115 protein-coding genes, 4 tRNA genes, 1 other RNA gene and 1 pseudogene (3 of these 121 only partly in view) are annotated in these 113,237 nt (G+C 47.5%); 74 read left to right on the forward strand and 47 right to left on the reverse strand.

The window, feature by feature from the left end:
- Positions 1-3, forward strand: the 3' portion of a protein-coding gene (locus A1sIIB60_RS01410) for an MFS transporter (RefSeq protein WP_095677108.1). Its footprint begins 1,185 nt before the window's first position; only the last 3 of its 1,188 coding nucleotides appear in the window; its start codon lies off the left edge, out of view; it ends in the stop codon at positions 1-3.
- Here the strand turns inward: A1sIIB60_RS01410 and glgB are convergent.
- The 3 genes in view from glgB to aceE are tightly spaced (at most 9 nt apart) and all read right to left on the reverse strand, a layout consistent with a single transcriptional unit that may run on beyond the window.
- Positions 1-1,937: the 5' portion of a 1,4-alpha-glucan branching protein GlgB gene (gene glgB, locus A1sIIB60_RS01415; protein WP_095677109.1), read on the reverse strand. 1 nt of this gene lie to the left of the window's left edge; only the first 1,937 of its 1,938 coding nucleotides appear in the window; its start codon is at positions 1,935-1,937; its stop codon straddles the left edge of the window (only 2 of its three bases are visible, at positions 1-2). The genes A1sIIB60_RS01410 and glgB overlap by 4 nt on opposite strands.
- 9 nt (positions 1,938-1,946) lie before the next feature.
- On the reverse strand, positions 1,947-3,911 hold the full coding sequence (locus A1sIIB60_RS01420; protein WP_095677110.1) for an alpha-1,4-glucan--maltose-1-phosphate maltosyltransferase: 1,965 nt from the start codon (positions 3,909-3,911) through the stop codon (positions 1,947-1,949).
- An 8-nt stretch (positions 3,912-3,919) separates the two neighbouring features.
- Positions 3,920-6,640, reverse strand: coding sequence for a pyruvate dehydrogenase (acetyl-transferring), homodimeric type (aceE, locus tag A1sIIB60_RS01425; protein WP_095677111.1), 2,721 nt, complete (start codon positions 6,638-6,640; stop codon positions 3,920-3,922).
- A 137-nt stretch (positions 6,641-6,777) separates the two neighbouring features.
- Here aceE and A1sIIB60_RS01430 point away from each other — a divergent pair, with 137 nt between their 5' ends.
- The 4 genes from A1sIIB60_RS01430 to A1sIIB60_RS07360 all read left to right on the forward strand — a co-directional run bounded on the left by A1sIIB60_RS01430 (position 6,778) and on the right by A1sIIB60_RS07360 (position 8,057).
- Complete coding sequence (locus A1sIIB60_RS01430; RefSeq protein ID WP_095677112.1) at positions 6,778-7,158, forward strand: DUF3052 domain-containing protein; 381 nt, start codon at positions 6,778-6,780, stop codon at positions 7,156-7,158.
- A 10-nt stretch (positions 7,159-7,168) separates the two neighbouring features.
- Entirely contained in the window at positions 7,169-7,642 is a 474-nt protein-coding gene (locus A1sIIB60_RS01435; protein WP_095670748.1) for a peroxiredoxin, read from the forward strand.
- Positions 7,643-7,670: 28 nt separating this feature from the next.
- Positions 7,671-7,742: transfer RNA gene (locus tag A1sIIB60_RS01440), tRNA-Val, on the forward strand.
- 39 nt (positions 7,743-7,781) lie between these two features.
- Positions 7,782-8,057: an ArsR/SmtB family transcription factor gene (locus A1sIIB60_RS07360; protein WP_095688868.1), complete on the forward strand. Its 276-nt coding sequence runs from the start codon at positions 7,782-7,784 to the stop codon at positions 8,055-8,057.
- Positions 8,058-8,073: 16 nt separating this feature from the next.
- Here the strand turns inward: A1sIIB60_RS07360 and A1sIIB60_RS01450 are convergent, their stop codons facing one another.
- The 3 genes from A1sIIB60_RS01450 to A1sIIB60_RS01460 form a co-directional block, all read right to left on the reverse strand.
- A complete protein-coding gene (locus A1sIIB60_RS01450) occupies positions 8,074-8,733 on the reverse strand; it encodes a TMEM175 family protein (protein WP_095688869.1) in 660 nt (219 codons plus the stop codon).
- Positions 8,734-8,847: 114 nt separating this feature from the next.
- Entirely contained in the window at positions 8,848-9,324 is a 477-nt protein-coding gene (locus tag A1sIIB60_RS01455; RefSeq protein ID WP_095689606.1) for a VOC family protein, read from the reverse strand.
- Between the two features lie 18 nt (positions 9,325-9,342).
- Positions 9,343-9,699, reverse strand: a complete 357-nt coding sequence (locus A1sIIB60_RS01460; protein WP_095677115.1) for an iron chaperone — start codon at positions 9,697-9,699, stop codon at positions 9,343-9,345.
- A gap of 95 nt (positions 9,700-9,794) precedes the next feature.
- Between A1sIIB60_RS01460 and A1sIIB60_RS01465 the strand changes: the two genes are divergently transcribed.
- From A1sIIB60_RS01465 to A1sIIB60_RS01475, 3 genes are read left to right on the forward strand one after another with little or no spacing between them, the layout of a single operon-like run.
- Complete coding sequence (locus A1sIIB60_RS01465; protein ID WP_095688870.1) at positions 9,795-10,523, forward strand: zinc ribbon domain-containing protein; 729 nt, start codon at positions 9,795-9,797, stop codon at positions 10,521-10,523.
- Positions 10,524-11,609 carry a bifunctional RNase H/acid phosphatase gene (locus tag A1sIIB60_RS01470; protein WP_095688871.1) on the forward strand — a complete coding sequence of 362 codons (1,086 nt, stop codon included), beginning with the start codon at positions 10,524-10,526 and terminating at the stop codon, positions 11,607-11,609.
- A complete protein-coding gene (locus A1sIIB60_RS01475; RefSeq protein ID WP_190279213.1) occupies positions 11,606-12,493 on the forward strand; it encodes a TerC family protein in 888 nt (295 codons plus the stop codon). Before A1sIIB60_RS01470 ends, A1sIIB60_RS01475 begins: the two co-directional genes overlap by 4 nt.
- Here the strand turns inward: A1sIIB60_RS01475 and A1sIIB60_RS01480 are convergent.
- Positions 12,482-13,603, reverse strand: coding sequence for a Gfo/Idh/MocA family protein (locus A1sIIB60_RS01480; RefSeq protein ID WP_190279214.1), 1,122 nt, complete (start codon positions 13,601-13,603; stop codon positions 12,482-12,484). The genes A1sIIB60_RS01475 and A1sIIB60_RS01480 overlap by 12 nt on opposite strands.
- A 42-nt stretch (positions 13,604-13,645) precedes the next feature.
- On the opposite strand from A1sIIB60_RS01480, the gene A1sIIB60_RS01485 reads away from it, so the two are divergent.
- Genes A1sIIB60_RS01485 through hutH form a run of 5 tightly spaced genes read left to right on the forward strand, consistent with a single transcriptional unit; the run spans position 13,646 to position 20,218 of the window.
- Positions 13,646-14,929 (forward strand): amylo-alpha-1,6-glucosidase, encoded by a 1,284-nt coding sequence (locus A1sIIB60_RS01485; protein ID WP_095688873.1) that lies wholly within the window; start codon positions 13,646-13,648, stop codon positions 14,927-14,929.
- 3 nt (positions 14,930-14,932) lie between these two features.
- A complete protein-coding gene (locus tag A1sIIB60_RS01490; protein WP_095688874.1) occupies positions 14,933-15,808 on the forward strand; it encodes a sugar phosphate isomerase/epimerase family protein in 876 nt (291 codons plus the stop codon).
- Positions 15,809-15,850: 42 nt separating this feature from the next.
- Positions 15,851-17,512, forward strand: a complete 1,662-nt coding sequence (hutU, locus tag A1sIIB60_RS01495) for a urocanate hydratase (RefSeq protein ID WP_095688875.1) — start codon at positions 15,851-15,853, stop codon at positions 17,510-17,512.
- Positions 17,509-18,684, forward strand: a complete 1,176-nt coding sequence (hutI, locus tag A1sIIB60_RS01500; RefSeq protein WP_095688876.1) for an imidazolonepropionase — start codon at positions 17,509-17,511, stop codon at positions 18,682-18,684. The genes hutU and hutI overlap by 4 nt, the downstream gene beginning before the upstream one ends.
- Complete coding sequence (gene hutH, locus A1sIIB60_RS01505) at positions 18,665-20,218, forward strand: histidine ammonia-lyase (RefSeq protein WP_095688877.1); 1,554 nt, start codon at positions 18,665-18,667, stop codon at positions 20,216-20,218. The genes hutI and hutH overlap by 20 nt, the downstream gene beginning before the upstream one ends.
- On the opposite strand, the gene A1sIIB60_RS01510 is transcribed toward hutH, so the two are convergent.
- The gene (locus A1sIIB60_RS01510) at positions 20,211-21,110 is read right to left on the reverse strand and encodes an agmatinase family protein (protein ID WP_190279215.1); all 900 of its coding nucleotides are present in this window, start codon (positions 21,108-21,110) and stop codon (positions 20,211-20,213) included. The genes hutH and A1sIIB60_RS01510 overlap by 8 nt on opposite strands.
- 43 nt (positions 21,111-21,153) lie before the next feature.
- Here A1sIIB60_RS01510 and rnpB point away from each other — a divergent pair.
- The 7 genes from rnpB (at position 21,154) to A1sIIB60_RS01545 (ending at position 24,549) form a co-directional block, all read left to right on the forward strand.
- Positions 21,154-21,521: RNase P RNA component class A (rnpB, locus tag A1sIIB60_RS01515), an RNA gene on the forward strand.
- 184 nt (positions 21,522-21,705) lie between these two features.
- A tRNA-Gly gene (locus A1sIIB60_RS01520) sits at positions 21,706-21,780 on the forward strand.
- A gap of 157 nt (positions 21,781-21,937) precedes the next feature.
- Positions 21,938-22,282: a zinc ribbon domain-containing protein YjdM gene (locus A1sIIB60_RS01525; protein ID WP_095677118.1), complete on the forward strand. Its 345-nt coding sequence runs from the start codon at positions 21,938-21,940 to the stop codon at positions 22,280-22,282.
- Positions 22,283-22,352: 70 nt separating this feature from the next.
- A complete protein-coding gene (locus A1sIIB60_RS01530; protein WP_223298698.1) occupies positions 22,353-22,724 on the forward strand; it encodes a hypothetical protein in 372 nt (123 codons plus the stop codon).
- A 31-nt stretch (positions 22,725-22,755) separates the two neighbouring features.
- The gene (locus A1sIIB60_RS01535) at positions 22,756-22,980 is read left to right on the forward strand and encodes a DUF1059 domain-containing protein (RefSeq protein WP_095677119.1); all 225 of its coding nucleotides are present in this window, start codon (positions 22,756-22,758) and stop codon (positions 22,978-22,980) included.
- A 60-nt stretch (positions 22,981-23,040) separates the two neighbouring features.
- Positions 23,041-23,370: a DUF2200 domain-containing protein gene (locus tag A1sIIB60_RS01540; protein ID WP_420021913.1), complete on the forward strand. Its 330-nt coding sequence runs from the start codon at positions 23,041-23,043 to the stop codon at positions 23,368-23,370.
- Between the two features lie 177 nt (positions 23,371-23,547).
- Positions 23,548-24,549 carry a TerC family protein gene (locus A1sIIB60_RS01545; protein ID WP_190277187.1) on the forward strand — a complete coding sequence of 334 codons (1,002 nt, stop codon included), beginning with the start codon at positions 23,548-23,550 and terminating at the stop codon, positions 24,547-24,549.
- 16 nt (positions 24,550-24,565) lie between these two features.
- Here the strand turns inward: A1sIIB60_RS01545 and A1sIIB60_RS01550 are convergent, their stop codons facing one another.
- On the reverse strand, positions 24,566-24,928 hold the full coding sequence (locus A1sIIB60_RS01550) for a TipAS antibiotic-recognition domain-containing protein (RefSeq protein ID WP_190277189.1): 363 nt from the start codon (positions 24,926-24,928) through the stop codon (positions 24,566-24,568).
- 64 nt (positions 24,929-24,992) lie between these two features.
- On the opposite strand from A1sIIB60_RS01550, the gene A1sIIB60_RS01555 reads away from it, so the two are divergent.
- The 3 genes from A1sIIB60_RS01555 to katG all read left to right on the forward strand — a co-directional run bounded on the left by A1sIIB60_RS01555 (position 24,993) and on the right by katG (position 27,764).
- On the forward strand, positions 24,993-25,316 hold the full coding sequence (locus A1sIIB60_RS01555; RefSeq protein ID WP_095677122.1) for a YciI family protein: 324 nt from the start codon (positions 24,993-24,995) through the stop codon (positions 25,314-25,316).
- Entirely contained in the window at positions 25,316-25,498 is a 183-nt protein-coding gene (locus A1sIIB60_RS07230; protein ID WP_150131906.1) for a hypothetical protein, read from the forward strand. The genes A1sIIB60_RS01555 and A1sIIB60_RS07230 overlap by 1 nt, the downstream gene beginning before the upstream one ends.
- A gap of 100 nt (positions 25,499-25,598) precedes the next feature.
- Complete coding sequence (gene katG, locus A1sIIB60_RS01560; RefSeq protein WP_095677123.1) at positions 25,599-27,764, forward strand: catalase/peroxidase HPI; 2,166 nt, start codon at positions 25,599-25,601, stop codon at positions 27,762-27,764.
- Position 27,765: 1 nt separating this feature from the next.
- Here katG and A1sIIB60_RS01565 read toward each other — a convergent pair whose 3' ends face one another.
- A complete protein-coding gene (locus tag A1sIIB60_RS01565; RefSeq protein WP_095677124.1) occupies positions 27,766-28,839 on the reverse strand; it encodes a transaldolase family protein in 1,074 nt (357 codons plus the stop codon).
- Between the two features lie 46 nt (positions 28,840-28,885).
- On the opposite strand from A1sIIB60_RS01565, the gene A1sIIB60_RS01570 reads away from it, so the two are divergent.
- Positions 28,886-29,353, forward strand: a complete 468-nt coding sequence (locus A1sIIB60_RS01570; RefSeq protein ID WP_095688878.1) for a GNAT family N-acetyltransferase — start codon at positions 28,886-28,888, stop codon at positions 29,351-29,353.
- On the opposite strand, the gene A1sIIB60_RS01575 is transcribed toward A1sIIB60_RS01570, so the two are convergent.
- Positions 29,346-30,059 (reverse strand): DNA alkylation repair protein, encoded by a 714-nt coding sequence (locus tag A1sIIB60_RS01575; RefSeq protein ID WP_095688879.1) that lies wholly within the window; start codon positions 30,057-30,059, stop codon positions 29,346-29,348. The two genes, A1sIIB60_RS01570 and A1sIIB60_RS01575, sit on opposite strands and share 8 nt — an antisense overlap.
- 69 nt (positions 30,060-30,128) lie before the next feature.
- Here A1sIIB60_RS01575 and A1sIIB60_RS01580 point away from each other — a divergent pair, with 69 nt between their 5' ends.
- Together A1sIIB60_RS01580 and A1sIIB60_RS01585 are read left to right on the forward strand one after the other, a co-directional pair.
- Positions 30,129-30,959 carry an undecaprenyl-diphosphate phosphatase gene (locus A1sIIB60_RS01580; RefSeq protein ID WP_095688880.1) on the forward strand — a complete coding sequence of 277 codons (831 nt, stop codon included), beginning with the start codon at positions 30,129-30,131 and terminating at the stop codon, positions 30,957-30,959.
- Complete coding sequence (locus tag A1sIIB60_RS01585) at positions 30,956-32,191, forward strand: FAD-binding protein (protein ID WP_095688881.1); 1,236 nt, start codon at positions 30,956-30,958, stop codon at positions 32,189-32,191. The genes A1sIIB60_RS01580 and A1sIIB60_RS01585 overlap by 4 nt, the downstream gene beginning before the upstream one ends.
- Here A1sIIB60_RS01585 and A1sIIB60_RS01590 read toward each other — a convergent pair.
- The gene (locus A1sIIB60_RS01590; RefSeq protein ID WP_095688882.1) at positions 32,188-32,874 is read right to left on the reverse strand and encodes a response regulator transcription factor; all 687 of its coding nucleotides are present in this window, start codon (positions 32,872-32,874) and stop codon (positions 32,188-32,190) included. The two genes, A1sIIB60_RS01585 and A1sIIB60_RS01590, sit on opposite strands and share 4 nt — an antisense overlap.
- Positions 32,871-33,932: a sensor histidine kinase gene (locus A1sIIB60_RS01595; protein WP_095688883.1), complete on the reverse strand. Its 1,062-nt coding sequence runs from the start codon at positions 33,930-33,932 to the stop codon at positions 32,871-32,873. Before A1sIIB60_RS01595 ends, A1sIIB60_RS01590 begins: the two co-directional genes overlap by 4 nt.
- Before the next feature lie 101 nt (positions 33,933-34,033).
- On the opposite strand from A1sIIB60_RS01595, the gene phoU reads away from it, so the two are divergent.
- From phoU to A1sIIB60_RS01625, 6 genes are all read left to right on the forward strand, one after another.
- Positions 34,034-34,684: a phosphate signaling complex protein PhoU gene (gene phoU / locus A1sIIB60_RS01600; RefSeq protein ID WP_190277192.1), complete on the forward strand. Its 651-nt coding sequence runs from the start codon at positions 34,034-34,036 to the stop codon at positions 34,682-34,684.
- Position 34,685: 1 nt separating this feature from the next.
- Complete coding sequence (gene pstC, locus A1sIIB60_RS01605) at positions 34,686-35,666, forward strand: phosphate ABC transporter permease subunit PstC (RefSeq protein ID WP_190279216.1); 981 nt, start codon at positions 34,686-34,688, stop codon at positions 35,664-35,666.
- Entirely contained in the window at positions 35,663-36,703 is a 1,041-nt protein-coding gene (gene pstA / locus A1sIIB60_RS01610; RefSeq protein ID WP_095688885.1) for a phosphate ABC transporter permease PstA, read from the forward strand. Before pstC ends, pstA begins: the two co-directional genes overlap by 4 nt.
- A complete protein-coding gene (gene pstB / locus A1sIIB60_RS01615; protein ID WP_095688886.1) occupies positions 36,703-37,578 on the forward strand; it encodes a phosphate ABC transporter ATP-binding protein PstB in 876 nt (291 codons plus the stop codon). The genes pstA and pstB overlap by 1 nt, the downstream gene beginning before the upstream one ends.
- Positions 37,579-37,695: 117 nt before the next feature.
- The gene (locus A1sIIB60_RS01620) at positions 37,696-38,841 is read left to right on the forward strand and encodes a substrate-binding domain-containing protein (RefSeq protein WP_095688887.1); all 1,146 of its coding nucleotides are present in this window, start codon (positions 37,696-37,698) and stop codon (positions 38,839-38,841) included.
- 72 nt (positions 38,842-38,913) lie between these two features.
- Positions 38,914-39,390 (forward strand): GNAT family N-acetyltransferase, encoded by a 477-nt coding sequence (locus tag A1sIIB60_RS01625; RefSeq protein WP_095688888.1) that lies wholly within the window; start codon positions 38,914-38,916, stop codon positions 39,388-39,390.
- Here A1sIIB60_RS01625 and A1sIIB60_RS01630 read toward each other — a convergent pair whose 3' ends face one another.
- Positions 39,391-40,833, reverse strand: coding sequence for an aminotransferase class I/II-fold pyridoxal phosphate-dependent enzyme (locus A1sIIB60_RS01630; RefSeq protein ID WP_095688889.1), 1,443 nt, complete (start codon positions 40,831-40,833; stop codon positions 39,391-39,393).
- 57 nt (positions 40,834-40,890) lie between these two features.
- On the opposite strand from A1sIIB60_RS01630, the gene gabT reads away from it, so the two are divergent.
- The 4 genes from gabT (at position 40,891) to A1sIIB60_RS01650 (ending at position 46,115) form a co-directional block, all read left to right on the forward strand.
- On the forward strand, positions 40,891-42,231 hold the full coding sequence (gene gabT, locus A1sIIB60_RS01635) for a 4-aminobutyrate--2-oxoglutarate transaminase (protein ID WP_095688890.1): 1,341 nt from the start codon (positions 40,891-40,893) through the stop codon (positions 42,229-42,231).
- Positions 42,232-42,305: 74 nt separating this feature from the next.
- A complete protein-coding gene (locus tag A1sIIB60_RS07295) occupies positions 42,306-44,915 on the forward strand; it encodes a helix-turn-helix transcriptional regulator (RefSeq protein ID WP_223298699.1) in 2,610 nt (869 codons plus the stop codon).
- A gap of 24 nt (positions 44,916-44,939) precedes the next feature.
- Complete coding sequence (locus tag A1sIIB60_RS01645; protein ID WP_095688892.1) at positions 44,940-45,551, forward strand: trimeric intracellular cation channel family protein; 612 nt, start codon at positions 44,940-44,942, stop codon at positions 45,549-45,551.
- Complete coding sequence (locus A1sIIB60_RS01650) at positions 45,552-46,115, forward strand: GNAT family N-acetyltransferase (protein WP_095688893.1); 564 nt, start codon at positions 45,552-45,554, stop codon at positions 46,113-46,115. It abuts the gene before it with no gap.
- On the opposite strand, the gene tgt is transcribed toward A1sIIB60_RS01650, so the two are convergent.
- On the reverse strand, positions 46,112-47,365 hold the full coding sequence (gene tgt / locus A1sIIB60_RS01655) for a tRNA guanosine(34) transglycosylase Tgt (RefSeq protein WP_190279217.1): 1,254 nt from the start codon (positions 47,363-47,365) through the stop codon (positions 46,112-46,114). The two genes, A1sIIB60_RS01650 and tgt, sit on opposite strands and share 4 nt — an antisense overlap.
- Positions 47,366-47,397: 32 nt before the next feature.
- Here tgt and A1sIIB60_RS01660 point away from each other — a divergent pair, with 32 nt between their 5' ends.
- A complete protein-coding gene (locus A1sIIB60_RS01660; RefSeq protein WP_095688894.1) occupies positions 47,398-48,639 on the forward strand; it encodes an MFS transporter in 1,242 nt (413 codons plus the stop codon).
- Between the two features lie 44 nt (positions 48,640-48,683).
- Here A1sIIB60_RS01660 and A1sIIB60_RS01665 read toward each other — a convergent pair whose 3' ends face one another.
- Positions 48,684-49,244: a hypothetical protein gene (locus A1sIIB60_RS01665; protein ID WP_150131907.1), complete on the reverse strand. Its 561-nt coding sequence runs from the start codon at positions 49,242-49,244 to the stop codon at positions 48,684-48,686.
- 44 nt (positions 49,245-49,288) lie between these two features.
- On the opposite strand from A1sIIB60_RS01665, the gene A1sIIB60_RS01670 reads away from it, so the two are divergent.
- From A1sIIB60_RS01670 to A1sIIB60_RS01690, 5 genes are all read left to right on the forward strand, one after another.
- A complete protein-coding gene (locus tag A1sIIB60_RS01670; protein ID WP_095688896.1) occupies positions 49,289-50,275 on the forward strand; it encodes an ABC transporter permease in 987 nt (328 codons plus the stop codon).
- 124 nt (positions 50,276-50,399) lie between these two features.
- Positions 50,400-52,154 carry an ABC transporter substrate-binding protein gene (locus tag A1sIIB60_RS01675; RefSeq protein ID WP_095688897.1) on the forward strand — a complete coding sequence of 585 codons (1,755 nt, stop codon included), beginning with the start codon at positions 50,400-50,402 and terminating at the stop codon, positions 52,152-52,154.
- A 169-nt stretch (positions 52,155-52,323) separates the two neighbouring features.
- Entirely contained in the window at positions 52,324-53,319 is a 996-nt protein-coding gene (locus A1sIIB60_RS01680; RefSeq protein WP_095688898.1) for an ABC transporter permease, read from the forward strand.
- The gene (locus tag A1sIIB60_RS01685) at positions 53,316-54,350 is read left to right on the forward strand and encodes an ABC transporter ATP-binding protein (protein WP_095688899.1); all 1,035 of its coding nucleotides are present in this window, start codon (positions 53,316-53,318) and stop codon (positions 54,348-54,350) included. The genes A1sIIB60_RS01680 and A1sIIB60_RS01685 overlap by 4 nt, the downstream gene beginning before the upstream one ends.
- Positions 54,347-55,318 (forward strand): ABC transporter ATP-binding protein, encoded by a 972-nt coding sequence (locus A1sIIB60_RS01690; protein ID WP_095688900.1) that lies wholly within the window; start codon positions 54,347-54,349, stop codon positions 55,316-55,318. Before A1sIIB60_RS01685 ends, A1sIIB60_RS01690 begins: the two co-directional genes overlap by 4 nt.
- 34 nt (positions 55,319-55,352) lie before the next feature.
- Here A1sIIB60_RS01690 and A1sIIB60_RS01695 read toward each other — a convergent pair whose 3' ends face one another.
- Positions 55,353-57,305 carry a M13 family metallopeptidase gene (locus A1sIIB60_RS01695; RefSeq protein ID WP_095688901.1) on the reverse strand — a complete coding sequence of 651 codons (1,953 nt, stop codon included), beginning with the start codon at positions 57,303-57,305 and terminating at the stop codon, positions 55,353-55,355.
- Positions 57,306-57,381: 76 nt separating this feature from the next.
- On the opposite strand from A1sIIB60_RS01695, the gene A1sIIB60_RS01700 reads away from it, so the two are divergent.
- The gene (locus tag A1sIIB60_RS01700; RefSeq protein WP_095688902.1) at positions 57,382-57,864 is read left to right on the forward strand and encodes a MarR family winged helix-turn-helix transcriptional regulator; all 483 of its coding nucleotides are present in this window, start codon (positions 57,382-57,384) and stop codon (positions 57,862-57,864) included.
- 45 nt (positions 57,865-57,909) lie between these two features.
- Here the strand turns inward: A1sIIB60_RS01700 and A1sIIB60_RS01705 are convergent, their stop codons facing one another.
- The 3 genes from A1sIIB60_RS01705 to panB all read right to left on the reverse strand — a co-directional run bounded on the left by A1sIIB60_RS01705 (position 57,910) and on the right by panB (position 60,631).
- Positions 57,910-58,293: a hypothetical protein gene (locus A1sIIB60_RS01705; protein WP_095688903.1), complete on the reverse strand. Its 384-nt coding sequence runs from the start codon at positions 58,291-58,293 to the stop codon at positions 57,910-57,912.
- A 233-nt stretch (positions 58,294-58,526) separates the two neighbouring features.
- Entirely contained in the window at positions 58,527-59,807 is a 1,281-nt protein-coding gene (locus A1sIIB60_RS01710; protein ID WP_095688904.1) for an MFS transporter, read from the reverse strand.
- A gap of 5 nt (positions 59,808-59,812) precedes the next feature.
- A complete protein-coding gene (gene panB / locus A1sIIB60_RS01715; protein ID WP_095688905.1) occupies positions 59,813-60,631 on the reverse strand; it encodes a 3-methyl-2-oxobutanoate hydroxymethyltransferase in 819 nt (272 codons plus the stop codon).
- A gap of 91 nt (positions 60,632-60,722) precedes the next feature.
- Here panB and A1sIIB60_RS01720 point away from each other — a divergent pair, with 91 nt between their 5' ends.
- The 7 genes from A1sIIB60_RS01720 to A1sIIB60_RS01750 all read left to right on the forward strand — a co-directional run bounded on the left by A1sIIB60_RS01720 (position 60,723) and on the right by A1sIIB60_RS01750 (position 68,874).
- The gene (locus A1sIIB60_RS01720) at positions 60,723-62,387 is read left to right on the forward strand and encodes an NAD+ synthase (protein WP_095688906.1); all 1,665 of its coding nucleotides are present in this window, start codon (positions 60,723-60,725) and stop codon (positions 62,385-62,387) included.
- Positions 62,388-62,454: 67 nt separating this feature from the next.
- Positions 62,455-63,747 carry a glutamine synthetase family protein gene (locus A1sIIB60_RS01725; RefSeq protein ID WP_095689610.1) on the forward strand — a complete coding sequence of 431 codons (1,293 nt, stop codon included), beginning with the start codon at positions 62,455-62,457 and terminating at the stop codon, positions 63,745-63,747.
- 36 nt (positions 63,748-63,783) lie between these two features.
- Positions 63,784-64,545, forward strand: coding sequence for a heliorhodopsin HeR (heR, locus tag A1sIIB60_RS01730; protein WP_095688907.1), 762 nt, complete (start codon positions 63,784-63,786; stop codon positions 64,543-64,545).
- A 25-nt stretch (positions 64,546-64,570) separates the two neighbouring features.
- A complete protein-coding gene (locus A1sIIB60_RS01735; protein ID WP_095688908.1) occupies positions 64,571-65,524 on the forward strand; it encodes a Gfo/Idh/MocA family protein in 954 nt (317 codons plus the stop codon).
- A 162-nt stretch (positions 65,525-65,686) separates the two neighbouring features.
- Positions 65,687-67,414: a 2-isopropylmalate synthase gene (leuA, locus tag A1sIIB60_RS01740; protein WP_095688909.1), complete on the forward strand. Its 1,728-nt coding sequence runs from the start codon at positions 65,687-65,689 to the stop codon at positions 67,412-67,414.
- A gap of 14 nt (positions 67,415-67,428) precedes the next feature.
- Entirely contained in the window at positions 67,429-68,160 is a 732-nt protein-coding gene (gene recO, locus A1sIIB60_RS01745) for a DNA repair protein RecO (protein ID WP_095688910.1), read from the forward strand.
- Positions 68,161-68,163: 3 nt separating this feature from the next.
- Positions 68,164-68,874: an isoprenyl transferase gene (locus A1sIIB60_RS01750; RefSeq protein ID WP_095677154.1), complete on the forward strand. Its 711-nt coding sequence runs from the start codon at positions 68,164-68,166 to the stop codon at positions 68,872-68,874.
- Here A1sIIB60_RS01750 and A1sIIB60_RS01755 read toward each other — a convergent pair.
- Complete coding sequence (locus A1sIIB60_RS01755; RefSeq protein ID WP_095688911.1) at positions 68,871-69,236, reverse strand: Fur family transcriptional regulator; 366 nt, start codon at positions 69,234-69,236, stop codon at positions 68,871-68,873. The genes A1sIIB60_RS01750 and A1sIIB60_RS01755 overlap by 4 nt on opposite strands.
- A gap of 3 nt (positions 69,237-69,239) precedes the next feature.
- On the reverse strand, positions 69,240-69,869 hold the full coding sequence (locus tag A1sIIB60_RS01760) for a ZIP family metal transporter (protein ID WP_223298701.1): 630 nt from the start codon (positions 69,867-69,869) through the stop codon (positions 69,240-69,242).
- Here A1sIIB60_RS01760 and A1sIIB60_RS07335 point away from each other — a divergent pair.
- Positions 69,820-70,008: pseudogene (locus tag A1sIIB60_RS07335) on the forward strand (undecaprenyl diphosphate synthase family protein); the annotation flags it as partial. The gene A1sIIB60_RS01760 and the pseudogene A1sIIB60_RS07335 sit on opposite strands and share 50 nt — an antisense overlap.
- Here A1sIIB60_RS07335 and A1sIIB60_RS01770 read toward each other — a convergent pair.
- Complete coding sequence (locus A1sIIB60_RS01770; protein ID WP_095688911.1) at positions 70,005-70,370, reverse strand: Fur family transcriptional regulator; 366 nt, start codon at positions 70,368-70,370, stop codon at positions 70,005-70,007. The pseudogene A1sIIB60_RS07335 and the gene A1sIIB60_RS01770 overlap by 4 nt on opposite strands.
- A gap of 3 nt (positions 70,371-70,373) precedes the next feature.
- Positions 70,374-71,123, reverse strand: coding sequence for a ZIP family metal transporter (locus A1sIIB60_RS01775; protein ID WP_095688913.1), 750 nt, complete (start codon positions 71,121-71,123; stop codon positions 70,374-70,376).
- A 74-nt stretch (positions 71,124-71,197) separates the two neighbouring features.
- Here A1sIIB60_RS01775 and A1sIIB60_RS01780 point away from each other — a divergent pair, with 74 nt between their 5' ends.
- The 10 genes from A1sIIB60_RS01780 (at position 71,198) to A1sIIB60_RS01825 (ending at position 80,254) form a co-directional block, all read left to right on the forward strand.
- Entirely contained in the window at positions 71,198-71,467 is a 270-nt protein-coding gene (locus A1sIIB60_RS01780; RefSeq protein WP_095688914.1) for an antibiotic biosynthesis monooxygenase family protein, read from the forward strand.
- Between the two features lie 68 nt (positions 71,468-71,535).
- On the forward strand, positions 71,536-72,915 hold the full coding sequence (locus A1sIIB60_RS01785; RefSeq protein WP_095688915.1) for a glycine--tRNA ligase: 1,380 nt from the start codon (positions 71,536-71,538) through the stop codon (positions 72,913-72,915).
- 10 nt (positions 72,916-72,925) lie between these two features.
- Positions 72,926-74,056, forward strand: a complete 1,131-nt coding sequence (dusB, locus tag A1sIIB60_RS01790; RefSeq protein ID WP_095689611.1) for a tRNA dihydrouridine synthase DusB — start codon at positions 72,926-72,928, stop codon at positions 74,054-74,056.
- Entirely contained in the window at positions 74,053-74,676 is a 624-nt protein-coding gene (locus A1sIIB60_RS01795; RefSeq protein WP_095688916.1) for a YdcF family protein, read from the forward strand. Before dusB ends, A1sIIB60_RS01795 begins: the two co-directional genes overlap by 4 nt.
- Positions 74,677-74,680: 4 nt before the next feature.
- The gene (locus tag A1sIIB60_RS01800) at positions 74,681-75,910 is read left to right on the forward strand and encodes a deoxyguanosinetriphosphate triphosphohydrolase (protein ID WP_095688917.1); all 1,230 of its coding nucleotides are present in this window, start codon (positions 74,681-74,683) and stop codon (positions 75,908-75,910) included.
- A gap of 28 nt (positions 75,911-75,938) precedes the next feature.
- Positions 75,939-77,786 carry a DNA primase gene (gene dnaG / locus A1sIIB60_RS01805; protein WP_095677161.1) on the forward strand — a complete coding sequence of 616 codons (1,848 nt, stop codon included), beginning with the start codon at positions 75,939-75,941 and terminating at the stop codon, positions 77,784-77,786.
- A 55-nt stretch (positions 77,787-77,841) separates the two neighbouring features.
- A tRNA-Asn gene (locus A1sIIB60_RS01810) sits at positions 77,842-77,917 on the forward strand.
- A 37-nt stretch (positions 77,918-77,954) separates the two neighbouring features.
- Positions 77,955-78,809 (forward strand): Rieske 2Fe-2S domain-containing protein, encoded by an 855-nt coding sequence (locus tag A1sIIB60_RS01815; RefSeq protein ID WP_095688918.1) that lies wholly within the window; start codon positions 77,955-77,957, stop codon positions 78,807-78,809.
- Between the two features lie 56 nt (positions 78,810-78,865).
- Positions 78,866-79,981: a S1C family serine protease gene (locus tag A1sIIB60_RS01820; RefSeq protein WP_095688919.1), complete on the forward strand. Its 1,116-nt coding sequence runs from the start codon at positions 78,866-78,868 to the stop codon at positions 79,979-79,981.
- A gap of 36 nt (positions 79,982-80,017) precedes the next feature.
- Positions 80,018-80,254 carry an ACT domain-containing protein gene (locus tag A1sIIB60_RS01825; protein ID WP_095688920.1) on the forward strand — a complete coding sequence of 79 codons (237 nt, stop codon included), beginning with the start codon at positions 80,018-80,020 and terminating at the stop codon, positions 80,252-80,254.
- On the opposite strand, the gene galK is transcribed toward A1sIIB60_RS01825, so the two are convergent.
- From galK to glpK, 3 genes are read right to left on the reverse strand one after another with little or no spacing between them, the layout of a single operon-like run.
- Positions 80,251-81,384 (reverse strand): galactokinase, encoded by a 1,134-nt coding sequence (galK, locus tag A1sIIB60_RS01830; RefSeq protein WP_095688921.1) that lies wholly within the window; start codon positions 81,382-81,384, stop codon positions 80,251-80,253. The genes A1sIIB60_RS01825 and galK overlap by 4 nt on opposite strands.
- Positions 81,371-82,483, reverse strand: coding sequence for a galactose-1-phosphate uridylyltransferase (gene galT / locus A1sIIB60_RS01835; protein ID WP_095688922.1), 1,113 nt, complete (start codon positions 82,481-82,483; stop codon positions 81,371-81,373). Before galT ends, galK begins: the two co-directional genes overlap by 14 nt.
- Positions 82,484-82,522: 39 nt before the next feature.
- Complete coding sequence (gene glpK, locus A1sIIB60_RS01840; RefSeq protein ID WP_095688923.1) at positions 82,523-84,022, reverse strand: glycerol kinase GlpK; 1,500 nt, start codon at positions 84,020-84,022, stop codon at positions 82,523-82,525.
- 50 nt (positions 84,023-84,072) lie between these two features.
- Here glpK and A1sIIB60_RS01845 point away from each other — a divergent pair, with 50 nt between their 5' ends.
- Complete coding sequence (locus A1sIIB60_RS01845) at positions 84,073-85,734, forward strand: glycerol-3-phosphate dehydrogenase/oxidase (RefSeq protein ID WP_095688924.1); 1,662 nt, start codon at positions 84,073-84,075, stop codon at positions 85,732-85,734.
- Here the strand turns inward: A1sIIB60_RS01845 and A1sIIB60_RS01850 are convergent.
- The 4 genes from A1sIIB60_RS01850 to A1sIIB60_RS01865 all read right to left on the reverse strand — a co-directional run bounded on the left by A1sIIB60_RS01850 (position 85,731) and on the right by A1sIIB60_RS01865 (position 89,254).
- Positions 85,731-87,353 carry a glycoside hydrolase family 25 protein gene (locus A1sIIB60_RS01850; RefSeq protein ID WP_190279218.1) on the reverse strand — a complete coding sequence of 541 codons (1,623 nt, stop codon included), beginning with the start codon at positions 87,351-87,353 and terminating at the stop codon, positions 85,731-85,733. The genes A1sIIB60_RS01845 and A1sIIB60_RS01850 overlap by 4 nt on opposite strands.
- Positions 87,350-87,622 (reverse strand): hypothetical protein, encoded by a 273-nt coding sequence (locus A1sIIB60_RS01855; protein ID WP_095677170.1) that lies wholly within the window; start codon positions 87,620-87,622, stop codon positions 87,350-87,352. Before A1sIIB60_RS01855 ends, A1sIIB60_RS01850 begins: the two co-directional genes overlap by 4 nt.
- Before the next feature lie 37 nt (positions 87,623-87,659).
- The gene (locus tag A1sIIB60_RS01860; protein ID WP_095677171.1) at positions 87,660-88,334 is read right to left on the reverse strand and encodes a helix-turn-helix domain-containing protein; all 675 of its coding nucleotides are present in this window, start codon (positions 88,332-88,334) and stop codon (positions 87,660-87,662) included.
- A gap of 80 nt (positions 88,335-88,414) precedes the next feature.
- Positions 88,415-89,254: an ADP-dependent NAD(P)H-hydrate dehydratase gene (locus tag A1sIIB60_RS01865; RefSeq protein WP_095677172.1), complete on the reverse strand. Its 840-nt coding sequence runs from the start codon at positions 89,252-89,254 to the stop codon at positions 88,415-88,417.
- A gap of 56 nt (positions 89,255-89,310) precedes the next feature.
- Here A1sIIB60_RS01865 and A1sIIB60_RS01870 point away from each other — a divergent pair, with 56 nt between their 5' ends.
- Both A1sIIB60_RS01870 and A1sIIB60_RS01875 read left to right on the forward strand, forming a co-directional pair.
- Positions 89,311-90,288 (forward strand): Gfo/Idh/MocA family protein, encoded by a 978-nt coding sequence (locus tag A1sIIB60_RS01870; protein ID WP_095688926.1) that lies wholly within the window; start codon positions 89,311-89,313, stop codon positions 90,286-90,288.
- Between the two features lie 3 nt (positions 90,289-90,291).
- A complete protein-coding gene (locus A1sIIB60_RS01875) occupies positions 90,292-92,184 on the forward strand; it encodes an acetoacetate--CoA ligase (protein WP_095688927.1) in 1,893 nt (630 codons plus the stop codon).
- On the opposite strand, the gene A1sIIB60_RS01880 is transcribed toward A1sIIB60_RS01875, so the two are convergent.
- From A1sIIB60_RS01880 to iolC, 4 genes are read right to left on the reverse strand one after another with little or no spacing between them, the layout of a single operon-like run.
- Complete coding sequence (locus A1sIIB60_RS01880; RefSeq protein WP_095688928.1) at positions 92,165-93,334, reverse strand: Gfo/Idh/MocA family protein; 1,170 nt, start codon at positions 93,332-93,334, stop codon at positions 92,165-92,167. The two genes, A1sIIB60_RS01875 and A1sIIB60_RS01880, sit on opposite strands and share 20 nt — an antisense overlap.
- Positions 93,335-94,234 (reverse strand): 5-deoxy-glucuronate isomerase, encoded by a 900-nt coding sequence (gene iolB, locus A1sIIB60_RS01885; RefSeq protein ID WP_095688929.1) that lies wholly within the window; start codon positions 94,232-94,234, stop codon positions 93,335-93,337.
- A gap of 15 nt (positions 94,235-94,249) precedes the next feature.
- A complete protein-coding gene (locus tag A1sIIB60_RS01890; RefSeq protein ID WP_223298704.1) occupies positions 94,250-95,143 on the reverse strand; it encodes a Cgl0159 family (beta/alpha)8-fold protein in 894 nt (297 codons plus the stop codon).
- Complete coding sequence (gene iolC, locus A1sIIB60_RS01895; RefSeq protein ID WP_095677177.1) at positions 95,140-96,099, reverse strand: 5-dehydro-2-deoxygluconokinase; 960 nt, start codon at positions 96,097-96,099, stop codon at positions 95,140-95,142. Before iolC ends, A1sIIB60_RS01890 begins: the two co-directional genes overlap by 4 nt.
- Before the next feature lie 71 nt (positions 96,100-96,170).
- Here iolC and A1sIIB60_RS01900 point away from each other — a divergent pair, with 71 nt between their 5' ends.
- The 4 genes from A1sIIB60_RS01900 (at position 96,171) to dgoD (ending at position 99,922) form a co-directional block, all read left to right on the forward strand.
- Positions 96,171-97,169, forward strand: a complete 999-nt coding sequence (locus tag A1sIIB60_RS01900) for a Gfo/Idh/MocA family protein (protein ID WP_095677178.1) — start codon at positions 96,171-96,173, stop codon at positions 97,167-97,169.
- Positions 97,170-97,173: 4 nt separating this feature from the next.
- Positions 97,174-98,034 carry a 2-dehydro-3-deoxygalactonokinase gene (locus A1sIIB60_RS01905; RefSeq protein ID WP_095677179.1) on the forward strand — a complete coding sequence of 287 codons (861 nt, stop codon included), beginning with the start codon at positions 97,174-97,176 and terminating at the stop codon, positions 98,032-98,034.
- A complete protein-coding gene (locus A1sIIB60_RS01910) occupies positions 98,031-98,666 on the forward strand; it encodes a bifunctional 4-hydroxy-2-oxoglutarate aldolase/2-dehydro-3-deoxy-phosphogluconate aldolase (RefSeq protein WP_095677180.1) in 636 nt (211 codons plus the stop codon). The genes A1sIIB60_RS01905 and A1sIIB60_RS01910 overlap by 4 nt, the downstream gene beginning before the upstream one ends.
- 71 nt (positions 98,667-98,737) lie before the next feature.
- A complete protein-coding gene (gene dgoD, locus A1sIIB60_RS01915; protein WP_095670826.1) occupies positions 98,738-99,922 on the forward strand; it encodes a galactonate dehydratase in 1,185 nt (394 codons plus the stop codon).
- A gap of 3 nt (positions 99,923-99,925) precedes the next feature.
- On the opposite strand, the gene A1sIIB60_RS01920 is transcribed toward dgoD, so the two are convergent.
- The 3 genes from A1sIIB60_RS01920 to A1sIIB60_RS01930 form a co-directional block, all read right to left on the reverse strand.
- Positions 99,926-100,831, reverse strand: a complete 906-nt coding sequence (locus tag A1sIIB60_RS01920; protein ID WP_223298705.1) for a carbohydrate ABC transporter permease — start codon at positions 100,829-100,831, stop codon at positions 99,926-99,928.
- A complete protein-coding gene (locus A1sIIB60_RS01925) occupies positions 100,818-101,699 on the reverse strand; it encodes a carbohydrate ABC transporter permease (RefSeq protein WP_223298706.1) in 882 nt (293 codons plus the stop codon). Before A1sIIB60_RS01925 ends, A1sIIB60_RS01920 begins: the two co-directional genes overlap by 14 nt.
- Positions 101,700-101,800: 101 nt before the next feature.
- Positions 101,801-103,126 carry an ABC transporter substrate-binding protein gene (locus A1sIIB60_RS01930; protein WP_095677181.1) on the reverse strand — a complete coding sequence of 442 codons (1,326 nt, stop codon included), beginning with the start codon at positions 103,124-103,126 and terminating at the stop codon, positions 101,801-101,803.
- Between the two features lie 232 nt (positions 103,127-103,358).
- Between A1sIIB60_RS01930 and A1sIIB60_RS01935 the strand changes: the two genes are divergently transcribed.
- Positions 103,359-104,384 (forward strand): LacI family DNA-binding transcriptional regulator, encoded by a 1,026-nt coding sequence (locus tag A1sIIB60_RS01935; protein WP_095688930.1) that lies wholly within the window; start codon positions 103,359-103,361, stop codon positions 104,382-104,384.
- A 16-nt stretch (positions 104,385-104,400) separates the two neighbouring features.
- Here A1sIIB60_RS01935 and A1sIIB60_RS01940 read toward each other — a convergent pair.
- The 4 genes from A1sIIB60_RS01940 to A1sIIB60_RS01955 form a co-directional block, all read right to left on the reverse strand.
- Positions 104,401-104,477 (reverse strand) — tRNA-Ile (locus A1sIIB60_RS01940).
- Positions 104,478-104,506: 29 nt separating this feature from the next.
- Positions 104,507-105,133 (reverse strand): HAD-IA family hydrolase, encoded by a 627-nt coding sequence (locus A1sIIB60_RS01945; RefSeq protein WP_095688931.1) that lies wholly within the window; start codon positions 105,131-105,133, stop codon positions 104,507-104,509.
- Positions 105,130-105,474 (reverse strand): lycopene cyclase domain-containing protein, encoded by a 345-nt coding sequence (locus A1sIIB60_RS01950; RefSeq protein ID WP_095688932.1) that lies wholly within the window; start codon positions 105,472-105,474, stop codon positions 105,130-105,132. The genes A1sIIB60_RS01945 and A1sIIB60_RS01950 overlap by 4 nt, the downstream gene beginning before the upstream one ends.
- Positions 105,471-105,806, reverse strand: a complete 336-nt coding sequence (locus A1sIIB60_RS01955) for a lycopene cyclase domain-containing protein (protein ID WP_223298707.1) — start codon at positions 105,804-105,806, stop codon at positions 105,471-105,473. Before A1sIIB60_RS01955 ends, A1sIIB60_RS01950 begins: the two co-directional genes overlap by 4 nt.
- An 84-nt stretch (positions 105,807-105,890) precedes the next feature.
- On the opposite strand from A1sIIB60_RS01955, the gene A1sIIB60_RS01960 reads away from it, so the two are divergent.
- A complete protein-coding gene (locus A1sIIB60_RS01960; protein ID WP_095688933.1) occupies positions 105,891-106,841 on the forward strand; it encodes a Brp/Blh family beta-carotene 15,15'-dioxygenase in 951 nt (316 codons plus the stop codon).
- Positions 106,842-106,861: 20 nt separating this feature from the next.
- Positions 106,862-107,425 (forward strand): M23 family metallopeptidase, encoded by a 564-nt coding sequence (locus A1sIIB60_RS01965; protein WP_095677841.1) that lies wholly within the window; start codon positions 106,862-106,864, stop codon positions 107,423-107,425.
- A gap of 55 nt (positions 107,426-107,480) precedes the next feature.
- Here the strand turns inward: A1sIIB60_RS01965 and A1sIIB60_RS01970 are convergent, their stop codons facing one another.
- Complete coding sequence (locus tag A1sIIB60_RS01970; protein ID WP_017955223.1) at positions 107,481-107,684, reverse strand: cold-shock protein; 204 nt, start codon at positions 107,682-107,684, stop codon at positions 107,481-107,483.
- A gap of 287 nt (positions 107,685-107,971) precedes the next feature.
- On the opposite strand from A1sIIB60_RS01970, the gene A1sIIB60_RS01975 reads away from it, so the two are divergent.
- From A1sIIB60_RS01975 to A1sIIB60_RS01985, 3 genes are read left to right on the forward strand one after another with little or no spacing between them, the layout of a single operon-like run.
- Positions 107,972-108,496: a DUF3145 family protein gene (locus tag A1sIIB60_RS01975; RefSeq protein ID WP_095677186.1), complete on the forward strand. Its 525-nt coding sequence runs from the start codon at positions 107,972-107,974 to the stop codon at positions 108,494-108,496.
- Positions 108,497-108,523: 27 nt separating this feature from the next.
- On the forward strand, positions 108,524-109,288 hold the full coding sequence (locus A1sIIB60_RS01980; protein WP_095677187.1) for an SIMPL domain-containing protein: 765 nt from the start codon (positions 108,524-108,526) through the stop codon (positions 109,286-109,288).
- A gap of 9 nt (positions 109,289-109,297) precedes the next feature.
- On the forward strand, positions 109,298-109,840 hold the full coding sequence (locus tag A1sIIB60_RS01985; RefSeq protein ID WP_095677188.1) for a cupin domain-containing protein: 543 nt from the start codon (positions 109,298-109,300) through the stop codon (positions 109,838-109,840).
- 3 nt (positions 109,841-109,843) lie between these two features.
- On the opposite strand, the gene A1sIIB60_RS01990 is transcribed toward A1sIIB60_RS01985, so the two are convergent.
- The 4 genes from A1sIIB60_RS01990 to A1sIIB60_RS02005 form a co-directional block, all read right to left on the reverse strand.
- Positions 109,844-111,235, reverse strand: coding sequence for an acyl-CoA carboxylase subunit beta (locus A1sIIB60_RS01990; RefSeq protein ID WP_095688934.1), 1,392 nt, complete (start codon positions 111,233-111,235; stop codon positions 109,844-109,846).
- Positions 111,236-111,245: 10 nt separating this feature from the next.
- Positions 111,246-112,481, reverse strand: coding sequence for a beta-ketoacyl-ACP synthase II (gene fabF / locus A1sIIB60_RS01995; RefSeq protein WP_095688935.1), 1,236 nt, complete (start codon positions 112,479-112,481; stop codon positions 111,246-111,248).
- 9 nt (positions 112,482-112,490) lie between these two features.
- Complete coding sequence (locus tag A1sIIB60_RS02000) at positions 112,491-112,739, reverse strand: acyl carrier protein (protein ID WP_095670837.1); 249 nt, start codon at positions 112,737-112,739, stop codon at positions 112,491-112,493.
- A gap of 117 nt (positions 112,740-112,856) precedes the next feature.
- Positions 112,857-113,237, reverse strand: the end of a protein-coding gene (locus A1sIIB60_RS02005) for a beta-ketoacyl-ACP synthase III (RefSeq protein ID WP_095688936.1). Its footprint extends 642 nt past the window's final position; the window shows 381 of its 1,023 coding nt (coding positions 643-1,023); its start codon lies off the right edge, out of view; its stop codon occupies positions 112,857-112,859.

Below are 113,237 nucleotides of genomic sequence, written 5' to 3' on the forward strand. Positions count from 1 at the left end.
TAAACGCGCTCGAGCCAGACTGTAGAAAGTGGCGGGACTCGGAAAGTCCGCTTTAAATCTGTATCTACATCAACGGCAAATGAGTCATTCGCGATTCCACTACCTCCAAAGGCAATGGCATCGGTATTTAGAATTTCACGCCACACACCGGCAGTTGGTAGCGGCAGTTGGTAGCTCTCATGCGGTACTGGTGAGAAGTTAGTTATACAAACAAGTGGCTTTCCATCATCAGACCAGCGGGTAAAGGCCAAGACATTGCTTGCACCATCATCGCCAACCAGCCAGGAGAAACCTTCCGGGCTTGTATCTTTCTGCCAAAGCGCAGGTTGTGATTTATAGATGGCATTTAACTCGGCAACAACTTTCTGCACCCCGTTATGTTCGGCAAATTCAGTTAAATACCACTGCAGACCAGCGCTCTCACTCCACTCGTCATTTTGTGCAAATTCAGATCCCATAAAGAGCAACTTCTTACCTGGGTGGGCCCACATAAATCCATAGAGAGCACGAAGCGTTGCTAGCTTCTGCCAGCGATCACCCGGAAACTTATTTACTAATTGGCCCTTACCGTGAACAACTTCATCGTGGGAAAGCGGAAGCATAAAGTTTTCAGACCACGCATAAAGAATTGAGAAAGTAATCTCGTTATGGTGATAGACGCGGTGAATTGGATCGTGCTGCAAATATTCCAAGGTGTCGTGCATCCAACCCATATTCCATTTAAAACCAAAGCCCAGACCGTTTGAAGAAGTCTCCTTGGTGACACCCGGCCACGCCGTTGATTCTTCAGCGATCATCATGATGCCGGGATGAGTTTTATATGCAGTCGATGTTGCTTCCTGCAAAAGCTGAACTGCTTCGAGGTTTTCGCGACCCCCAAATTTATTCGGCAGCCATTCGCCCTCTTTACGCGAGTAATCAAGGTAGAGCATTGAAGCAACGGCATCCACACGAAGGCCATCGATGTGGAACTCGGTAAGCCAATAAAGAGCGCTAGCAACTAAGAAATTACGCACTTCATTGCGACCGAAGTTGAAGATCAAGGTGCCCCAGTCAGGGTGTTCACCTAGACGCGGATCGGCATGCTCATAAAGTGCTGTGCCATCGAATTTCGCAAGCGCCCATTCATCTTTGGGGAAGTGCGCAGGAACCCAATCCAGGATTAGGCCAATACCCGCAGCATGAAGCGCATCTACTAAGAATTTAAATTCATCAGGGGATCCAAAGCGCGAAGTCGGTGCAAAGAAGGAAGTTACTTGGTAACCCCAAGAAGGTCCATATGGATGCTCGGTAACTGGCAAGAATTCCACGTGGGTAAAGCCTTGTTCTGTTACATAGCTAACGAGTTCGGTCGCTAGTTCGCGATAGGAAAGCCCTAACTTCCAAGAGCCTAAGTGGACTTCGTAGACTGCTACTGGGCTGCGCCAAGGTTCAAATTTAGAACGCTCAGCAATCCATTTTGAATCTTGCCATTGATAATTTGATTCGTTAACAATCGATGCGGTGTGTGGGGGAGTCTCAGTTTGGCGGGCAAGTGGATCAGCATGATCTACCCAGCGACCGTCGATGCCGCAGATGGCAAACTTGTATTTAACTCCTGCACCGATATCTGCAATAAAGATCTCCCAGATACCAGATGAACCTAAGCGAATCATGGGATGGGTGTTCTTATCCCAGTAATTTAAATCGCTAATCAAACTAACTGCGTGGGCATTTGGCGCCCAAACGGTAAAGGCGGTTCCAAGTAGTTCACCATTTTGATCGCGCCTTACATGCGCGCCAAGGACTTCCCATAACTTCTCATGGCGACCTTCTGCAAGTAGATGAAAATCTAGCTCGCCGAGTGTGGAGTTAGGATTTAAAAATGTGGCGGGCGCTATGTAGATCTCTTCCTTTGCGTCTTTACTCTTACCGAAGAGCTTCTGGAAGAAAGACATGATCTGAGGTTAGAGCCTTACCTGGCAAATGTGTGCAACTTTGCCAGTTGGTCTTGCTGGATCAAGGCGGATAAAGGTATCTGGGCTCCATGTAAAGCTCCGGTTATCCAGTAAATCTTTGACCTCGAATGAATGTGCCGCAATTCCGAGCGCCTTCATATCCCAATGAACTGTGGTCTCTTGGGCATATGTTGGATCAAGATTTACGACCACCAAAATCAAATCATCACCGGTGCGCTTGGAATAAGCGATGATCGAATCAGAATCGGTGTGATGAAAGCGCAGATTGCGAAGTTGCAGCAACGTCGGGTGCGCGCGACGGATCTGGTTTAACTGAGTAATAAAGGGTGCCAGGGTTATGCCTTTTTTAGCCGCTCCATCCCAGTCACGTACCTTAATCTCGTACTTCTCGGAATCTAAATACTCTTCGCCACCTTCTTTAAAGCGGCGGTGCTCATAGAGTTCATAGCCGGCATACATTCCCCAAGATGGCGTAAGCGTTGCCGCCAGCACTGCACGAAGTGCAAACATTGCAGGGTTTCCAGATTGCAAATGGAAAGGCAAGATATCTGGAGTGTTCACCCAGAAGTTTGGTCTAAAGAATGCGCTGGTCTCTTGCGAAACTTCACGTCCATATTCCATAAGTTCAGCCTTGCTAGTGCGCCATGTGAAATATGTATATGACTGATGGAAACCAGCTTTGCCAAGTGCGTGCATCATCGCTGGTTTGGTAAATGCTTCCGCGAGAAATACAACGTCTGGGCTTTCCTTGTAAATAACCGACATAACTTCTTGCCAGAAGTGAACCGGTTTGGTGTGGGGATTATCAACGCGGAAGATAGTTACACCTTTAGAAACCCATAAACGGATAATGCGCAGAACTTCAGCAAGAATTCCTGAGTAATCATTATCAAAGTTAATTGGATAGATATCTTGGTATTTCTTTGGGGGATTCTCGGCATAAGCGATCGTGCCGTCAGGGCGAGTTGTAAACCATTCAGGGTTTGATTTAACCCAAGGATGATCAGGTGATGCTTGTAGTGCTAGATCTAAAGCAATTTCCACGTTGTTCTTCTTGGCTATCGATACAAAGGTTTCAAAATCGGCCATAGTGCCAAGTGCTGGATTAATGGCATCGTGGCCACCTTCCACGTTTCCAATCGCCCAAGGCACACCTGGGTCGGTATCGCTGGGAGTTAAAGTGTTATTGCGCCCCTTGCGATGAGCGGTACCGATTGGATGAATCGGTGGCAGATAGAGAACATCAAAGCCCATTGCAGCAACGGCTGGAATTCGTTTTGCCGCAGTTGCGAAATTGCCGCTTGTGATTCGCCCATGCGCATCAACAATCGCGCCTTCGCTGCGAGGAAAGAATTCATACCAAGCACCGACAAGTGCGCGATCACGATCTGCGCGAACTGGGATTAGCTCAGAACGGCTTACTAAACGGCGCAGTGGGTTTGCGGCAAAGTAGGCGCGAATTTCAGTGGTTGTTGCCTGAGAGAAACGATTGGCTGGTGCAAGTGAGGTATCGGTTAGCGCTTTGATTGCGGGAGAGAGCAACTTCTTTGCAGATGGATCTTCGTTTAGCTTCTCTTCGAATATTAACTTGCCGATGGTGCAGCAAAGTTCGGCATCGATATCGGCTGCGATCTTGATTTCAGAGTCATGTTCCCAAGTTGCGAAGGGATCATCAAAAGCTTCGATCGCATAATTGAATTCACCGCGCGCCGGAATTGTGATCGTTCCTTCAAAGCGATCGCCACCACGCCAGATTTCACGCATCGCATTGCGGGCAATCTCTTTACCTTTGTCATCAAATAACAGAGCATGCGCACCAAGTGCATCATGGCCTTCGCGAAAGATCGTTGCAGTAACTGCAATTACCTCACCCGCAACCGCCTTTACAGGAACTAACTCGCCTCCGAAATTAACCGCAGGAGAGATATCTGTAATGGGGATGCGAGTAATCAAGAGTTACCTCAGCCAGAGCCTTCGGTATTTCCCGGATCTGCAGCGTTGATGTCGTTGATCTGATACTTATTGATCGCTTCCTGAACCATGCTTGCCTTTACATCTCCGCTCTTAGCAAGAGCGGCAAGCGTTGCGATAACGATTGATTCGGCATCGACCTTGAAGTGGCGACGAAGTGCGCCGCGTGTATCGGATAGACCAAAGCCATCTGTGCCAAGTGAAGTGAAATCTTGGCTAACCCATGGTGCGATCTGATCTTGAACTGCGCGCATGTAATCACTAACTGCGATGACCGGACCTTCTGCGTTGGCAAGTTTCTTGGCAACGTATGCGGTGCGTTGATCAGATGGATTTAAGAAGTTGTGGCGATCTACCGCTAAACCATCGCGGCGTAGTTCGTTCCATGAAGTAACTGACCAAACTGAAGCAGATACGCCCCAATCAGATTCCAGAAGTTTCGCTGCCTTTAGCGCCCAGTTCATACCAACGCCAGATGCCAAGATCTGCGCAACTTTCTTACGCTGCTTTGGACCTTGCTGGAAGAGATAAATTCCCTTGAGCAAACCTTCAGTATCAAGATTTTCAGGTTCTGCTGGTTGAACATATGGCTCGTTATAAACAGTTAGGTAGTAGTAAACATTCTCGCTATTTTCGCCATACATACGACGTAGACCATCTTTAACGATATGACCGAGTTCGTAAGCAAATGCTGGGTCATATGCGACAACTGCCGGGTTAGTTGAAACGAGAAGTGGTGAGTGACCATCTTCGTGTTGCAGACCTTCACCGTTAAGAGTTGTGCGCCCCGCCGTTGCACCAACTACGAATCCACGTACCAACTGATCGGCAGCAGCCCAGAAAGCATCTCCGGTGCGTTGGAATCCGAACATTGAGTAGAAGATGTAGATCGGAATCATAGGTTCATCGTGCGTTGAATATGAAGATCCAACTGCAGTAAATGAAGCAACTGATCCAGCTTCGTTAATACCTTCGTGAAGGATTACGCCCGCAGTTGATTCTTTATAGGAAAGCATTAGCTCGCGGTCGACTGCGGTGTACTGCTGACCATGTGGTGAGTAAATCTTTAGCGTTGGGAACAACGAATCCATACCGAAGGTACGAGCTTCATCAGGAATAATCGGTACTAAACGAGCACCAAGTCCTGGATCCTTAACGAGATCTTTCAACATACGAACAAATGCCATCGTGGTTGCAACTTCTTGCTGACCAGAACCGCGCTTAACAGATTCGTATGCTTCATCGGCAGGCTGTGCCAAAGGACGAGAAACGCTGCGGCGGCGTGGAATTGATCCACCAAGTGCGGCGCGACGTTCTTCAAGATATTTCGCCTCAGCAGAATCTGCAGCCGGCTTGTAATAAGGAGGTGTGTACTTATCCAACTTCTCATCTGCAATTGGAATACCCAAACGATCGCGGAATTCGACGATATCTTCAAGTGACATCTTCTTCATCTGGTGCGTTGAGTTGCGCGCTTCGAAGTGCGAACCAAGTGTCCAACCCTTAACGGTCTTCGCCAAGATAACTGTTGGGCGACCATTTGGTTGTGATGCAGCAGCGTAAGCGGCATAAAGCTTGCGGTAATCATGTCCACCGCGCTTTAGGTTCCAGATCTGATCATCTGACCAGTTTGCAACCATTGCTGCAGTGCGTGGATCGCGACCGAAGAACTTCTCGCGAACGTATGCGCCGCTCTCGCCCTTAAAAGTTTGGTAATCACCATCGAGTGTGGTGTTCATAATGTTTACAAGTGCGCCTTCGCGATCTTGGGCAAGCAGTGGATCCCACTCGCGGCCCCAGACAACCTTGATTACATTCCAGCCAGCGCCACCGAAGATGGATTCGAGCTCTTGAATAATCTTGCCGTTGCCGCGCACAGGTCCATCAAGGCGCTGCAAGTTACAGTTAACAACGAAAGTTAAGTTATCTAGATTTTCACGTGATGCCAGTCCAATCGCACCCAAGGTATCGACTTCATCGACTTCACCATCGCCAAGGAATGCCCAAACGCTTTGCTGGCTCGTATCTTTAATTCCGCGGTTATGTAGGTAACGGTTAAAGCGCGCTTGGTAAATTGCATTGATCGGACCGATACCCATCGAAACCGTTGGGAACTGCCAGAACTCAGGCATCAAACGTGGGTGCGGATAAGAAGAGAGTCCGCCACCTTGATGTGAAAGTTCCTGACGGAAACCATCTAATTGGTGTTCGCTTAAGCGACCTTCCATAAATGCGCGCGCATACATTCCGGGAGATGCGTGGCCCTGGAAGAAGATCTGATCTCCGCCGCCTGGGTGATCTTGTCCGCGGAAGAAGTGGTTAAAACCAACTTCGTAAAGTGCGGCAGATGATGCGTAAGTAGAAATGTGTCCACCGACTCCGATGCCGGGGCGTTGTGCGCGGTGAACCAACATCGCAGCGTTCCAGCGGATGTAAGCGCGGATGCGACGTTCGATCGCTTCGTCGCCCGGAAATGCTGGTTCGTTTTCAGGAGTAATGGTGTTGATGTAATCGGTATTGCGAAGAGCGGCAACGCCAATATTTTTTTCATGTGCGCGCTGCAGCAACTTCAAGATTAGGTAACGCGCGCGGACCGGTCCTGCGCCATTGAGTGCGGCATCGAAGGAGGCTTGCCATTCGGCGGTCTCACTTGGATCGATATCTACTAGCTGGTCGATGATCTGGTCTGGGACGCCGAAGTTCTCGCTCATGGGCTTATTCTCGCGCTTACGCGGTAGTAGAGCAAAATCCGACCACTTTCTGTCTCAGAAAGGCGCGCAGAAATGGGCCACCCGAAACTCTTGTCAAAGCGCTCGCAATTCGGTGGACTTATCCCGTGGCAAAGGGGATGGGATTTGCTCAAGGAGAGATAGTCCTTGAAGTCGGCTATGACTCTGATTGCGATGACGCACTTCGCAAAGAGATCGCGGCCACAGTTGGAACCAAGTTTCTAGAAGGATCTGCAACTGAAGTTGTCGATGCAGTACTTCTCTGGTGGCGCGATGGCGATGGCGATCTCGTTGATGAATTAATGGATGCCCTCACATATTTAAGTGAGACCGGACCGATCTGGGTATTGACTCCAAAAGTTGGTCGCGATGGACATGTTGAACCAAGTGACATTCAGGATGCGGCACCAATTGCAGGGATGAGCCAAACATCAACCCTTGTCGTAGCAAATGATTGGACGGCAACACGTCTAGTGGCGCGTAAGGCTGGCAAGCGATAAGTTTGGCGGTATGAGCCAAACACTTACTGGAATTTCTGTTGGATCGGTTGCACCTGACTTTGAATTAAAAGATCAGCATGGCGCCAAAGTTTCACTTTCATCTTTTAAGGGAAACAAGAACGTAGTCGTTCTCTTTATTCCCTTTGCATTCACCGGAACCTGCACTGGCGAACTATGTGCAATTCGTGATGACTTAGCCGCATTCCAAAACGACAACGTTCAGGTAATTGCTGTCTCATGCGATTCGCCTTACACACAAAAAGTTTTTGCAGAACAAGAGGGTTACAAGTTCCCAGTGCTTGCGGATTTCTGGCCACATGGCGCAGCAGCAAAAGCTTTCGGGGTATTTAACGAAGATATTGGTTGCGCAATGCGCGGCACATTTATCATCGATAAAGTAGGCGTAGTTCGCTGGTCAGTCGTAAATGGCCTCGGCGATGCGCGTAATAACGGGGATTACAAGGCCGCAATCGCTGCCCTGTAGTTGAGGTAGTATTTGCCTCGCAACAATCGGGTGCTTAGCTCAGTGGTAGAGCGTCTCGTTTACACCGAGAATGTCGGGGGTTCGAAACCCTCAGCGCCCACGCAGGTAATTTAGATCCGAGATTAAAGCGGAGTTTTCAATGAAGCCTCATGAGATTCAATTTTCCTTAAACCTAGAAGCTTTATCCGCGCCGCAATGCCGGCGAATAATTGAGGCGCTGATTGATGAGCCAATGGCGATCACGCAATTATCTAAGACCTGCAAACTCACACCGGCTTCAATAAATAAACACTTAGAAATTCTTAAAAAATCTGGTTTGGTGAAGGTTCGCGCGGTTGATGGGGACCAGGTCGCCCAAATTCAGAAATCTAAATTCAAGCCAACGCTGGATTGGTTCTTGAATCTATCCAATTAAAGAGAACGCCAGTTAATCAAACTCTCTTTATTAGCGTTGGAATAATTCTCTCGTAAGACTTAATCGGATTGGCCTGCAAAAGAACAAAAATTGCAAAACCGATAAGCGCAACCCAAGAATTAATGAGCGCCAGTGGTACTAAGACGATGCCCCATAGAGCTCCTATACCCCACAGAATTGGTAGGACCTTTCGGAGTTTCTTCGCTGGATAGGGACAATCTTCGGTGAAATTAATTTTGAATTTAAATCCTATAAATGGAAAAGCGATTACATTCGTCCAGAATTGACCAAATAGGCAAACGCCAAAGTAAAACACTCCCCATTTTTGATTTGGAGTATTTAAATTTTCAGCAAGTAGCGCTACACCAAATGGAATTAAGGCCACCCATGCCATTGTGATTCCATGGTTCCAAACAATGTGAGCATTTGTTCCTTCTACGTATTGGCCCAATGCGTGATAGCCGTACCACATGGAGAAAAGAACCAGGAATCCAAGGGCGTAGGACAGAAATGTTGGCCAATGATCTAAGAGCGCGGCGTTGAGGTTATCGCTATGGCTAACCTCTGAAACAACTCCAACCACGTCTAAACCTAGAAGTGTAAGAGCAATTGAAAAAACACCATCGCTAAGGGAATCAATTAATTTGTGGCTTATATGCTTAATTTGCGCGGCCATCCGAATCTCCATTCGCCTTTAAATTTGAGTTTAAGGTAATGGAAAGTCCAAAAGGAACCGGAAAACACGCCCAATGAACGAATGAACTTTCTTTAAACGCACATTACGAAGAGATTATCTTCCTAAATACGCGCTCTTCATGGCAGATAAATCAATCTTCTTCATCTCCAGCATCGCTTTAGTGGCGCGCTGAGAACCTTCAGCATCTGGCCCACCCAAGTAGTTCATCATCTCAGGTGAAGTTACCTGCCAAGAGATTCCAAATTTATCTTTAAGCCAACCACATTGGCTTTCTTGCCCGCCATCTGCCGTAAGTAGATCCCAGAACTTATCTATCTCTGCTTGATCGGCGCATGGAATCTGAAATGAAATTGCCTCTGAATGTGGGAACTGCGGACCGCCATTTAGTCCGATGAAGTTCTGCCCGAACATTTTGAAGTTAACAACAATCTCTTCACCCTGTTGGTTGCCAGGAGTATCAGTTGGAGCGATCCAGTTATCGGAAACTGAGCTATTTGGGAAAATTGATGAGTAAAAGTTTGCGGCTTCGCGCGCGCGGCCGTTAAACCAGAGGCAGGTAGTCATTTCCATTTGGAAAAGGTAAGGCAACTACTTGGCTTGAGTCAATTTCGCTTTGATTAACTTCTTCAATAGAGTTTTAGTAAGTGGCTTATCAACCGGAACATGAATTGCGCTAATTGTCTTTGAAAAGCCAGCTAATTCGACCGGGAACAACTTCAAAATTGAACCGCTAAAAGGGTAGTAACCAACATGCTTCTTATTGGCCAGCAATCCGGCAACAATCGTTTCATCCACTTTGAATGCCGGCATTCCATAGCTCACTACTTCTTGCGCATCTGGAACTATTTCCAAAATTCGCTTGCGCATCTCAAGCATTGTTTCTTTATGTGGCGACGGGGCCGATTGATAATGTGCGCGAACTGCGACAGGTAACTGTTTTTCCACGGAGAAATAGTACAACTGGCCCTAATCAAGTAAGGTTCTCCATAGAATTCAATATCCGGTGCGCGACGAAGAAGTGCAGTTATAAGGAGTGAGTTGTGAAGGCTAGCGTTAGCGATCAGCGCTCCATTCTCGACATTCAGAACTTCGATTTCACTACAACTTCCCTAAACGCCAAAGCCGCTGGCCTTCCAGAGATACCGGCGATTAATTCACTCACAATCAAGCAGAACAATGCTCGCGATCTACGTATCGCCGCTGAAACAGAGTTAAACGATGTAAAGCGCGAGTTAAATCGGGCCGAGACAGATGTTGAACAAGTTGTCTCACGAATCAATCGCGATGAAGCCCGCCTTGCTTCAGGCACAGGCACTGCTAAAGAGTTAGAACAACTGCAACACGAACTTGTTTCCCTTGCTGCACGCCGTACAGAACTCGAAGAAGTTGAGCTCGAGATCATGATGCGCGTTGATGGCATTAAGGAGCGCATCGCAGAACTTGGCGCCGAAGAAAGTGCTCATGCAGCAGAGATTGCCAACTTGGAAATTTCGAAAGAGAACGCTCTAACAGTTATCTTTGCAGATCTCAAAGCAGCGGCTGATGATCGCGTAAAGACAGCAGCAAGTGTTAACCCAGAGCTAATGGCGCTCTACGAGAAAATTCGCACCAGCAATAACGGAACAGGGGCAGCAGCCTTGGTTGGAAACCAATGCAAAGGTTGTCACTTAACTTTAAACACCATCGAACTACAGCGCATTGCCGGTTTGCCTGAAGACGAACTAGTGCGCTGTGAAGAATGTCGGTGCATTTTGGTGCGTGGTCTATAAATGGCGCGCAATTTTAAGTTAACTGCCGATGGTGGTTCTCGTGGAAATCCAGGCCCTGCTGGTTACGGCGCAGTGGTTACTGAAAACGGGAAGATTGTTGCTGAACTTTTCGATGTCATTGGAATTGCAACTAATAACGTTGCTGAATACAGCGGACTTCTCGCCGGGTTAAGCCATATAAATAAATTGGATTCCGCAGCAACCGTAGAAGTAGCAATGGATTCAAAGTTAGTTGTTGAGCAGATGTCGGGTCGTTGGCAGATCAAACATGCGGATATGCGCGATTTGGCAAAGCAGTGCCGTGCAGCCCATGATCCTTCGCTCGTTAAATACTCTTGGATTCCACGCGATGAAAATTCACATGCCGATCGCTTAGCTAATAAGGCTTTAGATGGTGGCTCTGCACACAAGCCTGAACCGCAAGTGCAACAGAACTATTTATCTGAGCGACTTCGCAGTAGCGAAGTTCCGACCATGCTCTACCTGGTCCGCCACGGCGAAACCGTTTTAACTCCAATGCGTAAATTCTCAGGCACAGGTGCACTTAATCCAGAGCTAACCGATAAAGGTTTATCTCAGGCTGCCGCTGTTGCCAAAGAGATAGCCAAGTTAAAGCCAGAAGTTTTAATAGCTTCTCCTCTAATGCGCACCACCCAAACAGCGCAAGCAATTGCAAATGCCACAGGACTTGAAATCAACTTTGATGAAATTTGGTTCGAACTTTCTTTCGGCGATTGGGATGGCCTCTCATTTGAGGAAGTAAAAGAGAAGTTCCCCGATGAATATCAAGCCTGGCTAAATTCATCTTCCTACGCACCTGCTGGTGGCGAGTCTTACGATCAGGCAGGGATTCGCGTTGAGGAAGCGTTAGAAAAAGTAGCTGCTGAATATCCTGGTCAGCGAGTCGTCGTAGTAACTCACAACGGAGTCATTAAATTAGCGGCACAGATCGCAACCGGGGCACCCACCGAAGCGGTCTTTCATATAGATGCAGCACCATGTTCAATAACATCAATATCAATTTGGCCATCAGATGGACTGCGCGCCCTGCGTAGCCTTAACGAGACAGGACACTTTCGCCCATGATTAGCTCAACTGAATGGCTTTTAACCGTTGGAGTTCTTGCAGCAGTTATTGTCTTTGATCTAGCGCTAGCAATCATCCGCCGCAACAAAGAGACCACTACAAAAGAAGCGCTCTCTTGGACCCTCTTTTACATCGCTGCAGCGATCGCCTTTGGTTTGCTCTTGCCACGCTGGGGATCAGATCAACTCCGGACTGAATTCTTTGCAGGCTGGCTAACGGAGTACGCCCTATCAGTAGATAACATCTTCGTCTTTATTATTTTGATTTCAACGCTCAAGGTTAAGAAAGAATCACAACAGTTAGTTCTTCTCTTTGGAATTTTGGTCGCGATTGTTCTACGAGTAATCCTTATCTTTGCCGGCGTCGCGCTGGTTTCACGATTCACATCAGCCTTCTACGTCTTTGGCGCCTTCCTAATCTTCACAGCATGGAAGCTGATCAACGAAAAAGAAGAAGTAGAAGAAGATGAAGGAAAGCTCATCACCTTCTTGCGCAACCGCGGTCTTAGCACTTTCGCAATTGCGCTAATCGCTTTGGGCGTTACCGACTTGGTCTTCGCACTCGATTCGATTCCGGCAATCCTTGGCTTAACAACAAGCAGTTACGTTGTTATCACCGCAAATATCTTCGCTCTAATGGGTCTTCGTCAGCTCTATTTCTTACTTCAAGGTGCAATGGATCGACTAGTTCACCTTGGACGCGGGCTCTCATTTATCTTGGCATTTATCGGTGTGAAGATGATCTTGCATGCGTTACACGAAAATGGCGTTCACGTTGTTGATATTTCACTTGAGGTTAGCTTGACCGTAATCGTCTCCACCTTGGCGATTACAGCCCTTACAAGTCTCTACGCAACTCGTAACAAAGCAATCTCAAAGGAGTAGTTCGCCCCCCAAAGCGATATCTTCATTTTCTGCAATCTTCTTGGCGATATTCTGCGCCAAAGCTAAATCTTCGAGACCATCAGCAATTGGATCTGCGTCCTGCTTGCCAGTCTTAACTAGTTGATAGAACGCCTCTAATTCAACTTCAAAGGCTGGCTTATAAGATTCAAATTTATTTGATTGGTGGTCAATACCTTTGCGATAAGTTGAAATAAGCTGCGTTGGCACGCGCAAGATATATGGGCTCGGGAAGATAATGTGATGGCCTTCTTCATCGCTTACCCAGCGAATTTCCTCTTGATACATTGGGTATTGATCGAGATAGAACCAACGCACCGTTACGCGAACTCCATCTGCAGTGCGACCAAAGATGATGATCGAATCACTCGCTGAACCTGCTGGCCAGCGGTCTACGTGATCGACTTCAGTTATATGGATATCAAGTGCGCGAAGCACTGAGAATTCATGGATAACGCTTCCGAGAACCATTTCCGAATACAGATTTCCAAATGAAGCTGCACCCGCTTTACCGAGAGCTTCCTCCTGAACTGCTGTGCGAGATTTTGTAAACAATTCAATTAACTCAGCAGATGGTTTAGGCATATTCAGCGATTCATCTGATGTGACCAACTGGCTATCTCCACTTGGGTGTAAAACCAAGACATCGACCGTCCGCGGACGTGTCTTAATAGCTTTCTGCGCTTCAACAACTGCTGGATCAAAGGTCTTCATATAACCGATCATTAAAGCCGAACCTGATTCCGATTTGGCTTTTTCAATTACCTTTAACTCGGCACGTGAGTATGCAAGTGGCTTTTCGCAAAATACCGTCTTGCCGGCTCGAAGTGCCATCTCCACGATGTCAGCATGTGATCCTGAATTCAAGATTAGAACCGCATCAACTTCTTTTGACTCGATCATTTTCCTTGGATCGGCAAAACAAACATCTCTTGAAATACCAAAGCGATCAGCTAAGGCATGTGCAGCATTAACATTGATGTCAGTCAAAGCCACGATCTCGAATAGATCAGTGCGGCGAGTTAGTATCGGTAGATGAACTGAAGATGCAACTGATCCAGTTCCAACAATTCCAACCTTGATCGCGCTCATTGCATTCCTATTCTTAGACGTGGCTGATATCGTAGCGAAATAATGCAGATTAACGACTACACCCCAACTCCGGATGATATTTCTTGGGTGAGCGATGAAGTCGCAGCGATACATGAACGCAATCGCCAACGCGGCCGCGCCGAATGGTGCGAACATGACTTCGATTTCACTTGTCCTTCTTCCGTTACCTATCCATTTCAGTGGTTCTGGGATTCTTGCTTCCACGCAATTGCGCTGAGCCACGTAGACCTTCAAAAAGCTGAAGCCGAACTAAAGAGTCTGCTTAAGAATCAGCACTCGGATGGCTTTGTCTCGCACGTAACTTTTTGGCAGCGCGATGCCTACGAAGAGATGGTTTCGACTTATGCGATTGCATTCCGCAGTCGATACCTATCAGATGAGATGCAACCACCTCTTTTGGCTGAAGCGGTAAGCGCAGTTGCAAAGCGTGGTCGCGGGGTTGAATTCATCAACGAAGTGTTGCCAGCTGTAAAGCGGTTCTACGAATGGCTTCACACTGTGCGCAATCCATATGGTGATGGCTTGGTTCGTGTAGTTCAACCAGATGAGACCGGTATTGATCACTCTCCAGTCTGGGATGAAATCATGAATATCCAGGATGAAGAACACGAATCTTGGGATCGCGGCTGGCATTCAATCTGCGATCCTTACGACAAGTTTGATCGCGATCCAAAGAAGATGATCGAGCTAAACCACTTTGTTGTAGCCGATGTAATGACAAATACGATCTACATCGAAAATCTCTGCGTCCTTGCCGATCTCTGCCAGCAAGTTGGAGATCAAGCCGGTCACGACGAATACCAGGCCAGAGCAGTGAAAGCTCGCAAATCACTTGATGAACTCTGCTGGAACGAAGAAGACGGTCTTTATTACGGTGTGAACGGTAAAGAGAATAAGCAACTGCGTATAAACACCTTTATGAGTTTGATGCCACTGCTTTTGCCTGATCTAGATAAGCGCAAAGCAGATTCATTGATCGCACGAATCTTGAATCCTGAAGAGTATTGGGCCGAATATCCAATACCGAGCACGGCTATGAACCATCCGACTTATCGCCCAGATACGGTGGGTGGGAATTTAGTATGGCGCGGTCCTTCGTGGATCAATAGCAATTGGTATATCGCTCGTGGATTAAAGCGCCACGGTCGCAATGATTTAGCGCGCCACATAACCAACCAGAGCATCGCAATGGTACGTAAGAGTGGATTCCGCGAGTACTACAACCCGCAAACTGCACATGGTCGCGGGGCGCCTGACTTTAGCTGGTCAACTATTCTTTTAGATCTAATCCACGAGGTGAAATAAAAAATGAGCAAACTCTTAAAAAGTGCCAAAGTTGGAATCGTTGCTCTTAACTGGAAATTTGAGATGGCAAAGTCCGAAGATTTTCTAAAGCGCATTGCGGCCTACGGTTTCAAAGGAATCCAGATCTCAGTTGAGCAAGCCAATTCCGACAACTTCTTATCTCAAATGAAGCAGAATGGTTTGGCGACTGCCGAACAGTATCTAGATATTGCCTGCGATGAGAACGGCCCACTTGCAACCGCAGATGCGCACTCGCAAGAGATTGTTGATGCCGCTATTCGTGCCAAAGTTGAAATGTTGGTTTTTGCAGTAGATGGAACGCTAGAGCGAGATATCTACGCAGGTCGCACACATCTTGGACCACGCTTAAATGAAAATGGCTATCAGCGTCTTGCTGAGCACATTACTAAGTACGCACTTCTCGCCAAGGCCGCTGGCGTTCGTTCTTCATTCCATCCACATGCAGCCACATATATTGAAACGCCTGAAGAGACTAGAAAGCTAATGGCGCTTCTTGATTATGACTTGGTCGGCATGTGTCTTGATGTTGGACATTGGTTGGTTGGTGGGGGAGATCCCGTTGCTGGTGTAGTCGAATACGGAAAACGTGTTACACATGTTCACATTAAAGATGTTGATCCAGCAATTCTTAAAAAGTTAGTTGCTGGTGAATATGAAGGTATGAACGTTGCAGTTGAAGATCACTATCTCTTTGTACCAGCCGGTGAAGGCGCACTTGATCTAGTTGGGCTATTTGCAGAACTTGAAAAGTTTGGCTTCTCGGATTGGATGATGAGCGAACAAGATAAAGCGCGCGAGCCGGCTGAAGAAAAATCAGGGGTTTCTATGCGCAATATCGAGGTGGCCCTTAAGGGTTAGCAGCCCCTGTCCATTTCCCGTACGCCCGATATTGTTCACCCCATGACTAGCACTCCGCGTATTTTGCATGCCGCAACCGGTTCAACTCTGACCGCTAAAGGCTGGGGACAAGAGGCCGCCCTGCGCATGCTTCATAACAACTTAGATCCAGCTGTTGCAGAACATCCCGAGAACTTAGTTGTATATGGCGGAACCGGAAAAGCTGCACGTAACTGGCCATCTTTTGATGCAATAGTAAAAAGTCTTACCAATTTAAAAGATGATGAAACGCTTCTAGTTCAATCAGGTAAACCAGTTGGAGTCTTTGCAACTCACGAATGGGCGCCACGCGTTCTTATCGCAAACTCAAATTTGGTTGGCGATTGGGCGAATTGGCCAGAGTTTCGTCGCCTTGAACAACTTGGCTTGACTATGTACGGGCAGATGACTGCCGGTTCTTGGATTTACATTGGAACGCAAGGAATCTTGCAAGGAACTTACGAAACCTTTGCTGCAGTTGCACAGAAAAGATTTAACGGAACGCTGCAAGGAACTCTAACTCTGACCGGCGGTTGCGGCGGCATGGGTGGCGCACAACCACTTGCTGTGACCATGAACGGTGGCGTCTGCCTAATTATCGATATCGATAAGACTCGTTTGGAAAAACGTATTCAGACTCGCTACCTAGATGAAATTGCCGACAACATCGACGATGCGATCGAGCGAGTTCTCAAAGCGAAGAATGCGCGAGTTCCGCTATCTGTTGGGCTTGAAGGTAACGCTGCCGAGTTATTCCCGCTCTTGCTCAGCATGGATGTACCAATTGATATCGTCACAGATCAAACTTCTGCACACGATCCTTTCTCATATATACCTGCTGGCATTGATGTTCACGCCGCAGCACAGATGGCGAAAGATAACCCAGAAGATTTCACTAAACGCTCACAAGCATCCATGGCAAAACACGTTGAAGCGATGGTTGGCTTTATGGATAAAGGCGCAGAGGTTTTTGATTACGGTAACTCGATCCGCGATGAAGCCCGCCAAGGTGGCTATTCACGGGCTTTTGCCTTTCCGGGCTTTGTTCCTGCCTATATCCGTCCACTTTTCTGCGAAGGAAAAGGTCCATTTCGTTGGGTAGCGCTGTCAGGAGATCCAAAAGATATATATCGCACAGATAAGGCTGTACTGGATTTGTTTCCAGAAAATGAAGGGCTGCATCGCTGGATCACAATGGCGCAAGAGAAAGTCGCCTTCCAAGGTTTGCCTGCACGTATCTGCTGGTTGGGTTATGGCGAAAGAGATAAAGCCGGCCTTGCCTTCAATGATTTAGTTGCACGTGGTGAAGTCTCTGCACCGATTGTTATTGGTCGCGACCATTTAGATTGCGGTTCGGTTGCATCGCCATATCGCGAAACCGAAGCGATGTTAGATGGTTCAGATGCAATCGCAGATTGGCCGCTGCTAAATGCGATGGTCAACATTTCATCTGGCGCTTCATGGGTTTCACTTCACCATGGTGGTGGCGTTGGCATGGGACGTTCAATACATTCCGGACAAGTCTCTGTTGCAGATGGTACAAAACTTGCAGCTCAGAAGTTAGAGCGCGTATTAACAAATGATCCAGGTATGGGAGTCATTCGCCATGCAGATGCTGGTTATGACATCGCCATTGATACTGCCAAGGAACGCCATGTTCATGTACCGATGCTGGATATTGAATGACCAGCACGCTCCTTTTCAATATCGGGCAACTAGTTACAAATGATCCGCAGCACGATGGCACCAAGCTCGGAGTAATTAACGATGCCGCGCTATTGATTGAAGATGGCGTTGTTGCTTGGGCCGGGCCCAACGCCGATGCACCAACGCATCACATCAAACGTAAGATGGATGCTCACGGCAAGGCGGTTATCCCTGGTTTTGTAGATAGCCACACACATATGATCTTTGCGGGAGATCGCAGTAAAGAATTTCGCGCACGGATGCTGGGGGAGAGCTACACAGCAGGCGGCATCGCCCACACCGTTGAACAAACTCGCGGCGCTAGTGATGAGGCGCTCACAAACAATGCGAAATCACTATTACATGAGGCTTATTCATCAGGCACCACAACTATCGAATGTAAATCAGGCTACGGATTAACTGTTGAAGATGAGCGGCGCTCTCTTGAAATTGCCCAGAGTTTTACCGAAGAGACAACTTTCCTGGGCGCACATGTTGTGCCAGTCGAATATAAGAAGAACCCAAAAGATTATGTGGATCTAGTAACCGGTCCGATGTTGGATGCAGTGCATCCATACTCAAAGTGGATCGATGTATTTTGCGACAAAGGCGCATTTTCAGTAGATGATGCCCGCACGATTCTTAAGGCAGGAATGGCGAAAGGTTTGCAACCTCGGCTACATGCCAACCAACTTCAAGAAGGTCAGGGCGTCCGCCTCGGCGTCGAACTAGATGTTGCATCCGTTGATCATGTCTCGCACCTAAGCGAGAAAGATATCGAAGCGCTCTCAACTTCTAATACTGTGGCAACGCTCTTGCCTGGCGCAGAATTTTCAACTCGTTCGGCTTATCCAGATGTTCGCCCACTGTTAGAAGCAAGCATCACCGTGGCACTTGCCTCTGATTGCAATCCCGGAAGTTCTTACACAACCAACATTCCGTTCATTATCGCGATCGCAGTTCGCGAGATGCATTTCTCACCAGAACAAGCTTTATGGTCGGCAACTATGGGAGGCGCAAAAGCGCTTCGCCGCGACGATATCGGACATCTCTTTGAAGGTGCACGCGCTAATTTTTCAATTCTTTCTGCAGATTCGTACATTCACTTGGCATATCGCCCAGGTGCTAACTTAATAGAACAGGTGTGGCGCGATGGCCTCCAAATCAAATAGAACTGTAACTCTTTCAACCTCAGGCGTAACTTTCGCTGATGTAATTGATGTTGCCAGATACGGCGCCAAAGTTGAGCTTTCAAAGCAATCAATCGATGCCATAAACGTTTCGAGAAAATACATTGAAGAGTATGCAGCCGGTGGAATTCCGGTTTATGGCGTATCTACTGGCTTTGGCGCCCTAGCAAACCGTCATATTGACGTGGCAGATCGCGCACAACTGCAGAAATCACTGATTCGCTCACACGCCGCTGGCGTTGGCCCAGCAGTGGAGCGTGAAGTCGTTCGCGCTCTTATGTTCTTGCGACTTCGAACAATGGCCTCCGGTCGCACCGGCGTTCGCGTTGCACTGGCGCAGAGTTATATCGATTTCTTAAATCACGGAATCACGCCAGTTGTTCCAGAGTTTGGATCACTTGGATGCAGTGGCGATTTAGCGCCGCTATCTCATTGCGCACTTGCGCTAATGGGTGAAGGAAAAGTCCATGACGCAAACGGTGTTGAAATGCCAACTATGCAAGCCTTGGATGCTGCAGGAATTAAGCCGATTGAACTTGAGGCTAAAGAAGGTCTTGCGTTAATCAACGGCACCGATGGAATGCTCGGAATGTTGATCATGGCATGCGCCGATCTCGAACAACTCTGCGCTGTCGCAGATATAACAACTGCGATGAGCATTGAAGGCTTACTCGGCACTGATCGAGTATTTGCCCCCGATCTACATGCACCGCTGCGCCCACAAATTGGCCAAGCGGTTAGCGCCGCCAACATTTTTGCAATGCTCAAGGGCTCGGGAATTGTTGCCTCACACCGCGAAAATGATTCACGCGTACAAGATGCTTATTCATTACGTTGTGCGCCTCAGGTTGCCGGCGCTGTCCGTGACACAATTTCTTACGCCTCAACTATCGCCGAGCGCGAACTCGCATCGGCGATTGATAATCCCGTCGTACTTCCTGACGGACGCGTTGAATCCAATGGAAACTTCCACGGGGCACCTGTTGCCTACGTATTAGATTTCCTTGCAATCGCTGCAACAGATTTGGGCTCAATTGCCGAACGTCGCACCGACCGCGCACTAGATCAACATCGTTCTGCCGGTTTGCCACCATTCTTAGCGCACGATCCTGGTGTTGATTCAGGGCTAATGATTGCGCAATACACACAAGCCGGATTAGTCAGCGAGAATAAACGCCTTGCAACCCCTGCCAGCGTTGATTCGATTCCATCATCTGCAATGCAAGAAGATCATGTATCTATGGGTTGGTCGGCAGCGCGTAAATTGCGCAAAGTTGTCGAAAATCTTGCACGCATCCTGGCTATCGAACTCGTTACCGCGGCGCGTGCCATTGAACTCCGCGAAGGTTTGAGCCCATCACCTGCAACAGGTCGAGTTGTTAAAGAGTTGCGAAAAGTAGTTCCGGGAGTTGGGCCAGATCGTTTCTTATCTCCAGAACTTGAAGCGGCGACAACGTTGGTTAATTCAGGATCAATCGTTTCTGCTGCAAGAGAAGTAGTTAAAGAACTTATCTAGTTGCAAATCCAGCGGCTGTTTCAAGAATCAAGAGAGCTGCTAAGCGCACAGTACGTTGATCATCTGAATCAGCGGCAGCATCGATTTCCGTAATGTCGATGGCACGAACTCGCTTATCAGCACCCAGTAGAAGCGCTGCTTGGCGCAGTTCATCTGCAGATATTCCACCAGGCATTGCCGCTGGGCATGCCGGAACGACGCTGCGATCACAGACATCGACATCTAGATCAACATAAATCTCACGTCCATCAGCGCCAGCGATTTCTAGCGCTTTCTTTAAGACTTCAGTAATTGTCATCTCACGCAACTGCGCGCGGGAAAACACAGTGATGCCATTTTCTTTCGCACGTTGGCTGTACTCGGCGCTATTAGCAAAGTCGGCAATACCAATCTGCACAATGTTTTGTCCTGGCAAACCAGCCTGGATCAATTGCCAAACTGGGGAACCATTTGATTGGCCATCACGAAGATCATGGTGTGCATCAAAAGTGATCAAGCCGATCTTTGATAAATCTGGCCACAGACCTGATGCCACTGAGTAGGTAATTGAGTTATCGCCACCAAGTGCGATTATCAATTTATGTTTTGCTAACAAACCGCTTGCAAAAGCACCAACTCGTGCGATGCCTTCAGGACCATCGGGTGAATCGATATTTCCTAAATCGATAAATGATTGACCGCTTAAATCAACGCCTTGCGAAGTTGAATAAGTTGAATAACGAGCTAGCGCACTTCTAATTGCATGTGGAGTTTGATCTGCGTTAGTCGGTGAAATGGAACCTTTATGTGCTGGTACTCCGACTAATGCGATGTCAGCACTTTGATCGGTGGAGGCAAATAAAGTATTGGCGCGCTTCCACTTTGGATCATGCGGCAGATTTGCGCTCATCATTTGCTAATCGTAAGGCTTAATTCTTGGACTACAATCAGCACGAAGAGTCGCCCGGATCACCGCGTTGCGCCCAGATTAATTTCTGAGTGGACCGAGGAAAGTCCGGACTTCGCAGAGCAAGGTGGTGGGTAACGCCCACCCGGAGAAATCCGCGGGATTAGTGCCACAGAAAATAGACCGCACATGCAAATGTGTAAGGGTGAAACGGTGGTGTAAGAGACCACCAGTATTTGTAGTGATGCAGATAGCTTGGTAAACCCCACCTGAAGCAAGACCACGCAGATGGCGTTTGAGAACTGCTCGTTCGAGCCATCGGGTAGGTTGCTTGAATCTGTAAGCAATTACAGATCTAGATGGATGGTGATCCGTTCGCAAGAACGACAGGATCCGGCTTATAGGGCGACTCTTCTTTTCATCATAGTTACTGCGAGTAACTAAATATTTGTGTCATAATTTTCTTGCACTACGGGTTTGGTAGTAATCGGGGCTTGGTTAATTTCCAAGTCCCTTTTGCTTTTCAAGTTAGTTTTTATGCACATGTAGCCCGATTTAGAAATTTCGTTAGCTAGTAATTGCATAACTTCGCTTCCGTGTTGGGGGCGTGTTGTAATTGGCAGCAATCGTGTTTACCAAACCCGAAGTGCGGGTTCAAATCCCGTCGCCTCCACCACAGTCTTAGCTGTCTCAGCTCGATCTATTGGTAATGATCAAAAGAGTTGCAGCAGATATGCATGGGAGGGCCTCGAGAGATCGAGGCCCTTTCCAATTGTTCCGGCTTATAAGGCGGATCTACATTAAGTCTCGATAAAATCACTTAGAATCAAGTTATGAGTGATCAACTACCCCCGTGTCCTGAATGTAAATCTGAATTCTCATACGAAATGGGCGAGCTACTCATCTGCCCCGAATGTGCTCACGAGTGGAACCCAACTGAAGTTGAAATTGAGACTGTTCGCGTAATTAAAGACGCTTCGGGAAACGTCCTTGTCGATGGTGATGATGTAACCATCGTGAAGGATATGAAGGTCAAGGGAAGCTCGAATACTCTGAAAGTTGGAACGAAAGTACGAGGGATTCGACTCGTCGATGGGCCTGGTGATCACGACATAGAGGCGAAGGTAGATGGTTTCGGACCAATGAATTTGAAATCTAGCATTGTGAGAAAGGCTTAAATTTTGGCTGAAGATAATCGAGGCATTCCGGCTTATAGGTCGACTCTTCATTTTAAATTAGGATTTTATAATGTCTAAGCAGCTAATGATTCTGATCTCTGGGCCATACATGTCAGGAACTAATGGCGATGAAGCGGCAATCGCTAAGAATCTCAAGGCGATGGAAGATTACGCGCTCCCAATTTTTGCCAAGGGACATCTTGCCGTCGTGGGTGAATGGCTTGCCTGGCCGGTGATTAGACAAGCGGGCGGTGATTCTCATTCATCAGATCAATTCTCCGAATACCAATACCCGGTTGCTCATAGGCTTTTAGAAAAGTGTGATGCAGTGCTGCGCATCCCCGGTGAATCTCGGGGCGCTGATCTTGAGATGGCAAAGGCAAAAGAATTAGGAAAACTCATATTTATGAGCCTTGAAGAAATCCCTGATCTGGCTTCCTGATTTAAAATAGATTTTTCAATACAATTACGATATGAAATCAATGACATGCAATCAGCTTGGTGGCGCCTGCGAGCAGGTTTTTTCTGGTGAGACTTTTGATGAACTAGCAGCTCAAAGCCAACAGCATGGCAAGGAAATGTTCGGTGCAAACGATGGGCCACATATGGCTGCAATGGGCAAGATGATGGAGCTCATGAAGACAGGTGGAATGGATTCATGGATGGCCGAACGTAAAGCTGAGTTCGAAGCACTTTAACCGTGGCCGTATTTCGACAAAAGAACGGCCTGTAATTAATTGACTCACAAGATCTACGAGATGCCAGTGGCGTCGGTTTATGTTCACTATGTAAACAAGGTAGTCCGAAAAGATCGGACTGAGGATGAGCTAATTGAGGTTATCAAGTGGCTGACGGGGTTCGACAAAAGAACTCTGAGAAAGCATCTTAAGGATGAAATCACATTTAGAGAGTTCTTCAAAGCGGCCAAGATTAATCCGAAAGCCAAACTGATCACAGGAAGTATTTGTGGCGTAAAGATTGCTGAAATTGAAGACCCACTGATGAAGAAGATTCGCTACATGGATAAGTTGGTCGATGAACTAGCCAAGGGCCGACCAATGGAGAAGGTTCTTCGCCAAGATTTATAGCCGAGTGTTTAATTTGCGCAGCGTAAAATCTCAACATAGACTTTCGCAAAGTTAAGGGGAGTACCTCGCTAACGCACCTTCGTCAATACGGATAGAAATTATCCCGGGGTTGCGACCACTTTGTGGTGAGGGAGACCTTGGCAACACTGGCCCCTTTAACGAATAGGTTTGATAATCATGAATGTAACCCTTTTAACTTGGACTGTAGTTATTGGCGTGATCACCGCGCTGATCGTTATTGATCTACTCACCGTAAGCCGTAAACCCCACGATGTAATGTTTAAAGAAGCGGCCATTTGGTCAATCTTCTACATCGGCGTCGCCATTGCTTTTGGAGTCTGGGTCTGGCAAAGCGCGGGTTCGCAATTTGGAACCGAATACTTCGCCGCTTATCTCGTGGAGAAATCTTTATCTGTTGACAACTTATTTGTATTCATAATCATCTTGGCTCAATTCAAGGTGCCATCAATATTCCACCAAAGAGTGTTGATGTTTGGCGTCATTCTTGCGCTCGTTCTCCGCGCAATCTTTATCGCAGTTGGTGCAGCAGCGCTAGCCGCCTTTAGCTTCACATTCGTGATCTTCGGTGCAATTCTTATCTGGACCGGCGTTGGCTTATTCAAGCACTGGGATGAAGACCCTTCACCTGAAGATAACGCGATGGTGCGCACCATCAGAAAACGTATTGCTATGACTGATGAATACGATGGTTCGAAGATCTTTACACGGCAAAATGGCAAGCGCATCGCCACACCTATGTTCTTGGTGATGATCGCTATCGCATCAACCGATCTACTTTTTGCGCTGGATTCAATCCCAGCGACTTTCGGTGTTACACAAGAGCCATTCTTGGTCTTTGCAGCCAATGCATTCGCGCTTTTGGGCTTACGCGCCTTGTACTTCTTGCTCAAGGGGCTGCTAGATAAGTTGGTTTACCTATCTCTTGGTCTGTCAGTAATTCTGATGTTTATCGGAATTAAGTTGATCCTGACTTACTTGCACGAAACCTGGACTGAGATTCCTAAGATCCCAACAGTTGGCAGTTTGGCTGTGATCGGATTGATTCTGCTGGTTTCAACGGTGGCGAGCTTTATAAAGGTAAAGCGAGATCCAAAGGCGCAGGCTCATGCTGGTCGCGTTACCTCTGGAAAGCATCCTGAGGCTAATAGCCAAGACTAATTTCGAATGAGTGAATTTATTGAGCCATTATGGCGTCGTGAACGTATTGCGCTAACCCGCGCACGCGGCCGTCGTAATACTCTTTGAATCGCCTATCCTCGATATACATAACAGCCAGATTCTTTTGCATTTCAGGAGAGCAGTCGTAGAACCACTTAGAAATCGCATCCCTATGGGCGATAACTGCAGCTTGTGTTTTTTCGGAATGAATATCTAGCCCATTGCCAAAGGCATATACAAAGAGTTCGGTGGCAGCCTCTTGGTCTACCTTGGCTTTTCTAAAATCTTCTTTGGAGTATTTCGAAGTCTTTGCTTGTGACTGCTCATATGCGGCGGTATTTCCCCAGCGCGCTTGAACCTCATCGTCGTATTTGGACATGCTTAATTCTAACCTCAACTCGTTTTTCGTAGCCATTCACTTGGGGTGTATGTAAACTCGCGCCATGAAATTTATCATTTTTGTAATTGATGATTTAACTAATTCTGGAACTCCGGCTGAGATGGTCGAAATCAATGCGTTCAACGACAGTCTGCGCGCCAATGGTCAATGGATTTTTGCTGGGGGATTAAGCGCACCTTCAAATGCGAGCGTGATTGATAATCGAGGAGATGCAGGAATCGAAACTGGCAAGCCGTTATTTGATGCAAAGGAAAACTTCAGCGGATTCTGGTTGATTGAGGCAGCAAGTGCTGAAGTTGCAAAAGAGCTAGCACTTGCGGGTTCTAAAGCATGTAATCGCAAAGTCGAACTTCGCCCACTTCTTTAATGCAACGAACACTCATGAACTTGATTAGAAAAATTCTTCCAATACTTGGATTGGTAATTGGAGCGCTAGCGCTAGTTTCTGGCGAAGCCGATGATTCACCTGGACTACAGGGTCTGGGTTTGGCGCTGATACTTTGGATTAACTATCGATTTTGGAAGAAACGCCAGCAATCAAAGGGGTGAAAACACCCATTCTCGTATCAGTTGCTGAGACTCAAGGATCTGGCCTGGTAGAAGTTTTGATAGAGTCCAAATCATTAAGCGTTAGTTAGAGGAGTGCAAAATGTCTGAAAATTCAGGTAAGTGTCCAGTTGTTCACGGTTCGAATACTGAAGTTGGCGCATCTAATGTCAACTGGTGGCCAAAGAATTTAAATCTAGATATTTTGCATCAGCACGATACAAAATCTAATCCGCTCGGTGAAGATTTTGATTATCACGAAGAGCTAAAGACGCTCGACTTTGCAGCGCTCAAAAAAGATCTTCACGCGTTAATGACAGATAGCCAACCTTGGTGGCCTGCGGACTGGGGACATTACGGCGGCTTAATGATTCGTATGTCATGGCATGCCGCCGGTACTTACCGCACGACCGATGGTCGTGGTGGTGGCGGAACTGGAAACCTTCGCTTTGCACCACTTAACTCTTTTCCAGATAACGTAAACCTCGACAAAGCTCGTCGTATTCTCTGGCCGATTAAGCAGAAGTACGGAAACAAAGTTAGCTGGGCAGATCTATTGGTTCTCGCCGGAACAATTGCTTACGAGTCAATGGGTCTAAAGACATTTGGTTTCGGTTTTGGACGTACTGATATTTGGCACCCTGAGAAAGATATTTACTGGGGTCCTGAGACCGAATTCTTGGCGCCAAGTGATGCGCGCTATAAGGATGTTAAAGATGCCAGCACAATGGAAAATCCATTAGCAGCAGTTCAAATGGGTTTGATCTACGTAAACCCTGAAGGCGTAAACGGAAAGTCTGATCCATTGCTGACTGCTCAACATGTTCGCGAAACATTTGCGCGTATGGCGATGAATGATGAAGAAACAGTTGCGCTAACAGCAGGAGGTCACACCGTAGGAAAAGCACATGGAAACGGTGATGCTTCACGACTCGGACCAAGCCCAGAAGGTGCAGACATCTCTGAAGCAGGTCTTGGCTGGATGAACCACACAACTCGCAGCATTGGCCGCGACACTGTTTCAAGTGGAATTGAAGGAGCTTGGACTACGCACCCAACTAAATGGGATGGCGGATACTTCGAACTTCTCTTTAAGTACGACTGGGAGTTAAAGAAATCTCCAGCGGGAGCAACGCAATGGGAGCCAATCAATATTGCCGAGGAAGATAAGCCGGTAGATGTTGAAGATCCATCAATTCGCTATAACCCAATGATGACTGATGCCGATATGGCGATGATCAAGGATCCGATTTATCTTGAGATCTCAAAGCGTTTCCACGCAGATCCTGCCTACTTCAGCGAAGTCTTTGCGCGCGCTTGGTTTAAGTTAACCCACCGCGATCTTGGCCCAAAGGTGAATTACTTTGGACCAGATGTTCCAAAGGAAGATTTAATTTGGCAGGATCCAATTGCTCCTGGCTCAACTTCTTACGATGTTGCAGCAGTTAAAGCAAAGATTGCAGCGACAGGAATTTCCGTTTCTGATCTTGTTGCAACCGCCTGGGATAGCGCTCGCACATTCCGAGGTTCAGATAAGCGCGGAGGCGCAAATGGATCTCGTATCCGCCTTGCACCGCAGAAAGATTGGCAAGGCAACGAGCCAGCGCGCTTAGCGAAGGTACTCGCAGCACTTGAGCCAATTGCAAAGGATTCTGGTGCGAGCATCGCCGATGTAATTGTCTTGGCCGGAAACGTCGGAATCGAAACCGCAGCAAAGGCTGCTGGCTTTGATATCACCGTTCCATTTGCAGCAGGTCGTGGAGATGCAACAGCAGAACAGACAGATGGTCATTCATTTGCACCACTTGAACCAATTCATGATGGATTCCGTAACTGGTTGAAGCAGGAATACTCAGCTAAGCCTGAAGAACTACTTCTTGATCGCGCTCAACTGATGGGGCTAACTGCGCCAGAGATGACTGTATTAATGGGTGGCATGCGTGCGCTTGGAACAAACTACGGCGGCACAAAGCATGGTGTGTTCACAGAAAAAGTTGGAACACTTAACACCGACTTCTTCAGCGTGCTAACCAGCATGACCTACATCTGGGAGCCAGCAGGCGAAAACGTTTATAACTTACGCAACAGAACAACTGGCGAAGTTAAATTCACTGCTACTCGCGCTGATTTGGTCTTCGGATCTAACTCAATCTTGCGTGCATATGCTGAGGTTTACGCCCAGAGCGATGGCCAGGCAAAGTTCGTTAAGGACTTTGTAAACGCCTGGACAAAGGTGATGAACGCCGACCGCTTCGACCTAAAGAGATAATTTACTTATCTGGATTAGGAACAGTTACATCTCGAACAAATGCTTCGAGATCGTTAACTGATTGTAAGAAGCCGCGCAAAGTGCGAAGAGTTGCACCGAAGTTGGTGAACTCATCGACCTTAAGTCCGCCGACGTCATACATTTTGTTGAACTCTGGCAGCATCTGAAGCGTCTTTAGAATCGTTGGGTCAACTGGCTCTTCGATGCTATTTAGATTCGGAACAAGCCCTGCCTTGTTGATCTTTACCTGCCAAGCATATGGAGGTGAGATAACAGAGTCTCCACCAAGAATTTGGCTCCAATGCATGTGATTGCGAAATGCTGCAGATAACAAACGAGTGCGATAGCCACGCTCTTTGTAAACCTGGTGTGCATGCTTAAATACGGCAACGCCAGCCCATTCCATAACGCCTGGATCGATCATCGCGCCAGATTTTTCTGCTGAAACCTTTACCCAGTCATCAACGCGACCAACCATGATCGTGCAGACCGGACCCATCTGTGAGATATCTAAACCTTCTGCTTCACGGCGCTTAAGACCGCGCTCAATCGCTTCGGCTACTGCAATAGTTTGTGCAACCGAGAATGAAACAGTCGCATTCAAACTCACGCCTTGGTAGGTAGCTTCTTCAAATGCGCTAATCGCCTCTGAAGTAACAGGAATCTTCACAATAATATTCTTGGCTAACTTTGAAAACACAACTGCTTGTTCAGTTAGAGCCTTGGCATCACGGAAGTTACGTGGATCTGTTTGAATAGATAGACGACCATTGCGACCATTCTGCTTCTCAAACTCTGGCTCAAATATCTTTGCTGCATTAATTGAAAGCTCTTCAACCATCGCCCAGCCGATTTGATCATCAGTTGCAGTTGGGTGGTTCTTTGCATACTCCTTAATGCGCCCAACCCAATATTCCTTATCGGCCTTAATCGCACTTAGCGCGATTACCGGGTTACATGTCGCCCCAACAATTCCCCAAGTCAGCGCATCCATTAACTCTTTTGGATCGGCTGAGTCGTTCCAAAGAACTGTTTTGGAGTTCTCTTTCATATAAAGGAAAGGTGATTGAGTCATATTTCTATCTTAGTAGATTCCGCCTTTATGCCATAAAGTTTCAACTATGAACTTTGAAATGCGCCCTTACAAGCCAGAAGAATTTGAGCGCGCCTGCCAAGTTCGCGGCCTTGAAACCAGCGAAGCGCAACAGAGATTTAAAGCGCGCTTTGATTCCTCAGGTACCTGGCTTGATCACTATCTGCATTTTGCCCTAGTGCGTGATGGGAAATTGATTGGCGATATTCAGCTACGCCATTGCGACAAAACGATGCCTGATGGATCCGGTCATATTGGTCTTGATATCGCAGAAGATGAACGTGGCAAAGGTGCAGGTACTGCAGCGCTTGATTTGGCGTGGGAATGGGCGATTGCCAATGGTTTTCATCGCCTAGAAGGCTCTACTTCTGAAGGAAATGTAGCGATGCAGAAAGCATTTGAAAAAGCGGGCTGGGAATATGAAGGTCGACTTAAGAAACTTTTTATGCACGATGGCGTTACAGAGGATTACTTGTCTTTTGCAAAAACTATCTAGTCAATAGCCATCTCTTTCGTTCACTTTCCGAAAACTTCTCAATCGAATAACGCAGCGCTGTTCTGGGCATTTCGGTGCAATGTTCTTGCAAGAAAGCCCTGAGCAAACCAGGATCTCGCTTGCCCATCTCTCGCAAAAGCCAGCCGACCGCCTTATGCATTAAATCTTGATTATCTCCAAGGTGTCGCTCTGCCATTTCGTAAGTTGGTTCGAGATCGCCAGCGCGAAGAAAGGCGAAGGTAAAGACGACAGAAACGCGACGTTCCCAGAGAGATTTACTCTTGGCCAACTTATTTAGGACCGCCATTGGATCTTCTAGCTGGAGTAAATACTCGCCCAAAGTCGGCGCAGTCACATCAACTAAATCCCAGTTGTTAATGTTGCCAGCTTTCAGCTCCCTTAGATAGAAGTTGAAGAGCTTCTTCTTCTCATTTAAATCCCTAGATCTTTTAAATTGATTTGTGAGGATGATTAGCCCACAGAGACGAACCTCGTGTATATCTGAATTGGTAAGTTTTGCGATCTCATTGAGAGGCAACTCTTTGAATCGTGCAGCGACTTTGCGAGTTTGAGGAACAACTACTCCAATGAAGACATCGCCTTCAGCGTATTCACCGGGGCCGGTCTTAAAGAAACGTTGCAACTCAGCGGCTTTTCCAACAGATGACAGGGCTTTGAGATCTGCAATGACCTGTTTTGCGCTCATATCTAGATTCTATTCGCTATTCTTTTAGTTAAGAACTTTTGGCTTTACTAATTCGGTTATGGGGTAGCGATGTTTGAGGCGATTTTTCTTGGCGCGCTCCAAGGGCTAACCGAATTTCTCCCGATTTCATCCAGTGCGCACATTCGGATCGCTGGAGAGCTATTTGGAACGAACTCCGATCCTGGTGCGACATTCACTGCGATAACTCAAATTGGTACCGAACTTGCCGTACTCATCTATTTCCGCAGAGATATTGTTCGGATAATCAGCGCATGGTTTAGCCAGATTTCCCGCAAAGAATTACAGGCTTCTGAAAAATCAGATGCGCGAATGGGTTGGTTGATAATTCTTGGCACATTACCAATCGTGGCCTTGGGCTATTTCGGTCAAGAGATCATCCGAAATGATTTCCGCTCACTCTGGCTGATTGCGTCCACTCTCATAATCTTTGGTCTGATCCTTGGATTTGCAGATAAATATGGAAAGACAGAGCGCCAACTCCATCAATTAACTCCTGTGCATGGCGTTTTATATGGAATTGCGCAATCACTTGCACTGATCCCAGGCGTTTCCCGCTCAGGTGCAACTATCGCAATGGGTCGATTCATGGGATACAGCCGCGAGGCAGCGCTGCGTTATTCATTTTTATTGGCTTTGCCCGCGGTATTTGGAAGTGGGTTTTATGAGTTGAAGAGCGCCTTTGACGAGACTGCATCAGCGCGAGTATTTTCACTTCCAGAAACCTTCATGGCGACTGCAGTTGCCTTTGTAATTGGTTACGCAGTAATCGCCTGGTTATTGAAGTATGTGACTACCAAGAGCTTTGCGCCCTTCATCATCTACCGAATCGCTCTGGGTTCATTATTAATTCTCCTTCTCTCACTAGGGGTTATCTCATGAGCGCTAATTGGTCGGGCACTGTAAATTTTCGAGATGCGCAGCGGGTAGCACCAACGTCAGTTGAGGAGCTACAGGAGTTTGTCTCCAATTCTGCACGAGTTCGTGCACGTGGCAGCGCGCATTGCTTCAATGACATTGCAGATACTTCTGCAACGGCGATCACCTTTGAGAACATGCCTTCAGATATTGATATCAATAAAGAGAAGAAAACTGTCCGAGTTCCAGCAGGGATGAAATACGGAGAGCTAGCAGTTGCTCTGCACGATCGAGGCTGGGCGATACATAACATGGCTTCGCTTCCTCATATATCTGTTGCTGGTGCTGTTGCGACAGCAACCCACGGATCTGGCGTTGGAAACGGAAATCTTGCGACAGCGGTTGAAAGCCTAGAACTAGTTTTACCTGATGGATCGCTCAAGCGAATTTCTAAAGGCGATGCAAGTTTTGAAGGTTATGTAGTAGGCCTAGGTTTAACTGGCGTTGTAGTTAATTTAGATCTGGCAATTGAGCCAACATTTAATATTGCACAAACTGTTTATCGTGGAATGTCTCGCGAAAGCTATGCTGCAAACTTAGATGAAATTATGAGCCTTGCTTACAGCGTTAGTTACTTCACCACCTGGGCTGCTGCAGGTGGGGGAGAAGTCTGGGCGAAGTTTAAATCTGGAACAACAGCGCCAACCGAATTGTTTGAGGCATATCCAGCAACATCGAACCGACATCCACTGCCGGGTTTAAACCCTGAACCTTGCACCGAACAAATGGCTGTAAGTGGACCATGGCATTTACGTTTGCCGCATTTCAAAATGGAGTTCACACCAAGTGCCGGCGATGAAATTCAAAGCGAGTTCTTCGTTGTGCGCAAAGATGCACCAGCAGCAATCGCAGCACTTGAGAAAATTGCGCCACAGATAAATGAGATTCTCTGGGTAACCGAAATCCGTGCCGTTGCAGCAGATGACCTATGGATGAGCCCGCACTATCAGCGAGATTCAATTGGAATTCACTTTACGTGGAAGAAAGTTGATGCGGTCTATGAAATGGTTAAAGTTGTCGAAGCAACGCTTGCGCCATTTGGCTATCGCCCACACCTAGGTAAGGTCTTTTCGGCAAGCCCAGAGTATTTCGCGTCTGTGATGCCAAAGATTGAAGATTTCAAGAAGCTTGTCTCAGAAATAGATCCGACCAATAAATTTGGGAACGAGTTCACCAATCGACTTATTGGCCCTTAAATCTCGAGTTTGTAGCCCAAACCTCGGATCGTATGAATGATCTTGGGATTTGCAGGATCTTCCTCGATCTTCGCGCGCAAGCGCTTGATGTGTACATCTAAGGTCTTGGTATCACCGAAGTAATCATTACCCCAGACGCGGTCAATTAACTGGCTACGAGTTAGTACTCGGCCGCTATTGCGCATTAAAAATTCAAGGAGTTCAAACTCCTTAAGCGGGAATGTAACCGCGACTGAATTAACTGTTACTTGGTGCTTATCTAAATCCATACGAACTGATCCGGCAGTTAAGAGCGCACCTTCTTCTAGCGCAGCGCTATCACCAGAGTTACGGCGCATTACCGCTTTCATTCGCGCCAGCAATTCTCGCGAGGAGTAAGGCTTTGTTACATAGTCATCAGCGCCCAGTTCTAGCCCAACGACCTTATCGATCTCAGAATCTTTCGCGGTCAACATAATTATCGGTACTTGTGAAGTTGAGCGAATTACTCGACAGACTTCCGTTCCTGAAACCTCGGGGATCATCAGATCTAAAAGAATTAGATCTGGGTTAAAACTTTGAAAGCGCTCAATTGCCTCGGCGCCATTTACCGCTACTTCAACTTCATAGCTCTCTTTCTTAAGAAGATACGCCAGAGCATCGGAGAAGGAGATTTCATCTTCAACAATCAGAACTTTTGTCATGCTTCATCCTCTTTAATTGATTGAATTGGAAGCCGGATTGAGAATGTGCTTCCTACATTCTCTGAACTCCACACCGAAATTTCTCCGCCATGCTTTGAAACGATGTGCTTAACAATTGATAGACCCAAGCCGGTTCCACCTGTTTCGCGCGACCTGGCTGGATCAACGCGATAGAAACGTTCAAATATTCTTTCAATTTCAGCATCCGCAATGCCAATTCCTTGATCAGCCACTGAAATCGTCACGATATCTTTATCGATACTTGTACTCACCGAAACCTGTGTATTTGGTGGTGAGTAATTAACTGCATTCTCAATCAAATTATGAACCGCCATAGTTAGCTGCTCGCGGTCTCCCAAAACTCTACTATCAATACTCTCTGCAAATGTTAGAGAGATTGCACGAGAATCAGCGGTGGTTCGACATTGATCTAACGCCTCTTTGAGCAAGTCATTAACTGAAAGTAATTGCGCTTCTTGCAACGGGTCAGAATCTTGAACTCGGGAGAGCTGAATAATCTCTTGAACTAGATCTGTTAATCGTTTTGCTTCAATTTGCATTCGGCTTGCAAACTTAGTCACCGCTTCTGAGTCATCTTTTGCGCCGAGCACTGCCTCACTAAGTAAAGAGAGCGCGCCAATGGGCGTCTTTAGTTCGTGTGAAATATTTGCAACAAAATCTCTACGAACTTCATGAACACGTTGTGCTTCACTTTCATCGCGAAGTAGGACCAAGACTAAGTTGTCTTCGGAAAGTGGAATCACATTGACTGTGATCTCGCGCTTTCCTTCACCGATTGGTCCCCGCGCAATTTCAACGGTTCCGGTTTGCTTTAAATTTGTGCGACGAACAACTCGAACCGAAGCAAGTAGCTCTTCGCTCTGAATCCGACCATCTTTTAAAACGCCTAAATTCTCAGCTTCGGAATTGGCGTAGATAGCGATCTCACCCGGGGCGAGAATCAGGCTGGCGCCATCGAGTTGGCTTAGGGTTCTAAGCAATAACTCAGGCAGTTCACGCTCATCACGTTCGGCCAAACTCTTCTCGCGGCGCCACATGTCTAAACTCTATAGCCCCAGCGCATCTTATTCTAAGCAGTTCACCTTGCGTTAACCATCTCTTGGGCAGCCGTTAATCCGCTCCACCTACCGTGCGCACCATGCCTTTAATTAGATCTGTATTCCAAGACGAGCTAGATGGCGTCTCCCAAACTCTCTTCGAACTAAGCGTCATGGTCTCTGACTCAATGGCTAAAGCAACTCGCGCCATCATGGAGAAGAATCTGCAGCTTGCCGAAGAAGTTATTTCTTACGATGAGAATATTGACACCGTCCAACACGATTTAGATGCACGCATTATCGACATCATTGCGCGCCAACAACCAGTGGCGTCAGATCTTCGTGCACTTGTTACCGCACTTCGCATGTCAGCAGACCTTGAACGTATGGGAGATCTTGCACACCACGTTGCCAAGGTAGTCCGTCTGCGCCACCCAGCCCCTGCCGTGCCTGATGCAGTTGTTAATTTGATTGAAGCTATGGGCGTTGCCGCCGAGAAGATTGCAACAAAGACCGGAGTTGTTATTTCAACTCGCGACACTGTGATGGCTGCCCAGGTTGAAAAAGATGATGACGAAATGGATTTGCTCCATCGTCAATTGATTTCAGCGCTAATCGCTCCAACTTGGGAACACGGAGTTGAAACTGCGATTGATTTAACATTACTGGGTCGTTACTACGAGAGATATGCAGATCATGCTGTATCAGTTTCACGTCGCGTAATCTTTTTGGTAACTGGAAAGTTTGCCTAAAGTGTCACAAACGACCACGATTCCAAGCCCACGAGAACTTTCAACCGAACCCCGTCGTTCGGATAAGGTATTTCGTGGAGTTGTAACTAGTGGAGGTCTTTCTTCGCTAGTTATTTTGGGCTTGATCGCGCTCTTCTTGTTCTACCGCGGCTATGAAGTCTTGCGCGAAGAAGGCTTGAGTTTTATAACAAGTCCGGAATGGACCATCACACTGGATGAATCTGCCAACGTAGTCGAAAGTAATTTTGGGCTCTCTGCAATGCTAGTTGGAACCATTCTCTGCTCACTAGTTGCAGTTGTAATTGCAGTGCCAATTTCGGTTTTCTCAGCGCTTTTTTTGAACTTTTATGCACCGCAGTGGATGAAGAAGATCCTGGTTGCGATCATTGACATGATGGCCGCTTTTCCATCAATCCTCTTCGGTATTTGGGGCTTCTTGGTTTTAATGCCTAGCGTTGAATACTGGGGCAAGCTGATCAATAAGTACTTAGGTTGGATTCCGATCTTTCAGGTCGAACCTTACTTTTTCACACGCTCACCATTTGTTGCAGGCGTAGTTCTTGCAATCATGATCATTCCAATCATCACATCAGTTTCACGCGAAATATTTGCCCAAGCACCGCTTGATCGCATCCAAGCAGCCTTTGCTCTTGGCGCAACTCGTTGGACCATGATCAAGGCAGTTGTAATTCCGCATGGTCGTAGCGGTGTAGTGGGTGGAGCGATGCTTGGCCTCGGTCGCGCAATGGGAGAAACAGTTGCCGTATACACAGTGCTGAATATCGTCTTCCAGATTAACTGGTATGTATTGCTTGGTGCAGGTGGAAACGTTGCATCACTAATTATTCTAAAGTTTGGCGAAGCCAGCGAGTATGAAATCAAAGCTCTGATGGCTGCTGGCTTAGTGCTCTTCTTCCTCACTCTCTCAGTCAATGCGATTGCGAATGTAATTGTTAAGCGAACAGGAAAGTCGGGACGATGAGCGCAGTAGCTACTCCGCAGAAGCCTTGGGCTAAGAAGCCGGCTGATCGAATTCGCGAGACTTCATTTCTTCTTGGATCGCTAGCTTTCTCATATGGATTTGTTGCCGCAACAGAGATGAAAGGAAAGTTGGCCTACGGATTTATCTTCTTCGTAGCCTATGCAGTGCTTTCATCAACTTACTCATTCATAACAAGAGGCGCACCAGCTGCCAAAGATGCTTTCGTTAAAACACTTGTTGCCTTGGGCGCCGTTTTAACGGTCCTTCCGATAAGCAGCATTCTCTTTACAGTGCTTCAAAAAGGCTTGCCAGGCCTTCACTTCGGATTGCTCAGCAACGACATGTCGATGGCTACTTCAACAGATCCAATTCCAACAGGTGGCGTCTTACACGCAATCACCGGAACGCTAACTTTGGTTGCGCTTGCATTGGTTATGAGCGTTCCCCTTGGAATTTTGACAGCTCTCTATCTAACTGAAATTAAGGGAAAATTTGCTGGACCAATTAGATTCTTGGTTCAAGCAATGTCGGGTGTTCCTTCAATTGTCGCCGGCCTCTTTATTCTTTCTGCCGTTCTCTATCCAATAACAAAAGGCTTTTCTGCTTTGATGGGCGCACTAGCGCTAACCATCTTGATGATTCCAACGATTGCTCGAACATCAGAAGAAGTTTTATTGCTTATTCCAAATGATCTCCGTGAAGCCGGGACAGCTTTAGGCGGAACTCAGTGGCGCACGGTTGCAATGATCGTTCTTCCAGCAGCGCGAAGTGGCTTGATGACTGCAGTGATTTTGGGTGTTGCTCGTATCGCCGGCGAAACCGCACCGCTCTTGTTGTTAACAGGTGGTGGGGACAAGGTAAATCCAAATCCATTTAACGGCTCGGTCGGATCTCTTCCTTATTACATCTGGAAAGCCTTTAACGCCGGTTCTCCTGAAGCGATTACACGCGCTTGGGCCGGTCTCTTAGTTCTGATGGTCCTTGTTCTACTTCTCTTCACTTTGGCTCGTGCACTAACTTCACGAAAGGTTTCCTAATGATCCAGACTCCGGAAAGCGAGAAAGAAATGTCAACTCCTACGCAACCTAGTTCGCTAGCAAGTGTGGCTAATGCAAAGGCGCCACGGACTCAAGCCAGCACCGCGCAAGGTACTGGTCTAGAAACTCGCGGCATTCACGCCTGGTTTGGGAAGAACCATGTTCTCTCAGATATCAACCTAGATTTCACAGCAGGATCAGTTACCGCGCTCATCGGACCTTCTGGCTGCGGTAAGTCAACATTTATCCGCACGATCAACCGTATGCACGAATTTATTCCTGGCGCAGCGATGGCCGGTGAAGTACGACTCGATGGCAAAGATATTTACGCACCGGGCGTTGATGTTACGAAGATTCGTCTACAGATCGGCATGGTTTTCCAGAAGCCAAACCCATTCCCATCAATGACTATCGGTGAGAACGTACTTTCTGGTTTAAAGCTGGCGCAACTCAAAGTAGATAACAAGGAAGAACTTCTTGAGTCTTGCTTAGTTCGTGCTGGCCTTTGGAATGAAGTTAAAGATCGCCTCGATGCACATGGTGGATCACTCTCTGGTGGTCAGCAGCAGCGTCTCTGCATCGCTCGTGCGCTTGCAGTAAGCCCACAGGTACTTCTTATGGATGAGCCTTGCTCGGCACTTGATCCAGGATCAACCTTGCGTATTGAAGAAACTATCCGCGAACTCTCAGATTCGATGACGATCGTGATCGTGACTCACAATATGCAGCAAGCAGCCCGCGTATCTGACTACACCGCATTCTTCTTATCTGATGGCGGTCCTGGCGAAATGATCGAAGTCGCCCGCACCAGTGAGATCTTCTCGCAACCTAAGGACCAGCGCACCGAAAATTACGTCACCGGCCGCTTCGGATAGTCGTAACCTGCTGTTCACCTAAAGGTTGACCAACGTTTGCCTCATAGGACCAATTAGTTAACCCGGGATACATAGTTTTCTCCTTGTTCGTCACCTATTTCAAACAAGGGGAAATTAATGAAAGTTTCAATGCTCGCAAAATCTGCAGCAGTAGCACTTGCCTTTGGGTTGGTAACTTCAACTCCAGCTCACGCAGTTGATCTATCAGGTTCAGGCGCATCATTTCCTGCGCTTCTAATCGAAGCTTGCAAGGCTCCATTTGCAACAGCTTCAGGACATTCATTTACATACGCATCATCTGGTTCAGGTGCAGGTCGCACGAACTCAGATAAGTCAATTGGAGATTTCTGGTTCTCAGATGCAGCGCACACAGCAGCAACAAAGCGTGCGAGCATTATTCACGCACCAGTAGTTGCAGCACCAATTGGAATTCTTCACAATCTTCCATCACGTAACACACTTTCACTTTCAGCATCGACAATCGCTGGAATTTTCTCCGGAGCAATCACACGTTGGAACGATCCAGCGATCGTGAGAGATAACAACCGTGCATACGACAAAATTGTCTACAAGACAAAGAATGGCGCTGTGGTTAAGGATTCAAAGGGCGACCCAATCGTTGCCAAGAAGATCGCAACTACAACTCGCTACACACTTCCAGATAAGCCAATCAAGGTTGTCTACCGTTCAGATTCATCAGGTACAACAGAGAACTTCACTAACTACCTAAATAAGTCAGCCCCAACAGTTTGGACTAAGGCTAAGGCTGCAGTCTTCACAACTTCATTCCCAGGAAATATCAATGCTCCTGAGAACTTGGGACGTATCGTTGGAGCATCATCATCAACAGGCGTTTCACAGCTTGCTGGTAAGACTCCTTACTCAATCACTTTCGCTGAAGTTAACTACGCTGTAGCAAATAAGTTGAAGGTTGCACACGTAATCAACAACGCAGGTAACGCTGTTGAGCCAACATCGGTTACAACATCAGCATTCTTGTCACAAGCATCAATTGATGCAAACGGAATCATGTCATTTGATTACGCAACAAAAGAGGCTGGCGTTTACACACTAGGTATCGTCTCTTACATGTTGGTTGACACTGCTTACACAGATAAGACAAAGGCGGCTGCTGTTAAGTCACTTGCATCATTTATCTTGAGTCCAGCATGCGCAAAGGACAAGGGCGAAGCTCTTGGCTTCAGCGTTCTAGATGGAGCTTTCCTTAAGAAGGCTCAAGAGCTAGTAGCTAAGATCGGTTAATTTTTAACCTATCCACGAGGGGAGAACGGCCAGGGAAACCTGGCCGTTTTTCTTTTCCCCTAAACTCAACTCATGCTTATCCGCCTAGCAACTCCCGAAGATACTTCTGATATTCATCGCTTGATATACGAATTAGCGGTCTATGAAAAAGCACCGGATGAAATGGTTGCGACGATCGGACAAATAGAGCAATCCTTGTTTAACAGCCACCCAGTTGCCTTCTGTCATGTTGCTGAAGTTGATGGAAAAATTGTTGGCATTGCGCTCTGGTTTTTAAATTACTCAACCTGGCTTGGCAAACCTGGCATCTATCTTGAGGACCTTTTTGTGCAGCCGGAATATCGCGGCCACGGAATCGGTAAAGGATTTATGAAGACCTTGGCCCAGCTCTGCGTTGAACGCGGATACGAGCGTTTTCAGTGGTGGGTTTTGGATTGGAATACGCCATCAATTGATTTCTATAAATCACTTGGGGCTGTGGCGATGGATGACTGGACTGTCTTTAGACTTTATGGAGATGCGTTAAAGAAATTTGCTAGCCAGTCGTAATTACTTCTTTACGACTCTGTAACTCTTTAGCGTTGGATCAGTGGCGTAGGCAATGCGAACACCCGCTTTTTGAGATGCACTTAGCCCGCTGACAATCTGCTCTGTCAGAACTTCGCCTGGAGCAACGACTGCAACCCCAGGTGGATATGGAGCGATGAGATCTGCTGAGATGCGTCCAATCGCATCGCTTGAGTCAACCATTTCGGTCCTTGCAAAGTAGGCATCACGCATCGAAGTTGCAATCTGTGGCACAACTGACCAACTCAGCGCAGTTGCGCTCTGGCGTGGTGCGTTCTGTAACTTCTTAAGAATTGGTACCAAAGTCATGGCAAGTGCCTGGAAATCTTCTTTGGTATCGGCCAAGGTTGCTAAGAAAACTATGGTGTCGTTATCTGCCATCTCAACCCGAATACCTTGCGCAATTAGGGCGCGCTCAATTTCAACGCCTGCAGCACCAAGTTGTTGTACGCGCAGCACGATCTTGGCCGGATCGAATCTTCCCGCAGGAAAGTCACTCGGATTTAAGAAGATTGGTAGGTCAAAGTTTGCCTGCACTGCCAATTTAAACTGCGCCACATTTTCCATTAGGGCGCCCAGTAATTCAGGACCGCGAGTTTGTAGGAGCGCCCGAACCGCATCAATTGAAGCCAGGGGAGCGCCAGCCGGTGACGTTGTATGCGTAGTTTCAAAGCTCTGCTCAAGTCTTTCGGCACTTATGTATTTAGTTTTAGCAAGCAGCAACGCAGAGGCGCTATATCCAGGAAGCGCCTTATGAACGCTAGTAATTAAAGCATCTGCACCCTGTGCAATAACGTGCTGTGGCAGGTCGGGATGAAATCCAAAATGTCCGCCCCAAGCAGCATCAACGATTACCGGAATAGATTTTTCATGCGCCGCAGCAATCAAAGGTTTTAAGTCAGAGAGCGTTCCGAGATAACCGGGTTCCGTTAATAAAATTGCGATGGGGTTTTCTTTAAGCGCGCGTTGTAATTCGGTTACGGCAATTCCAATCGGCACACCTGTTGCACTATCAAGTTCGGGGTTCATCCAAATTGGTTCTAACCCTGCAAGTACTAACGCGCTTAAAACTGAGCGATGAGCGGTGCGCGATACTGCAACTTTATCTCCAGGTTTTCCAAGCGCCAGGATGACTGCTTGGTTGGCATGGGTTGATCCACCCGTTGAAAAACGTGCAAAATCTGCGCCCCAGAATTGCGCTGCAATCTTTTCCGACTTTGCCAAAATCTGATTGGTTAATTTGATTTCATCTAAACCACCGTAAAGAGGGATATCAGAATCAACTACGGCGCCTAATCCAGCATCGATCTGTGAAGCTCCTTGTTTATGTCCAGGGATTGTGAAGGGAGTGTGATCTGCCTCAAAGTAAGACAGGTATGCATCAAGCAGCGGAGCGCTGCGACGTAGTTCAGAATTATTCTCCACTGTCTGAGCCTAACTCGTTGCGCCGCAGAAGTTAAAAAGAGGCTCTACAATTTATCCATGACCTCAAAGGACCCTCTCCCGCAATCACGTCACTTGGCTACCGCTATTCCAGGGCCAAAGTCGCAGGAGTTAATCGCTCGTCGTAAAGAGGCAGTTTCAGCAGGTTTAGGAATGGCAATTCCAGCGTTTATCGAACGCGGTGAAGGCGCAATCCTGCAAGATGTAGATGGCAATCGCATTATTGATCTTGGTGCAGGAATCGGCGTTGTAAACGTTGGAAATGCTGCACCTCGCGTTGTTGCACGTGTTACTGAAGCCGTGCAGGCATTTACACATACCAACTTCACGACCGCTCCATATATGGGTTATGTCGAAGTCTGCGAAGCACTTAATCGCTTAACGCCAGGCACCCATAAGAAGAAATCTATTTTGCAAAACTCTGGTGCAGAAGCTGTTGAGAATGCGATCAAGATTGCGCGTCACTCAACTAAGCGTCCAGCAATTATCGTCTTTGAACATGCTTATCACGGTCGCACCAACTTAACTATGGCGCTGACCGCTAAGAACGTTCCTTACAAAGAAGGTTTTGGTCCATTTGCTAACGAGATTTATCGCATGCCGATGCCTTACTCATTCCACTATGAAGGCAACCTGGCAACGATGGCGCAGGATTATCTGGACATTGTTACTTCAAAGATCGAAAAAGAAGTTGGCGCACATAACGTTGCCGCAATCATCATTGAACCAATCATGGGTGAAGGTGGATTTATCGTTCCACCAAAGGGATTCTTGCCAGGACTTGCAAAGTTCGCAACTGAGCACGGAATCGTTTTTATCGCTGATGAAGTTCAGACCGGATTTGCTCGTACCGGAGATCTCTTTGCTTGCGAAGATGAGGGCGTTGTTCCTGACATGATCGTTACCGCAAAGGGAATCGCAGGTGGCTTGCCACTTGCTGCAGTTACTGCCCGCGCGGAAATTATGGATTCATCACACGTTGGTGGACTCGGCGGAACCTACGGTGGAAACCCAATCGCATGTGCAGCAGCGCTTGGTGCGATTGAAACTATTGAAGAAGAAAAACTTGTCGAACGCGCCCGTCACATTGGAAAGATTCTTAACGAATCACTGTCTGCGCTGGCCAAGAAATATCCAATCATCGGCGAAGTTCGCGGTCGTGGTGCAATGCAAGCGATCGAACTCGTTGAGGCCGGAACCAAGAACCCAAACCCTGCTGCCATGGCTACGGTAATTAAGTATTGCCAGAGCAAAGGCGTTCTCATTCTTACCGCCGGCACTTATGGCAACGTCATTCGCTTCTTGCCACCGATCGTAATTAGCGATGAATTGCTTAAGGATGCGCTCGGCGTTCTGGAAGAAGCTTTCGCCACCCTCTAAATTCACCCGCTTGCCTCACCCTACTAGGGTGATTTCTACTAGCCATTTCGCCCCTTCATGCCTCACCCTTAGGCGTGGCTCCACATCGCGTTAACTTGGGTCAACCCGCTGGGGTGATCCCTGGGGTTGGGCTCTCTCGCACCTTGCCTCCAGTATTGCCCCCAAACTTTCTATCTAGAAAAGAAATACTTGCTGAAGTTGCAATAGATCGTGCTGGCCTGACTTTGATTTCGGCGCCATCCGGATTCGGAAAATCATCGCTCGTAGCCGAGTATTTAACCAGCGTTAGCCACCCAGTTATTTGGTACACCGCAAGCGAACGTGATGGAAGTGCAGATTTTTACGCGCACCTACTGCAAGCAATAAGAAATGTTTTACCTGATTTCGCTCCTTGGTTCACGGGCCCTGAAGATATTTCTTCTCCTGATTTGCTTGGGAGAATCTTCGGCGAAATTGGAATTACAGGAAAACACTTTGTAATCGTTTTTGATAGCAACAGAATGGCAATCGCAGATGATGAGGCCTTATCAAATCGAGTGATAGATCTTCTTCCACAAAATGTACATACAATTGTAATTCGACGGAATAGCCCAGCTGCCAACTATTCGAGTTTAACAAATATGCCAAATTTTAGGGCTTACGGATTAAATGATTTGAAGTTAAGAGACGAAGAAGTCGAACAGATAGCTAGATTTTATGGAATTTCCCCTGATGACGAAGAATCCTTCAAGATTCTCAATTCTGCTCGAGGTTGGCCGGCTGCGGTAAATCTCATTGCCTCAAATATAAGTAGAGGCGTAAAGATAAAGTCAGTGGAAGAAATTGGAAGCTATTCTGCGGAACCACTAAACTTAATTGTTGCCGAGTTATTACGATCACTTGATCCTACAGACCGCGAGATGCTTGAAACTCTCTCCATTTTCGAAGAGTTTTCTGTAGAAGCAGCAGAAATTGCGCTTCAAGATAAATTCTCACTGGCTAAATTAAATTCCTTTGCAACCGAGGCGCTATTTCTAATTCATACCTCTGATTCTGTTTACAAGTTTGCTCTAAATCCGTTAATACGGACATCGCTACTTTTACAGTCAAAATCAAATAGCCAGGGTAGAAAAAATTTGCATTCGAGGTTGAGCAAGCACTTCCAAGATAAACAGGAGCATATAAAGTCTTTGCATCATGCCAAGGAATCTGGTGATGCATCGCAGTACCGTTCGCTCTTTCGCGAAAGTATGCGAAATCTAATTGCCACTGGACGAGGCAAAGAGTTGATTCTCATGTCCTCAATAGTTGGCGATGCTTCGAAAGAAGGGCTGCTTAAGCGCCAGACCGTCCAACTCATCGGCTATGCAGCAGATTTTCAATATGAAAACGCACAGAGCCTCATGGGAGAAATGCGTTTTGCCGCTCGCGACTCCGAAATGGAGCCCTTCATAGACAAGTTTATTGCTGCTGTAAATATCTACATTGATTTCGCGCTTGGTCTGACAGAAGAGCTAGAGATTGATTATGGGAGAGTTCGCCGTGAAGATGATTCACCGCTAGATCTTGGTCTAGCAGATAAAATTTCAATTCTTCGCATCATGTCTGCCAAGGAAGTTATTTATGACAACTCAACTGAACTAGAGTCAATTCAAAAAGAAGCATATGAGATAGCCGGTAATGATAATTCGAATTTAGTTTTGTATTTGTTAAATGCTATTGAAGCTTCAACCTTACTTAGTCGTGGAGAGTTTAAAGATGCTCTTCTAATTTCAAACAATGTGATTGCGCAAGCATCGCGATATGGATACTCAGGTATTTTCGGCCCACTTGATGCGATGTATGTTCGGGCACGTTGTTTATTGGAATTTTCACAAGTCACTGAATGCATGACACTTTTTGAACAGATGAGAAACTTGGCTAATTCATGGTCACAACCGATCTGGTGTTTCATAGCGGAGAGTTTCTTGGCTCGAGATTTGGCGCTTAAAGGTAAGAGTCAGGCAGCGCTGGAAATAGTTCGTAGAGGTCGAGACCGCGCTGCTGCAATGCACCTTCGAAATGGTCTTATTACATATTGCGACTTGACTGAAATGTTTATCAAATACACGATGAAAGACTGGGAACGTGTTGGTGTACTTCTGGACCGCTTGCCCGACTTCCTAGTAGTACAGCGAATAAGACCAATCCACGCCCAGCAAACTGGAAGGAAATCTCCGGCCTTTGTAGTCTCTGAGCTTCCTAATTTGACTGCGAAAGATCAAATCTACAAATTACTTTCAGAGACTGAGGAGAATATTGATAAAGAAAAGATTGCTGTTGAGTCGATGAAAAAGGCGCTTGAAATAGGCGCACGCGTTGGTGCTAAAGAGACTTTTTTGCGCCAGGATGCTGAGAAACTTAATTTGATCATCAAGATCGCTACCGAAAAACCAACTGTTTATCTTGAAGAATTAGCCTCGCTCATTACATCGCGCCTAAAGGAGAGGTCGGAAAAAACTGCAAGCCTTAACGCCGCTCTAACCAAACGCGAATTAGAAATCTTGCGCCACTTGGCAGCGGGGGCGCCGATAAGTGCGATTGCAACCAATCTCCATGTTTCGATTAACACGATGAAGACCCACCTAAAAAATGTTTATCGCAAAATTGGTGCATCGGGTCGGGATGATGCTGTTGCTAAGGCGAAGAGCCTTTATATTCTCTAGATCGACCTCACCTATACTGAGTCAGTGGATTTAGAACTCTTAGTAAATATCCTTGACCTGGCTGGCACCTTTGCCTTTGCGCTGGTTGGTGCGCGTATCGCCGCGGATAAAGGTTTGGATTACGGCGGCATCGCATTTATCGCAGCCATTGCCTCGCTTTCTGGCGGAACATTCCGCAACCTGCTTCTGGGGGAGCGCCCACCTTGGGTTTTACACACTTGGTTATTTGCAGGCGTTGTAATTGCAGTGTTAATTACTTTGGCAATTCAGAGAACAAGTCCAGTCGGTCGATTGGTACTTACTCTCGACACTATTGGCTTAGCGGTTTGTTCGGTATCAGGTGCGCAATTTGCACTAACCCACGGAGCACCATTTCTGGCAGCGGTATTTCTTGGCCTTATCGGAGCAGTAACTGGTGGGTTGCTGCGAGATGTACTTTGCCAAGTTGAGCCAGTTTTGCTGCACCGTGAAACTATCGGAACATCTTGTTTAGCGGGATCACTCGTCTATGTCACAGGCGATTACTTTGAATTGAACTCTGGTTTTGTTGCACTATCAGCAGGCTTTGTCGTCATCATTGTTCGCGAACTTTCTATCCGCTTTGACTGGCATCTGCCAAAAGTGGGCGCACGTTAAGTGAATTTGAAAGAACCGGTTATCTCAACCGCAAGACTTGAACTTCACCATATTGCAGCTGATCGACTGATTGATCTCTTTGAAAAGCGTGACGATACCTTCGCACTTGAGGGTGAGACTTTCACCAATCCGCTTCGCAACTTAATTGATTTCCAAGGCCCACTTGCATGGCGTGTGCCGCAAGTAAAGGCGGACCCAGCAACCAATAAATGGTTTGTGCGCTGGATTGTTCTAAAGGAAAATCGCGAAATTATCGGAAGCACTAGTTTTCATGGCGCACCAGATGAGCAGGGAATGATGGAGATCGGCCTTGGAATAGAGACCCAATACCAGAACCAGGGTTACGCCAAAGAAGCGCTGCTGGGAATGTGGCGCTGGGCCTTAACTTTTCCAGAAGTGAAGACGCTGCGATACACGGTCAGCCCCGAAAATCTTCCTTCAATAGCGGTCATTAAATACTTTGGTTTTGATTTTAAGGGACAGCAGATTGATGAAGAAGATGGTCCAGAAGATATTTACGAGATGGACCGCGAAGTTTTCTTAAAAAAGTGGGGCGCTAACTAATCGCGAGATTGACCGGATCTATGGGTGTAACGCCCTAAGAATTCATTCTTCATATCTATAAAGTTGCCATCAATTAACGCCTGACGCATCTGATCAACTAAGCGAACCACGAAGCGTTCGTTGTGGATCGTTGCCAGAGTTGCAGCAACCATCTCTTTACCGCGGAATAAGTGACACAAGTAAGCACGTGTGAAATTGGTGCAGGTATAACAATCGCACTCGTCATCAATCGGATTGAAGTCGCGTACGTACGGTGCGTTAGAGAGATTAAATCGCCCCTGCATTGTGTACACAGCACTAGAGCGAGCGATGCGTGAAGCAAGGACGCAGTCGAAGGTATCTACTCCATTTTCCACACCAACAAATAGATCTTCCGGCGCGCCAATGCCGAGCAAATGTTTCGGCTTATTTTCTGGCAAGGTGCTATTTACCCAGCCAACGATTGTGCCAAGGGATGATTTATCGAGGGCTCCACCAATACCGAAGCCGTCGAATTCGATTCCTGATGAAGACATTGTTCCTAAATCATTCGCGGCTTTCTTTCGGAGATCTTCGTACTGCGCGCCTTGAATAACGCCAAAGAGCGCTTGGTATGGCTTATCGCTACGGACATCAGTTAAACGTTTATGTTCATCTAAGCAACGAATCGCCCAGTCGTAGGTGCGTTCCATTGCTAGCTCTTGATAAGGACGGGTGTTATGCAAGGTTGTGCATTCATCGAAGGCGAAGATTATGTCGGCGCCAATCTTATGTTGGATCTGCATCGATATTTCCGCGGTAAAGCGATGCATCGAACCATCGAGGTGAGACTTAAAGGTGACGCCATCATCATCGACATGGGCTAAACGCTCTTTATTGCCAGCAATAACTTGATCTGATCGGAAAGTCTTGGCATCCATCGCTAAAACTTTTTTAAACCCAACCCCCAGTGAGAGAACTTGAAATCCACCGCTATCGGTGAAGGTAGGACCTGGCCAGTTCATAAAATTGGCTAAGCCACCGGCTTCATCTAAAACATCAGAGCCGGGCTGTAAATAGAGGTGATATGCATTTGCCAAGAGAGCTTGCGCACCAAGATCTTGCATCGCCGCAGGTAGAACTGCTTTAACGGTGGCCTTTGTCCCAACTGGAATAAATGCTGGTGTTTGAATATCACCATGTGGAGTAGAAAGTGTGCCAACGCGCGCGAGTGAATTCTCTGCGCTCTTCTTTATCTCAAATGAGAAGTTTTTTGCTGCTGGAGTCGACACAAGCGTTATTGTCTCAGATATAGACTGCCCTGATGTTCGCAGGAAAAGCGCCCTTTCAAGAGTTCACTTCTCTTTTAAATCCGCATTCGCGACGCATTGTTGCGGGAATCGCTCTCAGCGCTATCGGTCGCGGTATGACGCTTTCGCTCTTGATGGTTTATCTCCACGATATCCGGGGTTTTTCTATCGCATTTGGCGGAGCAGTAATGGCTTGGGGCGCACTCTTTGGGATTGTCTGCACCCCACCACTTGGGTCACTGGTCGATCACATCGGACCAAAGAAAGTAATGCTTGCCGGTCTTGTGATCTCTGGATTTTCAGCCCTTGCCTTCGCCTTTGTTACAACGCAGGCACATGCGTTAATTGCAATTACTCTCTTTGCTTTTGGTGGTCAATGTGTTTGGCCTTCGCAGATGGTGATTTTAACTCGCGTTACTCCACTAAAGGATCGAACCAAAATCTTTGGTTTTAACTTTATGTTGATGAACCTTGGTCTCGGTATCGGTGGATTTATATCGGCTCTGATTATTCGCGAAGATTCGATTCTTTCTTATCAAATTATGTATTTCATTGATTCTTTAACTTACTTTGTCTTTATCTTCTTTATTTGGGGGCTTAACACCCCTCATGCCGGCAAATATGTTGCGAAAGAGCATGAGCCGGAAAAGGGAAGTTATCGAGAACTATTTGCGATCAAAGAGTTGTCGATCCTGACTATCGCAGGAATCATTCTTTTAACGTTTGGCTACGGACCTTTGCAATCAGGGCTACCAATTTATGCGACGCAATATCTTGATTTGGCGCCGAATTGGTTGGGGATCATCTTTGGAGTAAATACCTTTGCAATTGTGGCCTTCCAGCCGCTAGTTCTAAAGTTGATCGCAAATTATTCGAAGTACACCGCGCTGATTTCTGTAGGAGTTATTTGGGCGCTTTCTTGGCTAGCCGTTGGTATTTCACCATACCTATCAATGTTTATGGCCGGTATCGCACTTTGTGTTAGTCAATTGATCTTCGCCTTTGGTGAGATGGTCCACGCACCAACTAGCCCAGCGTTAACGCAAGAACTTGCTCCTGAACATATCCGTGGTCGCGCAAGTGCGCTAACTAGTTTGCAGTGGGGAATTTCTGGAATCGCAGGTCCAGCCGTTGCCGGACTAATGATCGGTGCAAATCTAGAACAGCTCTGGGTTTTAACCATGGCGATCGGGGTACTTGCACCAATTCCTTTATTTGCTTACTTAAAGCGCTCCACAAATAAGGCAAAGAAATAGCCCGCCCACGCAGATCGCGTGAACGGGCTAAGTTCCCTAAAAATTTAAGCGAGTTTTCCAGTAACTTCAATTACATTTGTTAGGCCGTTAGAAAGCGTTACTGAGATTTCTTCGCCACCCTTACCTGGGCAAGAAAGTCCCCAAGAGAACTTGGCAGTTGCACCAGCAGCAAGCGGAGTAGTTGGCGCGCCCTCCATCTGGTTATCGCCATCGAAGATATCGACACATTCGCCAGTGGTTGTTGAACCCTTAACAATTAGCGTTGCCAAATCTAATTCTGCAGCTGAGCCATTTTCAACGGTTACGTTGAATCGCTCGTTGGTCTGGCCAGGCAGCATTCCGGAAGCGAATTTTCCAGGTGTGAAGCTAGAAGGTGAGGAAAGTGTGTATGAAACCTTGTCTGGAGTTACGACAGGAGCATCAAATCCGCCAGTTGCTTGCGGTGCTTCTTCAACTTCGGTAACGAGAGTTTGGTCATCAACTTGAGCAACCTCATCAGATCCACCGCATGCAGAGAGGGTTAGCGCTAGGACAATAGCTGCGCTGGCAGTTGCAAAGTTCGTAGATTTAGCGTTAAACATTGAGGCCTCCAAGAGAAATTTCATTATGCAGGTGACTATTTACTAGCCATAAGTATAGAGTAGCCCGCATGTCTCTCAACTCAGCAACTAACTCAGAAGTTGATGCACCAATTAGTGCTAGCCCTGCAATCGCAGGTCGTAGCCCGCGCCAGATCGCATGGAGCCGCTTTAAGCGAAATAAAGTGGGAATGATCGCGGCGGGAATCAGTATTTTCCTGCTCAGCATGTCGCTCTTTGCGCCAATCGTGTGCCGACTCTTGGGGATCAATCCGAACGACCTAAACCTTGAGGGCTTAAATAGCAGTGGTATTCCAACGGGTGATTTAGCCGGCTTTAGCATGGAACATCCGCTTGGCGTAATTCCTGGCACAGGTCGCGATTTACTCGCCCAACTTCTTTACGGTTCACGTATCTCATTTATGATCGCAATTCTTACAACTGCAACTGCGCTAACTATTGGTTTCTTCGTAGGAATTGTTGGTGGTTATTTCCGTGGCCGCGTTGATGGATACCTCGGTCGCTTTACTGACTTCCTTCTCGCATTCCCTGCCTTCTTTATGATCGTTGCACTTAGCGAACCAATGGTCGATCGCATTGAAAAATTCGGAATTGCAGAAGGCAATGGCGCTCGCGTTCTCTTCTTAATCCTCTTCTTATCTTTCTTCGGATGGCCGGGATTTTCTCGACTAATTCGTTCACAGGTTCTCTCACTTCGTGAACGCGAATTCGTAACCGCTGCACAAGCAATGGGTGCAACCCGTCGTCGCATTATTCTGAAAGAACTTGTCCCTAATCTTTGGGCGCCGGTAATTGTGGTTGTCTCGCTTTCACTTCCTGGCTACCTCGCATCGGAAGCGGTCTTCTCATTCCTAGGTCTGGGAGTTCAACCACCAGCATCTACTTGGGGCATCCTGCTTTCTAATGCCACCCGCTTCGTAACCGTTATGCCGAGCTTCTTCCTTATTACTGCCGCCTCCCTAGTCATCGTGGTTCTGGCCTTTAACTTGGTCGGCGATGCGCTGCGCGATGCGCTCGACCCAAGAGCCGACAAATAATCCTTCTCTAAATCACCCCTGCTCCTACCGCCGAGTATTCACTTTTCGGACATTTTCTGCTTAACTCAACCCACTCGTAGTGCGGGTTTGCCCGCCACTACATCCCAATCGAAAGGATTACGGAATGAGCCCTCGTTATGCTCTTCGTCGTGCCGTAGTTGTTGCATCTGCAAGCGCTTTGCTTCTCGGAACCGTTGTGGTTGCTGGAACAAACGCTGCATCTGCTGCAACAACACCAAAGACAGGTGGAATTCTCACTTTTCTTGAGCACGAACCACGTCTTGATCACCTAGATCCAAGCCGTATCTACACCGGACGCGACCTCGCGTTTATGAATTCATTCCACACTCGTACTTTGGTTGCATACAACCCAGTCCCAGGTGCTGCAGGAGCAAACCTTGTTCCAGATCTAGCAACTAACACTGGTGTTCCAAGCAACGCTGCTAAGACATGGAAGTTCACACTTCGTCCAGGCACAAAGTTCGAAGATGGAGTTCCAATTACTTGTGAGCACGTCCAATACGGTACATCTCGTGTATTCGCACAAGATGTAATCAACAACGGACCTACTTACTTGCTTTCATGGCTTGATATTCCAAAAGATAAAGATGGAAATTCAATCTACGTTGGCCCATACAAGAGCACCAAGGCAGCACAAGCTGCATTTAATAAGGCAGTCTCTTGCTCTAAGGACAACCGCACAATTACTTTCCAACTGAACAAGTCAATTGCTGACTTCAACTACTTGGCTACATACGGTGTTATCTCACCTATCCAAAAGAAGAAGGACACAGGCGATAAGTACGACCTAAACCCACAGGCAACAGGTCCATACAAGATCGTTGAAAACAGCAAGACACAGCTTCGTATGGTCCGTAACTCAAACTGGTCAAAAGCATCTGATCCAGTTCGTACTCCATACCCAGATGAAGTAATCATCCAGTTCGGTCTTGATGAAGAAGTAATCGACCAGATCATGTTGGAAGACACAATTCCTTCAGCAATGAACTTTGGTGGACCACTTCCTTCAAATAAGGACAAGTTCTTCACCGACGCAAAGTTCAAGAACCGTCGTATGAACAACTCAGATCCATACGCGATCTACATCGCATTTAACGTAAAGGCAATGCCTTGCTTGGAAATCCGCCAAGCGATGTACCACTCACGTGATGCGAAGGCTCTTCTTGACTATGCAGGCGGCCCAACTTACGCAGGTTCATATGCAACCGGCGTAATTAGCCCACTCGTAGCAGCTGACTACGCACCTACCAAGGTCGTAGGTCCAGGAAGCCCAGATTTCAAGCCTGAAGGAAATATCGTTAAGGCGAAGGAATTGATGGAAATCGCAAAGACCAAGTGTCCTGCTGATTACAAGAAGGCAACTGAAGAAGGCATCACAATGGATGTTCGTCAGTCTGTAACACTTAACGACACAATTCCAATCAACGAGGCTGCATACGCTCGCGCTGGAATCAAGGTTAAGTGGAACATCATCAGCGCTGGTTACTACTCAACAGTTATGAACCCTGACAAGCAGAAAGATATGTCTGCTTCTGGTTGGGGTGCTGACTGGGCAAATGCTTCAACAGTTATTCCAGAACTATTTGCATCATTCGGTGGATTTAACCTTTCACAGAACACTGCTGATCCTGCTTACAAGGCCTTTGAAGATAAGGTCAACATTGCGATGAAGACAACCGATCGCAAGAAGCAAGCAGTAATGTGGAAAGAACTAGATGCATATGCAATGAAGCAGATGTGGGTATTGCCAACAACGTTTGGTAAGGCTCAAGAAATTTGGGGCTCACAGCTTGCAAACGTCTTCTTCTGGGTACCTCAGGGTAACCCTGCATACGGAAAGATCTGGATTAACAACTAATCCAATTCTTTACCTGCAAGCGCTTTAAGTAGCGCAAATAGCAGTAGAGACAGGTACTTCCGGCGCTAAGCAATTGGCGTCGGAAGTACCTTCTTACTGATAGGTTCAACTTTCTTAAAAGTGCAAAGTGAAATAATCAAAGTAAAACAAACAAGAAGGGATTGAAGAGATGCTGAAATTCATCGGGCGCCGCGCAATATTTGCAGCCTTCACAATCCTGATCGTCTCAGCCGTCGTCTTTGGAATCTTCTCTCTGCTCCCATTTGATCCAGCCGCCCTTACTTGTGGTCAGCGCTGTACTGATCAGATCGTTGAAGCAAATCGAGTTCGCTTAGGTTTTGATAAACCGATTTATGAGCAGTACTGGCTCTTCCTCTCGGGAATCTTCGCCGGCCGCACCTACGGTTCAGGTAGCGCAGCCTTTACCTGCCCTGCACCATCATTTGGATACTCCTTTAACGAAAATGCCTGCGTCACCGACATGATTCGTGAAGCGCTACCAATCACAATCAGCTTGGCAATCGGTGCGCTTCTGCTCTGGCTCACAGTCGGAATTGGCCTCGGCATCGTTGCCGCTAAATTTAAAAACCGTTGGCCCGATACTGGTTCATCAGTCTTCGTGCTTCTAGCAACATCGCTTCCAACTTTCGTTACCGGCCTAGCACTTCTTATCTGGGTCACAATTAAATGGAAGCTAGTTCCACTTTCTCTGTCGGGTTACGTCTCAATCTTTGATAACCCATATAAATTCTTCCAATACTTCATCTTGCCGTGGATCACTTTGGCGATCGCCTATGCCGCGATCTACACCCGCTTTACACGTGCTGCTCTCCTTGAAACGCTGGGCGAGGATTACATCCGCACCGCTCGCGCTAAGGGCGTTGGCGAACGTGTTGTCTTCTTCAAGCACACGCTTCGCGCCGTGCTAGCCCCATTGATTACTTTGGCTGGTCTCGACTTTGCTGGCCTCATAGGCGGCGCAATCATTACCGAAACGATCTTCAACCTTCCTGGACTTGGTCGCCTCACACTGCGTTCGGTTTATGAATTCGATTTATCGGTTGTACTTGCAACGACTATCTTGGCAGCGGTTGTAGTCATCGTTATGAACTTAATTGTCGATATGTTGTATGCCGTCCTTGATCCACGGGTGCGCATCACATGACCGAACTTCTTCGCATTCAGGACCTCCACGTCTCATTTAAAACCGATGATGGCTTGGTTCGCGCCGTAGATGGCGTTTCACTAACTCTTAACGCTGGCGAAACTGTTGCGATCGTGGGCGAATCAGGTTCAGGAAAGACTGTCACTAGCCTTTCAGTAATGGGCCTTCATAAAAAAGGATCGGCCCAGATCTCGGGATCAATTTCGCTAAACGATGGCGGAACCTTCAAGGACGTTGTCTCGCTAAACGATGATGCGATCCGCGATATCCGCGGGCGCGCCGTTGCGATGATCTTCCAAGATCCAATGTCTTCACTTCACCCTTATTACAAGATCGGCAGCCAGCTCGCAGAGGCTTACTTGGTTCACAATCCAGGTAAGAAGAAAGAGGCGATGGCTCGCGCTATCGAGATGCTTGATCTCGTCGGAATTCCAGAGCCAGCAAAGCGCGCGGTGGAATTTCCACACCAATTTTCAGGCGGTATGCGCCAGCGCGTAATGATCGCAATGGCGCTGATGAACTCACCACAAATCTTGATCGCCGATGAACCAACAACTGCGCTAGATGTAACTGTGCAGGCCCAGATCCTGGCGCTACTTTCAAAGCTTAAGAAAGAATTTAATATGGGTATCTTGTTGATTACCCACGACCTTGGCGTTGTTGCACAAGTGGCAGATCGCGTAAATGTTATGTATGCAGGGCGCATCGTTGAAGAAGGCCCAGTCGATGACCTCTTCTACTCACCGCTTGCGCCATACACGCTTGGACTTCTCAAATCAGTGCCACGAGTTTCATCAAAGAACGAACGCCTCAAGGCGATTCCAGGACAGCCACCTTCACTAATCAACCTGCCAGTTGGTTGCCCATTTGCGCCACGTTGTGAGTACAAGCAGCATTCATCTGAAGCCGGTTGCAACACAACCAAGCCTGAGCTAATCGGCACCTCAGCAACCCATCGTTCTCGCTGCCATATCCCTGAAGCCCTGCGCAATGATTTATTTGCTAAAGAGTTAAAGGAGTTACAGTCATGAGCGATGTAATTCTTAAAGTAGATAACCTTGTAAAGCACTTCCCAACTGGCAAGGGCAAGCGCGGTGAAAAGGAAGTTGTAAAGGCTGTCGACGGCATCTCCTTCGAGCTAAAGGCTGGCGAGACACTTGGCCTAGTAGGCGAATCCGGTTGCGGCAAGACAACTGCTGGCCGCACAATCTTGAAGTTAACTGAACCTACTTCTGGAAAGTTAATCTTCGAAGATCAAGACATCACAGATTTCAAAGCGAGCAAGATGCGCGCCATCCGCGCCCAGATGCAGATCATCTTCCAAGATCCATACTCTGCGCTAAATCCGCGCCAGACAATCGGCAAGGTTATTTCTGCGCCATTTGAAATCCAGGGAATTACTCCACCAGAAGGCGTTAAGACTGCCGTGCAAAACCTAATGGCGCGCGTTGGTCTAAACCCAGAGCACTACAACCGCTACCCACATGAGTTCTCAGGCGGACAGCGCCAGCGCATCGGTATCGCTCGTGCAATCGCGTTAAAGCCACGTTTTATCGTTGCCGACGAACCAGTTTCAGCACTGGATGTTTCGATCCAGGCCCAAGTAATTAACTTGCTGGAAGATCTGCAAGAAGAAGAGAAGATCAGCATGGTCTTTATCGCCCACGATTTATCTGTGGTGCAACATATTTCAGATCGCGTCGCAGTTATGTACCTCGGCAAGATGATGGAGATCGCAGCAACTGCTGATCTCTACGACAAGCCGCGCCATCCTTACACAACAGCGCTTCTATCTGCGGTGCCACTGCCAGATCCACGATCTGAACGCACCCGCGAACGCATTATCTTGACCGGAGATCTGCCTAGCCCAATTAATCCACCATCGGGTTGTGTATTTAATACCCGTTGCTGGAAGGCGCAAGATAAGTGCCGCACCGAAGTGCCACAGTTAGTACAACTCGGGGCTTCACAAGTGGCCTGCCACTTCCCCGAGAATTAATCACCAGATTTCACTAGCCCTTCGGTAGAAATCTTCACCAGATTTCTACGCGATCCTTTTCAGCCAGCCACAATTTGTCGCCTTCGGTAACTTCAAAGGCCTCATAGAAATCACTGAGATTGGCAACGATCGCGTTACAACGGAACTCATATGGAGAATGCGGATCAGTTGCGATGCGACGACGCAGTTCTTCGGCCCGTACCTTGCCGCGCCATGCCTGCGCCCAAGATAAGAAGAAACGTTGTTCTCCCGTTAAACCATCGATTACAGGCGCTGGAGCGCCCTTTAGAGCCAATTTATAAGCCTTAAAGCCGATTGCAAGGCCGCCGAGGTCTCCAATGTTTTCTCCGACCGTTAGAGCGCCATTTACATGGATATCTGGGGTCTCTTCTGGATAAAGCGCATCGAATTGTTTGATCAACATATTTGCGCGCTTTTCAAACTCGGTGCGATCGGATTCGGTCCACCAATCGATCATGTTTCCATCGCCATCGAATTTAGAACCTTGGTCATCAAAGCCATGGCCAATTTCATGGCCGATAACCGCACCGATTCCGCCGTAATTGGCTGCGATATCGGCTTCCAAATCAAAGAACGGTGGCTGCAAGATTGCCGCCGGAAAGACGATCTCATTCTGGATCGGGTGGTAATACGCGTTAACGGTCTGCGGGGTCATCAGCCATTCGGTCTTATCAACTGGTTTGCCGATCTTGGCCAATTCAATATCGCGTGAGAACTTGGTGATACGGCCAATGTTTCCAAAGAGGCCATCTCGGGTAATAGTTAGCGCCGAATAATCACGCCACTTGTCGGGATAGCCGATCTTTGGCGTGAACTTTCCTAACTTATCTAAAGCCTTCGCTTTGGTTTCTGGACTCATCCAGGAAAGCTCGTTAATGCTGATGCGGTAGGCCTCAATCAAGTTATCAACTAGTTTAAGCATCGCAGTTTTGGCAGCTTCTGGGAAATGGCGCTGTACATAGATGCGGCCAATGGCTTCGCCAAGTGCGCCTTCTACAAAGGAAATAGCGCGCTTCCAGCGAACTCGGATTTCGGGGGTGCCCGATAAAGTCTTGGCGTAGAAATCAAAGTTCTGATTTACAAATTCATCAGGCAGGTATGCCGCAGCACCTGAAATCAACTGCCACTTCATCCACGCCTTCCATGGGGCGGGATCAAAGTTTTCGAGGATGCTAGATAGACCAGTAAAGAATGGTGGTTGCTGCACAACAAGTTCGTCAAAAGCCGCCTTTGGAATCTGACTGTACTCAAGCCAAGTTGCCCAATCGAAATGTGGGGCAAGGGCGCAGAGCTCTTTGAAGGTCATCTTGTTATAGGTCAGTTCGACATCGCGATCTTTAACCTGATCAAAATGGTGTGATGCAATTTGGGCTTCTAGGGCGTAGATCTTTTCTGCTAAATCTGCACCGTTATCAATCTTGGCCAGCGCAAACATTTTGGCGACGTGGACTTTAAAGGCTTTGCGAATTTCTTCATATTGTTCTTCTCGGTAGTAAGCCTCATCGGGCAGAGATAGGCCGCCTTGCCCCAAATAGATAATGTTCATTTCCGAGTTCATGGCATCGCCATAAATTCCAAGGCCAAATGCGCCACCTAGTCCGCGCATTTCAAGATCAGCCATCGTCTTAATAAATTGATCACGAGTTTCGATGCGATCGATTGCGGCGAGATCATCTAGCAGGGGAGTAATGCCGGCTTTGGTGATCGCATCGGTGTCGAGGAAGCAGTCATATAAATCGCGAATCTTCTGGGCATCGCCTTCGCCTTTGGCGGTCTCGATGATTTCGCGGACCTGGGCTTCAGCCTCTAAATAGAGTTGGTAGGTAATGCCATCGGAGGAGCGATCTTGTGGGATCTCGTGGTCCTTGAGCCAGCGGCCATTGAAGTAGCGGTAGAGATCATCTTGGGGGCGAAAAGTTTTATCGATATGTGAAGGATCGATCCCACTACGTAGCTGCTTAGTCATGACTTCCTTTGTTCTCGTAACCGTCAAATAAGTAGTTGAAAGTTCAACTTTGCGGTAATTAACGTATGATTGCCCTATGGCACGGCAAAACGCTACCTCACCTCGCTGGCTCAACGCTGCTGAAATGAAGGCTTGGCGCCGCTATATCGTGGCTAGCCGGCGATTGCTCGAAGCCCTGGATTTAGACCTAGCCCACCATGAACTTTCGATGGCCGATTACGAGATTTTGGCTCAATTAAGTGATGCCCCAGAACGCCGGATGCGTATGTCAGAACTAGCCGATGTTGCGATGTTGTCGCGCTCGCGCCTTTCACATCGCATGAAAGTTATGGAGAAGGCCGGCTGGGTAAAGCGTGAGGCTTGCCCTATAGATAAGCGCGGATATTTTGCGGTGATGACCGCTAAGGGTTGGAAGGCGATCGTTGCAGCGGCCCCGGACCATGTAGAAAGCGTGCGCTCGCGATTTGTTGATCATTTATCGAAGGGCGATCAAGCAGCACTTGCAGAAATTTTCGAGCGAGTTTCAGATTCACTCCGTGAAGATTTGAAAGATAAATAAAAAAACCCGCCACATAAAGTGGCGGGTTTTTTATTAAGTAATAAATTACTTAGCTGCTGCCTTCTTGCGGCGGCGCTTCTTTGGAGCAGCTGCTGGAGCTGCTGCCTTCTTGCGGCGGCGCTTTGGAGCTGCCTTCTTAGCTGCTGCCTTCTTGCGACGCTTTGGAGCTGCCTTCTTAGCTGCTGCCTTCTTGCGACGCTTTGGAGCTGCCTTCTTAGCTGCTGCCTTCTTGCGACGCTTTGGAGCTGCCTTCTTAGCTGCTGCCTTCTTGCGACGCTTTGGAGCTGCCTTCTTAGCTGCTGCCTTCTTGCGACGCTTTGGAGCTGCCTTCTTTACTGCTGCTTTCTTACGGCGCTTCTTTGGAGCTGCTGCTGGAGCTGCTGCCTTCTTGCGACGCTTCTTTGGTGCTGCTTTCTTAGCTGCGGCCACGTACTTCTCCTATCGGAATGGTTCGGATCCGTCACCCAAACCTGTTCGTGGATAAGTGTGACGGAAATGTAAAAATATTGCTAGTACATAGCGAGAAAAAACGTAGTGCGTGTCGCAATTTATTTTTTTAATTTTTTGTGCATTTAAGAAAAAATTATCGAAATGATTTACCGATTGGTAGCCGTTTTTTTAAGAAAATCTAGAAAATCTAGAAAAATTGACCCGATTTTTTCCTATTTTTCATCTTCGGCGCGAATTCTGCGCATTTCAACGGCATATTCGTTCGTTTCAGAGTCATATTTTCGCAATTTCGGCAGGCAAAGGGCCAAAATTGCGACCGAAACTATGCAAAGAACCCCTCCAAAAGTTACTGAGAAGTTCAATGTGGTAACCGCTGCCATCGATGCCGCGCGCATCTGGCCGGCTAGTGGACCGATCGAATATGAAAGTAGTTCGATCCCTGCAAGGCGTCCGCGGTATCCATCTGGAATTGTTTGGTTCCAGATGACTCCGCGAAAAAGTGCACTGACCATATCTGCCGCCCCGGCCATGGCAAGAAATAGCAGAACCAGAATCAAGGAATTGGATAACCCGGCAAATGCAATCGCTGCGCCCCAACCGATAGCCGCCCAAATAACCGCCCGTCCATGAAAACGATAGGTGCGAGTCCAACCACTTGTCAGAGTTACTGCAACCGAGCCAACGGTTCCGGCGGCATAGAGAAGTCCGAGCGCCCAAGGTGCGCCAAGTTGGTCTGCCCAAAATGGAAAGAGCGCAATTGGCATTGCAAAGAACATCGCAGCTAAATCAACTAGATAAGTCCCCATTAAATCTTGGCGACTAAATGCATATCGCACACCCTCGATTAAGCCTGCCAGAGATGGCTTTTGCGCCTCTGGATTGGCGGGCACGTTTTTAACGCGCGCCAAAAATGCGAGTGAGATAAAGAAGGTTGCGACATCTGCGATGTAACCAACTGAAACTGAGAAGGTTGCAATTAAAACTCCACCAATTGTTGGACCGATGATCACACCGAGCTGCCAACGAAGTGACATCAACGCACTAGCCGCCGGAAGATCGGCATGGCCAACTAGCCGCGGCAAGATGGCATCGGCGCTAGGTCGTTGCAGACCATTGACGGCAGCAAATAAACCGATGACGACATAGATCAGAATTAGATTGGGGTTGGGAGAGAGCGCGTTGACCAACAAGATTGCGACCAGAACCAGTGAGGCAAACTCGGTCGCCCAGATCATCTTCTTACGATCAACGTAATCAGCTAAGACCCCGCCATAAAGGCCAAAGAGAATCAGCGGCACGATCTCGACCACCCCTGAGATACCAACTGCGATGTAAGAGTTGGTCATCTCTTTGATCTGAAAAGGTACGGCGACGTAGGTAATCATCGACCCGAGGTAGGTAATCAGGCCAGAGGCCCACAAATTTCGAAAATCTGGGTATTTTTTGAGCGGAGTCAGATCAATCGCAAATTTTGAACGCTTATCTTCTTCCACGTGGGCTAGTTAAAGGTATTTTCGGCGCCAGGGAAAGTTCCCCCACGCACATCGGCAGCAAATTCTTGGGCGGCTGCCGAAATTTCAGAACGTAAGTTGCGATAGGCCTTGGCCAACTTCGGTGGATTGGCAGTTAGCCCAACTAAATCTGTCCAAACTAAAACTTGGGCATCGCAATTAACGCCGGCGCCGATTCCGATAGTTGGAATCGAAAGGGCTGCCGTGATCTTTGCAGCGAGTTCTGCTGGCACTAGTTCCAAGACAATGGCGAAGGCGCCCGCCTTTTCCAGAGCGAGCGCAGCCTGCAAAATCGCCTCCCCGTCTTCACGGCCCTGGACGCGATAGCCCCCAAGTTGATGAAGTGATTGCGGGGTAAGGCCCAGGTGGCCCATCACCGGAATGCCGGCAGCGGTTAACTTTTCAATAGTTGCTAAATGCGCACCTTCTAGTTTTACCGCCATCGCACCGGCCTCTTTAAAGAAACGGATCGAAGTAGCAAGTGCTTGTTCAGGAGATGACTCGTATGAACCGAAGGGAAGATCTGCGATGACAAGTGCGCGCTTTGATCCGCGCACCACCGCGCGAGTTAGCGGAATCATTTCATCGATCGTTACAGGGATGGTGTTCTCTTCGCCCAGAAAATTATTGCCGGCGCTATCGCCAACCAGCAGAACAGGAATGCCTGCAGTATCGAAGATCTCGGCGGTCATCTGTTCGTAAGAAGTGAGCATCGCCCACTTTTCGCCAGCGGTTTTCGCCTTCTTTAAATCGAGAATCGTGACGCGACGATGCGCCGCCCCACCGTAAAGGGTCGTTGTACTCATCTGTTCCTCCAGCCTCGAAGCTTCGCGAGAAGTCTCCGGGTCTTATCTATTGAGGGTTCTGGGAGTAAGGGTATTCCATTACTCTTGAAGAATGAAGTTGCGAGTAGCCCTCGCCCAGGTCAACCCAACAGTTGGTGATCTGGTCGCCAACGCTGCCTTGGTGCGCACCAACTTCAAGACCGCCCAAGATGCCGGCGCGCATATCGTCGTATTTCCTGAGATGGTTTTGACGGGATACCCAGTTGAAGATCTCGCCTTACGTCCTTCTTTTCAACTAGCCAGTCAAAGCGCTTTAGCTGAATTAGCCGGTCAATTAACCGGTGGATGTGTGGCAATAGTCGGGTATTTAGATCAAGTAAATGGCGCCCCACAAAACATGGTTGCCGTCATCAGCGATGGCAAGGTTGCAGCGCGTTATGCCAAGTGCCACCTACCTAACTACGGCGTATTCGATGAATTCCGCAACTTTGTTCCGGGCGATCAAACTCTGGTGGTGCGCATCCATGGCGCAGATATCGGAATCGCAATCTGTGAAGACCTCTGGATTGATGGAGGAATTACCGCACAACTTGCTGATCGCAAACCAGGGTTAGTAATCGTTCCCAATGGTTCGCCATATGAACGCGCAAAAGATGACACACGTTTAGCTTTGGTCACCAAGCGCGCTCGCCAAGCCAAGGCGCCATTGGTCTATGTAAATATGACCGGTGGCCAAGATGATCTGGTCTTTGATGGCGACAGCATTGTGGTTGGCGCAGATGGTGCGGTCATTGCCCGAGCACCGCAATTTGAAGATGGCATCGCGGTAGTTGATATCGATGTTGCAACTAAAACCAGTTCGCCAGATGTGATTATTTCCGAAGATGAAGTCAGCGTTGATCGCTCTCTGATTCCAGGGGTCGCAGTTCGCCTTGATGACCGCGAAGAAATATGGAACGCGATTGTTGTTGGCTTACGTGACTATGTAGAAAAGAACGGCTTCAGAAGCGTTGTCGTTGGTTTATCGGGCGGTATTGATTCGGCGCTAGTTGCAGCCTTGGCTGTCGATGCACTTGGTGCCAAGCGAGTAAATGGCGTTGCGATGCCAAGTAAATACTCATCCGAACATTCAATCTCTGATGCCCAAGCTTTCGCCGATGCCACCGGTATTCACTTCCGCACCGTGCCAATTGCGCCGATGGTTGATGCCTATATGAATAACCTGGTTTTAAAGGGGATCGCTGAAGAGAACTTGCAGGCCCGCGTGCGCGGAACAACGCTGATGGGGATCTCAAATCAAGAGGGACATTTGGTTTTAGCAACCGGCAATAAATCAGAGCTCGCCGTGGGTTACTCAACTCTTTACGGAGATGCGGTTGGTGGTTTTGCGCCGATTAAAGATATCTATAAGACCGATGTCTGGGCGCTATCTCGTTGGCGCAATGAGGTCGCGCGCGAACGCGGCGAGGCCGAGCCGATTCCAGTTAACTCAATTGAGAAAGAGCCAAGTGCAGAGCTGCGCCCTGACCAAAAAGATACCGATTCACTTCCTGATTACTTATTGCTAGATCGCGTCTTAACGGCATACGTAGATGATGATCAAGGATCCGCCGCGTTAATTGCGGCAGGCTTTGATGAGGCTTTGGTTCGTCGCGTGATTGCGATGGTCGATAAGGCCGAATACAAGCGCCGCCAATATCCACCTGGGCCAAAGGTTTCTAAGCGGGCATTCGGTAAGGATCGACGCTTGCCAATGACGAGTCGCTGGGCTGAGTAAGGGCCGCGTAACACAGCCGTAACTTTGACTTGGCAAGATCTGGGGTATGACTTCCCACGATTCACAGATGAGTAAGCAACAAGAGTTCGTACTTCGCACAATCGAAGAACGCAATATTCGTTTTATTCGTTTGTGGTTTACCGATGTCTTGGGATATTTAAAGTCCGTTGCAATTGCACCTGCTGAGTTAGTTAACGCCTTCGAAGAAGGAATCGGTTTCGATGGTTCAGCGATCGAAGGCTTTGCCCGCGTTACCGAATCAGATATGTTGGCAAAACCAGATCCTGCAACATTTTCGATCTTGCCATGGCGCACTGAAGCCCCGGGTGCAGCACGTATGTTCTGCGATATCACCATGCCCGATGGTTCACCTTCACATGCTGATCCACGCAACGTGCTTCGTCGTACTTTAAACAAAGCAGCGCAGATGGGTTACACCTGTTACACCCACCCCGAAATTGAATTCTTTTTATTTAAAAATTCACCAGTTAAAGGCGAACAACCAGTTCCTGTTGATCAAGGTGGATATTTCGATCACACGCCGGCTGTTGTGGGACATGACTTCCGTCGCCAAGCGATCACTATGTTGGAAGCAATGGGAATCTCAGTCGAATTTAGCCACCATGAAGGCGCTCCAGGACAGCAGGAAATCGATCTACGTTATGCCGATGCCTTAAGCACCGCAGATAACATCATGACCTTCCGCCATGTAATTAAAGAAGTGGCACTTGAACAAGGTTTCTACGCATCATTTATGCCTAAGCCATTTACCGAACATCCAGGTAGCGGAATGCACACCCACGTTTCGCTCTTTGAAGGCGAGAAGAACGCTTTCTACGATGCATCAGCCGAATTTAATTTATCTAAAGTTGCCCGCTCATTTATCGCCGGCATCTTGAAGCATTCATCTGAAATCACTGCGGTAACAAATCAATGGGTGAACTCGTATAAGCGCCTGCAAGGTGGGGGAGAAGCGCCTTCACTGATTTCTTGGGGACATAACGATCGCAGCTCGCTAGTGCGTATCCCGATGTATAAACCAAATAAAGAGAATTCAACTCGTATCGAATTTCGTTCACCTGATTCTGCTTGCAATCCATATCTGGCATATGCCGTGATGTTGGCTGCTGGCCTTAAGGGAATTGAAGAGAAGTACGAGCTAGTAGATAACGCCAACCCAGAATCACTTCCAGCCAACTTAGATGAAGCGATCGGCGTTATGGAGAAGAGCGCACTGGTCCGTGAGACTTTAGGTGAGCATGTCTTTGAATATGTACTGCGCAATAAGCGCGCCGAATGGCAGGACTATCGCCGTCAGGTCAGCGCTTACGAGTTAGACCGATATTTACCTGTCCTTTAACGCCTAATTAGCCCTAAGGGCTGTTACTTTATTGGCATGGCTAAAGAGATAACAGATAACGGTTTACGTCGCATCAATTTATTTGCTGGCGTTCTTCACCTCGCGCAGATGGTGGCAGTGCTTGCTCTCGCATCAGATTTCACGCTACCAATCACCGCGAGATACATGTCTGGTCCACCAGGAAGCACTTATGGCGATTTAATCGTCTTATGGGATGCGCCGCTTGCAATTGGTGTTGCAGTGTTCTTGGGATTGTCTGCTCTCGCCCACTTTATTGTCGTTAGCCCTAAATTCTTTCCACGTTACATCGCAGGACTAGCAGCGCACCGAAACTTCTTCCGTTGGGTTGAATATTCTATTAGCTCTTCAGTAATGATCGTTCTGATCGCACAAGTAACTGGAATTTCAGAGGTAACAGCGCTTATCTCTATCTTCGGTGTTAACGCTTCGATGATTCTCTTTGGTTGGCTGCAAGAGAAATATGAAGAGCCTGGCAGCGGTGGATGGGTCCCATTTATCTTCGGTTGCATCACCGGCATCGTTCCTTGGCTAGCACTCGTCTTCTATGTCTTTGCTATCGGTGGGGCTGGCGAGAATAAGGCGCCAACTTTCGTTTACTTCATCGTCTTCACCATCTTCGTTCTATTCAACTCCTTCGCACTTGTTCAATTTGTTCAATATAAGAAGATCGGCAAATGGTCGGATTATCTTCGCGGAGAGCGCACCTACATCACGCTTTCGCTAGTTGCGAAATCGCTCCTTGCGTGGCAGATCTTCGCGAATACACTAATTCCGTAAAACTTACTTTTTTCTTAGGAGAAACATGGCACTTCGTTGGGGTTACTTGGGCGCAGGCGGAATCGCTGACATCATCGCGACAGATTTTGGCCATGCCGGTTTAAAGATCCAAGCCGTTGCAACGCGCGATATGGCGCGCACCAACGCCTTCGCTGATAAGTTCAATATCCCAAACCGCCATCCCGATTACGCAGCCCTGGTTGCAGATCCTGAAGTAGATGTCATCTATATCTCTACTGTTCAGACTCTGCACCGCGATCATGCGCTCTTGGCGATTGAAGCGGGAAAGCATGTCTTGCTAGAAAAGCCTTTCACCATGAACGCTGCTGATGCTCATGAAATCTATGCAGCTGCAAAGCGCAAAAATGTCTTTGTCATGGAGGCGATGTGGACTCGTTTCTTGCCAACTATGACTGCAGTATTTGCCGCGATTAACGCAGGAGAAATTGGCACACCACACTTTGTCTATGCCGATCACAGCCAGTATCTGCCAATCGAAAGAGCACCGCGTCTTTGGAATCGCGAACAAGGTGGCGGTGCGCATTACGACCTAGGTATTTATCCAATGCATATGGCAATTCGCGCGCTCGGTTTCCCAGATTCAGTTAGCGGAAAATCGATCATGACTGACACCGGGGTTGACTCTGCAACGGCTGCTGTATTGCAATACAACAACGGCAGCCTGGCGCTGATTAACTCTTGCATGACCATGGCAGGCACACTCACCGCGGCAATTCACGGCGATAAAGGTCGCATTGAAATTGATGGTTGGTTCTTCGAACAGACCACATTTAGCATCTTCGATAATAAGCATCAGCTAGTGCGCACTTATGAAGAGAAAATTGCGGGACGCGGAATGCAATATCAAGCAATTCACGTTGAAGAGTGCATCGCTAAAGGGCTAACTGAAAGTCCAATTCTTAGCCTTGCTGAAACTGTAAAAATTATGGAAGTTATGGAGCAGGTTCACGTCTTTTAAGCCCGGCTTGCCCGTATCTGACTAATCGCGTTACTATTTATACATGACACTTCGCAGCCTCCTCCTTCGCTGCCGTGGCGGGGCCAAGTAACCGGTCCCCTCGCCGCGGGGTTTGTCGCACCGGTAAAACCCGACAAAACCCAAAAAATTAGGAGTTAAGAAATGTCTCAAGATAAGAATTTCCCTGATCAAAAACCTTCCGCGATGCCGGTGCATCGTTACTCATCATTTATCCCAGTAGATCTTAAAGATCGCACCTGGCCAACTAAGCAGATGACCAAGGCGCCGCAGTGGTGTTCGGTTGATCTACGCGATGGCAATCAAGCGCTGATAGATCCCATGGATACACCACGTAAATTGGCGATGTTTAAGCTTTTAGTAAAGATGGGCTACAAAGAGATCGAAGTCGGTTTCCCTTCTGCATCACAAACTGATTTTGATTTCGTTCGCAAAATTATTGACGAGGACATGATCCCCGATGATGTTGTAATCCAGGTTTTAACCCAAGCCCGCGAACCGTTAATACGTCGCACCTATGAAGCGATCAAAGGCTCTAAGCAAGCGATCGTCCACCTTTATAACTCAACATCTACCCTGCAACGTCGCGTGGTCTTTGGCCTAGATAAAGAAGGCATTAAGAAGATCGCAACTGATGGTGCGCAACTCTGTCTCGACCTGGTTTCAACTGTGCCTGGTACCAAGGTTTCCTTTGAATATTCACCAGAGTCATATACCGGCACCGAACTCGAATTCGCAGTTGAAGTTTGCAACGCAGTAAATGCGATCTGGAAGCCAACTCCGCAGTGGAAGACGATCATGAACTTGCCAGCAACTGTTGAAATGGCAACGCCAAATGTTTACGCCGATTCGATCGAGTGGATGTGTCGTAACCTGGTAAACCGTGAGAGCGTAATCGTTTCTCTCCACCCCCATAACGATCGTGGCACCGGTGTTGCAGCAGCAGAACTTGGTTATTTAGCAGGAGCAGATCGCATTGAAGGAACGCTCTTTGGAAACGGTGAGCGCACCGGAAATGTTTGTCTGGTAACGCTGGGTATGAACTTGGTTTCACATGGCATCGATCCAATGATTGATTTCTCAGATATTGATGAGATTCGCCGCACAGTTGAATATGCCAACCAACTTCGCGTTCCAGAACGCCATCCATATGGTGGAGATCTTGTTTTCACCGCCTTCTCTGGCTCGCATCAAGATGCGATTAAGAAAGGCTTTGAGCACCTTGAAAGAGATGCGCTGGCAGCTGGCGTTGATAAAGATAAATTCACTTGGGCGATTCCGTATCTGCCAATTGATCCCAAAGATATTGGTCGCTCATACGAAGCAGTTATCCGCGTTAATTCGCAATCCGGTAAGGGTGGAGTTTCTTATCTGATGAAGCACGAGCATCATCTTGATCTGCCACGTCGCCATCAAATTGAATTCAGTCGCGTTGTGCAGACTAAGACAGATACCGAAGGTGGCGAGATAACTTCAGATGCGCTTTGGCATATCTTCGAAGATGAGTACCTGCCTACTGATTCAGCACCGTGGGGACGTTTCCGTCTAAAGGGTCTATCTCAAACTTCAGTATTAAATGAAGATGTTCACTTAACTGTGACAATTCTTGATCGTGGTGAAGTTAAAGAACTTTCTGGTCAAGGCAACGGTCCAATCGCTGCCTTCTGCAATATCTTGCAGAACTACGGCGTAGATGTTCGAGTCCTTGATTACTACGAGCATGCACTTTCTGCCGGTGGCGATGCATCAGCTGCTGCCTACTTGGAGTGCTCAATCGGTAGCGAAGTTTTCTGGGGCGTCGGAATCGACCCAAACACCACAACTGCTTCACTTAAAGCGGTCGTGTCTGCAATAAATCGCGCTATTCGCTGACTACCTTTACCTTCGTGAGCCTTTATCGTGACGAAGCAATTATTTTGCGCACCCAGAAGCTGGGTGAAGCAGATCGCATCATCACGCTCTTAACCCGCGAACATGGTCGCGTCCGCGGCGTTGCCAAAGGCGTGCGTCGCACGATGTCTAAATTTGGTGCGCGCCTTGAACCGGGCAGTCATGTTGATATTCAACTTCACAAAGGACGCACCTTTGACACGATCACACAGGTCGAAGCGATCAATAATTACGGTGAAGCGCTAACCGAGGATTATCAACGTTGGACAATTGCGTCTGCAATTTTGGAAACTGCCGAACGTTTTACTTCGCAGGAATACGAACCAGCGTTGCAGGAATTTCAATTAGTTGTTGGCGGCATGAAGGCGCTAGCCGAAAATCGTTATGACGCATCCCTTATCTTGGATGCATTCTTATTGCGATCTCTGGCTATCGGTGGCTATGCGCCATCTACTACTAATTGTTCACGCTGTGAAAAACCCGGACCACATCGCTACTTCTCACTCGTTGGCGGGGGATCGGTCTGTATGGAATGTCGTCCATCGGCATCGGCAACTCCCGCCCCCGAGACTCTGCAATTACTTGGCGCGCTTTTGAGTAGTGATTGGGATATCGCGCAAGCAAGTGAACCGCGCCATCGCCGCGAGGCTAGTGGTTTAGTCATTGCTTACTTACAATGGCATCTCGAACGTGGACTACGAAGCCTGCCGATCGTGGAGAGAGTTTAAGAGTTGAGCAAAAAGATCGAGATCCCTGAACACATCGCGATTGTGATGGATGGCAATGGCCGTTGGGCAAAAGATCGCGGACTCGCGCGCACCGCAGGACATGAAGCTGGCGAAAAAGTTCTATTTGATTTGGTCGAAGCAGCAATTGGTTTTGGCGTAAAAGAGCTAAGCGCTTACGCTTTTTCAACTGAAAACTGGAAGCGCACCCCTGAGGAAGTTAAGTTCTTGATGGGTTACAGCCGCGATGTATTGCGCAAGCGCCGCGATCGTTTAAATGAGATGGGTGTAAAGATCCAATGGATTGGCCGCCCGCAGCGTTTATGGAAATCAGTTATCTCTGAGCTAGAAGAAGCCCAAGAGTTAACAAGGAAGAACAAGACCTTAACTTTAAATATGTGCGTTAACTACGGCGGACGTTCTGAACTCGTTGATGCGACCACTGCACTGGCACGCGATGTAAAGCGCGGCAAATTAAAGCCGGATGCAATTACTGAAAAGACAATTGAGAAATATCTTTACTCACCAAAGATGCGCGATGTTGATCTCTTCTTGCGTTCATCAGGGGAGCAGCGCACCAGCAACTTCTTGCCGTGGCAATCGGTCTATGCCGAATTCGTATTTATGGATGTCTTATGGCCAGATATGACGCCAAAACAATTGTGGAAAGCTATCGAGATTTATTCGGAGCGAGATCGTAGGTTCGGTAAGGCTTAGCACTTAGCGCAGAGGCCAAAGATCTCTGCGGTATGCCCAACATCTCGAAATCCATGTTCTTCAGCCATCATCTTCGCCCACTTTTCAATTGCACCGCCTTCAATTTCAACGGTATCTCCACAACCTTTACAAACTAGGTGATGGTGATGGGCTTCACCGCATAAGCGATAGATAGCTTCACCATCATCGCGGCGCAGAACATCAACGATCTTGTCGTTAACTAAGCTCTGCAGCGCGCGATAAACGGTGGTTAGCCCAATGCTTTCGCCTTCACGTTGCATGAGGCGATAAATTTCCTGCGCGCTGGCGAAACCGCCAGCGCGCTCAAGGGTGCTCAGAACCCTTGGGTTGGATCTAGACAACTTTTATTCCATACCGTGGAGTGAACCGACAAGCGCCCACATCACAACTACACCAACGATGGTCGCCATAATTGTGTAGCGAGATTTATGCCGTGAGTGCGCCTCAGGCAAAATGTGTGAAGTCGCAAGGTAGATAACAATTCCGGCAAAGAGCGCCAGATAAAGTCCAACGAAGTTATCGTTGACGGCAAAACTAGAACCAATCGCGGCACCGCTGATACGGGCAATTGCATCAACGCCAAGGAGCCAGAGCCCCTTCTTGCTCCATGATCCGCTCTTAATTAAAAATGAAACTGTATTTAGGCCATCAGAAAATGCGTGGACAAGAAGTGCGATAAATACTGCAACGCCTAAGTTATTGCTGACTGAGAATGCAACGCCAAGGGCAACACCATCGAGAAATACGTGGCCACCCATGGCAAGGGCACCGAATGCGCCAGCGATGTTAGATGAGTGTTCATGTTCGTGGCCGTAATCAGATTCGGCGGGTTCGTGTGAACCGAAGAGTTGTTCGTAGAAGTGCAAAAGCAAGAAACCTGCAATCAACGCAATTGAAGCAGCAGGTGCATGGAGAATCTCTTGGGAGATGCGCGATGTTGATCTCTTCTTGCGTTCATCAGGGGAGCAGCGCACCAGCAACTTCTTGCCGTGGCAATCGGTCTATGCCGAATTCGTATTTATGGATGTCTTATGGCCAGATATGACGCCAAAACAATTGTGGAAAGCTATCGAGATTTATTCGGAGCGAGATCGTAGGTTCGGTAAGGCTTAGCACTTAGCGCAGAGGCCAAAGATCTCTGCGGTATGCCCAACATCTCGAAATCCATGTTCTTCAGCCATCATCTTCGCCCACTTTTCAATTGCACCGCCTTCAATTTCAACGGTATCTCCACAACCTTTACAAACTAGGTGATGGTGATGGGCTTCACCGCATAAGCGATAGATAGCTTCACCATCATCGCGGCGCAGAACATCAACGATCTTGTCGTTAACTAAGCTCTGCAGCGCGCGATAAACGGTGGTTAGCCCAATGCTTTCGCCTTCACGTTGCATGAGGCGATAAATTTCCTGCGCGCTGGCGAAACCGCCAGCGCGCTCAAGGGTGCTCAGAACCCTTGGGTTGGATCTAGACAACTTTTATTCCATACCGTGGAGTGAACCGACAAGCGCCCACATCACAACTACACCAACGATGGTCGCCATAATTGTGTAGCGAGATTTATGCCGTGAGTGCGCCTCAGGCAAAATGTGTGAAGTCGCAAGGTAGATAACAATTCCGGCAAAGAGCGCCAGATAAAGTCCAACGAAGTTATCGTTGACGGCAAAACTAGAACCAATCGCGGCACCGCTGATACGGGCAATTGCATCAACGCCAAGGAGCCAGAGCCCCTTCTTGCTCCATGATCCGCTCTTAATTAAAAATGAAACTGTATTTAGGCCATCAGAAAATGCGTGGACAAGAAGTGCGATAAATACTGCAACGCCTAAGTTATTGCTGACTGAGAATGCAACGCCAAGGGCAACACCATCGAGAAATACGTGGCCACCCATGGCAAGGGCACCGAATGCGCCAGCGATGTTAGATGAGTGTTCATGTTCGTGGCCGTAATCAGATTCGGCGGGTTCGTGTGAACCGAAGAGTTGTTCGTAGAAGTGCAAAAGCAAGAAACCTGCAATCAACGCAATTGAAGCAGCAGGTGCATGGAGAATCTCTTGGGTATTTAACTCGAAGATTTCTGGAAGAAGATCAAAGGCGACTAGACCAAGGAGTAGTCCTGCCGATAGCCCAAGTATGAGATGGAGGCGATCCTTAGATTTAATGGCCAAGTAACCGCCGGTGGTTGTTGCGATTGCAGTCGAAGCTGCCAAGATGATTGCGATATTCATGGCTGGAAGGTATCACAAATGAAAATGATTTTCATTTCCGTATGCCATCTACGGCGTGGCGCTAGGCTCAAGCCATGATCGCGATCGCAAGATTTGAGCAGGCGTTGAGCCAAGCAGTGGATTTTCGTGCTGAACTCGAGTCGGTTAAGGCGGTCTTATCTGAAGCCGCTGGATTTATCTCAGCCACGGTCGGCCAGAATTTAGATGAGCCAACCCTTTGGGTTTTAACGACTGAATGGGAGAACGTCGGCTCTTATCGCAGGGCGCTGAGTTCAACTCGTGCAAAGTTAGAGGCGATTCCAGTGCTGGCTCGCGCAATCGATGAGCCCGGGGCGTACGAGTAAACTTAGCCCACGATTACAACGCCCGTTGTGATTCGCCGACAGCCAGCCGGATGGATGGAGTTCTTGAAATGGCCGTAGATCGTTTAGAAAATATTGTCTCCCTCGCCAAGCGACGTGGATTTGTTTATCCCTCATCAGAAATTTACGGCGGACTTCGCGCCTCTTGGGATTACGGCCCGTTAGGCGTTGAACTTAAGAACAATGTAAAGCGCCAATGGTGGAAATCCATGGTGATGGGCCGTGAAGATGTTGTCGGTCTCGACTCATGTGTGATCTTGGCGCGCGAAGTTTGGGAAGCATCTGGACACGTTGCAACATTTAGCGATCCGCTTACCGAATGTACCGCTTGCAACAAGCGTTACCGCGCAGACCATCTTGAAGAAGCGTATGAGGCAAAGCATAAGAAGAAGCTCGAATCACTTGCCGATATGAACTGCCCGGCTTGCGGAAATAAAGGCCAGTTCACAACTCCAAAACAATTTTCAGGTTTGCTAAAAACATTCCTTGGACCCGTTGAAGATGAATCAGGTCTTGCCTATTTGCGCCCAGAAACAGCGCAAGGAATCTTTATCAACTTTGATCAGGTAATGACGACATCACGTCGCAAGCCACCTTTTGGTATCGGCCAGATCGGAAAATCTTTCCGTAACGAGATTACCCCTGGAAACTTCATCTTCCGTACTCGCGAATTTGAGCAGATGGAGATGGAGTTCTTCGTAGTGCCTGGCACCGATGAAGATTGGCACCAGTACTGGATCGATACTCGTCTTGCTTGGTACAAGGATCTAGGAATTAATCCGGATCGCTTGCGTATCTATGATCATCCAAAAGAGAAGTTATCTCATTATTCAAAGCGCACAGCAGATATCGAATACAAGTTTGAATTCGCCGGCACCGAATGGGGCGAGCTCGAAGGTATTGCTAACCGCACCGATTTCGATCTAAAGGCGCACTCTGCAGCTTCTGGCAAAGATCTTTCTTACTTTGATCAAGAGAAGAACGAACGCTGGACACCTTATGTAATCGAACCCGCAGCAGGTGTAGACCGTTGCGCACTTACCTTCCTTATGGATGCCTTCACTGAAGATGAAGCGCCAAATGCGAAAGGCGAGATGGAAAAGCGCGCGGTACTTAAGCTCGATCACCGTTTAGCTCCGGTTAAGGCTGCCGTCTTGCCACTTTCACGTAACGCGGATCTTTCGCCAAAGGCGCGCGATCTCGCTGCGCAATTGCGTAAGAACTGGAATATCGATTTTGATGATGCTGGTGCAATCGGTCGTCGCTACCGTCGCCAAGATGAAATCGGTACTCCATATTGCATCACCATCGACTTTGAAACACTTGATGATCAAGCTGTAACAATTCGTGATCGCGACACTATGGCGCAAGAGCGAATTGCTATTGATCAAGTAGAAGCGTGGCTTGCTCCAAAACTGCTTGGTTGCTAATTCAGTGTCGCTGACCCTGCCGCTTGCAAGTGGTGACCATGTAATTGATCCACCGGTGGTTCTTGCGCCGATGGCGGGTATAACCAACTCTGCTTTTCGTGCGCTCTGTCGCGAACAAGGCGCTGGGTTGTTTGTCTCGGAAATGGTTACTGCTCGGGCTTTAATCGAAAGACGTCCCGACACCTTACGCATGATCGCACCTGGCGCCGGAGAATGGCCACGTTCGGTGCAGTTGTACAGCGTTGATCCGCACACGATGCGCGCCGCAGTAACGATGATCGGTAAAGAGAATTTAGCCGATCACATTGATATGAACTTTGGTTGTCCGGTTCCGAAGGTAACTCGCAAAGGCGGGGGAGCCGCTCTTCCTTACAAGCGAAAGTTATTTTCATCCATTGTTGACGCAGCGGTACAAGCGGCAAAACCATTTGGAATTCCAGTCACCGTAAAGATGCGTATCGGTATTGATACCGATCACCACACATATTTAGAAGCGGCAAAGTCAGCATCAGATAGCGGTGTTGCTTGGGTAGCACTTCATGCGCGCACTGCAGAGCAGATGTATGAAGGAAAAGCTGATTGGTCGGCGATCACGCGCTTAGTTGAACACTTGAAGCCAACCGGAACGCCAGTACTTGGAAATGGCGATATCTGGTCAGGCGCAGATGGCATAGCGATGATGGAGCAGACAGGTTGCGCCGGCGTTGTAGTTGGTCGCGGATGTTTAGGCCGACCTTGGTTATTTGCCGACCTTGTCGATTCCTTTAAAGGCGGAGATAAGCGAGTCCTGCCATCGCTCTTTGAAGTTCGCGAAGTTATGTTCCGTCACGGCGAATTGATCGTGGATTACTTCGAATCCGAAGATCGTGGATGTCGCGACCTGCGCAAACATATGGCTTGGTATTTAAAGGGCTTTAGAGTTCCAAGTGAGCTCCGCCGCCAATTCGGAATGCATTCCTCTTTGGCCGAACTTCGCACTCTGCTAGATCAGTTAACTGATCAGCCATATCCAGCTGAAGTCGCCGAAAAACCACGTGGTCGCGTTAGCCATGGCCGGCCACCAACCTTGCCAGATGGTTGGTTATTAGATCCAGATGAAGATGTCTCTGTTGAACTAGAAGATGCGTTTTCGGGCGGATGATCTTCTTTAAAATAATTCGCCGCGTAATTGCTGCAGTACTTTTGATTGTTATCGCTGTACCTCTGTACGCGTTAGGCGTGACCTGGCAAGCAGCAAATAATCCGCTGACTCGCAAGGGCGATGTAATAGTTGTATTAGGTGCAGCGCAATTAAATGGACGACCAGGTGAAGTTCTAGAGGCGCGTCTGCAAGAGGCGAAACGAATTTATGAACTCGGTCTGGCGCCAAAAATCATTACCGTTGGTGCCGGCGCTCCTGGTGATCGCACAACGGAAGCAGCATCTGGAAAGTATTGGTTATCAAATAATGGTGTTAAGTCGCGCAATGTAACTTCGCTCGAAGTTGGACGCGATACTTGGGTCTCAACTGAAAACTATGTAAAGTTTATGAAGGTCAAAGATTGGAAAGATGTAATCATCGTTACCGATCCATTTCATTGCCGCCGTGCAATGACGATGGCTAATGATTTAGGCGTGGTCGCAACCTGCTCGCCAGTAAAGACTGGTCCAAACTCCTTGGAGAATTCCGGAAAGCGCTATTTAGTGCGGGAAACCGGGGCTTATCTCTCGTATGTGACCTTAGGCAGACGCGGCATTCATATCAGCGATCATTTAGGGTAGGGCTATGAGCAGCGGTACAGAGAATTACTCAGAGAAAGATCAAGAGCGTTTTCTCTTTGAACCTGCCAAGCGCCCTGGCCGAACCGAATTTATGCGCGATCGCGCACGCGTTATTCACTCAGCAGCGCTGCGTCGCTTAGCTGCAAAAACGCAAGTAGCTGTTCCTTGGGAGAATGATTTTCAACGTACTCGCCTTTCACACTCTTTAGAATGTGCGCAGATTGGTCGCGAACTCGGTGAATCACTTGGTGCAGATCCCGACTTACTTGAAACTGCTTGTCTCTCGCATGATTTAGGCCATCCACCATTTGGCCACAACGGTGAAGAAGCTCTCGCGGAAGTCGCTAAAGATTTTGGTGGCTTTGAAGGAAATGCTCAGAGCTTTCGCTTACTTACTCGCATTGAAGCAAAGACCGTTGATGGAGATGGTTCAAGCGTTGGTTTGAATTTAACTCGCGCGTCTCTTGATGCGGCAACCAAGTATCCGTGGCCGCGTGCGATCAACCCACGTAAATTTGGGGTCTATGACGATGATGTCGAGATCTTCAATTGGATGCGCCAAGGTGCACCATCTGATCGTAAATGTATCGAAGCACAGATTATGGATTGGTCCGATGATTGTGCCTATTCTGTACATGATCTCGAAGATGCAATATTTGTAGGCCAAGTTAAGGTCGATAACTTTGAACACGACTTTGATATTTTGCATAAAGAGATGTGCGATGGATATGGCTCAACCGCAACTAAAGAGGAAGCAGCAGCGGCTTTGCAGCGTCTGCAACAACTTTCTTGCTGGCCGCGTTATTACGATGGCAGCCATCGCTCACTTGCTCGCCTGAAAGATTCAACTTCACAACTCATCGGTCGCTTTGTGCTTGCCGCCGAACTTGAAACTCGAAAAGTCCACGGTAATGGTGCGCTCCGCCGATACGATGCAGATCTAGTTATTCCACGCGAACAAGAAGTGGAAGTAGATTTCCTGAAGGCAGTGGCCGGTCATTACTTAATCAACGCTGCAATTTCGCAAGAGCGTTATGCCAAGCAGCAGATCGTTATTAAGGAGCTAGTTGAGATGTTGCATAAGCACGCTGCAACTTCACTGGACTCGATCTTCGTTAAAGATTGGGAGCGCTCCAGCGATGAGACCGCGCGCATGCGCATCATCATCGACCAAGTTGCCAGCCTCACCGATCCCGGGGCCTATGCGCTCCATGCCCGCTTGAGCGCGCTCTGATATCGGCCTAGAGAGATAACATGTATTTATGAGCGGACGTATTAAGGAAGAAGATGTTGCGCATGTGCGCGAGCGCTCACCTATCGATGAAGTCATCGCAGATTATGTACAACTCAAATCTGCCGGTGGTGGCCAGAAGAAGGGGCTCTGTCCTTTCCACGATGAGAAATCACCTTCATTTCACGTAACCCCAAGTAAAGGCTTCTTCCACTGCTTTGGCTGTCAGGCAAGTGGCGATGTAATCGCTTTCTTAATGAAGATAGATCACTTGAGTTTTACCGAAACTATTGAACGCCTTGCTGATCGTATGGGTTATCAATTGCGGTACGAGCAAGGAAATTTCACGCCAGCACCTGCTGGCAATCGCTCGCGATTAATTGCCGCTAACGCACTTGCCGCCAAGTTCTATCAAGAGCAGTTAAATACTTCACCACTTGCAGCACATGCGCGCGAGCTAATGACCAAGCGCGGATTTGATAAAGGCGCCTGCGAAACTTTCGGTGTTGGTTATGCCCCAGATGAATGGGATGGCCTAACTAAATTCTTGCGCGAACAAGGATTTACTATCGATGAACTTGAAACTGCTGGGCTCTCCAAGATGGGACAGCGCGGACCAATCGATAAATTCCGCAATCGCCTTACCTGGCCAATTAAAGATATCTCTGGCGATGTAGTTGGTTTTGGTGCACGAAAGCTGGCAAGTGATGAAGAAGATCAGGGTCCTAAGTATTTAAATACATCTGAGACCCCAATTTATAAGAAGAGCCAAGTCCTTTACGGCCTTGATATGGCGAAGAAAGAGATCGCGAAAAAGCGCCAGGTTGTAATTGTTGAAGGCTACACAGATGTAATGGCGGCGCAGTTAGCTGGAATAACAACAGCAGTTGCAACTTGTGGCACTGCATTTGGTGCAGACCACATCCGCATCATCCGCCGTTTACTTATGGATGACGATGCTTTCCGCGGAGAAGTTATCTTCACCTTCGATGGTGATGCGGCAGGCCAAAAGGCTGCGATGCGCGCCTTTACCGAAGATCAAAAGTTTGTAACTCAAACCTTTGTGGCCGTTGAGCCAAATGGGTTAGATCCATGCGATCTGCGCCAACAGAAAGGCGATCTAGCGCTACGCGATTTGATTGCTAAGCGCGTTCCGCTATTTGAGTTTGCGATACGTACTGAGCTTGCGCTTCATAAATTAGATTCCGCCGAAGGTCGCGTTAACGCGCTAAATGCAACTGCGCCGTTAGTTGCGCAGATTCGCGACAAGTCACTTCGCCCCGAGTACACACGTTTGCTTGCTGGTTGGTTAGGCGTTGAAGTCGAGACAGTTTCATCTGCCGTTGCGCAAGGTGTTAAGCGCCAGCCACAACAGAGCGCGCCAGTTGTAAATGGTGAAGAAGAAGCGCCACAAGTGCAGTGGCGCCCAAATCCACAAGAGCCGCGTTTAATTCTGGAACGTGAAGTATTGAAGGCGCGTCTGCAGATGCCATCTTTGATATCAAATTGGCGAGAGATTGAAAGTGGCGCCTTTACACATCCGGCCTACATTCAATTGGCTCAGATAATTGCTGCAGTTGATGAGCAGAGTTCGATTGAGATTGAACAAATCTCAGATGAGAATATGCGCGCGCTCTTTACCGAATTAAATGTTGAGCCGATTCGCGCCGATGGTGAGGTCACTGGCCACTATGTCGAAAGCATTGTTGCGCGCCTGCGCGAAGTTGGAATCTCGCGAGCGATCGCAGAACTTAAATCTTCGCTGCAACGGTTAAATCCTGTAGAAAATGAGCAGGAGTACAACCAAGCCTTCGCTAGCCTGGTGGCCCTTGAGACCACCCGCCGCGGTCTGCACGATCTCGCGCTTCGCTCGATTTAGACCCACTGCGCCTCGTGCGCTAGAGTGTGCGCCTGCACGACAAGTTGTAAATCTTTGCCCCATAGCTCAGTTGGTAGAGCGCCGAACTGTTAATTCGGATGTCCCTGGATCGAGGCCAGGTGGGGCAGCCAGCAAGAGATTTAGACCTTAAGGGTCTAAATTGAGTTTATGAAGTTAAAAGCCTCATGGAGAAATCAACTCTGGCCGCTGCGCGTTATGCGCCTCTGGCTTGGCGCTACTTGGATCTACGCCGGTTGGGATAAGGCAAGTGATCCAGGGTTTTTAACTTCTGGTTCTCCAACATTTATCGGATCACAACTTGCGGCATACGCGCAAAATTCACCGATTGATTTCTTACTCAACAAAATTTTAGATCACGCAACTCAGGTTGGTATTTTGGTGATGGTTGCAGAATTTGCAATTGGTTTTGCAACGCTTCTTTGGATAGCGCCAACATGGGCAGCCTTTGGCGGTTTTTTAACCTCCCTATTTCTATGGCTGTCTAGTACATGGAACGTTCAGCCATATTTCTTAGCAAGCAATTCGGTCTACACGGTTTTTTGGTTCACTTATTTCTTATTCCTCTACGGCTCTCGTCGCAAGAGCAATATCTCAATTGATCGCCGCGGCTTTATCCGCGTTTCATCGATTGCCGCACTAACCGTTGTGGGTGTTGGTCTTGGACGCTTGTTCCCTAAGAAAGCGGCAGCGGTGAGTGCTGGCCCCGCAAAAATCATTGAAGACGCGTCACTAGCGGTCGGTAAGATACATAACTTCACTTCTAAATCAGGTTCACCTGCAGTTTTATTTAAGAGTAAAACGGGAGTTTATGCATATTCAGCAGTCTGTACCCATGAAGGATGTACCGTGCAATACAACTCAGCATCTAAGAATCTGCAATGCGGATGCCATGGTGCGGTATTTGATCCAGGAAATGATGGAACAGTTGTGACAGGCCCTACAAATAAGCCGCTACCTAAGATTAAGGTAGCCGTTGAAGGTGCCTGGATCGTAGAAGCCTAATAATCTTTACACCGAAATCACAGGATTCGCTAAGAAATAAGAGAGATGATCAAGCCATGAAAATCACACGCACACCTCTAAAAGTAACTATCGCTTTTGTTGCCGGCGCTCTCTTGGCCGGAACCGTTGCAACCGCCGCGACCACAACTTCCGCAGGCAGCGTTGTAGTTTGTGCCGACAACCGCACCCAGGCTTTGACTTTAGCCAAGAGCAACTCTTGCCCTGTAAACAAGACTGCAATCGAAATTGGCAATAACTCTATAAATGCCAAGACAATTTCAGCGCTAGTCACACCATCTGTGGTTTCAATCTCCGTAAAGACTGCATCAGGCGGAGGAACCGGATCAGGATCGATCTATAAATCCAATTCGACTATTAGCTACATCATCACCAATAACCACGTAGTTGAAGCAGCCGCAACTAGCGGCACAATAAAAGTTGAGTTTGCTGATGGCAGTGAAATTGCTGCAACTATTGTGGGCCGTGATCGCATGTATGACATCGCCGTCTTGCAGGTAAAGAAGGGTAATTTGCCAGCAATTGCACTTGGTGATTCTTCTAAGATCAGCGTAGGCGAAGAAGTTTTAGCAATTGGTTCACCGCTAGGGCTTGCAAATACCGTAACCCAAGGAATTATCTCTGCCCTTAATCGCCCAGTTACAGCTGGAACAACTGATTCCACATCTTATGTAAATGCGATTCAAACTGATGCGGCAATCAATCCAGGTAACTCTGGTGGTGCACTCGTTGATGCGCAAGGTCGAATCATCGGCGTTAACTCTGCAATTGCCACTCTCACTTCAGGTGGAGTCAGCGGCAGCATCGGCTTGGGATTCTCAATTCCGATCAATGAGGCAAAGCGCGTTATCGATGAAATCATTGCAACTGGCAAGTCAACACGTCCGGTTATGGGCGTTGTCTTCGATGATGTAACAGCAGATACCCAAGCAAAGATTCTGCAGCTAACTCCTGGTGAGGGCGCAGAAAAGGCTGGCGTAATTGTTGGTTCGATCATCAAATCAATCGATGGCGTAAAGATCGCCAATCGTGATGCTGCCATTGTGAAGATCCGTTCGTACGCACCAGGTGCAGTTATTACAGTGGTAATGACCTTGCCTGATGGATCATCAAAGACCTACAAGGTCACACTCGGAACAGCTCCCGCGGTTTAATTCACCTAAAAGTTAGGTGCGCGGTAGCCTTCACCCATGGCGTTATTTAAGTTAGAGATCTCTCTTCCAGATCGACCAGGTTCACTTGGCCTGCTGGCATCTGCAATTGGCGCAGCCGGTGCAGATATCCGCGGCTTAACTGTTCTGAAATCTGAGGATGGCCGTGGTTTTGACGAAGTAACCGTTGCCGTGCCTGGATCTGATCCAACAGATTTAATTGAGGTTCTAGGCGCAATCGGTGGCGTTGAAGTTATCTCGTTTAACGCTCTCTAATTACTGATTACAGCTGCGCCGCTACTTGGTAGCGAAGTAAAAAACCTTGGTTCAGTAAAGCCTGCTGATTTAAATGCCGCAGCTATTGCAACCTTTGCTTGATCAATATCGGCAACTTTAAAGAGCGCTATAGCGCTTCCGCCAAAACCTCCACCAATCATTCGCCCGCCCAGTGATTTATTGGCGAGAGCGGTTGCGACAGCGAGATCTAACTCGGGGCAAGATATCTCAAAGAGATCGCGTAACGATGCGTGTGATTGGGTCAAGATTTCGCCAACTGATTTGAAATCAGCGAGTTTCAAGTGTTCAACGCATTGGTGCACGCGGGCAATGTCATTTACAACATGTTCGGCTCGCATATATTCAAGTTCGGTTAACTTTGAACGCGAACTTTCCAACTGCGAAATTGAAGAATCACGTAACGCCTTGATGCCGAGTTTTGCCGCTGCAGATTCGCAAGAGGCGCGTCGTTCGGCGTAACCACCATCGACTAGCGCGTGGTGGGCTCGGGTATCAATAATTAAAAGCTCAAGGCCAGAACTTGCTAGATCAAAAGGAATTTGTTCGGTGCTTAGGTCGCGACAATCAAGTAAGAGCGCGCTACCTGCCTGCGCCATAAGCGATACCGATTGATCCATGATTCCGCAGGGCATTCCTACATATTCATTTTCAGAACGTTGAGCTAAACGCGCTAGATCAGGTAGCGATAGATCTGCTGTAAATAATTGATTGAGTGCGATTGCGATCGAACACTCCAGTGCGGCAGATGAAGATAAACCTGCACCGAGTGCGACTCGACCATCGACCAAGATATCTAACCCAGTCGTTATGCGATTACCAAAAGCCCAGATAACTCCCAAGATGTAACGTTCCCAATCGCCAGCTTTATCAGGGGATATCTGATCAAGAGAAGTTTCAATTACTTCACCGGGACGTTGTGCTGATGCGATTCGGATCTTTCGATCGCTGCGTCGTTTAATTGCTGCATAGGTTCGATCGCTGATAGCAAATGGCATAACAAAGCCATCGCAATAATCGACATGTTCTCCGATTAAATTAACGCGCCCCGGCGCCTCGGAAATCATTTCTGGTGCTTGCCCAAAGAGCGCTGTGAAATCAGAGCTCAACATCTCGCAACTGACCTGCAGATTGTTCAGGCTTTAGATCCATGATGAACGCACCCATCGCAGATTCGCTACCTGCTAAATACTTTAACTTGCCAGGTGCGCGGCGCACACTAGTGATCTGCCAATGCAGGCGCAGTAAATCGCGACCTTCGCGCACCGGTGCTTGATGCCAGGTTGCGATGTAGGCCATATCAATTCCGAAGACGCCATCTAAGCGGCGCATAACTTCTAGCGAAATCTCTGGAAAAGCATCTGCTTGTTCTGGAGTTAGTTCAGCCAAGTCGGCAACTGGATTAAGCGGTGCCACATGTATTTCAAATGGATATCGAGCAGCATATGGAACAAAGGCCACCCAGTGAGCGTTCTTTGCAACGATACGAACCTGGTCTTTTAATTCGCGGGCAAGCACATCATCAAATAAAACTTTGCCGGTTTCATCCATATATTTGCGTGCAACTGCCAGCATCTTCTGAACTCGCGAAGGCAGATACGAATAGGCATAAATTTGGCCGTGTGGGTGAGAGAGAGTTACGCCAACTTCTTCACCACGATTTTCAAATGGTGCGATGTGATGTATATATGGCTCTTGTGAGAGTTCGCGCACGCGGTCGATCCACGCTTCAAGCAGAACGCGCACGCGTTGTGGCGTTAAATCTTTAAAAGAACCACCATGGTTATCGGTAAAGCAGATTACTTCGCACTTTCCCGCAGCGGTTCCGGCATCTGTTTCTGGACCGACCATATCGGGTGCGGCCCAATCACCTTCTGGTTTGCGTAGCGAAGGTGAGCGGTTATCAAAGACCACAACTTCATAATTTGTATCAGGAACTTCAGTTAGGAGTTCACCTTTTGTCGGACAGAGCGGACATAACTCTTTCGGTGGCAAGAAGATCCGCCCCTGACGGTGGGCCGCCATTACAACCCATTCATTTAGCAGCGGATCAAGGCGAAGTTCGCCGATACCAGGTTGCTCTTCTTTAGGGCGTTGATCTTGTGCTGTGCGAGATTGACCTTGCGAGTCGTAATACCGAATGGTGCGGCCATCTGCCATCGCTAAATTATTGCGAATAACTCCAGCGCTTAGCTTTTTCTGCTCGCTCATAATGGGTTAACTCTAAGCCTTAACGGGTGCGATTTAGCGTTATTCAACCCAGTTAAAGGTCCGCTCCACTGCACGTTTCCATTGCGCTGCGCCAATGGTTCGGGTTTTCTCATCACTTTCTGCCTGCCATCGCCGATCTTGGCGCCATTGCGCTTTAACTTCATCGGTTGATTTCCAGAAACCAATTGCTAAGCCCGCTGCATATGCCGCACCTAGCGCTGTGGTTTCGGTTATCAAAGGTTTGACTATCTCGATGCCCATTACATCTGCTTGTAATTGCATACATAGTTGATTTGCAGTTATACCGCCATCAACTTTCATCTCAGTCATTGCAATGCCGCTATCTGCAACCATCGCTTCCATAATCTCCATAGTTTGATAGCAAATCGCATCCAAGGCAGCACGGGCTAGGTGTGCCTTAGTTGTGGCACGCGTTAGACCAACAATTACTCCACGCGCATCACTGCGCCAATACGGTGCAAATAGACCAGAGAAGGCGGGTACAAAGTAAACCCCGCCAGAGTCTTTTACTTGTAGCGCAAGTGCTTCGACTTCAGATGCAGATGAAATTATTCCGAGTTGATCACGTAACCATTGAATAGCTGAGCCAGTTACCGCAACTGAGCCTTCAAGGGCATATTGCGCAGGTTGGTCGCCGAATTTGAAGCAGACTGTTGTTAAGAGACCATGTTTGGAGCGAACAATTTCGGTTCCGGTATTTAGCAGCGCAAAGTTACCGGTGCCATAAGTAGTCTTGGAACTTCCCTTTTCAAAACAGGCTTGGCCAACCATGGCAGCATGTTGATCGCCGAGAATTCCGGCGATAGGGATTTGGGCTGCAAAGGGACCGCTCTTAATAGATTCACCATAAACTTCAGATGATGATTTGATCTCAGGCAGAATTGCTAATGGGATATCAAAGATCTCCAGCAGCTCGCTATCCCAAGCAAGAGTCTGCAGGTTCATAAGCATGGTGCGCGATGCATTTGTTACATCTGTTATGTGCAGACCGCCAGATAAATTCCAGGTGAGCCAAGAATCAATCGTGCCAATGCGAAGGCTTCCTGCGGCTAGCGCCTGTTTAACAGAAGCCACATTATTTAGCAGCCAATTGACTTTGCTCGCTGAAAAATAAGGCGCAATCGCAAGGCCGGTGCGGCTAGTTAGGAGTTCCTTATCTGATTGAGATAGGCCGTCTAGGAAATCAGCTGTCCGGGTATCTTGCCAAACAATTGCGTTATGTAGCGCCTTACCGGTCTGCGCATCCCAGGCCACGATCGTTTCGCGTTGATTGGTAATGCCTATTGCACTTATTTCTATCGAATCCAGACCAGCCTTTTTTTCAGCGGCGGAAATTGCTTCTTTGATCACCGATTGTGTGTTCTGCCAGATCTCACCAGCATCGTGCTCTACCCAACCAGGGTGAGGGGTGAATTGTTCGTGTTCCTTCTGAGCAATAGCAATAACAGCGCCTGATTTATCAAAGATCATGCAACGAGTGCTGCTCGTTCCTTGATCAAGACTGGCTATATATGACATATCCTTAAGCCTATAACGAAAGTATTCGAGACGGTAGGGCGGGAGAGTAAATGTTTGATTCGCAGTTAAATCCTGCGCAACGTATCGCCGCCCTTAAGTCTTTGGCATCAGATGAATTCGATGTACTAATTATTGGCGGGGGAGTCACGGGTGTTGGTTCAGCGTTAGATGCCGCATCACGCGGATTGAAAGTAGCTCTAGTAGAAAACCAAGATATTGCAGCCGGTACATCAAGCCGCTCAAGCAAGTTGATTCACGGTGGACTTCGCTATCTAGAACAATATGATTTTAAGTTAGTTCGCGAAGCGTTGCATGAGCGCGAGTTAATGGTTTCCTCGCTAGCACCACATTTAGTTAAGCCTGTTGGATTCTTATATCCGCTCCATGAAAAGTATCGCGAACGCACGTATGTCGGTGCAGGTCTTGCTCTCTACGATGTGCTCCGCGGTTTTCAGCGCGCACTTCCTTGGCATAAACATTTAAGCGAGAAGAAAATCGCAACCACCGCGCCATCTTTACGTGGCGATCTGATTAATGGTGCAATCAAGTACTTTGACGCTCAGGTAGACGATGCTCGTCACACCTTGGCTGTTGCACGTACTGCAGCGCGCCACGGAGCAATTATCGCTACCCGCGTTCAGTGCGAAGAGCTAGTTCGCGATGGAAAGCGCGTAGTTGGCGCGAAGGTTCGCGACCTTAACTCTGGCAAGAAGATAACTGTTAGCGCGAAGGTAACTGTGATGTGCGCTGGTGTTTGGAGCGATGAGCTCCATGAGAAATTTGGAATCAAACCTGGATATAAAGTCGCCATGAGTAAAGGCGCACATATCGTGTTGCCAAAGAGCGCGATTAAATCTGAGGCCGGAATAATCCTGAAAACTTCAGTTTCAGTCCTATTTATTATTCCTTGGGCCGATAAATGGATTGTTGGTACAACAGATACTCCATATAAGGCAGATCGCACCAACCCGGTCGCCACTAAAGAAGATGTTGAATACATAATTGATCAGGCAAATCGCGTGTTACATCCCAAGATTGATGCCGCTGACATTCTCGGTGTTTATGCTGGCTTGCGTCCGCTGGTGGCAAACGCAGCAGGAGCCACAACCACAAAACTCTCACGCGAACACACCGTCGATCGCCCAGTCCCAGGATTTGTAAGTATCGCCGGCGGCAAGTACACCACCTATCGCGTTATGGGTAAGGATGTTATTGATCTAGCCGTTAACGATCTACGTCGCATCGTTGCCGAATCAATTACCGAGAAATTACCTGCAATTGGCGCTGATGGTTACTTTGCTTTGGTGCAACAGAGTGCGCAGTTGGCACAGATGAGCGGCTTAGCGCAAACAACAATTACTCATCTCCTAGATCGCTACGGATCGCTAATTAACGAAATATTTGAAATCATCGACGCAGATAAGAAGATGGCAGAACCGCTCACGCCAGAACTTGCCTATCTAAAAGCAGAGATCATTTATGCAGTAACCCATGAGGGAGCACAGAGCGTTGATGATGTTCTCTCTCGCCGCACGCGAATTGCATTTGAAGCAAGCGATGGCGGCGAAGCGATTGCCGCAACAGTTGCCACACTGATCGCTCCGATATTGGGTTGGGATGCCGCGGCGAAGAAAGCGTCCGTTTCTGAATTTACAAACCATTTAAAGAACGAACGAGCTGCGCTAGATAAATTGCTTACTCGTACCCGCTAATTCTTAATCTGATTCCTGCATCCATCAGTAGTTGGCTTCTTTGTAGGAGCAACAGTTGGCTTCGGAGTAGGTGTTGGTAGGTTTGGATCTCCCGGCAAAATCGATAGCGTAATTGGTGATCGACTTTCTGCGTGGGTACCAGTTGCATCTTTAAATCCGATTCGCCCGGTCCATGTTCCCGCAGGTATTCCCTTAATAGTTAGCTTCCAAGATCCGCTAGTTGATCTAACCACCGTCTGAACTGGCTTAGGTTCGATTGGATTATCAGAGTTGGTATAGAAACGAACCGTTCCTGTCACAACTGGTTTGCCATCTGGGCGAGTTACATCAACTTCTAACGTCACAGGTTTATCACTGGTCGTAAATTTCAAATTCTTAAATACCAATGTGCTTGTTTCATTGATTGGCATTTGATCAACTACTTCGGGAAACCAACTTCCCTTGACCAAATCTAAGAAGGCGCTTGGCTCGCCTCGGAATACATTTAAATCAAGGCGCGATCCGGGAACTCCATACTTTGGTGCGATACCGCAGGAAGAGTATTGCCAGATGATCCATTGTGATGAGCAGTTAGCAGCGGTCCAAGAGTGCACATAGCAACCGCCTTCCTTAAGCCCAGGTTGTCCAAGTGGATCGGCGGGATCAATTCCATATTGCGCCAGCCAGAGTGGATATTGGCGCAGCTCGTTATCACGGACCATCGCACCTTCCAAGAAGCTCGGGTATGAATACAAGATTGGCATACGGTCGGTTTTTTCGCGCAGCACTTTAAGGAAAGTTTTTGCCCAGAGAGTTATCTGCGCCTTTGGTAGATATCTGGCACAAGTTTTCCCAGACAGGCGCACACAGTTATTCTCTAAATCAAGCGCATAAGGAAGGTCGCGATCGTTGTAGCCGCCAAGTGCGCCGAGGCGCCAGATAACTTTCTGAGCTTGGGTTTGCGCATCAGTTATTACTTCAGCATCTGTCTTTACATCTGGCAAAACCGCATAATGGTAGAAACCGGTATACATTCCTGCAGCCTGCGCCGCCAATCTATCCATGATCACATATTTCAAGGCAAGCGCATCTGCTTCATCGCGAGAATCCGATGCTTTGATCATTACAAAGCGCATTCCAGCGCTGTACTTCTTAACAAAATCAATCGGTGCGCCATTCGGATGTTGCCATCGACTTACATCAGAGCCATGGATTCGCCCGCCTGGACCGAGCTGATCAATCATTACTGTTGATGAAGCGCTAGAAATTTCAGGAACAGAGCGCACTGTTATCTCACGGATATTTGAGTAAATACTCTTTGAGCCTATTTTTACCTTGGCGCGATATTTAACTTGGGCATTTAGCGCGGTCGCAACAGCGACAACTTTCCAAGTTCCCACCCGCGCTGTTCTAGTTTGAAATCTCGTATCTTGCCATTTGCCATTTAACTGGATCTGGATCTCTACCTTTACCGCAGATTTTGCCGGCTTTAGATTTCCGTAGAGAGTGACAACTGGTTCTTCTCCACCCGGAGTTTGAAGGACGGTCAGGCTCAACTTTGAGGTAGCAGCGTTACTTGAAACAGTTTGAATTGAGAAGAGCGCAAGGCTCATGACAAGCACCGAAATTATTTTTTTCAAGCTAATTCCTCAATTTCAATCGAAGTAGATAGAACTTCTTGGATTGAGGCCTTAAGTGAGTTCTCTAGCTTTACTCTCGTCGGAGAGTATTCATGCCCACCAGAGAATTTGCGGGCATCAGAGAAATCCAATTTCAAGGTAGTTCCGTCGAATTCGGCAAGGCGAGCATCGAAGTAGGCGATCCAAGCGACGCGATCATGCGACTCAAGATGGTCTAAAACATCATTCCACCGGCTACGAAGTTCGGCCAAAGTAAGGGAAGTGGACATGGCACAAACTTTAGTGGCTGCGTTAAATAAGTTAGAGCTAGTGGCGCGGTGCGCCGATCCATTTGAAGTATTCGCCAGTTAAAACAACGCGCAAATTCTGTGCCCTATCTGGGAGTACTTGTAAATGCTGTGCGATTCGGGCGACTATCTGTTCTACCGATTTCTCGCTGACAACCCGCACCTTTGCTATCTCAGAGTTACTCAAACCTTTAGCGAGTAAGCGGAAGGTCTCGATCTGTATATCTGTGAATTCATTGAGAATAGATGAAAAGGAGTTCTCGTGCAGAGAGCCATGGCTATCTACCCAGGCCATCTTTTCCTTGGCATCTACCGCTGCAATCGAACGCACGATCGAGTGGCTAACGACGGTAAGGTCTGCGATTGATTTCTTTAAAACTATCTGCGCACCTTGTGGAATCTGTTTCTCAACTAATCCGAGCAGACGTAGATCAGGGCAGGCCGTAATCAACACAACGCCGAGTGAGGGATTTACTTTTCTAAACTTATTTATCAAGGCAAGTGCTTCAGCACCAGCAAATTGCAAATCAATTAGCGCTACTTGAGGCGATAGAAATTTATATAAATTTTCGGCGATTTCCGTGGTACTTGCTTCTGCTACAACATTTACTGAATGCAAACGAAGCGCTGCGCTAAGAGTTGCTAACTCAAAGGCATCATCGCTTGCAACGAGAACTGTTGGAGAATTAGGCACAACTCAAGGTAGTGCATCGGTGATGTCAGGGTGAAGTGAAACTTTAAATTAATTCAAAGAAATAAACTCTGGGGCTAGCCCTACTTTATTATTTTTCGAATTGCTTCAGGAATAAACTCAATAATTGATGAAGATGAGATGGGGGCATCCTTAGATGCTAAAAGTGCAGCGCTATTGTGAATAAATGCGCCAGTTGCAGCAACGCGCGCTAAATTATTTTCATCATTTAAAATTTCAATGTAATTTGTTGCAAGAAGCGCGCCAATTATTCCTGCTAATACATCTCCACTTCCGGCTGTGGCGAGCCACGGTGTTGCTTTTGGAAGTTCAATTAAAAAATCTGGTTGCGCAATATATGTGGTTGAACCTTTCAAAAGGACTGTAACACCTAACTTGTCAGTAGCAACCATCGACCACTTTTTAGGATCTGCTTCAATCGCCTCTGAAGAGACCTGAATACCGCGCTTAGCGAGCAGCTTTGCGAGTTCTCCAGCGTGAGGAGTTATCAAAGTGGGCTGAGTTAACTTCCTGGCCCAGTCCAGCGCACCTGCATCAAGAACTGTCGGCACGCTCTGTGCGCTCATTAACTTAAACCAACGGTGGCGTAGCCATGTTGTGTAATCGCTATATTTCTTATCGCTCACACCTGATCCAACGAGCCAAGCATCGACTTTTCCTGGTTGAACCAGCGCTTCTGGAGCAGCGTGCAGGACAAGGTGAGCCAGTCCAGATGAACTATGGAAGCGCAGAACCCCAAGGCCAGTCGCCAGCGCTGCCTTTGAAGTTAATACAGCAGCGCCTGGAAACTGCGCAGATCCAGTTATTACTCCAAGGGTTCCGCGTGAATATTTATGATCTAACGCGCTTGGAACGATGATGTGCTTCTTTGAATCTTTAGCAGTCCAACGTTGGCTCTTCATGAACGCTATCTTACGCCTGATTGGCTAAAGCCAATTTTGCAAGTATTGTCCCCGTTATGGAAAAAGCACAAGGAAAAGTACGTTGGGGATTTATCGGCGCAGGTTACATTGCAAAGTTAGCGCTATATCCAGCCTTACTAAACTCAAAAGATGGTGAGATCTATGCCGTTGGCGCAAAAGATCGCGAAAGAGGGCTAGCACTCTCACCTTCAGGTTTGGTTTACACCGACTATGACGAACTCCTTGCCGATCCAAAGGTAGAGGCGATCTACATCTCGCTCCCAAATTCACTTCACATCGAATGGTCAATCAAGGCGATGCGTGCTGGAAAGCATGTGCTCTGTGAAAAGCCTGCTGCGATGAACGTTGCACAGTTAAAGGAAGCAATTGCTGTTGCAAATGAAACCGGCTTGATCTTTATGGAGGCGAGCTGGAACCGCTGGCATCCGCGCACTCTGCGCCTTAAAGAGATTGTTGAATCAGGTTTGATTGGTGAAGTAAAGACAATTCGCTCCGCATTTACTTATGACGGTTTAGACCCCGCAAATATCCGTGCGATCTACGAACTTGGTGGTGGCGGGCTTTACGACCTCGGACCTTATTCAGTTGCCGCTCCTATCTGGTTAATGGACTTTGCACCAGTAAGCAATATAAAGACAGATGTGAAATGGCATCCAGGTGGATGCGATGAAACAGTTACAACATCATTTGATATCGGCGGAGCGCGCGCTGAGGCGCTGACTTCGATGAATACTCCCAACACTCTTTACTTTGATGTCGTTGGCACAAAGGGTCGAGTCTCAATGACCGGAAACGATGCCTTTAACTCGCATAACAAACCAAGCACCTTGGAAGTTGAAGTTGATGGAAAGGTAACGGTTGAAAACTTTGCCGCCTGCGATCCTTACCAACTAATGGCTGATGCTATGTCGCGCCGGATTCGCGGGGGAGAAGGTTGGCTTATGCCACATTCTCAATCGATCGCTTTCGCAGAAGTCTTTGAGCGAGCCTTTGAGGTAATGGGACGACCTTAATTAATGTCTTCACCTCTTTGGAGCCCAGGTAAATCCAATAACCCCTCGCTCATTAAATTAAATGAGCTGGCAAAGGCGAAGGATTTTTCAGAACTTCATAAGTGGTCGATAGATAACTCTGCTGACTTTTGGCGCTTTGTTGTAAGTGATTCAGAAATAGTCGGCGATTTTGGAGACACTGCAATCTCTGGCTCTGGTTTTTTTCAAACTGAATTCTTTCCAGGTGCCAAGTTAAATGTAGTCGATACCTTACTTAAGGGAGATCCCGACCAAATAGTTATAACTGAGATCTCCGAATCTGGGCAGCGCCGCACATTTACAAGAAGTGAAGTCAGGAAGTTAGCTAACCAAGTCGCACAGTCGCTATTGAGCGCTGGTGTTGTAGAAGGTGATGTAGTTGCAGCCTGCGTAGCAAATACCGCAGATGTGGTTTCTTTTGCTCTTGGTGCGCTCAAAATTGGTGCGATCTTCTCAAGTACTTCTGCAGATTTCGGTGCGGCAACCGTTTTAGATCGTTTTCAGCAGATATCTCCAAAGGTGCTGTTAGTTACTTCAGGCTATGAGTACAACGGCAAGCAGATAGATTGTCTAGAAAAAGTCAGTGAAATTGTTGCTGGCCTGCCTTCGCTAGTTAAAGTTGTTTCTATCGGATCAAAACCTAATCCATATCTTTCATTTACTGAGTGGCTCAGTTCAAGTGATGGAACGACTGAGATATCAGTTAAGGGTTCCTTTAGTCGCCCTGGATTTATCCTCTTTTCATCTGGAACTACAGGTAAGCCGAAGTGCATTGTTCATAGCGCAGCAGGTGTTCTGCTTAAGACTTTAAGTGAACAGCGTTACCACCTAGATATTCGCGATGGGGATAAAGTCTTTTACTTCACTACTTGTGGCTGGATGATGTGGAACTGGTTGGTTGCCTCTCTTGCAACTGGAGCTGGCATTGTTTTATTCGATGGAAATCCAATGCATCCGGCACCTGAAAGGCTCTTTGATATCGCAGAACAGGAAGAGCTAACCTTTCTTGGAGTTTCTGCAAAGTACATAGATTCACTCCGTAAGATCGAACTTAAGGCGAGCAATTCACACGATCTTTCAAAGTTAAGAACTCTTGCATCTACTGGTTCACCGCTTAGCCACGAAGGTTTTTCTTACATCTATGGTTCGGTCTCGCCAACAGTTCACCTGGCATCAATTTCTGGCGGCACCGATATTTGTGGCTGCTTTATGTTGGGCTGGCCAGAACTCCCGGTCTTTGCAGGGCAGATACAAGTTCCCGCGCTCGGCATGGATGTGCAAGTTTTGAATTCGGATGCAAGCCTGACAAAACCTGGAGATAAAGGCGAGTTAGTTTGCGCCAGTACATTTCCTTCTGCACCACTCTTCTTCTGGGGCGATAAGGAAAATGAGAAATACCTGGCCTCTTACTTTGAAAAGTTTCCAGATATCTGGACCCACGGAGACTTTGTTGAGCCAACCCAAGAATCTGGTTTCATCATGCATGGAAGATCTGATGCAACGTTGAATGTTGCAGGTGTGCGAATTGGAACGGCTGAGATATATCGAATTACCGAGGAATTTGAAGAAGTTCTAGAAAGTTTGGCGGTAGCTCAGAAATACGAGAGCGATACGCGAGTACTTCTCTTCCTTAAATTAAAGCCAGGCTCCGAACTGACAGATGCCTTTTCCGATCAAATAAAGAAAGCGCTAAAGCAGAAAGCGAGCCCGCGCCATGTGCCGGCTTTGATATTGCAGGCGCCAGATTTTCCTAGAACTAAGAGTGGAAAATTGGTGGAGTTAGCGGTTACGAGAGCGGTAAATAAAGAGCCAATCGATAACTTAGGAGCGTTAGCCAATCCTGATTGTCTGGAATGGTTTAAAGACTTAAATCTTTAACGCGTTCCCAAGTACGTGAACTCCAAGAGTTAATCAGCGCCTGCTGCACGCTGACCACATCAACTGCCTCTTTAAAGCTCTGTCCGAACTTTGTGCCTTCAGCAATTGATTGCATAAATGAATAATCTTCAATCGCAACTAGATCTTCAAAGCCAATCGCGTTAGCTTGTCCCGGAACGAAAGCGCCATGGAATGGGAAGCGATCTCCGCCATAAATAGTGGTGTAGCCAGTGTTTAGCGAAGTACCTAACTCGTAGTACTGAAGTTCATTTATCTTCTCTAGGTTCCACATCAGCGAGCCCTTAGTGCCGTAAATTTCAAAGGCGTTCTGGCTCTCTGGGCCAACCACCGTGCGACTTACTTCAAATGTTCCTGTCGCACCGTTTTCAAATGTGCAGAGCATTGATGCAAAGTCTTCGTTTTCAACATCGCCCTTTGGATCAGTTGCCTTACCGCGTGAGTAATGTCCGGCGTTGCCACTTGGTAGCGGGCGTTGCTTAATCGTGGTGTTCTGCATTCCAACTACTTCAGAGATGCCACCAACTAAGAACTGCGCCATGGAAACGCTATGGCTAAGAATGTCGCTAGATACTCCGTAACCAGCATCGGCAAGTTTAAATCTCCAAGTTAAAAGACCGAGTTCGTCACTTCCATACATACTTAAGAAGCGACCGCGGTAATGTGTAATTTCGCCAAGGGCGCCACTGGCAATGAGATTCTTTGCATGAAGCACTAGAGGCGCCCAGACATAGTTATATCCAACGCCAGTTGGTACGCCAGCGGCAGTGGCTAACTTGTATGCCTGAACTGTCTGTTCTGGCTTTCCACCAATTGGCTTTTCGCTAAATACTGCTTTGCCAGCCTTCGTTGCTGCTTCAATCATTGGCAGGTGCAACATATTTGGCGCGGTAACCCAGACAGCATCAACATCATCTGCAGTTGCCGCTTCCATCCAATCGCCGGTTGCGCGCTTAAATCCGTAATCTGCAACGGCGCTCTTCTGGCGAGCAGGATCTACATCTGCACAAACCTGCAAGACAGGTTCAAATGAACGATCTGGAAATAGTGAAGGAATACGCAGCGCAGAACGTGAATGCGCCTGTCCCATCCAACCTAACCCAAGGACGGCGATGCGGATCTCTCTCTTCATTTACTTACCTTTCCATACTTTTCCATTTGCGGAAGTCATTGGACAACGTGGATCTTGTACTTGATCGTTCCAAGAATCTCGGATCCAATGATGTGCTGGATCATCACAGAAAGCCATGCTGCGCTCTGGTGCAGGCCCGGCCATAACGTTTAAGAAATACATTGGATATTCAGGTGAGGCAATTGATGGGCCGTGATAACCGTGAGGCACAACGTAGGTATCTCTATCGTGCAAGGTAACAGTTTCATCGACAGTTTCATCTACGGTGTAAACATGGAAAAAGCCAACACCTTCAGGATCTCCGTGATCTGATCCATCTTTGCCGATCTGGAAGTAATAAACCTCTTCGTTAATTGTTGGGCAACCAGGGAACTTATCGTGGCGATGTGGAGGCCATGAAGAGAGATTTCCTCCCGGTGTTAAGACTTCACATACGAGAATCTTGTGGCATTGGGTAAAGCTAGTTGGAGTTGCAATGTTATTAACCTGACGAGTTGCCTTGCCTGAACCGCGTACTTCAACCTGAACTTGTTCAGCAGGTGTGTAGCAGACTGGGAATTTCTCACTGGCTTGTGCGGTAAGTAGTGCGATCTCACCAGATTTACCACTAAAGGAAACCTTTGAACCAACTGGGAGATAGATCCAATCTGAAACTGCTGCAAATACACCAGTTCTACCTTTTAGAGCAAGCGCCTGACCATCAACCGATACTGAAACGTTTTGTGTTGAAAGCGGAAGTAGAACACCTTCGCAACCGTTTAATTCAACGCTAAACTCAGATTTAGTTGCGAAGTTGTAGGTATAGAAACCGCAGAATTCCCAGCCAGAATCTTTTGGCGTCAATGAGATTTCATGTTCAGCAGTCTTCAGCGTGCCTGCGGGTTTATACCAATTACTCATTTGATTTATCCATTTCTAACTAATTTTTCTAACCATTTGTGCAGCACGAGCAACTGCTGCTTCAACATCTAACTCATCGCCAAACAGTAATGCGCGCCCCGGTACTAAGCCGCGGATATTTGGAACTTTCAGAGCGTTATCCCATTTAGCAAAGACATCTTCCCAATTACTGCCGGGATCTCCACCTAACAATAAAATTGGGCAGCTAGTTGCTGCAGCCACCTTTTCAGGGTTGGCTGGCGCAGGAATTTTCAACCAGGTAAATGCTGAAGACGAACCAAGTCCAGAGGCGATAGAAACTACTTTGATTAACTTCTCTTCAGAAGGATCAAGAACTGCTCTGCCGTTCTCATTCTTAATATATGGAAGTGGCTCAATCATCGATACGAGTTCAAAATCTGCAAGTTGTGTTGTCACGGCCGCGACCATCTCAATGGTTCGCGCGGTGCCAGGATCGGTCTCATCGATGCGCAGCAAAGTCTTTCCACCATCTAGCCCCATGCTGCGAATATGTTCGGCATCGTAGGCAGTCAGGCGATCATCTAGTTCCCATGAAGCGCCAATAATTCCGCCGCGGTTCATAGTTCCGATCGCGACTTTGCCTTCCAAAGCACCGAGCCAAGCCAATTCTTCGAGAATATCTGCGCTAGCCATTACGCCATCAACGCCTGGAAGAGCTAAGCCTCTAACCAACTTATCGAGCAGAATAAATCGATCTGCGATCGCAGTTGGATTATTTCCTGCCGCAATTATTCCGCGCGCGGTGTGGTCGGCTGCGAGCAAGAGCAAACGACCATCTTTACCTGCAACGCTGCGACGTGATCTCTTCTTTAGAGCAAGTTGGAAAGATTTAGGGTTATTGATGCGCGCTTCAATTAGTTCGAGGTAATGCTTTTGCTCTAACTTCACCGATTGCTCCCCATCTCTTCTATAAATCTATTTAAAATCTCTAGCGTTGGCATGGCATCTGCGCACATTAACTCAGATGCCAAATAGGCACCAGCAGCATTTGCGAAGGCACCGATCTTTTCCAGATCCCACCCGCTCAGTAACCCATGGATTAACGCCCCACCAAAGGCATCTCCGGCGCCCAACCCGCAAACCAATTTTATTGGCAAAGGCTTGACGACATGCACCTTCTCTTTAGTCGCCAGCAAAACTCCATCGCCGCCCATTTTTACAATCGCTAATGTGATGCCGCGATTCAATAAATCATCTGCCGCCTTATTCGGATCGGTAATCCCCAGTGCAACATCGCATTCAGCGATATTTCCAATAGCGATCGTGCAATGTGAAAGCGCACGTTGCGCAGCAGCCCGAGCATCTTCTCTGCTCTTCCAGAACGATGGTCGATAATCTAGATCGATAATGGTTTCCTTTGCGCGGCCTCTTATCTCAAGCCACTGGAAGATACTTTCTGCAGTCGTTCCTTGAGAAAGCGCGCAGGCGCTGACCCAGAAGTTCTTAGCGCTCTTCAAAGTCTGGTCATCAATATCTGAGGCGATGAGTTGAGTATCAGGTGCTGACGGTTGGCGATGAAAAATTATCTTCGGATCTTCAGGTGGATCTTGTGAGGCAAGAACAACGGGAGTTAGTCCGCTTTCAGCAACCTTCACAAAACTTGTATCTACGCCAAAACTTTGCAGCTTATTAACTACAAACTCACCAAGTGGATCTACGCCAACCTTGGTAACAATCGCGCTCTTATGACCGAACCTTGCTGCGGCGACTGCAACATTTGTAGGAGATCCACCAATAGATTTTTGAAAAGTCTGTGGCTGGCTAAAGGAGGTGTTTATCTGCTCCGAGAAAAGATCGACGCTTATTCGACCCACAGTTAACAGGTCGAGAGGGGATGTCATCATTTCCTAACTTAAAAGAACGGAGGAGCGCTTCATTATTTATAGCCCAAACTATATAGTGAAGGTCTTGCTTAGTGGAATACGGAGTAGTCCAGCAGATGAGAATTGCAGTCATTGGCGCTGGTCGAATGGGCGCTATTCGCGCCGAAGATTTGCTTTCAGGTGGCGCTGAAGTAACTCTCTTTAACCGCAGAGATAATGTGGCGAAAGAGTTAGCTCAGAAATTGAATTGCAGTTCAGCGGAATATTCAGATCTTCTCAAGTTAAGTTTTGATGGTTATGTCGTGGCGACCGCGACAAATTCGCACATTGCAATTTTGGATCAGTTGATTCCCCTTGGAAAACCGATACTTTGCGAGAAACCAATTTCACTCACCGTTGAAGAGACAGATTTAGTAATTGAGAAATGTAAAAAGCATGGAACAGAAATCCAGGTTGGATTTCAGCGGCGCTTTGATCCACCGATTTCCGTTGCTGCCAACAAAGTTTCTTCGGGCCAAGTTGGAACGCTCTACGCGATGCACATGTACGCACACGATCACCAACCTTCTACCTTGGAATTCCTAGAAGGTAGCGGCAGTATTTATCGCGATCTACATGTTCATGATTTCGATCTTGTTAGATGGATTACTCAGAGCGAGATAAAAAAGGTCTATGCAACACAGTCTGTACGCGAACATCAACAATATGCAAAATACAACGATGCCGATGTTTCGCTAATCTCCCTAACCACCGAATCGGGAGTTCAAGTTGCAATAACTGGTACCCGCCATAATCCTATTGGCCACGATGTTCGCTTTGAAGTCTTTGGCTCTAAAGATTCAATTGCCGTAGGGCTAAATTTGAAGACACCGATTCACGATATTGAAGGGGAAATCGGCTTCAGCGAAATCAGATACACCGGCTTTATTGAACGCTTCCGCCAAGCATTTGCTGAAGAATCTCACGCCTTCATTAAATTCGTAGAAGGAAAAACTCCAAACCCATGTCCGCCTATCAATGCGCGCCAAGCGCTTCGCGTGGCCATTGCTTGTGAAGAATCAATTCTTAGTGGTTCTGCAGTAGAATTGTAATCTGATGAAGTTTGTAGCGATTGACTGGGGAACTTCATCCTTTCGCGCTTGGTTGATTGAACGCGATCAAATCTCTGACTATCTCCAAACCGATCAGGGCGTTAAGAACTTCGCCTCCGGCTCTCATAGCGCCTATCTAATTGAAGTCTTAGGTAAGTGGCAAGGACAATACGATCGCATCATCGCAATAGGAATGATTGGTTCGAGTATTGGTCTTTATGAGACTGATTTCTCTCCACTGCCGATTGATATCGATGAAGTAAGCAACTCTCTTATTCAAGTACCAAACTTTGAACCAGCTCTTTACATCGTGCCAGGTGTTTCAAAGGCTGGAGATGTAATGCGTGGGGAAGAGTCACAATCTCTTGCTTCAGGGCTTGAAAATGGGCTAGTTATATCGCCTGGAACACATAGTAAATGGGTTGAAATTAAGAGCGGAAAGATTACAGATTTTCGAACCTATCTAACTGGAGAGCTCTTTGAAATACTGAGAAATCACAGCACTCTTTCCAAGGCAACTGATTCATCAGCAAAATTAGTTGCCTCCGGAGATTTTGTAGAAGGCCTTAACGCACAAACCTCTGACTTAACGCATGATTTATTTGCAATCCGCGCCAACTGGTTACAAGGCAAGACCGAGGATGCATCGCGGGAGTACCTCTCGGGGCTATTAATCGGCGCCGAAATCAAGTCTGCAAAGAGTTGGTGTCAGGCAAGTGAGGCAAGGATTGTCGCATCGGATTCTCTTGCCGAAATCTATATATTTGCGCTTTCCCACTTTGGAATTAAAGCAACCGTTGAAAATAGTGGACAACTAATCAATTACTTCGTAGCGCTAGCGAAAAAGGTGGAGAGTAAATCATGAATACATCTGAGCAACTCTTTAGTAATCTGAAATCTGCCCCAATCATCGCAATCCTTAGGGGAGTAACTCCAGATAAAGTCTTGGAGGTGGGAGATCTTCTAATTTCTGCAGGCGTTAAAGTTATCGAAGTTCCACTTAATAGTCCCGATGCCTTTTTAAGTATTAAAGCCCTGCGTGGCCATCTTTCGCCAGATTTCACCGTTGGCGCAGGTACTGTGTTAACAGTCAGCGATGTAGAAAAGATTGCCAAGGCAGGTGCTGAAATTTGTATCAGCCCTAACCTTGATTTAGAAGTTGTCTCAGCTGCCCAGAAACTTGGATTAATCCCTGTACCGGGAGTAGCAACTTCTTCAGAGTTCTTTGAAGCCTATAAACATGGCGTCAGAACTATGAAGTTATTCCCGTTCTCCAATCTAGGCGTTCCATTTATGAAAGCACTGCAATCAGTTTCACCAAAAGATGCACACTTAATTCCAGTCGGTGGGGTTTCTGTTGAAGATACTTTTGAACTTGTTCAATCAGGTGCGCTAGCAGTTGGTATCGGTAATTCACTTTACGATCCAAAAATATCAAACGATGAATTTATTGAACGCTGTTCAAGTACCAAGAAAGTAATTGCTAGATTTGCTTGATTAAGGTTATTGCCAAGATTAGACTTCATAAATACTTAGAAATCACTTAATTTAAATTATTGGGGGCTATCTTGAAAGTTACTAAGTTCGAATTATTTTTCGTTGCCCACCGCTGGCTCTTTCTAAAGATTGAAACCGATGAAGGTATTTCTGGTTGGGGCGAGCCTGTACTTGAAGGCAAGGCGCTCACGGTAGCCACAGCAGTCGACGAATTAATGGACCACGTAATTGGTAAAGATCCATTCCAGATCGAACGTCACTGGCAGAGAATGAAGAAGGGTTCCTTCTATCGTGGAGGCGCAATCATGGATTCGGCCATCTCAGGCATTGATCAAGCGCTCTGGGATATAAAAGGCAAAGCTCTAGGTGTACCTGTCTATCAATTACTTGGCGGACAAGTTCGCGATCGAGTGCGCATTTATGGCCATGTTGGTGGAGTTGGCGGAAAAGATGGATACACCCACAATCCAATCGCCGAAGATATTAAAGAGATCTTGGCTAACGCCGATACTCAGTTAGCAAGAGGCTTAACCGCACTTAAATTTGCGCCTTCTGATGGCTTAGAACATATAGACACCGCGCAAGAGCTAAAAAATATTGTTGCTCGCGTTACTGCGGTTAGAGAACATGTCGGCGATAAAATCGATATCGCACTTGATTTCCATGGCCGCTTTAGCCTTGCTATGGCTCGCAGAGTCTTCCCTTACCTAGAGCCATTAAATCTTTTATTTATTGAAGAACCGGTTCTTCCTGAATTTTCTGACAAGTTTGATTTGATCGTGGCTTCCACATCTACCCCGATTGCAACTGGAGAGCGCCTCTTCGATCGAAAAGATTACAAAGATGTGCTTCGCTCTGGAATCGCCGTTGCTCAGCCTGATTTGAGTCATGCTGGCGGCATCTCTGAATGTCGCAGAATTGCAACAATGGCTGAAACTTACGATGTCGCCGTTGCTCCGCACTGCCCACTTGGACCGATCGCCCTTGCAGCATGCTTGCAATTAGATTTTGCTACCCCGAACTTCTTAATTCAAGAACAAGTACTTGGCCTTGGTCGCGGCAATAACGGTTCGCTAATGAAGTATTTAGTTGACTACTCCGTCTTTGATGCACCCGATGGATATATCGAACTTATGACTAAGCCAGGTTTAGGTATTGAAGTAGATGAAGCAGAGGTTCGTAAGGCCGCTGAAAACGGACATCGTTGGCGCAATCCTGACTGGACGCACCACGATGGATCACTTGCAGAGTGGTAAGACTTACTCTTTAACCGCTCCGGCTGACAGGCCGCTAATGAAATATCTATTGAAGAAGATAAAGATGATTGTTAGCGGAATTAGCGCATATAACGATGCTGCCATTAACTGCGCCCAATCGATTCTATATTCGCCAACTAGCTGACCGATGCCAACCGGCACTGTCTTCATCTCTTCATCTTGGGTTAGAACAAGTGCAAATATGTACTCGTTCCAGCCAGATATAAATGAATAGATTGTTGTTGCAGCAAGTCCTGGCCAGGAGAGCGGAAGAATCACGCTACGGAAGATTCTAAAGCGCCCTGCGCCATCGATCTGTGCCGCAAGATCTAGATCTTTGGAAATTCCGTCGAAGTAACCACGCATCATCCAAGTACAGAATGGGATGGTAAATGAGACATAGGTAATGATTAGCGCCGCGTGGGTGTTAATCAAACCGAAGGTCATATAGATCTTGTAGAAAGGAATCAATAACATAATCGATGGGAATAGCTGGCTAGCGAGCAGAAAAGCCATAAATGTTCCGTGGCCTCTAAATTTAAATCTAGATAGCCCATAAGCCGCAAATGCCGAGAATGTAACGGAGATGAAGGTTGCGGCGCTAACGACTATCAGCGAGTTGCGGAAGTAAGCCAAGAATGGGTGATCAATCCAAACCTGTTTGAAAGCATGAAGCGTTGGATTCTCAGGAATAATCTGAGGAGGAAGTGAGAAGAGATCCTCTTCATTCTTTAGAGATGTAGAAATAATCCAAAGTATTGGAAAGAGGATGAGAGCAGAGAAGAAGAAAAGGACGCTATAACTTGTGAGGTTGGTTATCTTCCGAGCGACCTTTACATCGCTCATTAGCCCGTACTTCTTCTCGTTAGCCATCGGTTCTTTAATCAATGTCTCTTTAATCGTTGTCATTGCGAATCGCCCTTGAGTAGAAGTAACTTGCCGCTAGGAGAATAGTCAAGATAATTACCGACTCAGCAGCTGCTTTGCCGAAGTTGAAGTCTCCAAAGGCCTGCTGATAAATACTGATAGAGACAACCTTGGTTGCGCCAGCAGGTCCACCGGAAGTCATCAACCAAATCACCGTGAAGTGCTTAAACCACCAAGCAGTTTCAAGGATGCAGGTAACTAAAAATATAGGGCGCAAGCCTGGAAGTGTTATATGTCTGAACTGCTGGATACGAGTTGCGCCATCGATTGCAGCAGCCTCGTAACGCTCTGAAGGGATGTTCTTCATTCCAGCCAACATCATGATCATGACGATTGGATAGCCTTTCCAGGTTGCAACGAAGATAACACCGACTAGGGCAGAAGTGCTCGAATCGAACCAGGAAACATCGGAATCAATCAGACCTACGGTGTTTAAAATGTAATTGATCAGCCCATATGTTGGGTTAAAGAGCCACTTCCAGATAAGCGCAACGACAACCTCGGGTAGAAGCCAAGGAAGCATCAAGATAATTTTAAAAGTTGTAGCAAATTTTAGATTCTGATTCAAAATTACAGCCAGTAGAAGGCCGACCACAAAATTGCCAACTACTACAAAGAAAGCGAAGGTTAAGCTGATTTTGAGCGAATTTAAGAACTCTGCATCTGTCAGCAGCTCGGCATAATAACGAGCACCAACAAACTTCCATTCACTTATTAGGTTGGTGCGCTGCATACTGATGAAGATCGCATAGCCAAGTGGATATATGATCAAAGAGAAAACAATTAATAAAGTGGGCAAAGTGAAGAAGTAGCCGGAACGGCTTTCCCGCTTTTTAAATGCGCTTTTCATATTCCCTCTCTAAAGAAAATTTAGTGTTATGAAAGAGTGACATCGGGAAGAGAATTTCTTCTCTTCCCGATGTCACATTCCCTCAATTTACAGACAGACGGTTACCCGTTATCAGCGATAATCTTTCGCGCCTTTTCAGCCTGTTCTTTAGCGATCTGATCAATCGTCTTATCACCCTTTATCGCCGCCTGGTAGGCAGGAGATGCGAGAATTGCGATTGAGTTGTACCAAGGAATCTGTGGGTTAGAGAAGACTTTGCCTTCTCCCGCCTTCACAAAACCAAGGCTCATTTCTGAGTTAACTTGTGGATCAGCTTGTGCATCCAAACGAGAAGGAATGCGGTAGGTAACGTCGTTAATGCGAAGTTGATTTTCCTTATTCAAAAGGAACTTCATATACGCAATAGCAGCCGCACGGTGCTTACTCTTTCGAGCAATGGCATAACCTGACTGGTTCAAGCTAGTAGTTGCAGAAACTCCGGCTGCTGCAGGAATTGGCGCTCCGGCCAACTTACCTTTAGCTGCTGGGTTAGCTGTCAGGGCAACGCCAATTGTGTGAGGGCCAGTGATCATCATCGCTGCTTGTCCCTTACCAATCTGTACAGATGCTTCTGGGTATCCAGTTTGGAACTGACCTGGAGGAACGCAACCGACATCAACTGCATCCTTGTAAAGCTTAAGTGCAGCCTTCCATCCCGGAGAGTCAATTTCTGTGACCCATTTACCAGCAGAATTCTTGCCGACATCTACTGCTCCCATGTTGCGAGCAATTGTGTTAAATCGACCTTGACCAGAACCATTGTCGGTTCCAACCATTGCCCATCCATATTGATCGATCTTTCCATCGCCATCAGTATCTTTTGTAAGAGCCTTACATACTGTGATGAACTCTTCGAATGACTTAGGTGGCTTTACACCAGCCTTAGCAAAGAGGTCTGTGCGATACAAAATCGCTGTTGGAATGCTAAACCAAGGTGCAGAATAGATTTTTCCGCCGATAGTCATTTCGCCAACATTTTCCTTAGCAAAACCATCTATGTAATCCTGACCTAGAGCAGCGCGGAGTTCCAGAGGAATATTTAGCGCTGCCATCTTCACTGTATTAACAGCATCTGATGCATACATATCTGGAACGTTGCCAGCAATCGCCATTGCAGTGAGCTTTGTTACCAAATCGTTTGCTGGAACGCCAACAAACTTAATCTTAGTCTTTGGGCAAGCTTTCATGAATTTATCGGCAATTTCTTGCTCGACTAATCCATCTGGCTTCTCCAAAATAACAGTTGAAAGAACCGTTAAGGTTCCGGTAAATCTTGGACAGAACGAGGGGGTTATTGCAGCAGAAGCGGAGTTCAATGAAATTGTTCCGCTTACAGCAACGAGAGTTGCAGAGGCAACTGCAATAAACTTCCGTTTAGTTGCGCGCATTGTCGACCTTTCTCTTCAAGTTGATTTCCAAATGCATAGTCAAATTACTGCACAAATTGTTCAATAACTAGCAATTAAAGAAAAAATTTTTGTTATAAAAACAAAGGGTTGAAACGTTCAAAATGAAGTTCCATTTTGAACTGTTCAACGATGCAACGAATTACGGGGTGTATTCCATGCTTAAAAATAGCCTTTCCTTGACTTATCACCCCGTAGGGCGAAAAATTCCCACATGACAGTTAGCGTCCGCCACGTAGCACGCAGGGCCCGAGTCTCAATCGGAACTGTCTCCAATGTTCTTAATCGCCCCGAAATAGTTGCCCCAGCTACCTTGGTAAAAGTGCAGCAGGCGATGGATGAACTTGGATTTGTTTCGAGTAGCTTTGCAAAAAAGATTCATTCATCAAATTCAAAGACCCTTGCTCTCTTACTGCCGGATGTCTCAAACCCACTTTTCACTGAGATAGCCCGTGGCGCAGAAGATGCCGCAAACCAAAATGGATACTCATTATTCTTGTGCAACCACGATCACTCTCACGAGAAAGAACGCAAGTACATTCAAACTTTAGCTGGACAAAATGTGCAAGGCATCATGATCTGGCCTACCCGTGGCAAGACTGACAACCTTGATTTCCTACGTTCAAATAACATCGCAGTCACCTTGATTGATACCAACCGTTACTTCGATGTCCATTGTTCTGCCAAAGTTGATGGCATAAGAGGTGGACATGTTGCGATTGGACACTTAGTAGACCTAGGGCATCGCGATATAACTTATGTTTACGAAAACACCATCAATCAATTTATTGAAAGAGGCGAAGGCGCAAAGCAAGCGGCCGAAGAAATGGGTGCCAACCTTAGTTTTATTGAAATTCCTTCACCAACAACTCATGGGGGAGAGTTAGGCGCCAAGAAGTTCCTTGACTCTAAATCTAAATCCTCCGCCGTCTTCTGCGGAAATGACTTGATCGCACTTGGCTTTATGCGCGGTTTAATTGAAGCGGGAATAAGGATCCCAGAAGATATTTCCGTGATGGGATTTGATGATATTGAACTTGCTCCTAACGCCTTAGTACCGCTCACGACCGTTGCACAGGATGGATACCAACTCGGCTACACCGCAACAGAGCTGGTGATTCAAGAATGTGAACTACCGGATACCCATATCCATCAACATGTACTTTTCCAGCCCGAGTTAGTTGAACGCTCTTCGACCGCTGAGCACCCAAGCGTTCGCGAGAAAATCTCAATCGCTTAACTGCAGGATCTGCTTCTGGTGGGACGGGTCGGACTTGAACCGACGACGACCGAATTATGAGTTCGGGGCTCTAACCAACTGAGCTACCGTCCCTAGTGGGGTTAACGCGAACTTTACTGTACTTAGAGGCCGGCTTTGCCGAGTAGTTCGTTTAAGTGTTCTAAATGATGATCAGCATGCGGAAGTTCTTCGCGGGTATGCGTAGTTAGTACGCCAGCAACAGTGCAACCAGCGCCTTTTGCTGATGTAACTCCACCGGGTGCATCTTCAATCGCCCAGCAAATATTTGTTGGAAGACCTAATCTTTCAGCGCCGAGAATAAATGGTTCTGGGAAAGGTTTTCCGCGAGTTACTTGATCAAAGGTTACTGAATTAGCAGGCATCGGAATCTTTCCTGCACGAGTACGGGCAATTGCTAAATCAGTTGTGCAAGAGGTAACGATCGTCCAAGGAATCTCACGATCATTTAATTCGGCAAGTAGTTCAAGTGCACCTGGTACGGCATGTACTCCATCGATATCTGCAATTTCTAGATCGGTAACCCGGCGAATCCATTTTTGGATCTCGGCTTCTTCGCGAGCGGCCAAGACTTTCCTTAAGGTTTGTTCGGCCGGAACACCATGATGGCCCGCAAGTGCTTGCAATGGAATACCAGCTTCATTGGCCATGGTGATCCAAGAGTTCATGACTGCTTCTTGGGAGTTAACCAAGGTGCCATCTAGATCAAAGAGAAATCCAATTTGGCTCAATTACTTGGCTCGCTCTTATTTTTCTTATTAGGGCGTGGATCTTGTTGCATGCCGCGACGGCCCCAGAACTCCCACATATCCATCGTTCCAAGTAAAAGAGCGAATCCAAATAGTAGATCTTCGGCAGGTGCGGAAAAGATACGAAGCCCAACGATTGCATCAGGGCTATACATAACGATGTTGCGCGATGTGAGCCACCAATTTGTTAAGAATTGAAAGGGCAGGATGATTGCATAGCTTGTCCAGAATGCTGGGCGAGTAAGAAGTGAGTTTTTAAAGAGGAAGAGATCTGCCATCACGGCGACAGCAAAGGCGGTTATCGCAATATCGCTGTAGTTCATTTACCGAACTCATCTTTGCGCCAGTGAGGTTTCACCGTTGTTACACCTTCAATAGTCATGATTGCAGCCATCGGAATAACGATAAAGAAGAGGTACTCCTCGAGTGGAATGTTTAGTGGACCAACGATGCCGAGCATCTGATCGCGATCAAAGAACCAGTGCCCCTTTGAAATTGCATATGCATCCCACAATAAAAACAATGAACTAATTGGGAGAACACTGAGGATTACTCTTTTAATTCGGCGAAGGACACCAACTTTAAGCGCGATCTCTAACCAGAAGGATCCGCAAACAGTAAAGATGAGCATCGCCATGTAACTCCACTTTTGCACGGGTAGATCTTCTCATGTAGAAACCGAAATCACCGGGCACGCTTTGGTAGTGTTACAGATATAACTCACAGGAAGGGGCCGACGATGCGTGAAATAGAGCTCGACCTTCTTCTAAAAGTTCGAAAATATTCGCGTTACGCCGTTGGCGTCGCAATCGTTCTCTCTTTCGCCTTTGCACGGATTATTGAAGAGTCAGAGATTACCTGGCAGGTTCTCATCGCTCTCATCGCCCTAGCGATAGGAATTCCACATGGGGCGCTCGATCATTTGGTCACCTTGCCGCGCAGCAACTTTAAGAAGATGGCGCTCTTCATAACGCTCTATGTGGCAGTAGCAGTGCTTGCTGTCATAGCGCTCCTTACATGGAACGTCGTCGGATTTATTCTGGTTGTAGTTATGAGCGCAGTGCACTTTGGTATTGGTGATGCGGCATTTATCTCAGAGATTGATCGCCGCGGCGAAGAGAAGAAGCGCTTTCAGAAATATCTATATGCAACAGCTGCCGGAACCCTTCCTGTAGTTATTCCGTTAGTTAGCGATAAGAGCACTTCGGCGCTTGAAAAGGTAAACCCAGCGCTGGTTAATTGGCATCAAGGTTTGAATAACGACTTGCTGCTCTGGGTAATGCTGATAACCGCATTCGCTCTTCTTCGCTTAGTACAACGCCGCCGCGATGGTGAAGCGATTGATTTAGTTCTGCTTTATTTATTGGCAGTTACCGCACCACCATTGGTTGCCTTTGCAGTTTATTTCGGATGCTGGCATGCCATGCGCCACACAGCACGATTGACTTTGACTTTGCCATCTTCACAGGAGGCGTTTACCAACGGCAGCGCTAAACGCGCATTTATTCGTGCAGTATTGCCAGGTACTCCAGCGCTCTTGGGCACATTTATCATCGCAGCGTTGATAGTTCTGCTTCGTGGTGACTCGCTCGATGATCAATTCTTATGGGTATCACTCGTTGTTGTTTGGGCTTTAACTGTTCCGCATATGGCGGTAACAGCGCGACTTGATCGAAAGGCTTTAAATTGAAGTTACTGATTGCGCTAGCGATGGTCTTTATCTCTGCAGCCCCGGCAAACGCTGCGCCAAATTACATTTTCCCAGTTGCAGATTGTGCGGTTAAATATGTAAAGGCCCATCACGACTATGCAGCAAATGATATTGAAGCCAAGAAAGGTTGCAAATTCGTCTCGCCAGTAAATGGCGTCATCGATGAAGTTAATCGCGTTGACAACTGGAGTGGTAAAACCAACCTGGGTATTGATCGCGGTGGTTTATATGTATCTGTAATTGGTGAAGACGGCGTTCGTTATTACGGCTCGCACTTAACTTCGGTTGTCGCATCGATTCAACCGGGCCTTACTGTGAAAGCTGGGCAAATTCTGGGAAGAGTTGGCTCAACTGGTAGCGCACGTGGAACATCACCACACCTTCACTTTGGAATCTCTTGGCCAACGCCAAGTGAGCCGAATGTCTGGTGGGTACGTCGCGGAGTTGTTGCGCCTTGGAAATATTTAGATGCCTGGAAAGCTGGAAAAGATTTATCGCCGGCTAAGGCAGTTGCTGCGGCGCTTGTTAAGAACGGTGAGATTCCACCACTTCCTAAGAAGTAAATAAAAAAATCCCCCACCGCTTTCGCGATGGGGGATTTTAGTAAACTAAGTGTTATTAGTTAGCGTTCACTGCATCGGCCTGAGGACCCTTTGGACCCTGTACGACCTCGAATGAAACTGACTGACCCTCTTCAAGGGACTTGTAACCGTTTCCTTGGATTGCTGAGTAGTGAACGAATACATCTTGTCCGCCACCATCAACTGCAATGAAACCGAAACCCTTTTCAGAGTTGAACCACTTAACTGTACCTGTTGCCATGTTTTACTTTTCCTTCGATATGTGGGTGTTTAAGAAATCCTCAAACACGGTCTTCCTCTTGCGCCAGCGATACCGAGCAAAGCACTACTGCCATGAAACGGGTCCTGATTAAGCGTCCGACTAAGGAAAAGGGTACTGCCTACACACGAGTACACCTAACTGTGGTCTAGACAGTTACGCCTAAAGGGAGCAAAATTGGGTATCTAGATAGTAAATAGCAAGCGTTTATGCCGCTGGGGAAGGTCGCATAGCGCGGTCTTGCTAGGTACTTACTAGGAGTTTGCAGAATGCAAGAGCTAAATCCATCTGGCCAGAACAGAGACCGTTTAAAGGAATCTGTCGCCGGTTTACTTGTCATACATAGCGCACCTAATGCGCTACGCCCACACATCGAATGGGGCTTGCAATCAATCTTAGGTACTTGGCTAACTTTGCAATGGCGTGATCAACCATGTGCACCAGGAACATATAGAACAACTGTTGAATTTCGAGATGTGCGAGGAAGCGCTGCGAAGATTGCATCTGCACTTCGTGGCTGGCACTACTTGAGATTTGAAGTTCGCGAAGAATCCGAACTCGGGGGAGAGTTCTATCGATCAACTCCCGAGCTCGGAATTCATCGCGCAAGTATTGATGGACTTGGCAATATTGTTTTGACCGAACATCAAATTACGGAAGCGCTCGCCAAAGGCTTTGACGATCTTTCGATTCGCGATGCGATCGATGAAATTCTGGGAAATCAATGGGAAAGAGAGTTAGCCCCATTTAGAGAAGTCGAAATCGATCAGATAATTCAACTCCGGGCGATCTAAAGAATTTGAAATAGATATACTTAGACCATGACAATCCCAGAGAGCCCAATTATCCAAATCGAACGCCGTAAAGCGATCGCTTTATTTGCATCTGTATTAATCCTCGCCGTTGCTTTATTCGGGGGATTGGTGAAGATCGGTTGGGGCATTTCTGCGCGCACTGATAGCGGAATAGTTGTAACTGGTTCGGCGCGCACTGAAGCCGTCGCCGATAACGCGGTATGGACTCTCTCTGTCTCGCTATCTCGTCCTAAGGTTGCGGATGCAGTTTCAAAGGTCGGCAGCGATGTTGAAGCAGTCACTAAGTATTTAACTGATGGCGGAATCCCATCAGAGGCTCTAACTCTGGGACCAGTTTCAACTTATGGCCAAGAAGAATGGGTCAACGGAAATTCGACTGGTCGCATCCTTAACTACCGCGCTAGTCGCGATGTAACGGTGCGCACCAAAGATGTTGAGTTGGTCTCTAAACTTTCTCAAGGTATCGGAAGCATTTTGCAATCAGGTGTAAATGTAAATAACTACGGTCCGCAGTATTACATCTCAACTTTGGCTGAACTTCGCCCGCAGTTATTGGAAGAGGCAATGAAAGATGCCAAGGTGCGCGCTGATGCGATCACCAAAGCCGTGGGCAGTCACGTCGGCGTAGTCACAGGTGTAAAGAGCGGTGTATTTCAGGTGACAACGCCAGATTCGACTATGACTTCCGATGGTGGCGCTTATGACACTACAACGATTAAAAAGACTGTTACATCGACTGTCTCGGTTACCTTTACGGTAAATAACGACTAAAGTTTTTTCATGGCCTCACGTCCGGAAGAGTTAATTGCCTATTTCGGCATGAAGCCCTTGCCGGTTGAAGAGACTTACTTCATCAATACCTATATCTCTGATGCTAAGACCGCCGAAGGCGGTCCCGCTGGCACTGCAGGCTTAGGTCTTTATTTATCTGCGCCGCGCAGTGCTTCTACTGCACACGTTCTTACTTTGGATGAAGTCTGGCATTTCTATGAAGGCGATCCTGTTGCGCTTTACGAATTTCATCCTGACGGAACAGCGCGCACAATTTTATTGGGACGCGATATCGCTGCAGGACAAGTTATGCAGCACACCATCAAGGCTGGAGTTATCCAAGCCGGTGAAGTCGCACCTGGTGGCACATGGTCACTCTTTGCCTGCACTATGTCGCCAGGATTTACCGCAACTTGTTTTAAAGGTACAACTAAATCTGAGCTCCGCGGAAAGTATGCGGGTTACGAAGAAATCATCGAACGAATGGGCGTTACTGATGGACATGAAACTTCGCTACCTGCAGATTACGTAAACGAGCGATTTAAAAGCTAGTTGTTAAAGCGGGATATTTCCGTGGGCACCGCGGCGATGTGGCGCAGCAGCAATAGTTCTAGCAAGTGCAGATCTTGTAACTTTCGGATCGATAATTTCATCAACCGCACCGATTTCAACAGCGCGGGCAACTCCACCAGAAATCTTGTCGTGTTCTGCAGCAAGTTCTAACTCCATCGCCTCACGTTGTTCAGGTGCAAGGTCAGCAAGTATCCGACGATGCAGTACGCGCACTGCAGCAACTGCGCCCATCACCGAAACCTCTGCGTTAGGCCAAGCAAATACTCGCGTTGCACCAAGTGATTTAGCGTTCATCGCCACAAATGCTCCGCCGTATGCGCGACGTGTTATCAAAGTTACGCGCGGTACAACTGCTTCACCAAAGGCGTGCAATAACTTAGCGCCACGACGCACCGCACCTTCCCACTCTTGGCCAGCGCCAGGAAGAAAGCCAGTAACGTCTGCGATAACAATTAGCGGAATTCCAAAGGCATCACAAGTGCGCACAAAGCGCGCTGCTTTCTCGCCAGCTGCTGAATCTAAAACACCACCAATATGTGCCGGATTATTTGCAATAACGCCAACGCTGCGCCCGCCAAAGCGACCCAGCACCGTTGTCATATTTTCGGCCCAAACTGGCAGCAGCTCTAACTTCTCGCCATCTTTATCCAAGATCGCATCAATAAGTGGATGAACTTCGTAACTACGCTTGCTTACAGGCGGAACGAAGGTTGAAAGATCTAAGTCGGGAATATCTGTATCCATATGGCCTTGATTTGCAAAAAGTGATGTCACATCGCGAATTTCAGCGAACGCTTCATCTTCCGATGATGCGATCACATGTGCAACGCCGCTATTTTTACTGTGTGCCTCTGGGCCGCCAAGGGAAGCCATATCCACATCTTCACCTGTCACAGATTTAACAACGTCGGGGCCGGTAACAAAGATTCGACCTTCGGGTGCGAGGACAACGATGTCGGTAAGTGCTGGCCCGTAAGCACCGCCACCAGCAGTTGGTCCAAGAACTAGAGATAGCTGTGGGATGCGACCGCTTGCCAAAATCATTGATTGAAAAACTTCACCGAAAGCATCAAGGGAAGAAACGCCATCACTTAAACGCGCACCACCTGAGTGCCAGATACCGATGATGGGAAGCTGCTTAGCCATCGCTTCTTTATATGCTTCAACAATTACCTTTGAACCTGCGACCCCAAGGGCACCGCTTTTAATTGTGGCATCAGATGCAAAGACAACAACGCGATTTCCTTTAATTGCGCCAGTTGCTGCGATCATTCCGCAATCGGTGCGTTCAACGAGTAGAGATACGCTACCTGGATCGAGTAAACGTTGAATTCTTAATTCGGGATCGCGCGGGTCGACCTCTTTGTGGACCATAAAAATCAGTTTATAGAGTTGCGAAAGCCAATACAACGTTGTGGCCGCCAAAACCAAAGGAATCATTGAGCGCCGCGATTTGTCCAGCAGGCAATGAGCGTGGAGTGTCGCGCACCACATCGATAGTCACTGCAGGATCTAAATTCTCAATATTAATTGTTGGAGGAGCAAGACGTTCTTGTAGCGCCTTAACAATGAATACAGATTCAATTGCACCTGCGCCACCAAGTAGATGTCCGGTCATTGATTTAGTTGCAGATACTGCAACGTGGTCTGCGTCGACGCCGAGTGCTAAGCGCAACGCATTTGCTTCAGCAACATCGCCTGCTGGAGTTGAAGTCGCATGAGCGTTTAAGTGAACAATATCTTTTATTGAAAGCTTGGCATCTTGTAGCGCAAATTTAATTGCGCGCTGCACACCTGAACCATCTGGGTCCGGAGCTGCGATGTGATAACCATCTGAGGAAAGCCCTTGGCCAACTAGTTCGCAGTAAATCTTGGCGCCACGTGCTTTAGCGTGCTCGTACTCTTCAAGAACTAATATTCCGCCGCCTTCACCGAGTACAAAACCATCACGGTCAGCATCGTAAGGACGTGATGCGCGCTCTGGCGCATCGTTGCGGGTAGAAAGCGCCTTCATTGCAGCAAAGCCGGCCATCGGAAGTTGGTGAATTGCTGCTTCAACGCCGCCGCTAACAATTACATCGGCGCGATTTGAGCGGATCATTTCAAGTGCATAACCAATTGCTTCAGCACCTGATGCACATGCGCTTACCGGTGTGTGGACTCCGGCGCGGGCTTGCAGTTCTAGACCAACGTTTGCAGCAGGTCCATTGGGCATCAACATCGGAACAGTGTGAGGACTGACTCCGCGTGCGCCTTTCTCTTTCAAATTATCGAATTGATCTAGCAAGGTAATAACGCCACCAATACCGGAAGCGATTACGACGCCGAGTCTTTCCTTATCAACATCTGGTGTACCTGCATCTTTCCAGGCTTCACGGGATGCAACTAGAGCAAATTGTTCTGAGCGATCAAGGCGGCGCATCTCAACGCGCTCCATCTGATCGGCAGGTTCTGTATCAACGCGCGCTGCGAAGTGCACAGGCAAGAGTTCGCGCCAATCTTCAGTTAGAAGACGGACTCCGCTCTTACCGGCGATTAGTGCAGCCCAAGTCGATGCAACATCTCCACCAAGTGGAGTAGTTGCACCAAGACCTGTGACGACTACGCGACGTTGAGACATTTAAACTACTTATACGGCAGCGCTAACGATGAAGTTAACTGCATCTCCTACTGTTGCAAGATCAGTTACCTTCTCGTCAGGAATCTTCACGCCAAAGCGCTCTTCGCAGGCAACTACAACTTCGACCATGCTAAGTGAATCTACTTCTAGGTCGTCAGTGAAGTTTTTATCGAGTTCGATTGATGCAGCTGGAATACCAGCAACTTCTTCAACGATCTCTTTGATTCCTGCAAGTACATCTGCGGCTAAAAGTGCCATTTGTTTATTCCTTTTCTTTTATTAATTCTTGCTTTTCTCATCCGAGTCCAACAGGTTGTAATTCTCTCTGATTAGATGCGCTACTTCCTAGTAATTCGAAGGCTTATCGCCAGAAAATTATGGTTTAGGGGGTAATTTCACAACTTGCCCCGCGTAAACGAGACCTGCGCCATATCCGATTAAGAGCGCAATCTTGCCGTGAAGTTCGGGGTGTTTTGCCAGGAGCGCATCCATCGCAAGGGGGATTGATGCGGCAGAGGTATTTCCATTTGTGCGAATGTCATCTGCAATCACAACTGACTCTGGCAACTTCATCTCTTTCGCCATAGTTTCGATGATGCGCACATTTGCTTGGTGTGGAATAAATGCATCAATCTCGTTTACCGATAAGCCGGCTGAATCAAGTGCCTTAAGCGCTGCCTTACTCATTGAGAACACGGCCCAGCGGAAAACCTTCTGACCTTCTTGCGTGATATTCGGCCACTTAACATCTGCCTT

It is taken from the genome of Candidatus Planktophila lacus (assembly GCF_002288385.1).
GTDB classification, from domain to species: Bacteria; Actinomycetota; Actinomycetes; order Nanopelagicales; family Nanopelagicaceae; genus Planktophila; species Planktophila lacus_D.

Excerpts from the sequence above, each read along its gene's own strand:
- aceE (WP_095677111.1), bottom strand. The coding sequence starts at position 6,640 with ATGAGCGAGAACTTCGGCGTCCCAGACCAGATCATCGACCAGCTAGTA.
- A1sIIB60_RS01430 (WP_095677112.1), top strand. The coding sequence starts at position 6,778 with ATGGGATTTGCTCAAGGAGAGATAGTCCTTGAAGTCGGCTATGACTCT.
- A1sIIB60_RS01435 (WP_095670748.1), top strand. The coding sequence starts at position 7,169 with ATGAGCCAAACACTTACTGGAATTTCTGTTGGATCGGTTGCACCTGAC.
- A1sIIB60_RS07360 (WP_095688868.1), top strand. The coding sequence starts at position 7,782 with ATGAAGCCTCATGAGATTCAATTTTCCTTAAACCTAGAAGCTTTATCC.
- A1sIIB60_RS01450 (WP_095688869.1), bottom strand. The coding sequence starts at position 8,733 with ATGGCCGCGCAAATTAAGCATATAAGCCACAAATTAATTGATTCCCTT.
- A1sIIB60_RS01455 (WP_095689606.1), bottom strand. The coding sequence starts at position 9,324 with ATGGAAATGACTACCTGCCTCTGGTTTAACGGCCGCGCGCGCGAAGCC.
- A1sIIB60_RS01470 (WP_095688871.1), top strand. The coding sequence starts at position 10,524 with ATGGCGCGCAATTTTAAGTTAACTGCCGATGGTGGTTCTCGTGGAAAT.
- A1sIIB60_RS01475 (WP_190279213.1), top strand. The coding sequence starts at position 11,606 with ATGATTAGCTCAACTGAATGGCTTTTAACCGTTGGAGTTCTTGCAGCA.
- A1sIIB60_RS01480 (WP_190279214.1), bottom strand. The coding sequence starts at position 13,603 with ATGAGCGCGATCAAGGTTGGAATTGTTGGAACTGGATCAGTTGCATCT.
- A1sIIB60_RS01485 (WP_095688873.1), top strand. The coding sequence starts at position 13,646 with ATGCAGATTAACGACTACACCCCAACTCCGGATGATATTTCTTGGGTG.
- A1sIIB60_RS01490 (WP_095688874.1), top strand. The coding sequence starts at position 14,933 with ATGAGCAAACTCTTAAAAAGTGCCAAAGTTGGAATCGTTGCTCTTAAC.
- hutU (WP_095688875.1), top strand. The coding sequence starts at position 15,851 with ATGACTAGCACTCCGCGTATTTTGCATGCCGCAACCGGTTCAACTCTG.
- hutI (WP_095688876.1), top strand. The coding sequence starts at position 17,509 with ATGACCAGCACGCTCCTTTTCAATATCGGGCAACTAGTTACAAATGAT.
- hutH (WP_095688877.1), top strand. The coding sequence starts at position 18,665 with ATGGCCTCCAAATCAAATAGAACTGTAACTCTTTCAACCTCAGGCGTA.
- A1sIIB60_RS01510 (WP_190279215.1), bottom strand. The coding sequence starts at position 21,110 with ATGATGAGCGCAAATCTGCCGCATGATCCAAAGTGGAAGCGCGCCAAT.
- A1sIIB60_RS01525 (WP_095677118.1), top strand. The coding sequence starts at position 21,938 with ATGAGTGATCAACTACCCCCGTGTCCTGAATGTAAATCTGAATTCTCA.
- A1sIIB60_RS01530 (WP_223298698.1), top strand. The coding sequence starts at position 22,353 with ATGTCTAAGCAGCTAATGATTCTGATCTCTGGGCCATACATGTCAGGA.
- A1sIIB60_RS01535 (WP_095677119.1), top strand. The coding sequence starts at position 22,756 with ATGAAATCAATGACATGCAATCAGCTTGGTGGCGCCTGCGAGCAGGTT.
- A1sIIB60_RS01540 (WP_420021913.1), top strand. The coding sequence starts at position 23,041 with ATGCCAGTGGCGTCGGTTTATGTTCACTATGTAAACAAGGTAGTCCGA.
- A1sIIB60_RS01545 (WP_190277187.1), top strand. The coding sequence starts at position 23,548 with ATGAATGTAACCCTTTTAACTTGGACTGTAGTTATTGGCGTGATCACC.
- A1sIIB60_RS01550 (WP_190277189.1), bottom strand. The coding sequence starts at position 24,928 with ATGTCCAAATACGACGATGAGGTTCAAGCGCGCTGGGGAAATACCGCC.
- A1sIIB60_RS01555 (WP_095677122.1), top strand. The coding sequence starts at position 24,993 with ATGAAATTTATCATTTTTGTAATTGATGATTTAACTAATTCTGGAACT.
- A1sIIB60_RS07230 (WP_150131906.1), top strand. The coding sequence starts at position 25,316 with ATGCAACGAACACTCATGAACTTGATTAGAAAAATTCTTCCAATACTT.
- katG (WP_095677123.1), top strand. The coding sequence starts at position 25,599 with ATGTCTGAAAATTCAGGTAAGTGTCCAGTTGTTCACGGTTCGAATACT.
- A1sIIB60_RS01565 (WP_095677124.1), bottom strand. The coding sequence starts at position 28,839 with ATGACTCAATCACCTTTCCTTTATATGAAAGAGAACTCCAAAACAGTT.
- A1sIIB60_RS01570 (WP_095688878.1), top strand. The coding sequence starts at position 28,886 with ATGAACTTTGAAATGCGCCCTTACAAGCCAGAAGAATTTGAGCGCGCC.
- A1sIIB60_RS01575 (WP_095688879.1), bottom strand. The coding sequence starts at position 30,059 with ATGAGCGCAAAACAGGTCATTGCAGATCTCAAAGCCCTGTCATCTGTT.
- A1sIIB60_RS01580 (WP_095688880.1), top strand. The coding sequence starts at position 30,129 with ATGTTTGAGGCGATTTTTCTTGGCGCGCTCCAAGGGCTAACCGAATTT.
- A1sIIB60_RS01585 (WP_095688881.1), top strand. The coding sequence starts at position 30,956 with ATGAGCGCTAATTGGTCGGGCACTGTAAATTTTCGAGATGCGCAGCGG.
- A1sIIB60_RS01590 (WP_095688882.1), bottom strand. The coding sequence starts at position 32,874 with ATGACAAAAGTTCTGATTGTTGAAGATGAAATCTCCTTCTCCGATGCT.
- A1sIIB60_RS01595 (WP_095688883.1), bottom strand. The coding sequence starts at position 33,932 with ATGTGGCGCCGCGAGAAGAGTTTGGCCGAACGTGATGAGCGTGAACTG.
- phoU (WP_190277192.1), top strand. The coding sequence starts at position 34,034 with ATGCCTTTAATTAGATCTGTATTCCAAGACGAGCTAGATGGCGTCTCC.
- pstA (WP_095688885.1), top strand. The coding sequence starts at position 35,663 with ATGAGCGCAGTAGCTACTCCGCAGAAGCCTTGGGCTAAGAAGCCGGCT.
- pstB (WP_095688886.1), top strand. The coding sequence starts at position 36,703 with ATGATCCAGACTCCGGAAAGCGAGAAAGAAATGTCAACTCCTACGCAA.
- A1sIIB60_RS01620 (WP_095688887.1), top strand. The coding sequence starts at position 37,696 with ATGAAAGTTTCAATGCTCGCAAAATCTGCAGCAGTAGCACTTGCCTTT.
- A1sIIB60_RS01625 (WP_095688888.1), top strand. The coding sequence starts at position 38,914 with ATGCTTATCCGCCTAGCAACTCCCGAAGATACTTCTGATATTCATCGC.
- gabT (WP_095688890.1), top strand. The coding sequence starts at position 40,891 with ATGACCTCAAAGGACCCTCTCCCGCAATCACGTCACTTGGCTACCGCT.
- A1sIIB60_RS01660 (WP_095688894.1), top strand. The coding sequence starts at position 47,398 with ATGTTCGCAGGAAAAGCGCCCTTTCAAGAGTTCACTTCTCTTTTAAAT.
- A1sIIB60_RS01665 (WP_150131907.1), bottom strand. The coding sequence starts at position 49,244 with ATGAAATTTCTCTTGGAGGCCTCAATGTTTAACGCTAAATCTACGAAC.
- A1sIIB60_RS01670 (WP_095688896.1), top strand. The coding sequence starts at position 49,289 with ATGTCTCTCAACTCAGCAACTAACTCAGAAGTTGATGCACCAATTAGT.
- A1sIIB60_RS01675 (WP_095688897.1), top strand. The coding sequence starts at position 50,400 with ATGAGCCCTCGTTATGCTCTTCGTCGTGCCGTAGTTGTTGCATCTGCA.
- A1sIIB60_RS01680 (WP_095688898.1), top strand. The coding sequence starts at position 52,324 with ATGCTGAAATTCATCGGGCGCCGCGCAATATTTGCAGCCTTCACAATC.
- A1sIIB60_RS01685 (WP_095688899.1), top strand. The coding sequence starts at position 53,316 with ATGACCGAACTTCTTCGCATTCAGGACCTCCACGTCTCATTTAAAACC.
- A1sIIB60_RS01690 (WP_095688900.1), top strand. The coding sequence starts at position 54,347 with ATGAGCGATGTAATTCTTAAAGTAGATAACCTTGTAAAGCACTTCCCA.
- A1sIIB60_RS01695 (WP_095688901.1), bottom strand. The coding sequence starts at position 57,305 with ATGACTAAGCAGCTACGTAGTGGGATCGATCCTTCACATATCGATAAA.
- A1sIIB60_RS01700 (WP_095688902.1), top strand. The coding sequence starts at position 57,382 with ATGGCACGGCAAAACGCTACCTCACCTCGCTGGCTCAACGCTGCTGAA.
- panB (WP_095688905.1), bottom strand. The coding sequence starts at position 60,631 with ATGAGTACAACGACCCTTTACGGTGGGGCGGCGCATCGTCGCGTCACG.
- A1sIIB60_RS01720 (WP_095688906.1), top strand. The coding sequence starts at position 60,723 with ATGAAGTTGCGAGTAGCCCTCGCCCAGGTCAACCCAACAGTTGGTGAT.
- A1sIIB60_RS01725 (WP_095689610.1), top strand. The coding sequence starts at position 62,455 with ATGAGTAAGCAACAAGAGTTCGTACTTCGCACAATCGAAGAACGCAAT.
- heR (WP_095688907.1), top strand. The coding sequence starts at position 63,784 with ATGGCTAAAGAGATAACAGATAACGGTTTACGTCGCATCAATTTATTT.
- A1sIIB60_RS01735 (WP_095688908.1), top strand. The coding sequence starts at position 64,571 with ATGGCACTTCGTTGGGGTTACTTGGGCGCAGGCGGAATCGCTGACATC.
- leuA (WP_095688909.1), top strand. The coding sequence starts at position 65,687 with ATGTCTCAAGATAAGAATTTCCCTGATCAAAAACCTTCCGCGATGCCG.
- A1sIIB60_RS01775 (WP_095688913.1), bottom strand. The coding sequence starts at position 71,123 with ATGAATATCGCAATCATCTTGGCAGCTTCGACTGCAATCGCAACAACC.
- A1sIIB60_RS01780 (WP_095688914.1), top strand. The coding sequence starts at position 71,198 with ATGATCGCGATCGCAAGATTTGAGCAGGCGTTGAGCCAAGCAGTGGAT.
- A1sIIB60_RS01785 (WP_095688915.1), top strand. The coding sequence starts at position 71,536 with ATGGCCGTAGATCGTTTAGAAAATATTGTCTCCCTCGCCAAGCGACGT.
- A1sIIB60_RS01795 (WP_095688916.1), top strand. The coding sequence starts at position 74,053 with ATGATCTTCTTTAAAATAATTCGCCGCGTAATTGCTGCAGTACTTTTG.
- A1sIIB60_RS01800 (WP_095688917.1), top strand. The coding sequence starts at position 74,681 with ATGAGCAGCGGTACAGAGAATTACTCAGAGAAAGATCAAGAGCGTTTT.
- dnaG (WP_095677161.1), top strand. The coding sequence starts at position 75,939 with ATGAGCGGACGTATTAAGGAAGAAGATGTTGCGCATGTGCGCGAGCGC.
- A1sIIB60_RS01815 (WP_095688918.1), top strand. The coding sequence starts at position 77,955 with ATGAAGTTAAAAGCCTCATGGAGAAATCAACTCTGGCCGCTGCGCGTT.
- A1sIIB60_RS01820 (WP_095688919.1), top strand. The coding sequence starts at position 78,866 with ATGAAAATCACACGCACACCTCTAAAAGTAACTATCGCTTTTGTTGCC.
- A1sIIB60_RS01825 (WP_095688920.1), top strand. The coding sequence starts at position 80,018 with ATGGCGTTATTTAAGTTAGAGATCTCTCTTCCAGATCGACCAGGTTCA.
- galK (WP_095688921.1), bottom strand. The coding sequence starts at position 81,384 with ATGTTGAGCTCTGATTTCACAGCGCTCTTTGGGCAAGCACCAGAAATG.
- galT (WP_095688922.1), bottom strand. The coding sequence starts at position 82,483 with ATGAGCGAGCAGAAAAAGCTAAGCGCTGGAGTTATTCGCAATAATTTA.
- glpK (WP_095688923.1), bottom strand. The coding sequence starts at position 84,022 with ATGTCATATATAGCCAGTCTTGATCAAGGAACGAGCAGCACTCGTTGC.
- A1sIIB60_RS01845 (WP_095688924.1), top strand. The coding sequence starts at position 84,073 with ATGTTTGATTCGCAGTTAAATCCTGCGCAACGTATCGCCGCCCTTAAG.
- A1sIIB60_RS01855 (WP_095677170.1), bottom strand. The coding sequence starts at position 87,622 with ATGTCCACTTCCCTTACTTTGGCCGAACTTCGTAGCCGGTGGAATGAT.
- A1sIIB60_RS01865 (WP_095677172.1), bottom strand. The coding sequence starts at position 89,254 with ATGAAGAGCCAACGTTGGACTGCTAAAGATTCAAAGAAGCACATCATC.
- A1sIIB60_RS01870 (WP_095688926.1), top strand. The coding sequence starts at position 89,311 with ATGGAAAAAGCACAAGGAAAAGTACGTTGGGGATTTATCGGCGCAGGT.
- A1sIIB60_RS01875 (WP_095688927.1), top strand. The coding sequence starts at position 90,292 with ATGTCTTCACCTCTTTGGAGCCCAGGTAAATCCAATAACCCCTCGCTC.
- A1sIIB60_RS01880 (WP_095688928.1), bottom strand. The coding sequence starts at position 93,334 with ATGAAGAGAGAGATCCGCATCGCCGTCCTTGGGTTAGGTTGGATGGGA.
- iolB (WP_095688929.1), bottom strand. The coding sequence starts at position 94,234 with ATGAGTAATTGGTATAAACCCGCAGGCACGCTGAAGACTGCTGAACAT.
- iolC (WP_095677177.1), bottom strand. The coding sequence starts at position 96,099 with ATGATGACATCCCCTCTCGACCTGTTAACTGTGGGTCGAATAAGCGTC.
- A1sIIB60_RS01905 (WP_095677179.1), top strand. The coding sequence starts at position 97,174 with ATGAAGTTTGTAGCGATTGACTGGGGAACTTCATCCTTTCGCGCTTGG.
- A1sIIB60_RS01910 (WP_095677180.1), top strand. The coding sequence starts at position 98,031 with ATGAATACATCTGAGCAACTCTTTAGTAATCTGAAATCTGCCCCAATC.
- A1sIIB60_RS01920 (WP_223298705.1), bottom strand. The coding sequence starts at position 100,831 with ATGACAACGATTAAAGAGACATTGATTAAAGAACCGATGGCTAACGAG.
- A1sIIB60_RS01925 (WP_223298706.1), bottom strand. The coding sequence starts at position 101,699 with ATGAAAAGCGCATTTAAAAAGCGGGAAAGCCGTTCCGGCTACTTCTTC.
- A1sIIB60_RS01930 (WP_095677181.1), bottom strand. The coding sequence starts at position 103,126 with ATGCGCGCAACTAAACGGAAGTTTATTGCAGTTGCCTCTGCAACTCTC.
- A1sIIB60_RS01935 (WP_095688930.1), top strand. The coding sequence starts at position 103,359 with ATGACAGTTAGCGTCCGCCACGTAGCACGCAGGGCCCGAGTCTCAATC.
- A1sIIB60_RS01950 (WP_095688932.1), bottom strand. The coding sequence starts at position 105,474 with ATGAACTACAGCGATATTGCGATAACCGCCTTTGCTGTCGCCGTGATG.
- A1sIIB60_RS01960 (WP_095688933.1), top strand. The coding sequence starts at position 105,891 with ATGCGTGAAATAGAGCTCGACCTTCTTCTAAAAGTTCGAAAATATTCG.
- A1sIIB60_RS01965 (WP_095677841.1), top strand. The coding sequence starts at position 106,862 with ATGGTCTTTATCTCTGCAGCCCCGGCAAACGCTGCGCCAAATTACATT.
- A1sIIB60_RS01970 (WP_017955223.1), bottom strand. The coding sequence starts at position 107,684 with ATGGCAACAGGTACAGTTAAGTGGTTCAACTCTGAAAAGGGTTTCGGT.
- A1sIIB60_RS01975 (WP_095677186.1), top strand. The coding sequence starts at position 107,972 with ATGCAAGAGCTAAATCCATCTGGCCAGAACAGAGACCGTTTAAAGGAA.
- A1sIIB60_RS01980 (WP_095677187.1), top strand. The coding sequence starts at position 108,524 with ATGACAATCCCAGAGAGCCCAATTATCCAAATCGAACGCCGTAAAGCG.
- A1sIIB60_RS01985 (WP_095677188.1), top strand. The coding sequence starts at position 109,298 with ATGGCCTCACGTCCGGAAGAGTTAATTGCCTATTTCGGCATGAAGCCC.
- A1sIIB60_RS01990 (WP_095688934.1), bottom strand. The coding sequence starts at position 111,235 with ATGGTCCACAAAGAGGTCGACCCGCGCGATCCCGAATTAAGAATTCAA.
- fabF (WP_095688935.1), bottom strand. The coding sequence starts at position 112,481 with ATGTCTCAACGTCGCGTAGTCGTCACAGGTCTTGGTGCAACTACTCCA.
- A1sIIB60_RS02000 (WP_095670837.1), bottom strand. The coding sequence starts at position 112,739 with ATGGCACTTTTAGCCGCAGATGTACTTGCAGGAATCAAAGAGATCGTT.